We start from the raw sequence: 104,291 nt of genomic DNA, 5'->3' as shown, positions 1-104,291 counted from the left end.
GGGGCGAGGTCTCCCACGGTCTGTACTGCGCTAACAGTCAGAAGCTGGCTTTGTCCCTCCTCCTCCCTTCAAGTCTAACCATACAAGCTGGCTTGCCGGCGATAGGGCCGGAACGGGCAACACAAGGCAAATTTTTTTGACCCGAAAGTCCGGTTCCGCCGCCCGGCAGCCGTGGCGTAGAGCGGGTGCCGAAAGCCATCGAATTAGGCTAGAATGCACGGCCTCTAAGCACACCCCTTCCTGAGGCTGTCCCGACGATGTTGATCCTGCGCGGCGCTCCTGCCCTTTCTGCCTTTCGCCACGGTAAATTACTCGAGCAACTGAGCCAGAAAGTCCCCGCTGTTACTGGTTTGTATGCCGAATTCGCCCACTTCGCCGATGTCGACGGCGAGCTGACCGCCGACCAGCAGCAGGTGCTGGGCCGTCTGCTCAAGTACGGCCCGAGCGTGCCGGTACAGGAGCCGACCGGCCGACTGTTCCTGGTCGTACCGCGCCTGGGCACCATTTCGCCCTGGGCCAGCAAGGCCAGCGACATCGCCCACAACTGCGGCCTGCAGTCGATCCAGCGCCTGGAGCGCGGCATCGCCTACTACGTTGCCGGCACCCTGAGCGACGCTGACGCTGCATTGGTCGCCGCCGAACTGCACGACCGCATGACCCAGCGTGTGCTGGCTCAGCTGGAGCAGGCGGCCGACATGTTCAGCCACGCCCAGCCCAAGCCGATGACCTCGGTGGACATCCTGGCCGGTGGCCGTGACGCGCTGGCCAAGGCCAACATCGACCTGGGCCTGGCCCTGGCCGAAGACGAGATCGACTACCTGGTCAATGCCTTCCAGGGCCTGAAGCGTAACCCGAACGACATCGAACTGATGATGTTCGCCCAGGCCAACTCCGAGCACTGCCGCCACAAGATCTTCAACGCAAGCTGGGACATCGACGGCCAGGCTCAGGACAAGAGCCTGTTCGGCATGATCAAGAACACCTACCAGATGCACAACGAAGGCGTGCTGTCTGCGTACAAGGACAACGCCTCGGTCATCGTCGGTAACGTGGCCGGCCGTTTCTTCCCGAACCCTGAAACCCGCCAGTACGGCGCGGTGCAGGAGCCGGTGCACATCCTGATGAAGGTGGAAACCCACAACCACCCGACGGCCATTGCCCCGTTCTCCGGCGCCTCCACCGGCTCCGGCGGCGAAATCCGCGACGAGGGCGCTACCGGCCGTGGCGCCAAGCCCAAGGCTGGCCTGACCGGCTTCACCGTGTCCAACCTGCGCATTCCGGGCTTCGAGCAGCCATGGGAGCAGGCCTACGGCAAGCCGGAACGCATCGTCGACGCCCTCGACATCATGATCGAAGGCCCACTGGGCGGCGCCGCGTTCAACAACGAATTCGGTCGCCCGGCCCTGACCGGTTACTTCCGTACCTTCGAGCAGGCCATCAACACCCCGCACGGCGAAGAAGTGCGTGGCTACCACAAGCCGATCATGCTGGCCGGTGGCATGGGCAACATCCGTGAAGACCACGTACAGAAAGGCGAGATCACCGTCGGCGCCAAGCTGATCGTGCTCGGCGGCCCGGCCATGCTGATCGGCCTGGGCGGCGGCGCCGCTTCGTCGGTGGCGACCGGTGCCAGCTCGGCAGACCTGGACTTCGCCTCGGTACAGCGTGAAAACCCGGAAATGGAGCGCCGTTGCCAGGAGGTCATCGACCGCTGCTGGCAGCTGGGCGACGCCAACCCGATCGCCTTCATCCACGACGTTGGCGCCGGTGGTATCTCCAACGCCTTCCCGGAGCTGGTCAACGATGGTGGCCGTGGTGGCCGCTTCGAACTGCGTAACGTGCCCAACGACGAGCCGGGCATGGCCCCGCACGAAATCTGGAGCAACGAATCGCAAGAGCGTTACGTGCTGGCTGTCAGCGCGGTCGACTTCGAGCGTTTCCAGGCCATCTGCGAGCGTGAGCGTTGCCCGTTCGCCGTGGTCGGTGAAGCCACTGAAGAGCCGCACCTGACTGTAAGCGACAGCCACTTCGGCAACACCCCGGTGGACATGCCGCTGGACGTGCTGCTGGGCAAGCCGCCACGCATGCACCGTTCGGTTACCCGCGAAGCCGAGCTGGGCGATGATTTCGACCCAAGCAAGCTGGACCTGGACAACGCCGTGCAGCGCGTGCTCAGCCACCCGGCCGTGGCCAGCAAAAGCTTCCTGATCACCATCGGCGACCGCACCATCACCGGCCTGGTTGCCCGCGACCAGATGGTCGGCCCGTGGCAGGTACCGGTGGCCGACTGCGCCGTCACCGCCACCAGCTTCGACGTCTACACCGGTGAAGCCATGGCCATGGGCGAGCGTACCCCGCTGGCACTGCTGGATGCCCCGGCGTCCGGCCGCATGGCGATCGGCGAAACCCTGACCAACCTGGCCGCTTCGCGCATCGAGAAGCTGTCCGACATCAAGCTGTCGGCCAACTGGATGTCCGCTGCCGGTCACCCGGGCGAAGACGCCCGCCTGTACGACACTGTCAAGGCTGTCGGCATGGAGCTGTGCCCGGAGCTGGGCATCACCATTCCGGTCGGCAAAGACTCGATGTCGATGAAGACCAAGTGGAGCGACGAGGGCGTCGAGAAGAGCGTCACTTCGCCGATGTCGCTGATCATCACCGGCTTCGCCCCGGTCACCGACATCCGCAAGACCCTGACCCCGCAACTGCGCATGGACAAGGGCGAAACCGACCTGATCCTGATCGACCTGGGCCGCGGCAAGAACCGCATGGGCGCCTCGATCCTGGCCCAGACCCACGGCAAGATCGCTGCCCAGGCACCGGACGTCGACGATGCCGAAGACCTCAAGGCCTTCTTCGCCGTAATCCAGGGCCTGAACGCCGACGGCCACCTGCTGGCCTACCACGACCGCTCCGACGGCGGCCTGGTTACCACCGTGCTGGAAATGGCCTTTGCCGGCCACTGCGGCCTCGACCTGCACCTCGACCCGCTGACCGACAGCAAGGGCGACGTGCCGGCCATCCTCTTCAACGAAGAGCTGGGCGCGGTCATCCAGGTTCGCCAGGATGCCACCCCGGACGTGCTGGCACAGTTCAGCGCTGCTGGCCTGGGCGAAGGCTGCGTCGCGGTGATCGGCAAGCCGGTCAACAACGGCGAAGTGTCCATCAGCCTGAACGGCGAAGTGCTGTTCGACGACGACCGTCGCATGCTGCAGCGCCAGTGGGCTGAAACCAGCTATCAAATCCAGCGCCTGCGCGACAATGCCGACTGCGCCGACCAGGAATTCGACCTGCTGCTTGAGGAAGACAACCCGGGCCTGTCGGTGAAACTGGGCTTCGACGTCAACGACGACATCGCCGCCCCGTACATCAAGAAGGGTGTGCGCCCGCAAGTGGCCATCCTGCGCGAGCAGGGCGTCAACGGCCAGGTCGAGATGGCTGCTGCGTTCGACCGCGCCGGCTTCGCTGCCATCGACGTGCACATGAGCGACATCCTTGCTGGCCGTGTCGACTTCGAAGCCTTCAAGGGCCTGGTTGCCTGCGGTGGCTTCTCGTACGGTGACGTGCTGGGTGCCGGTGAAGGCTGGGCCAAGTCGGCGCTGTTCAACGCCCGTGCCCGCGACGCCTTCCAGGCCTTCTTCGAGCGTACCGACAGTTTCGCCCTGGGCGTGTGCAACGGTTGCCAGATGATGTCCAACCTGCACGAGCTGATCCCGGGCACCGAGTACTGGCCGCACTTCGTGCGTAACCGCTCGGAGCAGTTCGAAGCCCGTGTGGCCATGGTCGAGGTGCAGAAGTCCAACTCGATCTTCCTGCAGGGCATGGCCGGTTCGCGCATGCCGATCGCGATCGCCCACGGCGAAGGCCATGCCGAATTCGCCAGCGAAGAAGCATTGCTGGAAGCTGACGTGTCCGGTTGCGTGGCCCTGCGCTACGTCGACAACCACGGCAAGGTCACCGAAGCCTACCCGGCCAACCCGAACGGCTCGCCGCGTGGCATTACCGGCCTCACCAGCCGCGACGGCCGCGTGACCATCATGATGCCGCACCCGGAGCGTATGTTCCGCGCCGTGCAGAACTCCTGGCGCCCGGATGAGTGGCAGGAAGATGCCGCGCTGATGCGTATGTTCCGCAATGCGCGGGTATGGGTGAACTAAGGCGTGTACAAGCTCGCCTTCTTCGTCCCCGCCAGCCATGTCGAAGTGGTCAAGGCCGCTGTGTTCGCCGCGGGTGGCGGGCGCATCGGTGACTATGACCACTGCGCCTGGCAAACCCTGGGCCAGGGCCAGTTCCGCCCGTTGAGCGGCAGCCAGCCGTTCCTCGGGCAAGCCGGCCAGGTTGAGGTGGTGGAGGAGTGGAAGGTGGAGCTGGTGGTGGCAGACGAGCTGATCGCTCAGGTCGTCGCTGCGCTCAAGCAGAGCCACCCGTACGAGACGCCAGCCTACGAAGTCTGGCGGCTCGCCGAGTTCTAGACCGCATCAAGCCTATCGCCGGCAAGCCAGCTCCCACAGGGATATCACCATTTTCAGACCCTGTGATATCCCTGTGGGAGCTGGCTTGCCGGCGATAGGGCCCTACAACCCAGCGACAATCTCCTTGCCAGGCTCAGGCCGCTTCAACATTCCACAAGCCAGCAACCCCACCTCGAACAGCACCCACATCGGCACCGCCAACATCGTCTGCGAAAACACATCAGGCGGCGTCAATATCATCCCCACCACAAAGCACCCGACGATCACGTAGGGCCTGCTGCGCCGCAACGTGGCCACATCCGCCAACCCCACCCAGACCACGATAAACGTTGCCACCGGGATCTCGAACGCCAGGCCGAACGCCAGAAACAGCGCCAGGATAAAGTCCAGGTACTGGCTGATATCGGTCATCATCGCCACGCCGTCCGGCGTCACACTGGCAAAGAAGCCGAACATCATCGGGAACACCAGGAAGAACGCGAAGGCCATGCCGCCGTAGAACAGCACGATGCTCGACACCAGCAGTGGCAGGGCAATACGCCTCTCACGGCGGTACAGCCCCGGCGCCAGAAAACCCCAGGCCTGGTGCAGCAGCAGCGGCATGGCCACGAACAGCGCGCACATCGCCGTGAGTTTGAAGGGCGTGAGAAACGGCGAGGTGACGCTGGTGGCGATCATGCTCGCGCCTTCTGGCAAAAAGCGCCGCAGCGGTTCGGATATCAGCGTGTACAGCGTCTGGGCAAAGGGGAACAGGCCGGCAAACATCAGCGCCACCAGCGCCAGGCAACGCACCAGGCGTTTGCGCAGGTCACGCAGGTGTTCGGTCAGCGGCATGCTGGCCGCCGGGTCCATGGCAATACTCATGAGGCGTTTTCCTTGGGGGCGGCGACCGTGGCGGCATCATTGGCCGGCTCCGTGTTCAGGCTGATGCCTTGGCGGATTTCCTGTTCCAGGCGCTGCAACGGCGCGCTGTCGAGGTTGGGCAGCTCGATCTCGCGTTCAACCTGCGTGCGCAAGGCATGCATGGCCCGGCGCGCCTGGCCAAGGCCGCGGCCCAGGGTGCGCGCTGCCACTGGCAGGCGCTCCGGGCCCAGCACCAGTAGCGCGACGACGCCGACCAGCAGCAACTCGCTGAAGCCTACCTCGAACATCAGGCCTGACGATCCGCTTGTGGTTGTTGCGCGGCCTGGCCGTTTAGCGGGGCTTGTTGCTGTACTTGCGGCTGGCCAGGGGCATCGACGTCGTTGTCACCGCCCATGGACTTGCGAAAACCCTGGATCGCCTCGCCCACATCGCTGCCCAGGCCCTTGAGGCGCTTGGTGCCAAACAGCAGGAACACGATCAGCAGTACGATCACCAGTTGCCAGATTCCAATGCCACCCATTGCGACCACTCCTGTAAGGTCATGAAAAGGAAGGGCAATCCTGCCTCGTGTAGATGACGGGCACATGACGAACGGCCATTGCCATCTACCTGCAACACGCCGCGTGTTGACTGGCGTCTTTATTCCGCGAGCGAGGCACGCACGGATGGGTGGCAGGCAACAACAGGGGGCGGCCCTGTTGATGGTGATGGTGGTACTGGCGATGCTGGCGGCGGGCATGGCCTGGCTGGTGGAAGATGGCCGACGTCAGGTGGATGAAGTGCGCCTGCTGCACCAGCGGGTGCAGGCGCGGGCGATGGAGCAGGCCGGCCTGGCTTATGCCGGGCAGGCCCTGCGCGACCCCGCCTGGCGGCTTAGCCCGTTGTTCTGGCAGGCGTTGCGTGGGCAGCCACTGAACTATGACTTTGGCGCCGGCCAGGCGCAGTTGCGGGTGCGCGACCAGCACACCTGCTTTAACGTCAATGCGCTGCTGGGTGGCGATGGCGAGCGTGCCGAGCGCCAGCTGCGCTACCTGCTGGGCGACGACATGGCGGCCGAGCGCCTGGTCGATGCGCTGGCCGACTGGCTTGACGCCGACAGCGATACCCGCCTGCAAGGTGCCGAAAGTGCCCAGTACCTGCGCCAGCAACCGCCGCGTCTGGCGGCCAACCAGCCGATGCTGGACACCAGCGAGCTGAACTTGCTGCTGGAGCCGGATGCAGGCCGGCAGAGCCGTTACCCGATGCTGTGCGCCTTGCCGCAGGTGACTGGCTGGCGGCTGAACGCCAATGCGCTTGGGCTGGAGCATCTGCCGTTGCTGGAGGCGTTGTACGAGGGGCGTTTTTCGCGTTCGCTGCTCAGCCGCATCATCAGTGGCCGGCCTGCGTCAGGGTACGTGGATGCGGGCGCACTGCGTCAGGCGTTGGGGGCGGTGGATGACGAGACGTTCGAGCGGCTGAGCGAAGGTTTGCTGCTCAACAGCGGGTATTACCTGTTGCAGCTGTCGTTCGAGGAAGAGGGGCGAGTGATGCGCAGCGAGTTCCAGGTGGAGGCCCTGGGGGTAGTGCAATGGCATGCCCGGGTGCCGGCGCAGCAAGTGCGGGTGCGTAGCCGGGAGCCTATAGCCTGGTAAGTTTTACTGGCCTCTTCGCGGGCAAGCCCGCTCCCACAGGTACTGCACAGGTTTTGAAATCTGTGCGGTCCCTGTGGGAGCGGGCTTGCCCGCGAAGAGGCCAGTAAAGCCAGCACAAGGCTGGCTGTACCACACCGGATCAGGCGGTGCCGATCTCCCCGCCATCATTACGCTGGATCACCACCGTCGAAGCCCGCGGCCTTACCGTTGCCCCAGCCGGCGTAGCATCGGTGGCCTTGTCGGTATACGGCCAGTTCCCCGGGTGCTGAATGTTCACGAACAGTGTCTTGTTGTCCGGTGTAAAGGTAATCCCGGTCACCTCACACTCATTCGGCCCAACGAAGAAGCGGCGCAGGTTCACCTGGTTCTGCGCATTCACCGGCACCTGCTTGCCACTGGCATCCACCAGGTCAGAGGGGATCACAGCCAGCAGTTGATCGTTGGTGTAGTCGGTGAGGGTGCTTTCGCCGTTGTCGGTCTCGAACCACAGCACGCCACGGCTATCGAAGCTCATGCCATCCGGGCTGGCGAACTGGTTGAGTTCGGTCAGCCCGGAACGGTTGATGTCGGCCGTGCCGGCAGCGTTGGCGCCGAATACGAAGATGTCCCAGGTGAAGCTCAGCTGGTCGTCGCTGTCGTGCCAGCGAATGATGTGGCCGTGGCGGTTTGGGCCGCGCGGGTTGGCCGCATCGACCTTCTCCGGGGTGCGTGCGCTGTTGTTGGTCAGGGTCAGGTACACGTCGCCGTTCAGCGGGTTGACCGTGGTCCATTCCGGGCGGTCCATCGGCGTAGCGCCCACGGCATCACCCGCCCCACGGGTGTTGAGGATGATGCCTGGCAAATCACCGTAAAGCGCACCCAGGGTGCTGCCGTTGGTGGTGGCGGTGCCTACGTCCAGCAGCAGCCATACGCCGGTGCCGTCGGCATTGAAGCGGGCCACGTAGAGCTTGCCCTGGTCCAGGTACTTGGCGCCGGTGGCCAGGCGGTCGGCCGGGTTGGCATCGGCGGCGTCCCACACGGCGGTGGACACCCACTTGTACAGGTACTCGTTGTTCGAGTCGTCACCCATGTACCACACCAGCGGCTTGCCGGCGACGGGCAGGCCCGGGGCGCAGCCCTCGTGGCGGAAGCGGCCCAGCGCAGTGCGCTTGGTGGCCAGGGTGCTGCTGTTGTACGGGTCGATCTCGACAATGTAGCCGTAGGTACTGGCTTCGTTGCGGTAGTCGTCGGTGGCGCTGGCGCCCTTCACGGTAACGTCGAAACGGGCGAATTCGTCAGCCACTTCGGTGCTGTCACCGGCAGCGGTTTCCCACTTGTACTGGCCGCTGGAGGTGCCCACGCCAATGCGGCGCTGGTCTTCGGGGCGGGTGCCCTTGTTGACGAAAATGCCAGGCCAGTTCTCTTCACAGGTGAGGTAGGTGCCCCACGGGGTGTAGCCGTTGCCGCAGTTGTTGTTGGTACCGCGGCAGTGGGTGCCAGCGGTGGAGTACTTGGTCTTCACGTGGTCGGTGCCACGCAGCGGGCCGGTGATTTCCATGCGCGAGGCGGTGGTGAAGCGGCGGTTCAGCGGGTCGTTGTCGACTACCTGCCAGCGGCCGTTCACCTTCTGCAGGCGCACCACGCCAGCGCCGTGGGCGTTGATTTCCTTGCGCACTTCTTCAACCGGGCGTTTGCCGTTCACGTCTGTGGTCGGGCCGGCCGGGTGCAGTGCGGCGGTATCGATGTACTCGAAGTTGATCGCCAGCAGGCCGTCTTCGGAGCTGCCGTTGATGGGGAAGAAGTGCATGCCGTCATGGTGCATGCCCATGGCGTTGGCCTGGTCGGTCGAGGTGTTGCTGCCGTCGGACTTCCATGGGTTGCCGTTGCTGTTGATCGGTGTGCCCCACGGCGCCAGCACGTAGGCGCTGTAGCCGGCGGCCACCACGCAGGCGTCGGTGCGCGAGCCCGGGATGGACTGGAAGCCCAGCGCCAGTTTCGGCACTTCCGGCTCGGTAACAGGCGGCTCGGTTACCGGTGGCTCGGTGACCGGGTCATCGTTATCGGAACCGCCACCGTCGAAGCAGCCTGTCAGGCCGGTACCGGCAATCATGGCGATGGCGGCACCCAGGCTGCCGCGCATCACGCTGCGCCGGCTCAGGTAGGCGTCCATGACAGTGGCCATTGGCAAGTTGCCGCTTTGGTTCCGGTCCAGGTTGTCGCCGGTATCTCGACTCATCAGGGTGTCCTTATATTGGCTGAGTTAGAGGAAACCGCGACTTTAGTGCGCAAATATGATGATTCATTGGCAGAAATGTTAACGGGCTTTTAAAACGACTCGATCTTAGAAAATCACCTGACAGATCAATTTGGAATGCCTGTCGGAATTCTGCCATCAAACTGTCATGCCAACGCCGCAACATCCGGAGCCCTGAATGAACATGGATAAGGATGGCGGGTTCGATGGCAAGCAGCATGCACAGGCGCGAAGTGATTGGCTGGATGGGTATCGGGGCCTTGGCCCCATTGCTCGGCGCCTGCTCTGCTTTCCCGGCGCAGCAGGGCGGTAACGCCCACCTTGACCTGCTGTATGTGGCCGATACCCTCGATGCCCGCCAACCCGGCCAGGCCGTGGTGCCGGCTACCCGCCTGGGGCCGGTCAGCCATTTGGGCCGTGCACCGTGGATGACGGGCAGCAGCGCCAGCCTGGCCTACCCGCAACTGGCGCCGTTGCTTGATGCCCGCCAGGCAAGTGGCGCCCAGTTGGGTGGGTATGCGGTGCTGGGCGCGCTGCTGGAGCAACTGCGCGCCGAGGCGGGTGCAGGCAATAGCCTCACCCTGGAAAACGGCCAGGGCTGGAATGGCAGTGGCCTTGCCTACCTGACCCAAGGTGAGAGCGGCGTACAAGGTAGCCACCTGCTGGGCAGCGAGGTGCGCGTCAGCAGCGACGAACGCGTGTTGTGGCCGCAGCGCAGCCAGGGGCTGTATCGGCAGGCTAGCGCCATTACCTTGGGGGCCGGGCTGGCGGACGCGCAGCGCCAGGCATTGGGGCTGCAAGCCTTGCAGGTCTTCGAGCGCGGCGGCGCCCGTATTGCCGTGGTCGGTGTCACGGACCCCTATGCCCAGGATCAGAAAGCCTCCCTGAAACAGTGGTACCAGTCTTTGCAGCCCGTGTTCGAACAGGCCCGGCGCGAGGCCGACCTGGTGGTGGCCATGGCCGATGTCGGAACCGGCCCGGGCCTTTGGCTGGCCGAGCGGGTGCCGCAGGTGGATGTGGTGCTGTGTGCCCGCGGCCAGGATCTGTGGCCGGCACCGGTGGAGGTGACCCAGGCCAGCGGCCGACGCGTGCCAGTCGTGTTCGCCGGCTGCCGGGGTAGCGGTGCAATGCGCCTGCGTTGCCAGCAGGTGGCGGGCGTATGGCAATTCGACGGGCGTTTCTTCCCGGCCTTTGAGCAGCAACTCGCACCCGCCGCACAACTTCGTGCCGGGCAGCTGGAGGCAACGCTCCGCCAGCAGCGCGCTGGCCATGCGGCGTGGCTGGATCAGCCGCTGGCCCGCGCGCCACAGGCATTGTGGCGCCGCGATACCCGAGGCGGCAGCTGGGATCGGCTGCTGCATCAGGCCTTGGCTGACGACAGCAGCATGCCCGTGTTGCTGCCAGGCCTGCGCTATGACTACCCGCTGCCCGCGGGCGCGTCCATCACCCGCGAACACCTGATCAGCCTGACCGGTGGCTACCCGGCGCCCGTGGTCGAAGCGCCGGCCCGGCAGGTGGAACAAGTGCTGGAGAACGCGGCAGAGCAACTGTTCGGCGACCCGCTGCTGCTGGACAACAGCCAGGACCTGCCACGCTGGCAGAGCCAGGCCTGGGGTGTCAGCTACAGCCCGCAAGGCAAGCGCATCACTGGGCTGGAGCCGGTACAGGGCCTGTGTCGCACCTTCGGCCTGCAATTCGAAAGCCAGGCGGGTGAACCCCTTTGGCAGCGGGTAGAAGCCTGGCTCGCCCGCCAGCCGGCCGGCTGGCAGCTGGCGCCGCTGCAATTGCCCGAAGTGCGCTACGTGCAGGGACACCCTGGCTGGCACCCACGGCAGTTGGCCTCGTGACGTTCGCCTCTCGCCTGTTCACAGGCGCAGGCCTGACCCTGGCCGGCTGGCTGGCGGCCCAGTGTGTGTTGCAACTGGGCCGCCAGCCGCAACCCGCCACAGCGCCGGCCCCTGTCGACACGCCGCTGCCTGGGCTGATGGTCGGCCACTGGCAAGCGCCGGTCGATGACGCTGCCATCGCCATCACCCGCCTGCCGCTGCAATACCTGGGCGGCCTCAAGGCCCAGCCGCTGGCAGCCAGCGTGGTGGTGCTGCGCTACGGCGAGCAGGTGCGCACCCTGGCCCGCGGCCAGCGCCTGGCGCCGGGGATCGTGCTGCAGGACATCGACAGCGATGGCCTGATTTTCAACAACCAGGGGCGACGTGAACGCCTGCCCTGGCCGCCACGCCCCGCCGTGACCGGCTTCAAGCGCCAAGGATGAACGATGCCTGTTAGATACTGCGTGGCGGCCGCACTGAGCCTGGCCCTGTCCATGGCCTGGGCCGAAGAGCCGGTGTTCGATGACAACGGTACGCCGATGTACGAAGTGAACTTCGTCGACACCGAACTGGGCGAGTTCATCGATAGCGTGTCGCGCATCACCGGCACCACCTTCATCGTCGACCCCCGGGTCAAGGGCAAGGTCACCGTGCGCACCGTCGACCTGCACGACGCCGATGCCATCTACGACATCTTCCTGGCGCAGCTGCGCGCCCAGGGTTACGCCACCGTCGACCTGCCCAACGGCAGCGTGAAGATCGTCCCCGACCAGGCCGCGCGCCTGGAGCCGGTGCCGGTGGAAGCCGGTGGGCAGCAGGGGGAGGGCAGCGACAGCGTGGCCACCCGCGTATTCAAAGTGCGCAACGCCGCCAACGAACAGGTGCTGGGTATCCTCAAGCCCCTGATCGACCCGCGGGTCGGGGTGATCACCCCATACCCGGCGGCGCACCAGCTGGTGGTCACCGACTGGCGCAGCAACCTCGACCGCATCGCCAGCCTGCTGCGCCAGCTCGACCGCCCGCAAGAGGCACCAAGCAATGGCAGCACCCAGGTGATCTACCTGCGCCATGCCAATGCCGGCGAAGTGGTCAAGGTATTACGCGGGCTCAGTCAGGAAGGTGCGGTGCCCGCTGAAGGGGCGGGTGAAGGTGAGGGCAAGGACCCGCCCGTGGTGGCTACCAGCGGTGGCCCGGGCATTCGCCTGGAATATGAAGAAGGCACCAACGCTGTGGTCATGGTCGGCCCCGACAGCGAGCTGGCCGCCTACCGCGCCATTGTGGAGCAGCTGGACATTCGCCGAGCCCAGGTGGTGGTGGAGGCGATCATCGCCGAGGTGTCCGACAGCAGTGCCCAGGAGCTGGGCGTGCAATGGCTGTTTGCCGACGAAAAATTCGGTGCCGGTATCGTCAATTTCGGCAGCAACGGGGTAAACATCGCCAACATCGCAGGGGCCGCTGCCAGCGGCGACAACGAAGCACTTGGCGACCTGCTGTCCGCCACCACCGGCGCCACGGCGGGCATCGGCCATTTCGGCGGCGGGTTCAATTTCGCCATGCTGGTCAATGCGCTGAAGGGCAAGAGTGGTTTCAACCTGCTGTCCACGCCCACCCTGCTGACCCTGGACAATGCCGAGGCTTCCATTCTGGTCGGCCAGGAAGTGCCTTTCGTCACCGGCTCGGTCACGCAAAACAACGCCAACCCCTACCAGACCATCGAGCGTAAAGAGGTCGGGGTGAAGCTGCGCATCAAGCCGCAGATCAATGTCGACAACAGCGTGCGCCTGGACATCGTCCAGGAAGTGTCTTCCATCGCCGAGTCCAGTGCGGCCAGCGACGTAATCACTAACAAGCGCGAGATCAAGACCAAGGTCATGGTCGAAGACAATGGCCTGGTCATTCTTGGCGGCCTGATCAGCGACGAGCTGAGCACCAGCAACCAGCGCGTGCCGCTGCTCGGCGATATCCCTTACCTGGGCAGGCTGTTCCGCTCCGATGCCACCAAGAACACCAAGCAGAACCTGATGGTGTTCATCCGCCCGCGCATCCTGCGCGATGGGCCCAGCCTTGCCGGGCTCAGCGAAGACAAGTACCGCACCTTGCAGCAGACCACGCCGCTGCAATTGCCGGACCTGGCAGAAGGCAAGCCGCTGTTGCAGGTGTTCCCCGCCAGCCGTGCGCGCCTGGAAGGCGGTGACTGGTGATGCTGCCATACCGCCAGGCACGCCAGAGCGGCGTGGCCATGGCCTTGACGGAACAGGGCTGGCAGCTGTGGCTGCGGCCCGACGCCGACAGTGCCCAGTTGCAGGAGCTGCTGCGCGTGCATGGCCAGCCCGGTGCGCTTGAATACCTGGAAGCTGCCGCGTTCGATGAACGCCTTGGCCAGCTGTACCAAACCGGCGATGCTGCCACCGAAGCGCTGATCGAAGGCATCGGCGACCAGGTCGACCTGGACAGCCTGATGAGCGAAATGCCGCGCATCGAAGACCTGCTGGAAAGTGATGACGAAGCCCCGGTGATCCGCCTGATCAACGGCCTGTTCGGCCAGGCCCTGCGCCTGCGTGCTTCGGATATCCATATCGAAACCTTCGAGCAAAACCTGGTGGTGCGCCTGCGGGTCGATGGCCACCTGCGCGAAGTGTTGCGCCCACCGCGGGCGCTGTCAGCCATGCTGGTGTCGCGGATCAAGGTCATGGCGCGGCTGGACATCGCTGAAAAGCGCCAGCCCCAGGACGGCCGTATCACCTTGCGTGCGGCTGGGCGCGAAGTGGACGTGCGGGTTTCGACATTGCCCGGCATTCATGGCGAGCGTGTGGTCATGCGTGTGCTCGACAAGCAGGCCAGCCTGCTGGCACTGGATAACCTGGGCATGCCGCCTGCCGTGTTGCAGGGCCTGCGCAGTTGCCTGGCGCGGCCCAATGGGATTGTGCTGTCTACCGGGCCGACCGGTTCGGGCAAGACCACCACCCTGTACGCCAGCCTCAACAGCCTCAACGATGGCAGCCGCAACATCCTCACCGTCGAAGACCCGGTGGAGTACGCCATCGCCGGCATCGGCCAGACGGCCATCAACCCGCGTGCCGGCCTGACCTTCGCCAGCGGCCTGCGCGCCATTCTGCGCCAGGACCCGGACGTGATCATGCTTGGCGAAATCCGCGACCAGGAAACCGCGCAGATCGCCGTGCAGGCCAGCCTCACCGGCCACCTGGTGTTGTCCACCTTGCACACCAACAGTGCCGTGGGTGCGGTGACCCGCCTGCGCGACATGGGCATCGAACCGTTCCTGATCGCCTCGTGCTTGCGGGGTGTGCTTGCCCAACGCCTGGTGCGGCGCTTGTGCAGTTGCGCCGTGGCGCATCCGCTGCAACCTGCCGAACGTGACCTGTGGCCGGAGCTGGCGGCGCTTGGCAGCAGCTACCACGCAGTCGGCTGCGAACAGTGCCAGGGCAGCGGTTATGTCGGGCGCCTGGGGCTGTATGAATTCATCGAACTGGATGCCGGGCTGATCGGCTTGCTGTACGACGGCGCCAGCGAACTGGCCATGCAGGATTACCTGGCCGAGCGCCGCCAGAGCCTGGTGGCAATGGCCAGCGATTGCCTGGCCCGTGGCGAGACCAGCCTGGCCGAAGTGCTGCGTGTGGTGCAGGGCTAAGGTATGCCGACCTATCGTTATCAGGCTGTCGACCTCGCTGGCAAAGCGCACAAGGCCAGCCTGCAGGCCGACAGCGAACGCCATGCGCGTCAGTTGTTGCGTGAACAGGGCCTGTTCGCCCGCCAGTTGCAGCGGCACGAAGCCGGTACCCGACAACCTCGGCGCCAACGCCTGAGCCGTGCCCAGTTGTGCGAGCTGACCCGCCAGCTGGCTACCTTGACCGGTGCCGGCATCCCGTTGGTCGATGCGTTGGCCACCCTTGAGCGCCAGTTGCGTCAGCCTGCCTTGCACAGCGTGTTGGTGGCCCTGCGCGGCTCGCTCGGCGAAGGCCTGGGCCTGGCCCGCAGCCTGGCGCGCCAAGGGGCGCCGTTCACGGGCTTGTACTGTGCGCTGGTCGAGGCTGGCGAGCGTTCCGGGCGCCTGGCGCAGGTGCTGACACGCTTGGCCGACCACCTGGAACAGGTGCAACGGCAACAACACAAGGCCCGTACCGCGCTGATTTACCCCACCGTATTGATGGGCGTGTCGCTCGCCGTGGTCGTGGGCCTGATGACCTTTGTGGTGCCCAAGCTTACCGAACAATTCGCCCACGCCGGGCAAAGCCTGCCGCTGATTACCTCGTTGCTGATCGGCCTGAGCCAGGGGCTGGTACACGCCGGGCCGTGGTTGCTGGGGCTGGCGTTGCTGCTTGGCGTGCTCGGCGGCTGGTTGCTGCGCAAGCCGCACTGGTGCCTGCGCCGCGACCAGCTGCTGCTGCGCCTGCCGCGCATCGGCAGCCTGTTGCAGGTGCTGGAAAGCGCACGCCTGGCACGCAGCCTGGCGATTCTCACTGGCAGTGGCGTGGCCCTGCTCGAAGCCTTGCAAGTGGCCACCGAAACCGTCGGCAACCGGCGCATCCGCCTGGCCATGGAGCAGGTGCGCCAGCACGTCCAGGGCGGTACCAGCCTGCACCGTGCGCTGGATGCCAGCCAGCAATTCCCGCCGCTGCTGGTGAACATGGTCGGCAGCGGTGAGGCCAGCGGCACCCTGGCCGACATGCTTGAACGTGTGGCCGATGACCAGGAGCGCGGTTTCGCCCGCCAGGTGGATACCGCCATGGCGCTGTTCGAACCCCTGATGATCCTGGTGATGGGGGCCGTGGTGCTGTTCATCGTGCTGGCCGTGCTGCTACCGATCATGCAACTCAACCAGGGCCTGCAACTGTGAAGACAAGGAGTATTGCCATGCAGCATCGACGTAACCGCCAACGCGGTTTCACCCTCATGGAAATCATGGTGGTGATCTTCATCATCGGCCTGCTGATCGCCGTGGTCGCGCCCAGCGTGTTGGGCAACCAGGACAAGGCCATGAAGCAGAAGGTGATGGCCGACCTGGCCACCCTGGAACAGGCCCTGGACATGTACCGGCTGGACAACCTGCGCTTCCCGAGCGGCGAACAGGGCCTGGCTGCGCTGGTGAAAAAACCGAGCCAGGAACCGCTGCCACGGGCCTGGCGCAGTGACGGCTACGTGCGCCGCCTGCCGGAAGACCCGTGGGGCACCCCGTACCAGTACCGCATGCCCGGTGAGCATGGCCGGGTCGATGTGTACTCGCTGGGTGCCGATGGCCAGCCGGGCGGCGAAGGCCAGGATGCCGACCTGGGTAACTGGGAGTTGTAAGGGTGCGGCGTCAGCGGGGTTTCAGTCTCATCGAGTTGCTGGTGGTGCTCGCCATCGCTGGCCTGATGACGAGCCTGGCGGTGGCCGGGTTGGGCAGCGGCAAGGCCCGTGTCGACCAGGCTTTGCAACGCCTGGCTAGCGAGACCAGGGACCAGGCTGCGCTGGCCCGGCATGCCGGGCAACTGCGTGGCCTGCGCTGGAATGGTCAACGCCCGGAGTTCGTGCGGCGTGAAGAGAATGCCTGGGTGGTCGAACCCATTGCATTGGGAGACTGGCCCAAGGGCCTGCAACCGGACTGGCCCGCCAGCCCGCAGCCTCGCCTGCTGTTTACCCCGCATGGCTGGGCACAGCCGGGCAGCGTGCGCTGGCGCTGGGCCGATGGTAGCCAGCAATGGGCCTGGAGCCGCGACGGCCGCTTGCAGGTTGCCCCATGAAGCAACGTCAGCGCGGGTTCACCTTGTTGGAAGTGACCGTCGCCCTGGCAATTGCCGCCGTGCTCGCGGTAATCACCAGCCAGGTGTTGCGCCAGCGCCTGGCCGTGCAGGGCAACCTGCAACAGCACCGCCTTGGCCTGCTGTGCGCGCGTGAACTGCAAACCCGCTTCGCCGTCGAGCAATTCTGGCCTGTTGCCAACCAGGCAGGGGGCGAGCTGAGCCAGGGTGGCCAACAGTGCCACTGGCAACTGCAACTGCGCCGCACCGGCGTGCGCGACTTGCGTCGCGGCGAACTGCAACTCTACGCCGACCGTGACCAGCGCCTGCCTCTGGGCCAGTACACCGTGTTTCTGGAGCGCCCATGACTTACAGAAGTCGAGAAGCCCGCACGGCCTCTGTGGGAGCGGGCAAGCCCGCGAATCAGGCGACGCGGTGGATGGCACCGGCTATGCCGGTGTTCGCGGCGGTTCGACGCATCGACGTGCCCGCTCCCACAGGGGGGGTATATACCCGCCAGAGTAGATTGCGATCTGCAAAACACCGCCAGGCAGGGCTGACCCTGATCGAACTGATGGTCGCCCTGGCCCTGACCGCCTTGCTCGGCATCATGCTCGCCGCCTTGGTCAATGGCTGGATGAAAGTGCGTGAACGCCTGCAAGTGACCACCCAGGAAACCTCGGTGCTGGATTTCTGCCTGGCCCTTGAACGCCGCTTCGACAGCCCGGTCCTGCGCCGTGTCTACGACCAGCGCCTCCCTTTGGCCAGCCGCTGGCTGGACTGGCAGCCGGTAAGCAAGCAGTTGCAATGGGTTGCCAGCACTGGCCTGCCGGAAGCCGAAGGCGGCTCGCGGCTGCAACGCCAGCGGCTGCGCTTCGAGGCCCGTGAGCAGCGCCTGCTATTGGAAAGCTCGGCCGACCTGTATGCCGCCGCGGCCCCACGTTGGCTGCAGCGCGAGCAACTCGACCGGGTAAGCGCGATGAATGTCCTGTACTACCAGGGTGGCCGCTGGCTGGCCTGGCCTTCCGACCAACCTGCGCACCCCGGCCGTGGCGTGCGCCTGGAATTGCAGCGTGATGGAGCACCCTATGTCTGCACCTTTGCCCTTCCGTGGGGGCGTTCATGAGCGTTGAATGGCTGCGACGTGCATCTGCTCAGCCGTGGTTGTTGCTGCGCCCGGGGGGTGTCTGGCACTGGGCACTGGCTGAGGGCGGGATTGTGCTGCGCCAAGGGCAGGGCGAACCACCGGCGAAGCTGCAAGCCCGGGTCGCACTGGTTTTGCCTGCCGAGGCGTGCAGCCTGTTCCGCGTGCCAGCCCCACCTGGGCTCAAGCGGGAAGAGTGGCCGTTGTTGCTCGAAGACCGCTTGATGCAGGCGCCGGACGAAGTGACTTGCGCCTGCCTGGCCCGCGAGCCTGGCTACCTGCGCTTGCTGGTTGTGGCACGTCAGCAACTGGAAGGCTGGCGCGTGCAGTGTGCTGCATGGGGATTGCAGGTTGAGCGTTGCTGGGCGGAGTTGCAGTTGCTGCCCACGGCAGAGCCGGGTACTGCCTGGCACTGGCAACGAACGCCCGGTATGTCCTTGTACAAAGGCTTGCCCGAGGGCCAGCAGGAACACTGGTTGGCGTGGCCCGATGCGCTGGGAGAAATGCCGCAGCAACCGTGGGCACAGCTGCAAAAGGTCTCATTGAGGGGCGACTGGCCAAGCACGTTGCCCGCCCTCGATTCGATGCCTGGCGTGTTCGAGCCTGCCCGCAAGGCCCTTTCATTGCCTGTGGTTTCGCGTGGGCAGCAACAGCTGTTGGCTGCTTGCCTGGTGCTGACGGCCGCCTGGGGCAGCCTGTGGTTGAGCCAGCAATGGCGTCAGGCACAACTTTGGCGTACCCAGGTCATTGCCGTGACAGGCGAGCAGGCCAGCCCACGGCACGCCGCCCAGGCGCTCAAGCGCTTGCGTGAAAGCGCGTTGCAGCAGCAACTGCGCACACGCCAGCTCGAAGACCTGCAGGCGGCTGTGCAGGCCTGGCTCAATGATCACCCCGGCTGGCGCCTGCGAGCGGTGCGCTTCGATGGCCAGCACTGGCAACTGCGCCTGGAGGGCGACGGCGCAGCGCCGCCCTGGCAAGAAATCGCCAAGGCCGCGGGTGCTGCCGTTACGGTTCAAGGTGGCGAAGTGGTGTTCGATTTGGGAGCCGCAGCATGAACCGGGACTGGATACAGCGTCATCGATTGAAGTTCGCCTGGTTGCTGGTTGCCGTGTTGCTGGCCCTCCTGGCGCTGCGCTGGGGTTTGGCGCAATGGCGTGAACTCAGCCAGTGGCGAGGGCTGGCCGAGCAAGCCGCCAGTTTGCAGGGTGGCCCTGGCGTGAGCATGGAGCGTCTGAAGCAGTCGGCCGAGGCGCGGCAGGTTGCACTGGCCGAGGTGGATACGCAAGGCCAAGCCTGGCAACTGCGCGGGCAGGTGGCCGATACCCGGGTGCTGCAAGACTGGTTGCAGGCCCTGCGCAGCGAAGGCGTACAGCCGCTGCAATGGGGGCTGGAGCAGGATGGCAAGGCATTGCGTTTCGACCTGCTGGTGCAGCCATGAGCCGAAAAGCCGTGGCGTGGGTACTGCTGGTATTCGGCCTGACATTGTTGGTGGAGCTCCCTGCCGGCTGGGTCGCACGCGGCTTCGACCTGCCAATGCAAGCAGCTCGTGGCAGCCTGTGGCAGGGCCAGGCGCAACAGTTGGGGCCAGTCGGGCCACTGCGCTGGTCGGTGCAGCCTTGGCGCATGCAGGCAACTGCGCAGCTAGGGTTTCAGGGCCAGGCCTGGCAATTGCGTGCCGAAGGCTGGCCATGGCGCTGGCGGATAGAAGCAGCGGCCATGGAGCCCCAGGCGACGGTGGCCACGGATTACCGCCTGGCCGGGCTGTGGCAGGGCGTAGTACGCATGCAGGGGGAAGGGCGGCAATGCCTGGGCAGCCAAGGCCGCGTTACGGTGACTGACCTGGCGCTTAGCGCGCCGTGGTCGCTGGGCCTGGGGCAGGGCTGGCTGGAAATGGATTGTCGCAGCGGCTGGCGGCTGCGTGGGCAGTTGGCGCAACAGGGGCAGCACCAGTTGTCCGTGGATGCCGACCTGCCAGCACGGCGGGCCCAGGTAGCGTTCGAGTTGCAGCCTGAGTCGACGTTGACGCCATTGCTGCGCGGAGCACAATGGCTCGGGCCGCAGGCGCTGGCAGGGCAGCGGGACTTGCGCTGGTAAGCCCGCAGGCGCCGTCAGGCTGCCAGGCCTAAGGGCGAATCTCGATCAACGTCCCGTCCCGCACCAGGTCCCACACTTCCTGCATGTCACGGTTACGCATGGCAATGCAGCCATCGGTCCAGTCCAGGGTATGGAAGTACCATTCCGGGTACTCGTCGTTGATCGGAGTGCCGTGAATCATGATCATGCTGCCGGCACTCACCCCTTCGCGGGTGGCACGGGCGGCGTCGCTGATGTTCGGGTAGTTGATGTGCATGGCCAGGTTGAAGCGGTCGCTTTGCTTGCGCCAATCCAGCCAGTACAGGCCTTCGGGGGTTTTCTTGTCGCCCTCGCGCTCCTTGGCGCCCTTGGGCTGCTTGCCCAGGGAAATGCGGTAGGTCTTCAGCGGCTCGCCACGGCTGATCAGTTGCAGGCGGCGCTCGGACTTGATCACCAGCACCTTGTCGATCAGCGGTTGCATGGCCTGCTGCGAAGGCGATGGCGTTTGCGCTGCCGGCACGGGCTTGCGGATGATGGTCTCGGTGAAGGCCGCCTGGGACACCGAGGTAACGCAAAGGCAGAAAAGGGCAAGCAACCAGCGCATGTAACGGTATCCCTGAAGGCTTCTTCTATGTAGAGGTGGTGGTCGTGACGTTCATCGGTGGCAGGTATTCATGGCCAATGGGGTAGTGCTGCCCGATGCGGTCGCGATAGTAGCATTCTAGTGTGCGCGTGACGGTGCGGAAAGCCAGCTCGCCCCACGGTATCTCATGTTCTTCGAACAAGCGCACCTCAAGGCTTTCGACACCCACATCAAAGGCAAGGTCCGCCAGTTCGGCGCGGAAGAATACATGCACCTGGTTGATGTGCGGCAGGTCGAACAGTTGGTACAGGCTCATTTCCCCGACCCGCGCGCAGGCTTCCTCGACGGTTTCGCGACGGGCGGCCTGATCGAGGGTTTCGCCGTTTTCCATGAACCCTGCGGGCAGGGTCCAGAAACCGCGTCGTGGTTCGATAGCGCGCCGGCACAACAGCACCTGGCTGCCCCAGGTGGGTAGCACGCCTGCAACGATGTTGGGGTTCTGGTAGTGGATGGTCTGGCAAGACTCGCAGACAAACCGCAGGCGGCTGTCGCCTTCGGGAATCCGCTGGGTGACCGGCTGGCCGCACGCGCTGCAGAATTTCATGTGAGCTTCCTTTTGTTCAAGGCTATCTTGGCGCGCCGGCAGGGCGCTGCGCAAGCGCAGGGGCTTGGGTGCTTCGCGGCTTTGGTGCATCATGCAAGGCAGGCCTTGGATACGAGCGTGCGCAATGCTGGACGAGCTACTTCGCCGAATGAGCAACCACCAACCCGCATCACTGGAAACCGACCGACGGTTCCCTGAAGCGGCGGTCCTTTTGCCCGTTACCCGTAGCGAAGCGCCCGAACTGGTATTGACCCTGCGCGCCAAGGGCCTGTCCACCCATGGCGGTGAAGTCGCTTTTCCCGGCGGGCGCCGTGACCCGGAAGACCCGGACCTGGTGTTTACCGCCCTGCGCGAAGCCGAGGAAGAAATCGGCCTGCCGCCCGGCCTGGTGGAAGTGATCGGCCCGCTCAGCCCGCTGATTTCGCTGCATGGTCTTAAAGTGACGCCATTCGTCGGGGTTATTCCCGACTTCGTCGAATACCGCGCCAATGATGCCGAAATCGCGGCAGTATTCACCGTACCGCTGGAATTCTTCCGCCAGGACCCGCGCGAACATACCCACCGTATCGATTACCAGGGGCGCAGCTGGTATGTGCCCAGCTACCGCTATGGCGAATACAAGATCTGGGGTCTCTCGGCGATCATGATCGTCGAACTGGTGAACCTGCTGTTCGATGCCGGCATCAGCCTGCACCAGCCCCCTGAGCGTTACATCGAAAACTGAGCGGGGCCTACCCCGCCATTTGCGTTCCAGCCTGAGGAGCATGCATGAAATACCGCCTGGGTGACCTGCGGGTCGAAAGCCATCCCACCAGTTGGGCCGCACCCAACGCCACGCTGATCGGCAACGTGCGCCTGCAGGCCGATGCGAGTGTGTGGTTTGGCGCGGTGTTGCGCGGGGATAACGAGCTGATCGACATTGGCGAAGGCAGTAACGTGCAGGACGGCACGGTCATGCACACCGACATGGGTTCGCCGCTGACCCTGGGCAAGGGCGTGACTGTTGGCCACAACGCCATGCTGCATGGCTGCACGGTGGGCGACTACAGCCTGGTGGGTATCAATGCGGTGATCCTCAACGGTGCGCGCATTGGCAAACACTGCATCATCGGTGCCAACGCGCTGATCGCCGAGGGCAAGGAAATTCCGGACGGTTCGCTGGTAGTGGGCTCGCCAGGCAAGGTGGTACGCGAGTTGACCGAGCAGCAGAAGCGCATGCTCGAAGCCAGCGCCGCACACTATGTGCATAATGCCCGGCGTTACGCGCAAGAACTGGTGGTTGATGATGAATAATGTTGTAGAGCGGCCGGTGGCCTCGCCTTGCGTGAGCATTTGCGCGCTGGACGAGCAGGATATCTGCACCGGGTGCCAGCGAACCGTGGCGGAGATTGGCCGCTGGGGGCGGATGGACAACGACGAGCGCCGCGCGGTGCTCAAGCTTTGCCATGAGCGGGCAGTACAGGCCGGCCTCATCCTTTAAGCTGATGTAGAACCCTGTGGGAGCGGGCGTGCCCGCGAAGAGTCCAACGCGGTGCATGGCACCGGCTGCGCCGGTGTTCGCGGCGGTTCGACGCCTCGACGCGCCCGCTCCCACAGGTACAGCGTCAGCCTCGAGGGCGACGCATCATTTGTGGGAGCGGGTTTACCCGCGAAGAAGCCAGCGGTAATCTGTACGGCTTGCCCACAGACTACCCGCCATGTTCTATCTGATCGCCTATATCAGCAGCGTAGTGCTGATCAACTACGCGTTTTCCAGTGCCCCGCACCTGGACATCATCTGGTCCGCCTGGGGTGGCCTGGTGTTCATCCTGCGTGACATGGTGCAGACCCGCTTCGGGCACGGCGCCCTGGTTGCCATGCTGGTGGCGCTGGTGCTTTCCTACGTTACCTCGGAGCCGGCCATCGCCCTGGCCAGCGCCACTGCGTTCTTCATCTCCGAGCTGATCGACTGGCTGGTGTTCAGCATCACCCGTCGGCCACTGCGTGACCGCCTGTGGTTGAGCTCGGCGCTGAGTATTCCGGTGGATACCTTCATCTTCTTCGGCATGATCGGCGCCCTGACCCCGGCGGTGGTCGGCACCGCCATGGCTTCCAAGTTCGCCGGTGTCACCGCCGTGTGGCTGGCCATGGCATTTCGCGCCCGGCGGGCCGCCGTTGCCGGTTGATGGTGTAGAATAGCGGTCCTTTTTCAGCGGGCGGTGCCAAGCCTGGTGCGGCCCCGGATGCCTTCGAGGACCTGAAATGACCCGTATCGGAACCCCCTTGTCGCCCACCGCGACCCGTGTACTGCTGTGCGGCTGTGGCGAGTTGGGCAAGGAAGTGGTGATCGAACTGCAGCGCCTGGGCGTCGAAGTGATCGCCGTCGACCGCTACGCCAATGCCCCGGCCATGCAGGTGGCGCATCGCAGCCATGTGGTCAACATGCTCGATGGCGTTGCCCTGCGCGCGGTGATCGAGGCCGAGAAACCGCACTACATCGTCCCTGAAATCGAAGCCATCGCCACCGCCACCCTGGTCGAGCTGGAAAACGAAGGTTTCAACGTGGTGCCGACCGCCCGCGCCACCCAGCTGACCATGAACCGTGAAGGCATCCGTCGCCTGGCCGCCGAAGAGCTGGACCTGCCGACCTCGCCGTACCACTTTGCCGACACTTATGAAGACTACGCCAAGGCCGTGGCCGATGTCGGCTACCCGTGTGTAGTCAAGCCGGTGATGAGCTCGTCGGGTAAAGGCCAGAGCCTGCTGCGCAGCGATGCCGACCTGCAGAAGTCGTGGGACTACGCGCAGGAAGGCGGTCGCGCCGGTAAAGGCCGCGTGATTGTCGAAGGTTTCATTGACTTCGAATACGAAATCACCCTGCTGACCGTGCGCCACGTGGGTGGCACCACCTTCCTGGAACCGGTTGGCCACCGGCAGGAGAAGGGCGACTACCAGGAGTCGTGGCAGCCGCAGGCCATGAGCCCGAAAGCGCTGGCCGAGTCGCAGCGCGTGGCCAAGGCAGTTACCGACGCCCTGGGCGGTCGTGGCCTGTTCGGCGTGGAGCTGTTCGTGAAAGGCGACCAGGTATGGTTCAGCGAAGTGTCGCCACGCCCGCATGACACCGGCTTGGTGACCCTGATTTCCCAGGACCTGTCGCAATTCGCCCTGCATGCCCGCGCCATTCTCGGCCTGCCGATTCCAGTGGTACGCCAGTTTGGTCCGTCGGCATCGGCAGTCATCCTGCCGGAAGGGCAATCGCAGCAGACCAGCTTCGCCAACCTGGGCGCAGCGCTGAGTGAACCGGATACGGCCATCCGCCTGTTCGGCAAGCCGGAAATCAACGGTACCCGCCGCATGGGCGTGTGCCTGGCGCGTGACGAGTCGGTCGAACTGGCGCGGGCCAAGGCGACCCGTGCATCGCAGGCGGTCAAGGTCGAGTTCTGATCCGAGACCGCAGGGGGCCGCTTTGCGGCCCATCGCCGGCAAGCCAGCTCCCACAGAAACTTCACATGTCTTGAATCTTGTGAGATCCCTGTGGGAGCTGGCTTGCCGGCGATGGGCTGCAACGCAGCCCCAATGAATCAAAGCTCGGTATTACGGGTCTCTTTCAAGCACAGCACGGCAATCAAACTGATCACCGCCGCCGCCGACACATAACCCCCCACCCAGCTCAACCCGCCCATGCTCACCAGCTTCTGGGCAAAGAATGGTGCCGCCGAGGCCCCGACAATCCCGCCCAGGTTATACGCCGCCGAAGCCCCGGTATAACGCACGTGAGTCGGGAACAGTTCAGGCAGCAGTGCCCCCATCGGCGCAAAGGTCACGCCCATCAGGAACAGCTCGATGGCCAGGAACAGCGCCACACCCGTGGTCGAACCCGAGGTCAGCAGCGGTTCCATGGTAAAGCCTGACGCCACCGCCAACAGGCCGCCGACGATCAGCACCGGTTTGCGCCCGTAGCGGTCACTGAGCCAGGCCGACAGCGGTGTGGCCAAGGCCATGAACACCACTGCAAAGCACAGCAGGCCAAGGAACGTCTCGCGGCTGTAGCCCAGCGTGGTCACGCCATAGCTCAGCGAGAACACCGTCGAGATATAGAACAGCGCGTAGCACACCACCATCGCCGCAGCGCCCAGCAGGGTAGGGCGCCAGTGCTTGGCGAACAGGTCTACCACCGGCATCTTCACCCGTTCCTGGCGAGCAACTGCCTTGGCGAACACCGGGCTTTCTTCAAGTTTCAGACGCACGTACAGGCCGACCAGCACCAGTGCAGCGCTGAGCAGGAACGGAATGCGCCAGCCCCAGTCGCGGAACTGCTCGTCGCTCAGGGTTAGCGCCAGGGTCAGGAACAAGCCGTTGGCAGCCAAAAAGCCGATCGATGGGCCCAGCTGCGGGAACATGCCGAACCAGGCACGCCTGCCCTCGGGGGCGTTCTCGGTGGCCAGCAACGCTGCGCCACCCCATTCGCCGCCCAGGCCGAGGCCTTGGCCAAAACGCAGCAGGCAGAGAATGATCGGCGCCCACACGCCAATGCTGTCATAACCCGGCAGCACGCCGATGGCCGTGGTGGAGACGCCCATCAGCAACAGCGAGGCAACCAGGGTCGACTTGCGGCCGATACGGTCGCCAAAGTGGCCGAACAGCGCCGAGCCCAGCGGGCGGGCGAGGAAAGCGATGCCGAAGGTGAGGAAAGCCGCCAGCATTTGCGCGGTACCTGAGCCGGACGGGAAGAACACCGGGCCAATCACCAGGGCAGCGGCGGTAGCGTAGACGTAGAAATCATAGAACTCGATGGCGGTGCCGATGAAGCTGGCGGTGGCTACCCGCGCAGGCGAGTTGGCCGGTGCGGCAGGCGCTTCGGCATAGGTGCTGCTGGTTGTCATTAAGTAGGTCCCTAACAGTCTGGTCCAGCTCCATGGGCATGGCCCGCGACGGCGTGCGGAGCAAAGGGCAGGCACGGTTGCGCGGACGCCGGAGCGTTTTGTTGTTGTGTGCGCCCGACTGACGATAGCCCAAGGGGGATAGGGGCGGGGCAGGCACTGTTCAGGGTGTTGAAGCAGGACCGTGGGGCGTGTCAGTGGAGCGGACTGGCCGTTTGGCGCCGGTTGCGGGTAGCAGGCGGGACGGCGGGGCTGGGTAAGCGTGACCCGAGTATAGCTATCGGGTCACGGTCCACACCAGTACCTTGCTGGCACAATTGTCCTCTGTTTCGAGGATTTCAAGGCGATAGCGGCCGATCTTCAGGCAAACGGCGCTTTCCGGGATGCTCTCCAGCGCTTCGGTCACCAGCCCGTTAAGGGTTTTCGGCCCGCCGTCGCAGGGCAGGTGCCAGCCCAGGGTACGGTTGATTTCGCGTAGCGAGGCGGTGCCATCGATGACGAAGGTGCCATCGGGCTGCGGGTGCACGTGGGGGTTTTCCAGGCTCTGTTCATCCTCGAACTCGCCAACGATCTCTTCGAGGATGTCTTCAAGGGTGACGATGCCCTGCACCTCGCCGTACTCGTCCACCACTACGCCCATGCGGCGTTGCTGCTTGTGGAAGTTCAGCAGCTGCATTTGCAGGGGCGTGCTTTCCGGCACGAAATAGGGTTCGTAACAGGCGCCGTGCAAGGCATCCAGAGTCAGTTCGGCCTTGGGCAAAAGATGGCTGATCAGCTTGGTATTGAGGATGGCTTCGACCTGGTTGATGTCGTTGTGATACACCGGCAGGCGAGTGTGACGGCTGACGATCAACTGTTCGATGATGCGCTCGATCGGTTCGTCCAGGTTGATGCCGTCTACTTCGTTGCGCGGCACCAGGATGTCATTGACGGTGACTTTGTCCAGCGACTGCAGGCCGTCTAGCAGCCCGTGGCGGGGGGCTTCGTGCTCTTCGTCCTCGTCGAACTCATCGGCTTCCTGCGGGTGCAGGGCTACGGCCGTAGGCTGTGCGCGGAACGGGCGCAGCAGTAGCTTGGCAAAGCCGTCCAGAAGGCAGGCCAGCGGCTGTAGCAAGGCCAGGGGCACTTTCAGCAGGCTGGCGCCAAGGCTGACGAGCGCCTGCGGGTTGCGTCGGGCCAGGCGACGCGGCAGGTACTCGGCAAGCACCAGCAAGGTGAAGGTGGCGGCCAGCCCCGCCAGCCAGAAACCATGTTCGCCACTGTGGCGCTGGCCCACCAGGCAGGCGAGGCCCAGCACCAGCAGCTTGCCCAGGCTGGCGCACAGCACCAGTGCCTGGGCAGGGAGCACGGGCTGGCCTTCCTCGTTGGTGCGCAGGGAACCATTGAGCAGCAGGCGGGCGGCATCCACGGCAGTGAACAGCGCCGACCACACAAGGGCCAGTGCCAGGGTGCCGAATAGCGGTGCGTACGGCAGGGTGTCCATGGTCGGCCGTCAGATATGCAAGATGAATTCGCGAACCAGCTTGCTGCCGAAATAGGCCAGCATCAGCAGGCAGAAACCGGCCAGCGTCCAGCGGATGGCCTTGTGGCCGCGCCAGCCCAGGCGGGTGCGGCCCCACAGCAACACGCTGAACACCACCCAGGCCACGCAGGCCAGCAAGGTCTTGTGTACCAGGTGCTGGGCAAACAGGTTGTCGAGGAACAGCCAGCCCGAGATCAATGACAGCGACAGCAGGCACCAGCCGGCCCAGAGGAAGCCGAACAGCAGGCTTTCCATGGTTTGCAGCGGTGGGAAGTTGCGGATCAGCCCGGACGGGTGCTTGTTCTTCAGTTGGCGGTCCTGCAGCAGCAACAGCAGCGACTGGAATACCGCGATGGTGAACAGCCCGTAGGCCAGGATCGACAGCAGGATGTGCGCAAGGATGCCCGGCTCTTCGTTGATCAGCGGCACCGTGCCGGGTGGCGCGAACTGCGCCAGCAACGCAGTGACCGCACCCAGCGGGAACAGCAGTACAAGCAGGTTTTCCACCGGTATGCGCAGGCAGGCGATCAGGGTCAGGGCGATGACCGCTACGGCGATCAGGCTGGCGGCACTGAAGAAGTCCAGGCTCAGGCCCAGCGGGGTGATCAGCTGGAAGAACAGCGCGCCGGCCTGGGCCAGCACCGCGAACGCGCCCAGCAGGCCAAGCAGGCGCTTGTCGGCCTTGCGGCCCTGGGCCAGGTGCGAGCCCTGGTAGATGGCCGCAGCTATATAAAGGCCGGCGGCGATCAGGTTGGGGATGAGGCTGGGTGAGGAGACCATAAGTCCTGGTTGGCGAGCCTTTAAAGAGACGGAGTTTGGCATAGATCCCGTTGATCAAGGAAGACTGAAGGCTTGTGTCAGGGCATTCGCGGGCACGCCCGCTCCCACAGGTCCTGCGCAGGCCCCGAAAGTGGTGGAGATCCTGTGGGAGCGGGCGCGCCCGCGAAGAGGCCGGAGCAGGCACCGAATATCTCCCAAGGTGTGCGCCGCCGCTGCACTTCGCTATAATCGCCGCCTTGCTGTGCCCGGCGGGTGTGCATTTCCCCGCGGGCGCCTGACAAACCTCGGCTTTTACTGGGCCTGAAAGGATCACCATGTTCGAAAACCTGACCGACCGCCTGTCACAGACGCTGCGCCATGTCACCGGCAAGGCCAAGCTGACCGAAGACAACATCAAGGACACGCTGCGCGAAGTGCGCATGGCCCTGCTCGAGGCCGACGTTGCCCTGCCGGTGGTCAAGGATTTCGTCAACAGCGTCAAGGAACGCGCGGTCGGCACCGAAGTGTCGCGCAGCCTGACCCCGGGCCAGGCGTTCGTGAAGATCGTTCAGGCCGAGCTGGAAAGCCTGATGGGTGCGGCCAACGAAGACCTCGCGCTGAACGCTGCGCCGCCTGCCGTGGTGCTGATGGCCGGCCTGCAGGGTGCGGGTAAGACCACCACCGCCGGCAAGCTGGCGCGCTTCCTTAAAGAGCGCAAGAAAAAGAGCGTGATGGTGGTCTCCGCCGACGTTTACCGCCCGGCGGCGATCAAGCAGCTGGAAACCCTGGCCAACGACATCGGTGTCACCTTCTTCCCGTCCGACATCAGCCAGAAGCCGGTGGCCATTGCCGAAGCGGCCATCCGCGAAGCCAAGCTGAAATTCATCGATGTGGTCATCGTCGACACCGCCGGCCGTTTGCACATCGACGCCGACATGATGGACGAGATCAAGGCGCTGCACGCTGCAGTCAAGCCGATCGAGACCCTGTTCGTGGTCGACGCCATGACCGGCCAGGATGCTGCCAACACCGCCAAGGCGTTTGGCGAGGCACTGCCACTGACCGGCGTGGTGCTGACCAAGGTCGATGGTGATGCCCGTGGCGGTGCTGCACTGTCGGTGCGTGCCATTACCGGCAAGCCGATCAAGTTCATCGGTATGGGTGAAAAGACCGAGGCCCTCGAGCCGTTCCACCCTGACCGCGTCGCCTCGCGCATTCTTGGCATGGGTGACGTGCTCAGCCTGATCGAGCAGGCCGAGCAGACCATCGACAAGGCCAAGGCCGACAAGCTGGCCAAGAAGCTGAAGAAGGGCAAGGGCTTCGACCTCGAAGACTTCCGCGACCAGCTGCAACAAATGAAGAACATGGGCGGCCTGGGCGGCCTGATGGACAAGCTGCCGAGCATCGGCGGGGTCAACCTGTCGCAGATGGGTAACGCCCAGGGCGCGGCCGAGAAGCAGTTCAAGCAGATGGAGGCGATCATCAACTCCATGACCCCGGCCGAGCGCCGCGATCCTGACCTGATCAGTGGTTCGCGCAAGCGCCGCATCGCCTTGGGTTCCGGCACCCAGGTGCAGGACATCGGCCGGCTGATCAAGCAGCACAAGCAGATGCAGAAGATGATGAAGAAGTTTTCTGCCAAAGGCGGCATGGCCAAGATGATGCGCGGCCTTGGCGGCATGCTGCCTGGCGGCGGCATGCCGAAGCTGTAAATCTTATTCCGGGCGCCTGCCGTTCATCGGCCAGGCGCCCAGAACGCCCGCTTCGGCGGGGCAACGGCCGCGGATTTCGCGGCGCAACCGGCAAATCTGGACGGTGGGGCAGTGCCTTGCCGAAAAAGTCATTTGCAAATGTCCGTGTATTCCCCGAGAATATGCGGCCTTTTGGGCACCCGTGTGCCTATTTGGCATTCAGATTTGCAGTACAAACTGCAACACCGACTATAGGAACGATGTTCACATGGTAACCATTCGTCTGGCCCGTGGCGGCTCGAAAAAGCGCCCATTCTACCACCTGACCGTGACCAACTCGCGTAACGCCCGTGACGGCCGTTTCGTTGAGCGCGTTGGCTTCTTCAACCCGATCGCATCGGGCGCCGAAGTCAAGCTGTCGGTCAACCAAGAGCGCGTCACCTACTGGCTGAGCCAGGGCGCACAGCCGTCTGAGCGCGTTGCTCAGCTGCTGAAGGACGCTGCCAAGGCCGCTGCCTGAACAGTATGAACGCGACGCCAGAAAAGGCTGATGACCTCATCGTCGTCGGCAAGATTTTTTCGGTTCACGGCGTTCGCGGCGAGGTGAAGGTGTATTCCTTTACCGATCCGATTGAAAACCTGTTGGATTATCCGCGCTGGACGCTTCGGCACGAAGGCAAGGTAAAGCAGGTAGAGCTGGTCAACGGTCGTGGCTCCCAAAAGGGCCTGGTCGTAAAGCTGAAAGGCCTCGACGATCGCGATGAAGCCCGTCTTCTGAGCGGTTACGAAATCTGCATTGCGCGGAGCCTTTTGCCCAACCTGGCTGCCGACGAGTACTACTGGTACCAGTTGGAAGGCCTTAAGGTCATCAACCAGGACGAACAGTTGTTCGGCAAGGTCGATCACCTGTTGGAGACCGGTGCGAACGATGTAATGGTGGTCAAGCCCTGCGCAGGCAGCCTGGATGATCGCGAGCGTCTGTTGCCCTATACGGAGCAATGCGTGCTCAACATCGACCTGGAAGCAGGCGTGATGCGGGTTGAATGGGACGCGGACTTCTAAACGATGGGTAACCTTCGCGTAGACGTCATCACGTTGTTCCCCGAGATGTTCTCGGCCATCACGGAGTACGGCATTACCAGCCGCGCGGTGAAACAGGGGTTGCTACAGGTGACTTGCTGGAACCCGCGGGACTACACCACAGATCGTCACCACACGGTGGATGATCGGCCGTTTGGTGGTGGTCCGGGCATGGTGATGAAAATCAAGCCTCTGGAAGACGCCCTGGTTAGCGCCAGGCAAGCGACCGGAGCAGCGGCGAAGGTGATCTACCTTTCGCCACAAGGCCGCAAGCTGACTCAGCAGGCGGTCACAGGCCTGGCCGAACAGGAATCGTTGATCCTGATCGCCGGTCGTTATGAAGGCATCGACGAGCGCTTTATCGAGGCTCATGTCGATGAGGAGTGGTCGATTGGCGACTATGTGCTTTCCGGTGGCGAGCTGCCGGCCATGGTACTGATCGATGCGGTTACACGGCTGCTGCCCGGAGCTTTAGGGCATGTGGACTCGGCGGAAGAAGATTCCTTCACCGACGGTCTGCTGGATTGCCCGCACTACACCCGACCTGAGGTGTATGCGGATCAGCGTGTTCCCGACGTGTTGCTAAGTGGCAACCATGCACATATCCGGCGTTGGAGGATGAAGCAGTCCCTTGGTAGGACCTTCGAACGACGCGCCGATCTTCTGGAAAGTCGCTCGCTTTCTGGAGAAGAGAAGAAGCTGCTCGAGGAATACCTCCGCGAGCGGGACGATAGTTAAACGTATCGATGGTGGATCGCGTATCCATCTTAGGAGCACAGCATGACCAACAAGATCATCCAGCAGCTCGAAGCCGAGCAGATGAGCAAGGAAATCCCGACCTTCGCACCAGGCGACACCGTTGTCGTTCAGGTTAAAGTGAAGGAAGGCGAGCGTTCCCGTCTGCAGGCGTTCGAAGGCGTTGTTATCGCCAAGCGTAACCGCGGTCTGAACAGCGCTTTCACCGTGCGCAAGATCTCCAGCGGCGTTGGCGTAGAGCGTACCTTCCAGACCTACAGCCCGCAAATCGACAGCCTGGCCGTGAAACGTCGTGGTGACGTGCGTAAAGCCAAGCTGTACTACCTGCGCGACCTGTCCGGCAAAGCCGCTCGCATCAAGGAAAAACTGTCCTGAGTACAGTTTGCCCGGTGGCCGAGGCCGCCTAGCGAGAAAAAAGCAGCCTTCGGGCTGCTTTTTTGCGTTTTGAACCTTTGAAAGGTGTGATTGCAATGACTACCCGAGACCAGGAAATCCAGCGCCGTACCGAGCTGTCGGTGACCCGCGTGACCAAGGCGGTATTCCCCAATACCACCAACCACCACAACACCCTGTTTGGCGGCACTGCCCTGGCCTGGATGGACGAAGTGTCGTTTATCGCCGCCACGCGCTTCTGCCGCTTGCCGCTGGTGACCGTGTCCACCGACCGCATCGACTTCAAGCACCCGATCCCGGCGGGTTCGATCGTCGAACTGGTGGGTTCGGTGGTCAAGGTCGGCAACACCAGCTTGCAGGTGCAGGTGGATGTGTTTGTCGAGAACATGTACCTGGACGGCCGTGAGCGGGCGATTCATGGGGTGTTCAGCTTTGTCGCCATCGACGAGGACAAGCGGCCGGTGCCCGTGTTGCCCCAGCCCTGAGCTCTTCTGTGCAGGCCTCTTCGCGGGCACGCCCGCTCCCACAGGTACAGCGCTGCATTCAGATTCTGTGGAGAACCCTGTGGGAGCGGGCGTGCCCGCGAAAGGGCCAGTACAGACAACCTGTGAGCTGCTGTGAAACACTAGCCCCACCTACAGCACCCAGCAGCCCCGAATGCCCGCCCTAGACCACCCTCTGATCGACCAGTTCCTTGACGCCCTGTGGCTCGAAAAGGGCCTGTCCGACAACACCCGTGCCTCCTACCGCAGCGACCTGGCCCTGTTCAACGGCTGGCTGCAGGAGCATTCGGTTGCCCTGCCTGACGCCGGCCGTGACCTGATCCTCGACCACCTCGCCTGGCGCCTCGACCAGGGTTACAAACCACGCTCCACGGCGCGCTTCCTCTCCGGCCTGCGCGGCTTCTTCCGCTACCTGCTGCGGGAAAAGCTGGTGGCCATCGACCCAACCTTGCAGGTCGACATGCCGCAACTGGGCAAACCACTGCCCAAGTCGCTGTCCGAGGCGGACGTCGAAGCCTTGCTGCAAGCCCCGGACCTGGGCGAAGCCATCGGCCAGCGCGACCGCGCCATGCTCGAAGTGCTCTATGCCTGCGGCCTGCGCGTCACCGAGCTGGTCAGCCTGACCCTGGATCAGATCAACCTGCGCCAGGGTGTGCTGCGGGTGATGGGCAAGGGCAGCAAGGAACGCTTGGTGCCCATGGGTGAAGAGGCGGTGGTGTGGCTGGAACGCTACCAGCGCGATGGCCGCGCCGAATTGCTTAATGGTCGCCCCAGCGACGTGCTGTTCCCCAGCCAGCGCGGCGAACAGATGACCCGCCAGACCTTCTGGCACCGTATCAAGCACCATGCCCGGGTTGCCGGTATCGACAAGCCACTGTCGCCGCATACGCTGCGCCACGCCTTCGCCACCCACCTGCTCAACCATGGCGCCGACCTGCGCGTGGTGCAGATGTTGCTTGGCCACAGCGACCTGTCCACCACGCAGATCTACACCCACGTCGCCAAGGCCCGCCTGCAGCAGTTGCATGCCCAGCACCATCCGCGTGGATGAATGTTTTTCATGTTCCGCCGACTGGTCCTGGCAAGGCCCTTCACCGGTGGCGTGATGTGGTAGGCTTGGGCGGTTTGCACCAAGGGCCGCACGGCCACCGCGTATTTTTCGCAGGTGGCGCCCTCCGGCCCCTGTCCGCCTTCAGGAGTTCCCATGCGCGTGACCCAGTTTTTCGCCGCCGCCGCCTTGGCGCTGGCCAGTACCTTTGCCGTTGCTGCGGCAACCGATAGCAATGCCGGTGCCGAGCAGGCCATCCGTAAATCGTTGCAGAACCTTGAGCTGGAAGTGCCCGTGGAAAGCGTGGCCAGCAGCCCGCTCAACGGCCTTTATGAAGTCAAGCTGCAGGGCGGCCGCGTGCTGTACGCCAGCGCCGACGGCCAGTTCGTGATGCAGGGCTACCTGTTCCAGATCCAGGACGGCAAGCCGGTCAACCTCACCGAAAAAACCGAGCGCCAAGGCATCGCCAAGCTCATCAACGGCATTCCAGCCGCCGAGATGGTGGTTTATCCTGCCAAAGGCGAGACCAAGTCGCACATTACCGTGTTTACCGACACCACCTGCCCGTATTGCCACAAGCTGCACGCCGAAGTGCCCGAGTTGAACCGCCGCGGTATCGAAGTGCGCTACGTTGCCTTCCCGCGCCAGGGCCTGGGCTCGCCGGGTGACCAGCAGTTGCAGGCGGTGTGGTGCTCCAGCGACCGCCGTGGGGCGATGGACAAGATGGTCGAAGGCGAAGAAATCAAGGCGGCCAAGTGCGCCAACCCGGTCGGCAAGCAGTTCCAGCTGGGCCAGTCGATCGGCGTCAACGGCACGCCGGCCATCGTGCTTGAAAGCGGCCAGGTCATTCCGGGCTACCAGCCGGCACCGCAAGTCGCCAAGCTGGCACTGGCCAAGTAATCCAATTCAGTACGCCGTCGTCATGGGGTGACGGCATGTTTCACGGTCGGCAACAGTGTCGGCCGTTCAATGGGGAGTTCACAGTGAAACCGGTCAAAGTAGGCATCTGTGGGTTGGGGACCGTCGGTGGCGGAACCTTCAATGTACTTCAGCGCAACGCCGAGGAGATTGCCCGCCGTGCCGGGCGCGGTATTGAAGTGGCACAGATCGCCATGCGCTCGCAGAACCCGAACTGCCAGATTACCGGTACCCCCATTACCGCTGATGTGTTCGAAGTTGCGAGCAACCCGCAGATCGACATTGTCATCGAGCTGATCGGTGGCTACACCATCGCCCGCGACCTGGTGCTCAAGGCCATTGAAAACGGCAAGCATGTGGTTACCGCCAACAAGGCGCTGATTGCCGTGCACGGCAACGAAATCTTCGCCAAGGCCCGCGAGAAGGGCGTGATCGTTGCCTTCGAAGCGGCTGTTGCTGGGGGCATCCCGGTAATCAAGGCCATTCGCGAAGGCCTGTCGGCCAACCGCATCAACTGGCTGGCCGGCATCATCAACGGCACCGGCAACTTCATCCTCACCGAAATGCGCGAGAAAGGCCGCGCCTTCCCGGACGTACTGGCCGAAGCCCAGGCGCTGGGTTACGCCGAAGCCGACCCGACCTTTGACGTCGAGGGCATTGACGCCGCGCACAAGCTGACCATCCTGGCATCCATCGCCTTTGGCATCCCGCTGCAGTTCGACAAGGCTTACACCGAAGGCATCACCCAGCTGACCACCGCTGACGTGAACTATGCCGAGGCCCTGGGCTACCGCATAAAGCACCTGGGCGTGGCCCGGCGTACCGCCGAAGGCATCGAACTGCGTGTGCACCCGACGCTGATCCCGGCCGACCGCCTGATCGCCAACGTCAACGGCGTGATGAACGCCGTGATGGTCAACGGTGATGCTGCCGGTTCGACCCTGTACTACGGCGCGGGCGCCGGCATGGAGCCTACCGCTTCGTCGGTAGTCGGTGACCTGGTGGACGTGGTCCGTGCCATGACCTCCGACCCGGAAAACCGCGTGCCGCACCTGGCCTTCCAGCCAGACTCGCTGTCGGCCCACCCGATCCTGCCGATCGAGGCCTGCGAGAGCGCCTACTACCTGCGTATCCAGGCCAAGGACCACCCAGGCGTGCTGGCTCAGGTAGCGAGCATCCTGTCGGAGCGCGGCATCAACATCGAGTCGATCATGCAGAAGGAAGCCGAGGAACAGGACGGCCTGGTGCCGATGATCCTGCTGACCCACGGCGTGGTAGAGCAGCGCATCAACGACGCCATCGTCGCGCTGGAAGCCCTGCAGGACGTGGTCGGCAAGGTCGTGCGCATCCGCGTCGAACAGCTGAATTAATTTGCCAATCGGGCTGCTCGCGCGGCCCTAGCATCGAAGGTTTGCACCCATGCGCTATATCAGTACCCGCGGCCAGGCTCCGGCCCTGAATTTCGAAGACGTGCTGCTGGCTGGCCTGGCCAGCGACGGCGGCCTGTACGTCCCTGAAAACCTGCCTCGCTTCACCCAGGAAGAAATCGCCTCCTGGGCTGGCCTGCCTTACCACGAGCTGGCCTTCCGCGTAATGCGCCCGTTCGTCGAAGGCAGCATCGCCGACGCCGATTTCAAGAAGATCCTTGAAGAAACCTACGGCGAGTTCGCCCATGCTGCGGTTGCCCCGCTGCGCCAGCTGAACAGCAACGAGTGGGTGCTGGAGCTGTTCCACGGCCCGACCCTGGCGTTCAAGGACTTTGCCCTGCAACTGCTCGGCCGCCTGCTCGACCACGTGCTGGCCAAGCGTAACGAACGTGTAGTGATCGTTGGCGCCACCAGTGGTGACACCGGTTCTGCCGCCATCGAAGGCTGCCGCCGTTGCGACAACGTCGACATCTTCATCCTGCACCCGCACCAGCGCGTGTCGGAAGTGCAGCGTCGCCAGATGACCACCATTTTTGGCGACAACATCCACAACATCGCCATCGAAGGTAACTTCGATGACTGCCAGGAAATGGTCAAGGCCAGCTTTGCCGACCAGTCGTTCCTCAAGGGCACCCGCCTGGTGGCAGTCAACTCCATCAACTGGGCGCGCATCATGGCCCAGATCGTCTACTACTTCCACGCAGCCCTGCAGCTGGGTGGCCCGGCGCGCTCGGTGGCGTTCTCGGTACCGACCGGCAACTTCGGCGACATCTTCGCCGGCTACCTGGCGCGCAACATGGGCCTGCCGGTCAGCCAGCTGATCGTCGCCACCAACCGCAACGACATCCTGCACCGCTTCATGAGCGGCAACCAGTACGTCAAGGACACCCTGCACGCGACCTTGTCGCCGTCGATGGACATCATGGTTTCGTCCAACTTCGAGCGCCTGCTGTTCGACCTGCACGGTCGCAACGGTGGCGCCATTGCCGACCTGATGGCCAACTTCAAGCAAGGTGGCGGCTTCAGTGTCGAGCAAGACCGCTGGACCGAAGCGCGCAAGCTGTTCGACTCGCTGGCCGTGAGCGACGAGCAAACCTGCGAGACCATTGCCGAAGTGTTTGCTGCAACCGGTGAAGTGCTCGACCCGCATACCGCGATCGGCGTCAAGGCCGCCCGCGAGTGCCGCCGCAGCCTGGACACCCCGATGGTGGTGCTGGGTACCGCGCACCCGGTCAAGTTCCCGGAGGCGGTGGAGAAGGCCGGTGTGGGCAAGGCACTGGAGCTGCCAGCGCACCTCAGCGACCTGTTCAGCCGTGAAGAGCGTTGCACGGTGCTGGCCAATGACCTGAAAGCGGTGCAGGCGTTTGTCAGCCAGCACGGGAACCGCGGCAAGCCGCTCTAAGTATTGCTGTAGCTGGGGGCTGCTTTGCAGCCCATCGCCGGCAAGCCAGCTCCCACAGGTACTCCACAGCCTTCGGGCCTTGTGATGTACCTGTGGGAGCTGGCTTGCCGGCGATGGGCCGCAAAGCGGCCCCAATATCTCGGACTTTTCCCTCAGTCCAATCAGAAACGTCTTATTCAGGCACAGCCCACGCAACGCCTAACTTAGCCGGTCCTCCCATCAGGAGCGGCTCATGTACCAGACCTCCGTGTTGATCCACCAGGCGCGCCCATCGCACCAGATCCTCCTGCACCAGGCCCTCAACGCCCAAGGCATGTTCAACGTGCGCATTAGCGCGAACGCTAGCGACCTGAATGCCTGCCTGGACGAACGTCGCCCCGATCTGCTGATTCTCGACCATGCCATGCCAACCCAGGCAGGTCTTGCCGTGCTTGCTCGGCAGCACCGGTCGCGTGCGTTGCTATTTGTCGGCAAGGCTACCCCGAGGCGCCAGAACCTGGCCCAAGAGGCAAGAAACCGGGGGCTTTGGGTGCTCGCCGAGCTTACGTGGCCGCTGTCGATGCCCCGTTTGCAGCGTGCCCTGCTAACACTGCAAGTGCACCCGGGGCGGCGTATTCAAACTGTCATGTCAGCCCCGCATGCTCAGTGAACCAGGCGCGGCATGTCGAACTTTCCGCTGCGTCGGTTGGTCAGTTCCTTTATATCCCACCACGCAGCGAGTGATCCGGATGGAAAGAATCTGCAGCCTGCTCAACGACGCCCTGAGCCCCTATCAGACCCACCTCGGCATCGCCGATGCCAGCGGTAACCGCCAACTGACCATTCATGACCGCCTCGCCGGCATTACCTTGCGGCGCACGGTCACCGAGCGCCAGTTGCAGGAGCAACGCCTGTTGATCGATCTGGTGGATGGCCTGCATCGAGACTTGCAGATCGCCGAAGGCCGATTGCAGCCTTGTGTAATTGCGGCACTGCAACAGCGTCAGCAACCGCAGGGAACCTTTGCCTGAGTGGCTAATCAGACACAGTAGGGCAGCCAGCCAGTGCTTTGCTCCGGTGCTGGCAAGGCTGCCACGGGAAGTCCCCAAGGACTTTCGCTTGGCCCCGGGCGTCCTCCCCAGCGCCCGGGGTTTCTTTTTTCTGGGTATGCACCAGTCATCTGTCTTCGAAGAAGCGCTTGCTCTCTTCCAGGTAATCTTCCCGCAATGCCGGGTCCAGCCAGTGAGCATAGAGCCCGGGCAGCACATCGCGGCGCAGCGCCGGCAGCAACTGGTCGATGTGCGCCACCGCAGCACGCCCCAGCTCACTGTCCGAGCACCCCACGTGTAAAAACTGATAACGCTCCACGCCCTGCACCGGATGAAACTGGTAGTCATCCAGTGAACCGCCTTGCTGCTGGATCAGGTAGCGCACTTCAGGCCAGTAGCCGAGCACCATGCGCAAGCGCCCCAGTTGCTGCATCTGCAGCAGGTTGGCGGTGGCGTCACTACCGTAGTGGCGGCTGAGCGCGCTGTCGGGCAACTGTCGCAGAATGCTGTCGATCTGCGTGCCGTAGCTGCGCTCGGCAACAATCCCCAGCTTCAGCGGGGCCGTGCTCAGCAGCCCATGCAGGTCCACTTGCTGGCCATCCAGGTACGGCGCCACCAGCGCCTGGTTTTCCATGCGCAACACCAGGCCGCCGCTGAGCACACCCAGCGATGGCAGGGAAAAACGCACGAATTCGGCACGTTCAGGTGTCCACAGCAGGGTCGGGTCGCAGGTAAAGGTGTTGCGGTCCTGCAGCATCTGGATACCGCGAGCGCGGGTGACCCGCAAGACGGTGTGGTCGTATTCGGGCATCTGCCCGATCAGCCGTGGCAACAGTTGGTCGACCACCCCCTGGCCTTTTTCCGGGCCTTCGAAAATGGTGAACGGCGGCAAGTCACGCACCAGCCAGAACAGGCGCTCTTTGGCGCTGGCAGGTTGCAGCAGCAATGCGGGCAACAGCCCGCACAGCAGAGCCAGGTGGCGAAGGCAGCGGGCAGCGCGCATGGAGCCGGGCCGCGCCAGGGTCAGACCGTGCCTGCTGCGCGCAGGCCGGCAATGGCCGCCGCGTCGTAGCCCAGGCGGGTCAGCAGTGCCTCGGTGTGTTCGCCCAGCGCCGGGCCGACCCATTCGGTGGAGCCGGGCGTATCCGACAGCTTGGGTACGATGCCGGGCATCTTGAACGGCTTGCCGTCCGGCAGCTTGGCCTGCAGGAACATTTCCCGCGCCAGGTACTGCGGGTCGTTGAACATGTCTTCGGCCGAGTAGATACGGCTGGCCGGTACTTCGGCCGTGGTCAGCACCTGCATCAACTGCTCCAGCGGCAAGCTGTTGGCCCAGCGGTCGATCACCCCGTACAGCTCGTCACGGCGCAGGTCACGGCCATCGTTGGTGGCCAGGGTCGGGTCGTCCGCCAGGTCGGCGCGGTCAATGGCCTGCATGAAACGCTTGAAGATCGCATCGCCGTTGGCACCGATCTGCACATGCTTGCCATCGGCGCTGGTATGGATGGAAGAGGGCGTGATACCGGGCATGATGTTGCCGGTGCGCTCGCGGATAAAGCCGAACACATCGAACTCCGGCACCATGCTTTCCATCATGGCGAAGATCGCTTCGTACAGTGCCACGTCCACCACCTGGCCCAGGCCGCCATTGACTTCGCGGTGACGCAGCGCCATCAGCGCGCCGATTACCCCCCACAGGGCGGCAATCGAGTCACCGATGGAAATGCCGGTGCGCACTGGCGGGCGGTCATCGAAACCGGTGATGTAGCGCAGGCCGCCCATCGACTCGCCCACGGCGCCGAAGCCCGGCTGGTCTTTCATCGGCCCGGTCTGGCCAAAGCCGGAAAGGCGCACCATCACCAGGCGCGGGTTCAGCGCATGCAGCACGTCCCAGCCCAGGCCAAGCTTTTCCAGCACGCCCGGGCGGAAGTTCTCGATCAGGATGTCCGCTTCGGCCAAGAGCTTTTTCAGCACCTCGCGGCCCTCGGGGTGCTTGAGGTTGAGGGTTAGCGACTGCTTGTTGCGGGCCTGCACGAACCACCACAGCGAGGTGCCCTCGTACAGCTTGCGCCACTTGCGCAGCGGGTCGCCGCCATCGGGTGATTCGACCTTGACCACCTCGGCACCGAATTCGGCGCAGATGCGCGAAGCGAACGGCCCGGCAATCAGCGTGCCGAGTTCGACAACTTTAAGGCCGGCGAGGGGTTTGCTGGGCGTCGACATGGGGCATCCGTGGCAGCTGGGCAGAGCCGTGGTTGTATCACACGTCGGTTTCGCCGGGTACTGCTGCGGCGCATGGAGGGTGCAGATGGGGTAGACTGTGCCACTTTTCTTTTGCACGAAGCCCGTCGACCATGGCCCAGCCTTCCACCACCTACAAGTTCGAACTGAATCTGACCGACCTGGACCGCAACGTCTACGAAAGCGTCAAGCAGACCATTGCCCGCCACCCTTCGGAAACCGAAGAGCGTATGGCGGTCCGCCTGCTGGCGTACGCGCTCTGGTACAACGAGAACTTGTCGTTTGGCCGTGGCCTGTCGGATGTCGATGAGCCGGCACTTTGGGAAAAGAGCCTGGACGACCGGGTGCTGCACTGGATCGAAGTGGGCCAGCCCGATGCCGACCGCCTGACCTGGTGCTCGCGCCGTACCGAGCGCACCAGCCTGCTGGCCTACGGCAGCCTGCGTGTGTGGGAAGGCAAGGTGGTGGGCGCGGTCAAGAACCTGAAGAACCTGAGCATCGCTGCGGTGCCGCAAGAGGTGCTGGAAACCCTGGCCACCGACATGCCGCGCAGCATCAAGTGGGACGTGATGATCAGCGAGGGCACGGTATTCGTGACGGACGACCGCGGCCAGCACGAAGTGCAGCTGCAGTGGCTGCTCGGTGAGCGTGGCTGAAGCAACCCATGCGTATCGAACCTCGCCCCCTGCCGCCGACCCTGCCATTTCTGGGTAACCTGCCACCCTTGCTGACCCGCCTTTACGCCGCGCGTGGCGTGCAGAGCGAGGCCGAGCTGGACAAAAGCCTGGCGCGGCTACTGCCGTACCAGCAGCTCAAGGGCATCGAGGCTGGTGTCGACCTGCTGGTCGAGGCGCTGGACCAGCGGCAGCGCATCCTTATCGTTGGCGACTTCGATGCCGATGGCGCCACCGCCAGCACCGTTGGCGTGTTGGGCCTGCGCCTGCTGGGCGCGGCCCACGTCGATTACCTGGTGCCCAACCGCTTTGAATATGGCTACGGCCTGACCCCGGAAATCGTCGAAGTGGCGCTGCAACGCCAGCCGCAACTGCTGATTACCGTGGACAACGGCATTTCCAGCGTCGAGGGTGTGGCGGCAGCCAAGGCCGCCGGGCTCAAGGTGCTGGTCACCGACCACCACCTGCCAGGCCAGCAGTTGCCCGACGCAGACGCCATCATCAACCCCAATCAGCCGGGCTGCGAGTTCCCCAGCAAGGCGCTGGCCGGGGTAGGGGTGATTTTCTACGTGCTGATGGCCCTGCGCGCGCGCCTGCGCAGCCTGGGCCGCTACGAGACGCAAGCGCAGCCGAACATCGGTGAACTGCTCGACCTGGTCGCGCTGGGTAGCGTGGCCGACGTGGTGCCGCTGGATGCCAACAACCGCATCCTGGTGCATCAAGGCCTTGAGCGGATCCGCGCCGGCCGTGCTCGCCCGGGGCTGAAGGCCATTCTTGAAGTAGCCCGCCGCGATCACCGGCGCATCACCTCGACCGACCTCGGTTTCATCCTCGGCCCGCGCTTGAATGCTGCCGGGCGCCTGGACGACATGAGCCTGGGTATCGAATGCCTGCTGTGCGAAGACGCCGCGCTGGCCCAGGACATGGCCCAGCAGCTGGATGACCTGAACCAGGACCGCAAATCCATCGAACAGGGCATGCAGCGCGAGGCCCTGGCCCAGCTCAAGGAGCTGCCTGTCGAATCGATGCCGTATGGCCTGTGCCTGTTCGATGCCGACTGGCACCAGGGGGTGATCGGTATTCTGGCTTCGCGCCTGAAAGAACGTTATCACCGACCGACCATCGCTTTTGCTGATGCTGGCGAGGGCATGCTCAAGGGGTCGGCGCGCTCGGTACCCGGTTTTCATATCCGCGACGCGCTGGATGCCGTGGCGGCCCGCCATCCCGAGCTGATCAGCAAGTTCGGTGGCCACGCCATGGCTGCGGGGCTGTCGCTACCCGAGGGGAATTTCCCGGCCTTTGCCGAGGCGTTCGACGAAGAAGTGCGACGCCAGTTGTGCGAAGACGACCTGACCGGCCGTTTGCAGTCCGACGGCAGCCTGGCGGTGGAGGAGTTTCATCTCGACCTGGCCAAGGCGCTGCGCAATGCCGGGCCGTGGGGGCAGCACTTCCCTGAACCGCTGTTTCACGGTGTGTTCCAGTTGGTGGAGCAGCGGGTGGTTGGCGAGCGGCACCTGAAGGTGGTGCTCAAGAGCGAGTGTGGTTCGGTGCGGTTGGACGGCATTGCCTTCGGCATTGACCGCGAAGTGTGGCCGAACCCGACCGTGCGCTGGGTGGAGTTGGCCTACAAGCTGGATGTGAACGAGTTTCGTGGTAATGAAAGTGTGCAGTTGATGATTGCCCACATGGAGCCGCGCTGACTGCAAATAGGGGGCGGCTTTGCAGCCCATCTTGCGCACCCACCCAAAATCCCATGGAACCCTCCCCCCACCCATTCTGGTCTAGTCTGAAGTTATGACCGGACCTGGGCCAGGGACGTGCAATTGAGTGTCCGGGCCGGATCACCATTGGAGTCCTTGGGAGGTGCCCTCATGAGCTTGCTGCTTGAGCCTTACACCCTGCGTCAGCTGACCCTGCCCAACCGCATTGCCGTCTCGCCGATGTGCCAGTATTCCGCCATCGATGGCCTGGCCAACGACTGGCACCTCGTTCATCTAGGTAGCCGCGCCGTGGGTGGCGCGGGCCTGGTGATCACCGAAGCCGTGGCGGTCACCGCCGATGGCCGCATTACCGCCGAAGACCTCGGCCTGTGGGACGACGCGCAGATCGCCCCGTTGCAACGCATCACCCGCTTCATCACCGCTCAGGGTGCCGTGCCCGGCATCCAGCTGGCACACGCCGGGCGCAAGGCCAGTACCTATCGCCCATGGCTGGGCAAGCAAGGTAGCGTCAAGCTGGAAGAGGGCGGCTGGCAGCCGGTAGGCCCGTCGAAAATCGCCTTCGACCCGCAGCACACCGCGCCACGTGAGTTGAGCCAGGACGAGATCCAGGGTGTGATTGCCGCCTTCGTCGCTTCGACAGAACGCGCCTTGAAGGCCGGTTTCAAGGTGGTCGAAATCCACGCAGCCCACGGCTATCTGTTGCACCAGTTCCTCTCGCCACTGAGCAACCAGCGCCGCGACGAGTACGGCAGCTGCTTCGAAAACCGCATCCGCCTGACCTTGCAGGTGGTCGAGGCAGTGCGCAAGGTATGGCCGGTCGAATTGCCGCTGTTCGTGCGGGTATCGGCAACCGACTGGGTTGAAGACGGCTGGAACCCGGATGAAACCGTCGAGTTGGCCCGGCGCCTGCGCGGCTTGGGTGTCGACCTGATCGACGTGTCTTCCGGCGGCACCTCGGTCAACGCCGAAATTCCCACTGGCCCCGGCTACCAGACTCGCTTCGCCGAGCGCGTGCGCAAGGAGTCGGAAATCGCCACCGGCACTGTGGGGATGATTACCGAACCCGCCCAGGCCGAGCACATCCTGCGCACCGGCCAGGCCGACATCATCTTCCTTGCCCGCGAACTGCTGCGCGACCCTTACTGGCCCCTGCATGCCGACGACGACCTGGGTGGCAACAAGGCCACCTGGCCAGCCCAATACCAGCGCGCCACCAGCCGGGCCAACCCGATTCACGAGTCGGATTTGCGCGACTAAGGTCTGCCTGTACTGGCCTCTTCGCGGGCTTGCCCGCTCCCACAGGTACATCACTGACCTCAAGGACTGTGATGTACCTGTGGGAGCGGGCAAGCCCGCGAAGAGGCCAGTAGATTCAGCCTTGGGCTAGTGCTTGATCATCACATGCCGCACACAGGTGTAATCCTCCAGTCCATACATCGACATGTCTTTCCCATACCCCGAGTGCTTCTGCCCGCCATGGGGCATTTCGCTCACCAGCATGAAGTGGGTATTCACCCAGGTGCAGCCATATTGCAGGCGCGCCGCCAGGCGGTGGGCGCGGCCGGTGTCGCGGGTCCATACCGATGAGGCCAGGCCGTAGTTGGAGTCGTTGGCCCACTCCAGTGCCTGCGCTTCATCGGTAAAGCGGGTGACTGACACCACCGGGCCGAACACTTCGTTGCGCACGATCTCGTCGTCCTGCTGGGCATCGGCCAGTACGGTGGGTTCGAAGAAGAAACCGTCGCCGTCGATCGCCTTGCCGCCCGTCACCAGGCGAATGTGCGCCTGGGCGATGGCCCGCTGCACCAGGCCGGCGACCTTGTCGCGGTGCTGGGCACTGATCAATGGCCCCAGTTCAGTGTCCTCGGCGTCCTGCAACCCCGGCTTGAGGCTGGCCACCGCTGCACCGAGCCGTTCGACAAATTGCTCGTAGATGCCGTCCTGCACATACAGGCGGCAGGCTGCGGTGCAGTCCTGGCCAGCGTTGTAGAAGCCGAACGTGCGGATACCGTCGATGGCAGCATCGATGTCGGCATCATCGAACACCAGCACCGGGGCCTTGCCGCCCAGCTCCATGTGCATGCGTTTCACGCTGTCGGCCGTAGCACTGATGATGTGCGCCCCGGTGGGGATCGAGCCGGTCAGCGACACCATGCGCACCTTGGGGTGGGTGACCAGCGGGTTGCCGACCGTCTGGCCGCGGCCAAACATGATGTTCAGCACACCCGGTGGCAACAGGTCCTGGGCCAGTTCGCCAAGGCGCAAGGCAGTCAACGGGGTCAGCTCGGAAGGCTTGATGACCACGGTATTGCCAGCGGCCAGGGCCGGGGCGATCTTCCACGCCAGCATCATCAGCGGGTAGTTCCACGGTGCGATCGAAGCCACCACCCCCAGCGGGTCGCGGCGGATCATCGAGGTATGGCCCGGCAGGTATTCACCCGCCGCCGAACCGCCCAGGCAGCGTGCCGCACCGGCAAAGTAGCGGAACACATCGGCAATGGCCGGGATTTCGTCATTCAGCGCAGCGCTCAGCGGCTTGCCGCAGTTCTGCGATTCCAGCCGGGCCAGTTCATCGCCATGGGCTTCAATGGCGTCCGCCAGCGCCAGCAATGCTTGGGACCGGTCCTTGGGGCTGGTCTGCGACCAGCTGTCGAAGGCCTGGTCGGCAGCGCGCACGGCGCTGTCCACTTGGGCTTCCGTGGCTTCGTTGATTTGCGCCAGGGCAGTGCCCAGTGCGGGGTTGAGCACGGTCCAGGCCGGGCCTTGGCCTGCGACCAGCTGGCCATTGATCAGCATCTGCGTTTGCATCGGAACTCCTCCAGGGTCATTTGCCACTGCCCGCGACCCTTTCGCCGCCACGGGTCAGGTAATAGGCGCCAAGGATCGGCAGCATGGTCACCAGCATCACCAGCATGGCGACCACGTTGGTCACCGGCACGTCGCGCGGGCGGCTGAGCTGGTTGAGCAGCCAGATCGGCAGCGTGCGTTCGTGGCCGGAAGTGAAGGTGGTGACGATGATTTCATCGAACGACAGGGCAAAGGCCAGCATGCCCCCGGCCAGCAATGCCGAGCCGAGGTTGGGCAGGATGATGTAGCGGAAGGTCTGCCAGCCATCGGCGCCCAGGTCCATCGAGGCTTCGATCAGGCTTTGTGAGGTGCGCCGCAGGCGGGCGATCACGTTGTTGTAGACGATCACCACGCAGAACGTCGCGTGGCCGACCACGATGGTGAACACCCCGGGCTCGATCCCCAAGGTCTTGAGCGCTGAAAGCAGGGCAATACCGGTAATGATGCCGGGCAGGGCGATGGGCAGGATCAGCATCAGCGAAATGCTCTCCTTGCCGAAAAAGCTGCGCCGGTACAGCGCTGCCGACGCCAGTGTGCCGAGTACCAGGGCGATCAGTGTGGCCAGGCAAGCCACCTGCAACGACAGCTTGATCGCCTCCAGCACATCGGGCCGGGCGAAAGCCACGGCAAACCACTTCAGGGTAAAGCCCTTGGGTGGGAAGCTGAATGCCGCGTCTTCGGTATTGAAGGCGTACAGGAAGATGATCAGGATCGGGAAATGCAGGAACACCAGCCCGCCCCAGGCCGCCAGGCGCAGCCCTGTTGATGCTTTTTCAGAGTGCATCGAAGGCTCCCAGGCGCTTGACGATGGACAGGTACAGCGCAATCAGCACGATTGGCACCAGGGTGAAGGCGGCGGCCATTGGCATGTTGCCGATTGCGCCTTGCTGGGCATAGACCATGCTGCCGATGAAGTAACCGGGCGGGCCGATCAGTTGCGGCACGATGAAATCGCCCAGGGTGAGCGAAAACGTGAAGATCGAGCCGGCAGCGATGCCCGGGATCGACAACGGCAAGATCACCTGGACGAACGTTTGCCCAGGCCGTGCGCCGAGGTCTGCCGAGGCTTGCAGCAGCGAAGGTGGCAAGCGTTCCAGCGAGGCCTGGATCGGCAGGATCATGAACGGCAACCAGATGTACACGAACACCATGAAACGCCCCAGGTGCGACGTCGACAGCGTGCTGCCGCCCACGCCCGGCACGGCCAGCACTGCTTGCAGCAGGGCATCCAGGTGCAGTTGCTGGACGAACCACTGGGCCACCCCGCCCTTGGCCAGCAGCAGGGTCCAGGCATAGGTCTTGACGATGTAGCTGGCCCACATCGGCATCATGACCGCGATGTAGAAAAACGCCTTGGTCTTGCCGCTGGTGTAGCGCGCCATGTAGTAGGCGATGGGAAAGGCCAGCACCGCGCTGGCCAGCGACACGGCCACGGCCATGCCCAGCGTGCGCAGGATGATGTCGAAGTTCGACGGGTTGAACAGCGCGGCGAAGTTGCCCAGGGTCAGGTCCGGGGTTACCGCCATGGTGAAGTCGTCGAAGGTATAGAAACCTTGCCACAGCAAGTTCAGCAACGAGCCCAGGTAGATTGCGCCGAACCACGTCAGCGGGGGCACCAGCAGCAAAGCCAGATACAGGTTGGGGCGCCGGTACAGCACGTTGGACAGGCTTCGCAGTGTGCTCATGTCAGCGGGCCTCGGTTTCCTGCAGCACCGTCATGGCCTCCCGGGGCCAGTGTGCCAGCACCCGTTGCCCGGGCTGCCAGGCCTGCGCCTGTGCCTGCCAGCGGTCGTTGGCCTGGCTTACCGCCAACAGCTGGCCGCTGTCCAGTTGCAGTTCATAGCGGGTGGCGCTGCCTTGATACTGGATATCGCGCAGCACGCCGCTGACCTGCACTTCATGGCTGGTTACCACCGGGTCGCCCAGGCGGATGTGCTCGGGGCGGATGGAGAAGGGCGCCGAACTGCCATTGAGCGCCAAGGCCAGTTCGCCACGCACCACGTTGGAGGTGCCAACAAACTCGGCAACGAAGGTGGTGGCAGGCTTCATGTACAGGTTGCGCGGCGTGTCGACCTGCTCGATGCGGCCGCGGTTGAACACCGCAACCCGGTCGGACATCGACAGGGCCTCGGTCTGGTCGTGGGTGACGAAGATGAAGGTGATGCCCAACTGGCGTTGCAGCTTTTTCAGCTCGCCTTGCATCTGTTCGCGTAGCTTCAGGTCCAGCGCACCGAGTGGCTCGTCCAGCAGCAGCACCCGTGGCCGGTTGACCAGCGCCCGGGCCAGGGCCACGCGCTGGCGCTGGCCGCCAGACAGCTGCGCCGGCTTGCGCGCGCCGTAGCCGGCCAGGGCCACCATGGCCAGGGCTTCTTCGGCGCGGCTGTGGCGTTCGGCCTTGGCCACGCCTTTTACCTTCAGGCCATAGGCGATGTTGTCCAGCACGTTCATGTGCGGGAACAGCGCGTAGTCCTGGAATACGGTGTTGACGTCACGCTGGTAGGGCGGCACGCCAGCGGCTTCGACGCCGTGGATGCGGATTGAGCCGCTGCTGGGTTGCTCGAAGCCGGCGATCAGGCGCAGGCAGGTGGTTTTGCCCGAGCCGGAAGGGCCGAGCATGGAGAAAAACTCGCCATCGATGATGTCGATACTGACCTGGTCAACGGCCTTGACCTCGCCGAAGGTGCGGGAAACCTGGGTGAACTGGACGGCTAGGGGCATGCGTGGGCTCCGGACATCGATGTTCTCCTGTGCCGGCCTCTTCGCGGGCTTGCCCGCTCCCACAGGGTGATCACCGCCAGTGAGGGTGGCGCTTCACCTGTGGGAGCGGGCGAGCCCGCGAAGAGGCCAGCACAGGTATTCAGGCAACCTCAGCGCCCACCCATGATCGCAATGTAATCCTGGGTCCAGCGGCTATACGGCACGAACTTGCCCCCTTGGGCCTGCGGGGTTTTCCAGAAGGCAATCTTGTCGAAGTTGTCGAAACCGTTGGTCTTGCAGCCCTCGGCGCCCAGCAGTTCGCTGCCGGTGCACGCCGCTGGCACCGCCGGCAGCGAGCCGAACCAGGCCGCCACGTCACCCTGCACCTTCGGCTGCAACGACCAGTCCATCCACTTGTAGGCGCAGTTGGGGTGCTTGGCCTCGCTGTGCAGCATGGTGGTGTCGGCCCAGCCAGTCGCGCCTTCCTTGGGAATGGTCGAGGCCACCGGCTGGTTCTCGGCCTTCAGGCCATTGACCATGTAGCCCCAGGAACTGGAGGCGACCACGCCTTCGTTCTTCACGTCGCTCATCTGCACCGTGGCGTCGTGCCAGTAACGGTGGATCAGCGGCTGCTGCTGGCGCAGCAGTTCAAGCACGGCCTTGTATTGCTCCTCGTTCAGCTCGTAAGGGTCCTTGATGCCCAGCTCGGGCTTGGCCGACTTCAGGTACAGCGCCGCGTCGGCGATGTAGATCGGCCCGTCGTAGGCCTGCACGCGGCCCTTGTTCGGCTTGCCGTCGGGCAGGTTCTGCGGCTCGAACACCACGCCCCAGCTGGTGGGGGGCTGCTTGAAGGTATTGGTGTTGTACAGCAGCACGTTCGGCCCCCATTGGTAAGGGGTGCCGTAGACCTGCTTGTCGACCACGTACCAACCGCCGTTCTGCAGGCGCGGGTCGATGTTCTTCCAGTTGGGGATCAGCGCGGTGTTGATCGGCTGCACGCGCTTGCCCACGATCAGCCGCAGTGAGGCATCGCCCGAGGCCGTGACCAGGTCATAACCGCCCTTGGTCATCAGGCTGACCATCTCGTCCGAGGTGGCGGCAGTCTTCACACTGACCTTGCAGCCGGTTTCTTTCTCGAAGCCGGTCACCCAGTCGTAGGCCTTGTCGCTTTCACCGCGCTCGATGTAGCCGGGCCAGGCAACGATATCCAGGCGCCCCTCGCCAGGCCCCAGGGCCTTGGGTGGTTCGGCAGCCTGCAGGCTGGCGCTGGCCAGCACGGCGCAGGTGGCGGCGCCGAGCAATGCGGTCTTGTGCACTGACATGGTGTTCCCTCTTCTTGGAGATTTTGGTCGCGGCAGTGGTCGAGTCTAGTTGGCTTTTTGCCAGCCAATGCAACATCCGGAAGCAAATGCGGGCATGGCTTGTGGTCGGGCAGGCCTTACTCTGGCGATTGAATCTTCTTACGTGGAGACACACGAATGAACACCCGCGGCTTGCTCGATCAACTCCTCAAATCCGGCCAGCAAATGCTCGAAAAACAGGGCGGCGCGAACAAGTCCGGCGGCGCTGCCGGTGGGCTTGGCGGGCTGTTGTCCGGTGCAGGTGGTGGCTTGTTGGGTGGGGGCGCTCTGGGCTTGTTGCTGGGTAGCAAGAAGGCCCGAAAATACGGCGGCAAGGCCCTGACCTACGGCGGCCTGGCCGCGCTGGGTGTGCTGGCCTACAAGGCCTACGGCAACTGGCAGGCCAGTCAGCGGACCAACGCCGCCGAACCTCAAACCGTCGACCGCCTGCCGCCCGCCCAGGCCGAGCAGCACAGCCAGGCGGTGCTGAGGGCGCTGGTGGCGGCGGCCAAGTCTGATGGGCACATAGACGAACGCGAGCGGGCGCTGATCGAGGGCGAGTTCACCCGCCTGGACAACGACCGCGAACTGCAGCACTGGCTGCATGCCGAGTTGAACAAGCCGCTGGACCCGGCCGAAGTGGCCCGCGCCGCACAAACGCCGGAAATGGCCGCCGAGATGTACCTGGCCAGCGTGATGATGGTCGACCAGGAAAACTTCATGGAGCGTGCCTACCTGGACGAACTGGCCCGCCAATTGCGCCTGGACCCGGGCTTGCGTCAGGAGCTGGAAGGCCAGGTGCGGTTGGCTGTGGCCCAGTGAATGGGTAGATGGGGCCGCTGTGCGGCCCTTCGCGGGCATGCCCGCTCCCACAGGTTCGGCGCAACCTTCGACCATTCGGTGATACCTGTGGGAGCGGGCGTGCCCGCGAAGGGCTGCACAGCAGCCCCAATGGCATGTCCATCAGCAGGGATGCCTGTTTACCCCTCACATCACCCGCAAATCTGTAAGGCCTCTAGGCTATACTTCGGCGATTTTTCCCGCTCGTTGTGAATTCCTGAGGGCTGAATGTGAAGAACTGGACCTTGCGCCAACGGATCCTGGCAAGTTTTGCCGTGATCATCGCCATCATGCTGCTGATGATCGTGGCCGCCTACTCGCGGTTGGTGGCCATCGAAACCGCCGAAGAGGCGGTGGGGACCGACAGCATTCCCGGGGTCTACTACAGCTCGATGATCCGCAGCGCCTGGGTCGACAGTTACGTCACCAGCCAGCAACTGGTGGGCCTGTCCAACCACCGGGAAATCACTTCGGCTGACATGGAACTGTTCAAAAGCTTTGACGACCGCCTGAAGCAGCACATGGCGAGTTACCAGGGCACGATTCAGGACAAGGACGACCAGACCCGCTTCGACAGCTTTGTCCAACTGGAAGAAAACTACCTCAAGATCGTTGGTCAGGTACTTGATGCCTACCGCCAGCACAATTACGACGAAGCCCAGCGGCTGATCACCGAGGTGCTCACCCCGGCCTGGGTGGAAGGTCGCAAGCACCTGAACGAAGTGATCGAGCACAACCGCGCTTCTGCCGACGCGGCCACCAACGAAATCGTCAGCGCCGTGAGCACGGCCAAGGGCAGCATGGTGGTATCGCTGTTGCTGGCCATCGTCGCAGCCGGCATCTGCGGCTTGCTGCTGCTGCGTGCTATCACCGCGCCTGTGCAGCGCATAGTCCATGCCCTCGACAAATTGCGCTCGGGCGACCTGAGCATGCGCCTGAACCTGGACCGCAAAGACGAGTTTGGCGCCATCGAAAGTGGCTTCAACGAAATGGCCGAGGCGCTGGCCAACCTGGTAGCCCAGGCCCAGCGTTCGTCTGTACAGGTAACCACCTCGGTGACCGAAATCGCCGCCACGTCCAAGCAGCAGCAGGCCACCGCGACCGAAACGGCCGCCACCACCACGGAAATCGGCGCCACCTCGCGGGAAATCGCCGCCACCTCGCGTGACCTGGTGCGCACCATGACCGAAGTCACCTCCGCCGCTGACCAGGCGTCCAGCCTGGCCGGCTCCGGCCAACAGGGGCTGGCGCGCATGGAAGAGACCATGCACCAGGTAATGGGCGCAGCCGACCTGGTCAACGCCAAGCTTGGCATCCTCAACGAGAAGGCCAGCAACATCACCCAGATGGTGGTGACCATCGTCAAGGTCGCCGACCAGACCAACCTGCTGTCGCTCAACGCCGCTATCGAAGCAGAGAAGGCCGGTGAGTATGGCCGTGGTTTTGCCGTGGTGGCCACCGAAGTGCGCCGCCTCGCCGACCAGACTGCCGTGGCCACCTACGACATCGAACAGATGGTGCGCGAGATCCAGTCGGCGGTGTCGGCTGGCGTAATGGGCATGGACAAGTTCTCCGAAGAGGTGCGCCGCGGCATGTTCGAGGTGCAGCAGGTCGGTGAGCAACTGAGCCAGATCATCCACCAGGTGCAGGCCCTGGCACCGCGCGTGTTGATGGTCAACGAAGGCATGCAGGCCCAGGCCACCGGTGCCGAGCAGATCAACCAGGCGCTGGCGCAACTCAGCGATGCCAGCACTCAAACCGTCGAATCGCTGCGCCAGGCCAGTTTTGCCATCGATGAGCTGAGCCAGGTGGCCGCTGGCCTGCGTGGCGGCGTGTCGCGTTTCAAAGTCTGATCGCGATGAACAACTTGCAACCGCGTGCCGCGCGGGCGGAGAACGCCAAGGGGGCGTTGTACCTGCAGTTTCGCATCAAGGCGCAGCGCTTTGCCCTGAGCGTGCACGAGGTTATCGAAGTGCTGCCGCGCCAGCCGCTCAAACCGATCGCACAGGCACCTGCCTGGGTTGCGGGCATTCTCGCCCACCGTGGTGGCCTGCTGGTGCCGGTGATCGACCTGGCGGCGCTGAGTTTTGGCCAACCCGCAGCGCAACGCACCAGTACCCGCCTGGTGCTGGTGCACTACCGTAGCGGCTTGCAACTGGGCCTGGTCCTGGAACAGGCCACTGAAACCCTGCGCTGCCACCCCGACGAGTTCCAGCCTTACGGGGTGGACAGCGGCGAGGCGCCCTACCTGGGCCCTGTGCGCCAGGACGAACAGGGCCTGGTGCAGCGCATCGCAGTCAATGACCTGCTACCCGACGCCGTGCACCACCTGCTTTACGCGGATGATCCGACAGGGATGCCGACATGAACGAACAGCGTTTTTACCGCTTCTTGCGTGAGCGCATCGGCCTGGATGTGGAGTCGGTGGGTGCGCCCATGGTCGAGCGCGCGCTGCGTCAGCGCTGCGTGGCTGCGAATGCCATGGACCTGGATGACTACTGGCTGCGTCTACAGCAATCGGCGGATGAGCAACAGGCCTTGATCGAGGCCGTGATCGTCCCGGAAACCTGGTTCTTCCGTTACCCCGAATCCTTTACTGCCCTGGCCAGCCTGGCGCAAAAACGCCTTGCCGAGCTGGCCGGAGCGCGCCCGCTGCGCTTGCTCAGCTTGCCATGCTCGACGGGTGAAGAACCCTATTCGCTGGCCATGGCCTTGCTCGACGCCGGTATCGCGCCCGGTGCGTTCCTGATCGACGGCATGGACATCAGCCCAAGCTCGGTGGCCAAGGCGGGGCAGGCCCTTTATGGGCGCAATGCCTTCCGTGGCAGCGATCTGGGCTTTCGCGAGCGGTTCTTCGATGCCCTCGACGAAGGCCACCGCCTGCATGAACGGGTGCGGCAGCACGTCAGCCTGCAGGTGGGCAATGTGCTGGACCCGGCGCTGGCCAGCCGCGATGGCCTGTACGATTTTGTGTTCTGCCGCAACCTGTTGATCTATTTCGACGTGCCAACCCAGCAGCGTGTGTTCGAAGTGCTCAAGCGCCTGATGCATCCGCAGGGCGTGCTGTTTATCGGGCCGGCCGAAGGCAGCTTGCTGGCGCGGTTGGGCATGCGGCCGCTGGGGATTTCCCAGTCGTTTGCCTACGTGCGTCAGGAGGGCGACAGCGCCCCGTTGGCAACGGTTACGGCCCCGCCAGCGCGGCGCATGGTGCCGCCGTTGGCCACGCCGGGCTATGTGCCGCCAAGCGTGGCATCGCCGCGCCCTGCACGTGTAACGCCTGTGGCGGCTAAGCCTGCACCGCCACCCGTGCCCAAGCGCGACAGCGAAAGCGAGCTGCTGGCCAGCATTGCCCGGCATGCCAACGCGGGTGCCAGCGAGCTGGCCCGTGCCGAATGCCAGCGCTACCTCGGCCAGTTCGCGCCGTCGGCGCAGGTGTATTACTGGCTGGGGCTGCTCAGCGATACCGAAGGTGATGCCCAACTGGCGCTTACCCATTATCGCAAGGCCTTGTACCTGGAACCGCAACACGCCGAAGCACTGGTGCACCTGGCGGCCTTGCTGGCGGCACAGGGCGACCTGGCCGGTGCCAGGCGCCTGCAGGAACGTGCCGCCCGGGTTGGCCGGGAGGCTGAACGATGATGGGGGACTCCGCGCTGCAACTGCTTGCCGGGGATGACGCGCACATCGACGACTGCTGGAACCGCATCGGCGTGCATGGCGACAAGCAATGCCCGTTGCTGGAGCGTCATGTCCACTGCCGCAACTGCGAAGTCTATGCCGCTGCGGCCACGCGCCTGCTCGATCGCTACGCGCTGGTGCAGGAGCACCAGGCAGCGTCGACCCAGGCAGTCGACGAAAGCACTGGCCGCTCCATGTTGTTGTTCCGCCTGGGCGAGGAGTGGCTGGCACTGGCTACCGCCAGCCTGGCGGAAATCGCCCCGTTGCAGGCCGTGCATTCGTTGCCGCACCAGCGCTCACGGGTGTTGCAGGGCGTTGCCAACGTGCGCGGTGCGTTGGTGCCGTGCGTGTCACTGGCTGACTTGCTGGGTGTACAGGTCAGCCCCGTCGAACAGCGCAGCGGCCGGTCGATGCCACGCATGCTGATCCTGGCAGCCGACGGTGGGCCGGTGGTGATGGCGGTCGAGGAAATCGACGGCATTCATCGCCTCGACCCGCTGCTGCTGGGCAGCGGCCAGGACACCTCGCGTTTCACCGCCGCCGTCTTGCAATGGCGCGGCCGCAGCGTGCGGGTACTGGACGATCAACAATTACTGTCTGCCGTGCAGCGGAGCCTGTCATGACCCCAGAGCAAATGCGCGACGCATCGCTGCTCGAACTGTTCAGCCTGGAGGCCGAGGCGCAGACCCAGGTGCTCAGTACTGGCCTGATGGCGCTGGAGCGCAACCCTACCCAGGCCGACCAGCTTGAGGCCTGCATGCGCGCGGCCCACTCGCTGAAGGGTGCGGCGCGCATCGTTGGCGTGGATGCCGGCGTCAGTGTCGCCCACGTCATGGAAGACTGCCTGGTAGCCGCCCAGGAAGGCCGCTTGCGGCTGAGTGCCGAACACATCGATGCGCTGTTGCAAGGCACCGACCTGCTGATGCGCATTGCCACGCCCGGCGATGTTGCGGCGCAGGCGACCCTGCCCGTATTCCTTGCGCAAATGGCCAGCCTGCTCGACCCCGGCGCCGCACCCATGCCGGCCGCGCCGCTGCCGGCCGAAGCCCTGCCAGCGCTGCCGCTGGCCACCTTGCCCGCCAACCCGCTGCCGCTACCCAGCGAACCGCCCGAGCCAGACCCGGAGCCTGAACCGGCCCCGCGCCGCAAGGCCGGCAAGCGCGCCACAGAAGGCAGCGAGCGGGTACTGCGGGTCACTGCCGACCGCCTGAACAGCCTGCTTGACCTGTCCAGCAAGTCGCTGGTGGAAACCCAGCGGCTCAAGCCTTACCTGGCCACCTTGCAGCGCCTCAAGCGCATGCATGGCCAGGGCATGCAGGCGCTCGATGGCCTGCGCCTGCAACTGGAGGACAGTGGCCAGAGCACTGAGGTGCTCGAAGCCCTGGCGCAAACCCAGCGCCTGCTGGTGGAAACCCAGCAGATCCTGCAACAACAGGCTGCCGACCTGGACGAATTCGGCTGGCAGGCCAGCCAGCGTGCGCAGCTGCTGTATGACACCGCGCTGGCCTGCCGGATGCGCCCGTTCGCTGACGTGCTGACCGGCCAGAGCCGCATGGTGCGTGACCTTGGTCGCTCGCTGGGCAAGCCGGTGCGGCTGGTGGTGGACGGCGAGAAGACACAGGTAGACCGCGATGTGCTGGAAAAACTCGAAGCACCGCTGACCCACCTGTTGCGCAATGCCGTCGACCACGGTATCGAGCCGCCGGAGCGGCGCATGCTGGCGGGCAAGCCGGAAGAAGGGGAGATTCGCCTGCGCGCTTCACACCAGGCGGGCATGCTCAGCCTGGAGCTGATCGACGACGGGGCCGGCATCGACCTGGAACGCTTGCGCAGCAGCATCGTGGAGCGCGCCCTGTCCCCCGTCGACACAGTGGTGCGCATGAGCGAAGCAGAGCTGCTGACGTTCCTGTTCCTGCCCGGCTTCAGCCTGCGCGACAAGGTTACCGAGGTGTCCGGGCGTGGTGTCGGGCTGGATGCCGTACAGCACATGGTCCGCGAGCTGCGCGGCTCCATCGAGCTGACCCAGCTGGCGGGGCAGGGCTGCCGCTTCCATTTGCAGGTGCCGCTAACCCTGTCGGTGGTGCGCAGCCTGGTGGTGGAGGTGGGCGGCGAAGCCTATGCCTTCCCGCTCGCTCACATCGAACGCACGCTGGAAGTGACGGCCGAACAGATCGTGCAGATCGAAGGGCGCCAGCATTTCTGGCACGAAGGCCGGCATATCGGCCTGGTGGCGGCCAGCCAGCTGCTGAACCGGCCAGCCGGTCAAAGCGAAGAAACCAGCCTGCGGGTGGTGGTGATCCGTGAGCGCGAGCAGCTGTACGGCGTGGCTGTGGAACGGTTGGTGGGGGAGCGGGTACTGGTGGTGATGCCGCTCGACCCGCGCCTGGGCAAGGTGCAGGACATTTCGTCCGGCGCCTTATTGGACGACGGCTCGGTGGTGCTGATCGTCGACGTCGAAGACCTGCTGCGCTCGGTGGAAAAACTGCTCAGCACCGGCAGCCTGGAGCGCATCGAGCGTGGTAGCAGCGGTGCCCGTGGCGTGGTGCGCAAGCGCATTCTGGTGGTCGACGACTCGCTGACCGTGCGTGAACTGCAGCGCAAGCTGCTGGGTAACCGTGGCTACGATGTGGCGGTGGCGGTAGACGGCATGGACGGCTGGAACGCCTTGCGCGGCGAGGACTTCGACCTGCTGATTACCGACATCGACATGCCGCGCATGGATGGCATCGAACTGGTCACCCTGGTGCGCCGCGACCAGCGCCTGCAATCACTGCCAGTGATGGTGGTGTCCTACAAGGACCGTGAGGAAGACCGACGGCGTGGCCTGGATGCTGGCGCCGACTACTATTTGGCGAAAGCCAGTTTCCACGACGATGCGTTGCTGGAGGCAGTGGTCGAACTGATCGGAGGTGCTCAAGGATGAAGATCGCCATCGTCAATGACATGCCCATGGCCGTAGAGGCGCTGCGTCGTGCAGTCGCCTTCGAGCCTGCACACCAGGTGGTCTGGGTCGCCAGCAATGGCGCCGAGGCGGTGCAGCGCTGCAGCGAACAGTTGCCGGACCTGATCCTGATGGACCTGATCATGCCGGTGATGGATGGCGTGGAGGCCACCCGGCGGATCATGGCCGAAACCCCGTGCGCCATTGTCATCGTCACGGTCGACCGCAAGCAGAATGTGCACCGGGTGTTCGAGGCCATGGGCCACGGCGCCCTGGATGTGGTCGATACCCCGGCGCTGGGGGCTGGCGATGCCCGCGAAGCAGCGGCGCCGCTGTTGCGTAAAATCCTCAATATCGGCTGGCTCATCGGCCAGCAACGTGCACCTGCCGCACGCCAGGTGGCCACACCGCTGCGCGAGGCTTCGCAACGCCGTGGTCTGGTGGCGATAGGCTCGTCGGCAGGCGGCCCGGCAGCACTCGAAGTACTGCTCAAAGGGCTGCCGGCGGCGTTTCCGGCAGCCATCGTGCTGGTCCAGCATGTGGATCAGGTGTTTGCCGCAGGCATGGCCGAATGGCTCAGCAGTGCAGCGGGCCTGCCGGTGCGGCTGGCCCGTGAAGGCGAGCCGCCGCAGCCGGGGCAGGTGCTGCTGGCTGGCACCAATCACCACATTCGGCTGCTACAGAACGGTCAACTGGCCTACACTGCCGAACCTGTCAACGAAATCTACCGGCCCTCGATCGACGTATTCTTCGAGAGCGTGGCGCGTTACTGGAATGGCGATGCGGTGGGCGTGCTGCTCACCGGCATGGGCCGCGACGGCGCCCAGGGCCTGAAGTTGATGCGTCAGCAGGGCTTTCTGACCATCGCCCAGGACCAGGCGAGCAGTGCGGTGTACGGCATGCCCAAGGCTGCTGCGGCCATCGATGCCGCAGTGGAAATCCGCCCGCTGGAACGCATAGCCGGGCGCTTGACGGAAATTTTCGGAAAATGACGAATTGTATTGAATCACGCCGCCTGGTCGGCCGTGTCCGGGTGAAAAGGTATGAATGATTTGCCGATCGAAGGTTTTGCCACCCCCAACGAGAACTCGGCGATGGTGCTGCTGGTCGATGACCAGGCCATGATCGGCGAGGCGGTGCGGCGTGGCCTGGCCAACGAAGACAACATCGACTTCCACTTCTGTGCCGACCCGCACCAGGCGGTGGCCCAGGCCATGCGCATAAAGCCCACGGTCATTCTCCAGGACCTGATCATGCCGGGCCTGGACGGCCTGACCCTGGTGCGTGAGTACCGCAACAACCCGGCCACCCAGGACATCCCGATCATCGTCCTGTCGACCAAGGAAGACCCGCTGGTCAAGAGCGCGGCGTTTGCCGCCGGGGCCAACGATTACCTGGTCAAGCTGCCGGACACCATCGAGCTTGTGGCACGCATTCGCTACCACTCACGCTCTTACCTTACCTTGTTGCAGCGCGACGAGGCCTATCGCGCCCTGCGCGTCAGCCAGCAGCAGTTGCTGGATTCCAACCTGATGCTGCAGCGGCTGATGAACTCCGACGGGCTGACCGGGCTGTCCAACCGTCGCCATTTCGATGAGTACCTGGAGCTGGAATGGCGCCGGGCCATGCGTGAGCAGCAGCAGTTGTCGTTGCTGATGATCGATGTGGATTACTTCAAGGCCTACAACGACAGTTTCGGCCACCTGGCCGGCGACGAGGCCTTGCGCCAGGTAGCCGAGGCGATCCGTGGTTCGTGTTCGCGGCCGACCGACCTGCCGGCCCGCTATGGCGGAGAAGAGTTTGCCCTGGTGTTGCCCAACACCTCGCCAGGCGGGGCACGCCTGGTGGCCGAAAAACTGCGCCAGACCGTGCTGGGCCTGGGCATCCCGCACACGGCCCCGGTGGCCGATGCACGCTTGACCGTGAGCATTGGCCTGGCCACCCAGACCCCGGCTGTCGGCAGCCACTGCCGGCAGTTGATCTCGGCGGCAGACAAGGGCCTGTACCAGGCCAAGAACGGCGGGCGTAACCAGGTCGGGATCGCCTGACCCTCAGAACACTGCACGTTCCCATGTGGGAGCGGGCGTGCCCGCGAAAAAGGCGACGCGGTGGATGGCACCGGCTTTGCCGGTGTTCGCGGGCACGCCCGCTCCCACAAAGTCTGCGCAACTTCGGCATGTTCTATTCACACGCTACCGCCCGGCGGGTCTGCCGCCCTGCGGCGGACTCGGTTATACTCGCGGGCTTTTCACCGAATTCGCACGAGAGCCTCGCCCATGGAAATCCAACCGATCCTGAACACCATCAAGGACCTCACCGAGCGTTCCCAGTCCATTCGGGGGTATCTTTGACTACGATCACAAGCATGACCGCCTGATCGAAGTCAACCGCGAGCTGGAAGACCCCAACGTCTGGAACAAGCCCGAGTACGCCCAGGCCCTGGGCCGCGAGCGTGCCATGCTGGCGCAGGTGGTCGACACCCTGGACAAGATGTCCAATGGCCTGTCTGACTGCAAAGACCTGCTCGACATGGCCGTCGAGGAAGAAGACGAAGGCGCCGTAAGCGACGTCGTGACCGAGCTGCAAGGCCTTGAAGAAAGCCTGGCACAGCTTGAGTTCCGTCGCATGTTCAGCGGCGAGATGGACATGAACAACGCCTACCTGGACATCCAGGCCGGTTCCGGTGGTACCGAAGCGCAGGACTGGGCCAACATCCTGCTGCGCATGTACCTGCGCTGGGCCGACAAGCGCGGTTTCGACGCCACCATCATCGAGCTGTCCGAAGGTGAAGTCGCCGGTATCAAGGGCGCTACCGTGCACATCAAGGGCGAATACGCCTTCGGCTGGCTGCGTACCGAAATCGGCGTGCACCGCCTGGTGCGCAAAAGCCCGTTCGACTCCGGTGCCCGTCGTCACACCTCGTTCTCGGCGGTGTTCGTGTCGCCCGAGATCGACGACAAGGTCGAGATCGATATCAACCCGTCCGATCTGCGCATCGACACCTACCGTTCCTCCGGTGCCGGTGGTCAGCACGTAAACACCACCGACTCGGCCGTACGTATCACCCACGTACCGACCAACACCGTGGTGGCCTGCCAGAACGAACGCTCCCAGCACGCCAACAAGGACACCGCCATGAAAATGCTGCGGGCCAAGTTGTACGAACTGGAAATGCAGAAGCGCAACGCCGCCTCGCAGGCGCTGGAAGACAGCAAGTCGGACATTGGCTGGGGCCACCAGATCCGCTCGTACGTGCTGGATGACTCGCGCATCAAGGACCTGCGTACCGGCGTCGAGCGCAGCGACTGCCAGAAGGTGCTGGACGGCGACCTCGACCAGTACCTGGAAGCGAGCCTCAAGCAAGGGCTGTAAGCCGCACACCACTGCCGCGATACCTGGCTACCCGCCGGTATCGCGTGCCCTGCCCGAAAGGGGCAACGAATACCTGATGGAAAGAATGACGACATGAGCGACCTCAAGACCGAATCGCAAGACCTGCAACAGGAAGAAAACGCCCTGATCGCCCTGCGCAAGGAAAAACTTGCCGCAGAGCGCGCCAAAGGCAATGCCTTCCCCAACGACTTCCGTCGCGACAGCTACTGCAACGACCTGCAGAAACAGTACGCGGACAAGACCAAGGAAGAGCTGGAAGCAGCCGCGATCCCGGTCAAGGTTGCCGGCCGCATCATGCTCAACCGTGGCTCGTTCATGGTGATCCAGGACATGACCGGTCGCATCCAGGTCTACGTCAACCGCAAAACCCTGCCCGAAGAAACCCTGGCCGCCGTCAAGACCTGGGACCTGGGCGACATCATCAGCGCCGAAGGCACCCTGGCCCGTTCGGGCAAGGGCGACCTCTACGTCGAAATGACCAACGTGCGCCTGCTGACCAAGTCGCTGCGCCCGCTGCCCGACAAGCACCACGGCCTGACCGACACCGAGCAGCGCTACCGCCAGCGTTACGTCGACCTGATGGTCAACGAAGAAACCCGCCACACCTTCCGTGTGCGTTCGCAGGTGATCTCGCACATTCGCAAGTTCCTCATCGAGCGCGACTTCCTCGAAGTCGAGACGCCGATGCTGCAGACCATTCCGGGTGGCGCAGCGGCCAAGCCGTTCGAAACTCACCACAACGCGCTGGACATGGCCATGTTCCTGCGTATCGCGCCGGAGTTGTACCTCAAGCGCCTGGTGGTAGGTGGCTTTGAGAAGGTGTTCGAGATCAACCGCAACTTCCGTAACGAAGGCGTCTCGACCCGTCACAACCCTGAATTCACCATGCTTGAGTTCTACCAGGCCTACGCCGACTACAACGACAACATGGACCTCACCGAGGAACTGTTCCGTGAGCTGGCGCAGCTGGTCTTGGGTAGCACCGATGTGCCGTACGGCGACAAGGTGTTCCACTTTGGCGAGCCTTTCGCGCGCCTGTCGGTGTTCGACTCGATCCTCAAGTACAACCCCGAGCTGACTGCTGCCGACCTGCAAGACGTCGACCGCGCCCGCGATATCGCCAAAAAGGCCGGTGCCAAGGTGCTGGGCCACGAAGGCCTGGGCAAGCTGCAGGTGATGATTTTCGAAGAGCTGGTCGAGCACAAGCTGGAGCAGCCGCACTTCATTACCGAGTACCCGTTCGAAGTGTCGCCGCTGGCCCGTCGCAACGACGAAAACCCGGCCGTTACCGACCGCTTCGAGCTGTTCATCGGTGGCCGTGAAATCGCCAACGCCTACTCCGAGCTCAACGATGCCGAAGACCAGGCCGAGCGCTTCCTGGCCCAGGTGGCCGAGAAGGACGCGGGTGACGACGAAGCCATGCACTACGACGCCGACTTCGTGCGCGCGCTGGAGTACGGCATGCCGCCGACCGCCGGTGAAGGCATCGGTATCGACCGCCTGGTGATGCTGCTGACCAACTCGCCGTCGATCCGCGACGTGATCCTGTTCCCGCACATGCGTCCGCAGGCCTGAGTGAACTGAACAAGCCGCCTTTCGAGGCGGCTTTTTCTTGCCTGAAGCATTATGTTGTCTGTACCGGCCCCTTCGCGGGCACGCCCGCTCCCACAGGTACAGCACAGGACCTGAACATTGTGCGGTCCCTGTGGGAGCGGGCGCGCCCGCGAAGAGGCCGGCACTGAAGAAACACTGCCCATGAGGTACCCCCCCGTGACACCCGCCATGCCTGACCAGGGCGCCGCCGGCATCGCCACCGCCGTCGCCGAAAGCGTGCAATACCAAGGCCGCAAGACTGCCCGCCAAGGCAGCGAACAGCGCCGCCAGCTGATTCTCGACGCCGCCATGCGCATTGTCGTGCGCGATGGCGTGCGGGGTGTGCGCCACCGCGCCGTGGCCGCCGAGGCCGGTGTGCCGCTTTCGGCCACCACCTACTACTTCAAGGATATCGAAGACCTGCTTACCGACACCTTCGCCCAGTACGTCGAGCGTAGCGCCGCTTACATGGCCAAGCTCTGGGCCAACACCGAGGTGGTGTTGCGCCAGTTGCTGGCCCAGGGCGACGGCAGCCCGCAGGCACGGGCAAGGCTGGCTGACGATGTGGCGCGCATGACCGCCGACTACGTACAGCGGCAACTGTTGACCCGCCGCGACTTCCTGATGGCCGAGCAGGCCTTCCGCCAGGAGGCGCTGCTGTGCCCGCGCCTGGCCGAATTGGTGCAGGCCCATGAGCAGATCTTGCTGCATGGCACCCGGCAATTGCTGCAGGTAGTGGGCTCGCGGCAACCGGAACAGGACGCCCAGATGTTGACGGCGATTATCGAGCAGATGGAATATCAGGGCCTGCTCAAGGATGCGAACGCGCAAGCCGATGGGCAGATGCTCGCTATGCTTACCCGATACCTGCAGCTGGTGCTGGCATCGGCCTGAGCCGAGACCGACTTTTCAAGGAGAACCTGATGAAAGCCTGGCGTGTGGTGCTGTTGACGCTGTCATTCCTGCTGCTGGGCGGTTGTCTGGTGACCTTCCATGAGCCCTTGCCCAGCAACCAGGCGGCGCCCAAGGCCCTGCTCGGCAAGTGGAGCAGCAAGGATGCCTGGGGCGAGCCGCTGAAACTGGCCATCAGCCGCAGCGGTGCGGATGCCTATAAGGCCGTTGCCACGGCAAAGGGCAAGAAACCCGAGGAATATGTGTTTACCGTGTCCCGCCATGGCAACCGCTGGTACCTCTCGGCCGGGGTGCCCAAGCGCCTGGGTGGCAACTTCCTGATTGGCGGCTTCGATATCGTCGATGGCAAGGAGCTGGTGCTCTACAACCTGGATGTCGAGCAGGTGCAGCAGGCGGTGGACAAGAAGGAACTGACCGGGCGCAGCACCGAGGTGCCGGAAGACAACGGCGACGGCGTACTGATCGACAGCCCGTCGGCGCGGGTGCTGGCTTACCTGGACGACCCGGCCAATTCCGACCTGTTTGTTGAAGTGGCGCGCTTCCAGCGCTCGGGCAAGTAATTGCCTGTGCCAGCCTCTTCGCGGGCTTGCCCGCTCCCACAGGTACGGCGCTGCTCTCGAATGTGGCGCCGCCCCTGTGGGAGCGGGCAAGCCCGCGAAGAGGCCGGCACAGGTTTCTTGTACTAGAAAGGAGTCCCCGGTGGACGAATACCAGCAAACCATCCGCGCCCTGTCCGACCGCATCGTTGCGGCGCAAACCCCGATCCGGGTGCTGGACGCGGTGAAGTGGGACGACAACATCCGCCAGGGCTTCCTCAAGGCCAAGGGCAAGGAGCCGCCGGCCGTCGACCGTGCCTATTACCAGTCGCGCCCGCTGTCGTTCGATTCAAGCGCGGTCAAGGCTGAGTTCCAGGGCATCGAGCGCGACATCATTCGCCAGCTCGGCCAGTTCAACCCGGTCGGGCAGATCATGAAGCGCATGTGCCGCGAATACCGCATGGTGGTGCGCATGCTGGAAGCGCGCGGCACCGAGGACTTCGGCCTGATCTCCCAGGAACTGTACGGCGCCGCTTCCGATGCCTTCCATGCCGGTGACCCGACCCTGGCCGACCTCGGCATGATGTTCTCCGACTACCTGAACAACATCGACGGCCGCGGCGACCTCAAGGACGAGCCGAAGAACCTGACAGCCAAAGAGGCCGTGGACATTCTCCAGCGCCGGCTGAACAAGGTGTTCGGCGAGGCCGAGGAAACCATTCGCGTCTTCGAGTCTGACGGTATCGTCGCCGATGCAGCGGCGGGTGCCGACTACATCAAGGTGCGCGCCGACGCCATGTTCAACGTCCGCGACGTGCGCGCCCTGGAGGTGCACGAGGGCCTGGTGCACGTGGGCACTACCCTGAATGGCCAGAACCAGCCGATTTGCACCTTCCTGGCCAAGGGCCCGCCCTCGTCGACGGTTACCCAGGAAGGCCTGGCCATCCTCATGGAAGTGATCGCTTTCGCCTCCTACCCCAGCCGCCTGCGCAAGCTCACCAACCGTACCCGCGCCATCCACATGGTCGAGGAGGGCGCCGATTTTCTCCAGGTGTTCAATTTCTTCCGCGAGCAAGGCTTCGAGATGGCGCAGAGCTACAGCAACGCCAGCCGGGTGTTCCGCGGCTCGGTGCCCAATGGCCTGCCATTTACCAAGGACTTGTCCTACCTCAAGGGCTTCATCATGGTTTACAACTACATTCAGTTGGCCGTGAAGAAGGGCAAGCTTGAACAGATCCCGTTGCTGTTCTGCGGCAAGACCACCCTGGAAGACATGCGCACCTTGCGCCAGCTGGTCGAAGAAGGGCTGGTCGAACCGCCCAAGTACCTGCCCGAGCAGTTCCGCGACCTTAACGCGCTGTCGGCGTGGATGTGCTTCTCCAACTTCCTCAACCACCTGAGCCTGGACCGTATTGAAGCCGACTACGCGAACATTCTCTGAGTACTGCCGCCTGCTGGCGCTTGGCTTGGTGTTGCTGGGCCTGGGCGGTTGCAGCAGCCTGCTGTTCTATCCCGAGCGTGGCCAGGCGTTCACCCCCGAGCGGGCGAAACTCGACTACCGCGATGTCACGCTTGTTACATCGGACGGCCTGCGCCTGCATGGTTGGTGGTTGCCGGCCAAGGCGGGCGTTGAAGTCAAAGGCACGGTGCTGCACCTGCATGGCAATGGTGGCAACCTGCCGGGGCACCTGGGCGGCAGCTATTGGTTGCCGGAGCAGGGCTACCAGGTGCTGATGATCGATTACCGCGGTTATGGCCTGTCGCAGGGCACGCCGAGCCTGCCGGAAGTGTACGAGGACATTGCGGCCGCCATGGCCTGGCTGGACCAGGCGCCCGAGGTCAAGGGCAAGCCGCTGGTGCTGCTGGGGCAGAGCCTGGGGGGCGCCATGGCCATCCATTACCTGGCGGCCCACCCCGAGCAACGGCAACGCTTCAGCGCACTGGTGTTCGATGGTGTGCCTGCCAGTTACCGTGCGGTAGGGCGCTTTGCCCTCAGCACGTCGTGGATGACCTGGCCGCTACAGGTGCCGCTGTCGTGGCTGGTGCCGGACGGCGATAGTGCAATCCGTTCGATCGAGCAATTGAGCAGCCCGCCCAAGCTGTTCTTCCACAGCATCGATGACAACCTGGTGCCGATGGACAACGGCATCCGCCTTTACCAGCACGCGCCACCACCGCGGGTGCTGCAACTGACCCGAGGTGGCCACGTGCAGACCTTCGCCGACCCCACATGGCGCCAGGTAATGCTGCGTTTCCTCGACGACCCCAGCCATTTCAACGGCCTTCGGCGGCTGGCCGAAGTGCCCAATTACCCTGACGAGAAGAACAAGCAATGAGTGAAGAACGCAACGCCATCCCGCTGATCCTGACCGGCGTCGGCAGCATCATCGTGACGGTGGGGGCCTTGTGGTACTACGGTTACCTGCATTTCGCCAAACCCGAGGATGCCCTGTTGTTGCAGGACTTCACCATGCTCAAGACCATCCCGGGCGAGGACTACAAGGTTTCGCTGGACCCGGCGCCGCAAGTGGCCCAGTGCGTCGATGGCGTGCTGGTGCTGTTCGACACCGAGCAGAAAGGCCTGACCGGCGTGCTGGTGGACAACCGCAAGCGTGCGGTGCGCTGCATGGGCGAGGAAACCCCGCAGCAGGTGCAGTGAGCCGGCATCTGCATAACCTGCTCCGGCCTCTTCGCGGGCTCGCCCGCTCCCACAGGGACTGCGTCTACTCGACGCCAGCGTAATCCCTGTGGGAGCGGCTTTAGCCGCGAAGAGGCCTGAACAGGCAAAAGAAAGCCCCGCATGGATCGCGGGGCTTTGTCATTTAAGTCAGCTGGTCTTACTGGCTGACCTGGCTCACCGTACGCGGTGCCACCGGCTGGTTGTCGTTGGAGATGGTCACCTCCACGCGGCGGTTTTGCGCGCGGCCCGAATTGCTGCCGTTGTCCGCTACCGGGTACTCCTTGCCATAACCCTGGGCGACGATGCGCGCAGGGTCTACGCCGGCGCGCACCAGCGCCATGCGTACCGAGCCCGCGCGGCGTTCAGACAGGCTCTGGTTGTAGTTGGCCGAGCCGACGCTGTCGGTGTAGCCCTCGACAATCACCTTGCGCTCAGGGTTTTCCTGAAGGAACTGGGCCAGCTTGGTGATGTTCGGGTAGGCGTTGCTCTTGAGTTCGGCCTTGTTGAAGTCGAACAGCACGTCACCGAAGGTGACCAGCGTACCGCGGTCGGTCTGCTTGGCGTTGAGGCTGTCCTGCAGCTTGGCGATCTGCGCATCACGGGCGTCCAGCTTGGCCTGGGCGCGCTGGGCGGCGGCATTTTTCAGCTCGCCTTCGGCGGTGCGCAGGGCGATGGTCTGCTTGGCCACCTCGACACGCTGGTTGGTCAGGTAGGCCAGCTGGTCGACCTTCTTCTGGTCTTCACGGTCCATGTAGGCCTTGTCAGCCTTGTTCAGCCAGTCCTGGGCGTCCTTGGTCTCCAGCGCCGCCACCTTGCTCGATTGCGGGTCGCTCTGCAGCGAGGAGAAGTTGGTGCGGGCCGCTTCCAGGTTGGCGTTAGGGTCGTGCGAGCAGGCAGCAAGGCCAACGCTGAGGGCCAGCAGGGCGGGAATCATGACGAAATTGCGCATAGTGTTCATCCTTTGATCGTGTGCGAAAGCAGAGGGTGGCGGGGCTGGGCTCACTGAGCGCTGCGCAGGCCTTCCTCACGTACGTCCTGAACGCCCTGGCGGGCATCCTGCACGGCCTTCTGGGCCTTGGCCGCCTGGGCTTTGCGTTCGGCGAGGCGTGCGTCCCACTCGGCTTGTTGGGCCAGCAGTTTTGCTTCGTCATACTTTTTGTCATGCATGGCGATTTCAGCCTGCTTGAACTTGTCCTGCGCCGCTTTCATTTCCACGGCGGCAAACTCGGTGCCGCCAGCGCTGACAGCGGAGTTCACGGCGGACTGGGTAACGGCATACTGCTCGGTTGGCGGGTTACCCGCACAGCCGGCCAGGACCAGGCTACTGCCCAGGGCCAGCGCGGCCAGCTTGAACCCGCGCACGTGAGTGGATGCCAGTTTGCTTGTGCGGGTTTTCATGGTGGTCAGCTCCATTGGATCACTCCTGATTACGACGATGTCCGTAGCAGTCCATCGCATATTCCCTGACAAAAACCGTGCGCTTCAGTTGAACGGTGCACAAGGGTAGGTGTGCAGGGTTTTAGCGTGATGGCTATTGGCTCCGACTCGAACGTTTTTCCAATGGTTCAGAAAAAAATGCCCCAAACGGGCAATTATTTCTGACTAATCGGTCAGTGAGGATTGGCTGGAACTTTCGCGTGCGGGAGCGGTATTCCGGGCCTTCAGCAGGCCCGGAACAGTGGCGCGGGGGTTATTTTTCGCTATCGGCAGGGGTGTTGCTCAGGCTGTGCAGGTGCTGGCGCGAGAGCGACAGAAAGCGTGGAGTAGGCCCTACATCTTCATACAGCGGGTCGCCTTCTTCATCGGTGGCGATGACCTGACGGCCCTGCACATAGGGGAAGCTGGCCTCAACCTCTTCAAGGGCGGCGGCTACCAGTTCGCCGAGCAATTCCTCGGCGGTGCGCTTGGGGTACATGTCGATCAGCGCGGCCAGGCGCGCCTCGGATTCCAGGTCAAGGTGCAGGACATGGCCCGTGCGGCTGAGGGTACCGGCGGCATTCTGTTCCCAGTGCTGGGCGAGTTCACGGATTTTCATGATGACCTCTGGTGACGCCTGCTAAGGCTGTATGGCATGGGAGTGCTGTGCGTTCATTTTAGTTTGCTTTGCCTGATCACGGCTTGCCATTGCCGCACGGCTGGGGGCACTCTTGGGTGAATGTCACGGCCCATTGTGGGAGCGGGCATGCCCGCGAACACCGGCGAAGCCGGTGCCAGCCACCGCGTTGGATTTTTCGCGGGCATGCCCGCTCCCACAGGAATGGCGTGGAGCCTGAAAGGGATGCAACGGAGAGAGGGCCAATGACCGATATCGATGTGCGTTTGCGTGAAGATGTCCATGTGCTGGGTGAACTGCTTGGGGAAACCATTCGCGAGCAGCACGGCGATGCGTTCTTGCAGAAAATCGAAGACATCCGCCACAGTGCCAAGGCCGACCGTCGTGGCCCCGGTGAGCAACTGAGTTCTACCCTGGGGGACCTGGCCGAAGAAGACCTGCTCCCCGTGGCCAGGGCCTTCAACCAGTTTCTCAACCTGGCCAACATGGCCGAGCAGTACCAGCTGATTCGCCGCCGCGACACCGGGCAGCCCGAACCCTTCGAGGCCCGTGTACTGCCCGAGTTGCTGGCACGCCTGAAGCAGGCTGGGCACAGCAACGATGCCCTGGCCCGCCAACTGGCCAAGCTGGACATCCAGCTGGTACTCACCGCGCACCCCACCGAAGTGGCCCGCCGCACCCTGATCCAGAAGTACGACGCCATCGCCGGCCAGTTGGCCGCGCAGGACCATCGTGACCTGACCCCAGCCGAGCGCCAGCAAGTACGCGATCGCCTGCGACGGCTGATTGCCGAGGCCTGGCACACCGAAGAAATCCGCCGCACCCGGCCCACGCCGGTAGACGAAGCCAAGTGGGGCTTTGCGGTGATCGAGCATTCGCTGTGGCACGCAATTCCCAGCCACCTGCGCAAGGTCGACAAGGCCCTGCTGGAGGCCACCGGCCTGCGCCTGCCGCTGGAAGCCGCGCCAATCCGCTTTGCCTCGTGGATGGGCGGTGACCGCGACGGCAACCCTAACGTGACTGCCGCCGTCACCCGTGAAGTCCTGTTGCTGGCCCGCTGGATGGCCGCCGACCTGTTCCTGCGCGATATCGATGCGTTGGCTGCAGAACTGTCCATGCAGCAGGCCAGCGATGCCCTGCGCGAACGGGTCGGCGACAGTGTCGAACCCTATCGCGCCGTGCTCAAGCAGCTACGCGACCGCCTGCGGGCGACCCGCGCCTGGGCGCATTCGGCACTGACCAGCAGCCAACCGGCCAGCGCTGAAGTGCTGGTGGATAACCGCGACCTGATCGCGCCGCTGGAGCTGTGCTACCAGTCGCTGCACGCCTGCGGCATGGGCGTGATCGCCGAAGGCCCGTTGCTCGACTGCCTGCGCCGCGCCGTCACCTTCGGCTTGTTCCTGGGCCGGCTGGACGTGCGTCAGGACGCCGCCCGCCACCGCGACGCACTGACTGAAATCACCGACTACCTGGGCCTGGGGCGCTATGCCGACTGGGACGAAGATCGCCGCATCGAGTTCCTTCAGGCCGAGCTGAAAAACCGCCGGCCGCTGCTGCCCGCGCATTTCAAACCGCAGGCGGATACTGCAGAGGTGCTGGCCACCTGCCGGGAAGTTGCCGCCGCGCCGGCTGCCTCGCTGGGCTCCTACGTCATTTCCATGGCCGGTGCCGCTTCAGACGTGCTGGCCGTGCAACTGCTGCTCAAGGAAGCCGGCCTGACCCGGCCCATGCGCGTGGTGCCGCTGTTCGAAACCCTGGCCGACCTGGACAACGCTGGCCCGGTGATGCAGCGCTTGCTCGGCCTGCCGGGCTACCGCGCCGGCCTGCGTGGCCCGCAGGAAGTGATGATCGGCTACTCCGACTCGGCCAAGGACGCCGGCACCACGGCCGCGGCCTGGGCACAGTACCGCGCCCAGGAAAACCTGGTGCGCATCTGCGCCGAACACCAGGTTGAACTGCTGTTGTTCCACGGCCGTGGCGGTACCGTAGGGCGCGGCGGCGGCCCGGCCCACGCGGCGATCCTGTCGCAACCGCCGGGATCGGTGGCGGGGCGTTTCCGCACCACCGAGCAGGGCGAGATGATTCGCTTCAAATTCGGTTTGCCGGGCATCGCCGAGCAAAACCTCAACCTGTACCTGGCCGCCGTCCTCGAGGCCACGCTGTTGCCACCACCGCTCCCGCAGCCAGCCTGGCGCGAGGTGATGGACCAGCTGGCTGCCGATGGCGTCAAGGCCTACCGCGGCGTGGTGCGGGAAAACCCCGACTTTGTCGAATACTTCCGCCAATCGACCCCGGAGCAGGAACTGGGGCGCCTGCCTTTGGGCAGTCGCCCGGCCAAGCGCCGCGCAGGGGGGATCGAAAGCCTGCGGGCCATCCCGTGGATCTTCGGCTGGACCCAGACGCGCCTGATGCTACCGGCGTGGCTAGGCTGGGAAACGGCCTTGAATAATGCCCTGGCCCGTGGCCAAGGCGAACTGCTGGCACAGATGCGCGAACAGTGGCCGTTCTTCCGCACCCGTATCGACATGCTGGAAATGGTACTGGCAAAAGCTGATGCGCAAATTGCCGAGGCCTACGACGAACGTCTAGTGCAACCGCACTTGCTTCCTTTAGGTGCATACCTGCGCGACCTATTGTCGCAGTCCTGCCAGGTGGTGCTGCGCCTGACCGGGCAGCCGGTGCTACTGGCGCACAGCCCCGAGACGCTGGAATTCATAAGCCTGCGTAACACCTACCTGGACCCGCTGCACCGCTTGCAGGCCGAGCTACTGGCCCGCTCGCGCAGCCGCGAAGCCGCTCTGGACAGCCCGTTGGAGCAGGCCTTGCTGGTGACCGTGGCGGGTATTGCCGCCGGCTTGCGCAACACCGGCTGAGTGCGCACACAGGTTGCCCTGAATGAGTGCCGTGCAGGCCATGCCGGGGCAAGGGGAGGGTGGTTGCGCCGGGCGCAACCGCCTGCCCGGTCAGCCTCAAGTGGCGCATTCCTGCAACTTTGGGACGCTTGTCTGGCTGCCGGGCGCTGTGTATCTTGAGCAGCCTTCTGACCGATTTATGGTCATACCCGATTTTCCGGACTTGGCCCTGGCTGCCGAATCCATTGAATTTCATAAAAAAATTTGAGGAGCACGAGATGCGCGTAATTCTGCTGGGAGCTCCCGGGGCCGGTAAAGGTACTCAGGCAAAGTTCATCACCGAAAAGTTCGGTATTCCACAGATCTCCACCGGTGACATGCTGCGTGCCGCCGTCAAGGCCGGTACCCCGCTGGGCCTGGAACTGAAGAAAGTCATGGATGCCGGCCAGCTGGTGTCCGACGAGCTGATCATCAGCCTGGTCAAGGAGCGTATCGCCCAGCCGGATTGCGCCAACGGCTGCCTGTTCGACGGTTTCCCACGCACCATCCCGCAAGCCGAAGCCATGGTCGCTGCCAATGTCGGCATCGACGCCGTGGTCGAAATTGCCGTGGATGACGAAGAAATCGTTGGCCGCATGGCTGGCCGCCGCGTGCACCTGGCCTCGGGCCGCACTTACCACATTCAGTACAACCCGCCGAAAGTGGAAGGCAAGGACGACGTCACTGGCGAAGACCTGATCCAGCGCGACGACGACAAGGAAGAAACCGTTCGTCATCGCCTGTCGGTCTACCACACCCAGACCAAGCCGCTGGTGGAATTCTACCAGAAGCTGTCGGCCGCCAATGCCGGCAAGCCGAAGTACAGCCACATCGAAGGTGTCGGTTCGGTCGACGCCATCACTGCCAAGGTCCTGGCAGCCCTGAGCTGATCAGCGCCTGACGCACATCGACAACGGCCCGCTTGTGGGCCGTTGTTGTTTCTGAAACGCACCTTGGCTGCCTTGACACGTTCCCTGTGGGAGCGGGCGTGCCCGCGAAGAACCCAACGCGGTGGCTGGCACCGGCTGCGCCGGTGTTCGCGGGCGCGCCCGCTCCCACAAGGAAGTCGTCAGCCCGCCAGGACATGATCCATGCCCACACAGCGGCCCCTTCGGGACACAACGCCGCTGCTGCTCTATACTGCCGCTCTTTTCATTCGCACCTGGATACCCGTTCGATGACCACCCTGCTGGCCCTGGATACCGCCACCGAAGCCTGTTCCGTCGCGCTGCTGCATGACGGCAAGGTAACCAGCCATTACGAGGTGATCCCACGTCAGCACGCGCAGAAGCTGCTGCCGATGATCAAACAGCTGCTGGCCGAGTCGGGCGTTGCCCTGAATCAACTGGATGCCATCGCCTTCGGCCGTGGCCCGGGCGCCTTCACCGGCGTGCGCATCGCCATCGGTGTGGTCCAGGGCCTGGCCTTTGCGCTGGAGCGCCCGGTATTGCCGGTGTCCAACCTGGCCGCGCTGGCCCAGGGTGCGCTGCGCGAGCAGGGCGTGCAGCAGGTGGCTGCCGCCATCGATGCGCGCATGGATGAAGTGTATTGGGGTTGCTACCAGGCCACGGCGGGCGAAATGCGCCTGGTCGGGCACGAGGCGGTGCTGCCGCCCGAGCAGGTGGCGCTGCCCGTTGGCAGCAGTGGCGAGTGGTTTGGCGCCGGTACCGGTTGGGGCTACGCCGAACGCCTGGCCGTGCAGGTGGCAGCCAGCAATGCCGGTGCCTTGCCTAACGCGCTGGACATCCTCAGCCTGGCCAGCTTTGCCTGGGGCCGTGGCGAGGCAATCGTCGCCGACCAGGCGCAACCGGTATACCTGCGCGATAATGTGGCTACGCCCAAGAAGCAGTGAATGCTGTTCGTCGGTTATTGCCGGTAACGCTTAAACCTTCTGTGCGATCTGTGGTCCAGTTATCACTTAAGCATTAGCGACGGAACCCTGATGCTGCTAAATTGCCATCATTGGTCCTGAGTGTTCATGCCATGCGTATCGACGGTTTCTCATCGCAGTCCTACCCGATCAAGCGCACACCGCGCAAGGCAGCGGTGCATGACGAGGCCATCGACGACGCCGAAGTGATCGAAGACAGCCATGCCGCACCCGTGGAAGCCACCGCCCGCCGTCGTAGCGGTGGCTTGCCGGCCCGCCAGCAGGACATGATCTTCCCCCGCGCCCGAGACCGCCGCACGGCTACCGCGCTGGCCAGCTACTTGAGCACTGCCGGTTTTACCGATTGGGACATGGAAGTGCTGGGGCTCGACCTGTACATTTGATGGATGAGTCCATCCCCACTGCCTTATTTCCTCGGTTGCCCGTCCTGGAGCGAAAACGCCTGGCGCGACTACCTGTACCCCGCTGACGCCAACAGCAATGCAATGCTGGGCCTCTACAGCCAGGTGTTCAACGCTGTCGAGGGCAACACCACCTTCTATGCACGCCCCGCCCCCGGCACCATCGCGCGATGGGCGCAGGTGATGCCCGGGCACTTCCGCTTTACTGCCAAGTTCCCCCGGGACATCAGCCACGAGGGCGATCTGCGTGACCAGCTTGAGGCTGCCTTCGATTTCTCCCGGCTGATGGCCCCGTTGGGCCAGCGGGTATCGCCATACTGGTTGCAGCTTCCGGCCCAGTTCGGCCCATCACGGTTAGGCGAGTTGTGCCATTTTCTTGATGAAGTCGGTGCGCCGGTGGCCGTGGAGGTTCGCAACCAGGCCTTTTTCGCCAAGGGTGAAGACGAGCGCCTGCTCAACCGCCTGTTGCACGAGCGCGGCGTGGAGCGCATCTGCCTTGACCCGCGTGCGCTGTTCAGTTGCACCTCACGCGACCCTGCCGTGTTGCACGCGCAGTCCAAGAAGCCCAAGGTGCCACCACGCCCCGCAGCCTTCAGCCAACACCCGCAGGTGCGCTTCATCGGCCACCCGGACCTGGAGGCCAATGAGGCCTTCCTCACCCCCTGGGTTGAAAAGGTTGCCGCCTGGATCGAAGAGGGCCGTAGCCCCTATATCTTCCTGCACACCTCGGACAACCGCCTGGCCGCAGCGCTGGCGCAACGTTTTCATCAACGGCTGATGGCACGTCTGCCGGGCCTGGCACCGCTGGCGGAATTGCCACGCGCGCCCGAGGTCGAACAACTGGGGCTACTCTGACCTTTCCCTGACTGCCGGAGGTTGAACCATGGATGTGCAAACCCTGCGAGCCGAAGCCTTCAAGGCATTGCACGAACGTAGTGGCGCGTTCGTCATCCCCAACCCGTGGGATGCGGGCTCCGCCAAGCTGCTGGCCAGCCTGGGTTTCGAGGCGCTGGCCACGACCAGTGCGGGCCTTGCCTTCAGCCTGGGCCGCCCGGATGCCGAAGGTGCCTTGACCCTGGAAGATACCCTGGACAATGCCGGGGAGATTGTCGATGCCACCGCCTTGCCGGTGGCTGCGGACCTTGAGAACGGCTTTGGTGACCTGCCCGAGGCGTGTGCCAATACCATTTTGCGTGCCGCTGAAGCAGGCCTGGTGGGGGGCTCCATCGAGGATGCCAGTGGCCGTAGTGAGTCGCCCATCTATGATTTGGGGCTGGCCGTGGAACGTGTGCGTGCCGCCGTGCAGGCTGCCCGTAGCCTGCCTTTTCCGTTCACCTTGTGCGCCCGGGCGGAAAACCTGTTGCACGGGCGCATGGACCTGGACGACACCATCAAGCGCTTGCTGGCCTACGCCGAAGCTGGCGCCGATGTGCTTTACGCCCCGGGCCTGCGCACCGTCGAGGAAGTGCGTGCGGTGGTGCAGGCGGTGGCACCGCGCCCGGTTAATGTGCTGATGGGCATGGCGGGTGTGCCGCTGAGCGTTAACCAGTTGCAGGACCTGGGCGTGCGCCGCATCAGCGTTGGCTCGTCGCTGGCCCGGGCCGCGTTGGGGGCCTTCCATCGGGCAGCGCTGGAAATTCGCGATGAGGGCACGTTCGGCTACGGTGAACAGGCCCTGCCGTTCGCCCAGCTCAACGACCTGTTCCGGCGCTGATGAGGCTTTTGCCGGCATTGCTGGCCTGCCTGCTGCTGTTGGCTGGCCTGGCCTGGCATTACGGCTGGCGCCTGCCCGGGGCATGGAACCCATGGGCGCCGCTGGATGTGCGGCAGCCGCCCAACCTGCTGAGCCCATACAAGCTTGCACGCCTGCGCGATGATCCGGCGCTGTGCCGCCAGGCGCTGGAAACCAGCCAGCTGCGTTTCCGGGCGCAAGCCGACAGCCCGGCCTCGGCCAACTGCCCGCTGCACAATACGTGGCGCATCGAGGGTGGCCAGGCGCGGCTCAACAGCAGTTTCCTGGCCAGTTGCCCGCTGGCGGTGGCCTACGCGTTGTTCGAGACCCATGGCTTGCAGCCGGTGGCGCAGCGGGTACTGGGGCAGCCGGTGACGCAGGTCGACCACTTGGGCAGCTTTGCCTGCCGCAATGTCTACCACCGCAAGCAGGGCCGCCTGAGCCAGCACGCCACGGCCAACGCGTTGGATATCAGCGGTTTTCGCCTGCAGGACGGCCAGCGCATCGTGTTGGCGCGTGACTGGCAGGCAGGTGGGCAGAAGGCGGAATTCCTGCGGCAAGTGCAGCAGGCGGCCTGCGAGAGCTTCAGCACGGTACTGGGGCCGGACTACAACGCTGCGCACCAAAACCACTTCCACCTCGACATGGGGCGTTGGCAGGTCTGCCGTTAGCCTCAGGCGTGAACGCGCACGTTGTTCAGCACTACCGGGCGAGCCCAGTGGATGTCGAATTCCAGGTCGTTCTGCTGTTTGGCCAGGGTGGTGGCGTCGAATGGCTCAGGTGCCGGGTCAAGCAGGCTGCTCTCCAGCTCGGCGATAGGCAGGAACAGCGAGCGAGGGGTAGGACCTGGGCCGGGTTCGGCAATCGGTTGACCCTGGCTCATCACCACCGGGCGCATCCAGCTGTTGCTGATGTCGAGCTGCCGCTGTTGCTCGATCAGTTCGAGGGCACTGAACGGCTCGGGGGCGGGGGGCAGCAGCTTGGCTTCAAGCTCGGCCTTGGGCAGGAACAATGGCTCGGGCGGTGCTACCACTTTATCCTGCACCGGGCAGGCGCGCTGGGCGTCGATCAGGGCCAGAGCACGGGCGCCGCCGATGGGTTCGCCGCTGTCCTGGTCGTACTGCACGAACGACTGGCTGACGCTGTCTACGGGCTCTTCCTGCTGCTCGGCCATGGCCCGGGCAAAGAAATCCTGCCACAGGTGGCTGACGCCCCCGAGTGCCTGGGTGTTGTGCTGACTGTAGTTGCCGACAGGCGACAAGTAGGTCAAGCCGATGGGAAGAGTATCTGACATGGCAGTCGCGCGCGTTGTGCTCTGGCAGAATAGCGGGATATTGCCTGTATCGGCCGTGATGGCCGATACCTTGAGGGCTGGGTTCAATTTCTAGGTGTGAAAGATGGAAGAGCAGGGCACAGGTATCCGGGTCGAGGCGCTGTCGGCGGAATTCGAGGCGCAGGCCGCTGCGTGGGCCGAGCGCCTGGCGCTGCCGTTGCAGGACGAAGCCGCCGGGTTTGCCGTGCAGGTGGGCGTTGATGGCTTGCAGATCCAGCAATTGGGCCCGCAGGCACCGGGACCGGTGCGGGTGGACTTCGTCGAAGGCCAGGCCGCGCACCGGCGCCAGTTTGGTGGTGGCAACGGCCAGATGATCGCCAAGGCCGTGGGCATCGCCCAAGGCGTGCGGCCGCAGGTGCTGGATGCCACAGCGGGGCTGGGCAAGGATGCGTTCGTATTGGCCAGCCTGGGCTGCCAGATGACCCTGATCGAACGCCAGCCGTTGATTGCCGCGCTGCTGGAGGATGGCCTGGCGCGCGCCCGGCTGGATGAAGAGGTGGGGCCGATTGTGGGGCGCATGCGCCTGCTGACAGGCAATGCCATCGAGCGCATGCGCGGCTGGGAAGGCGAGGCGCCGCAGGTTATCTACCTCGACCCGATGTTCCCGCACCGCGACAAGAGCGCGTTGGTGAAAAAGGAAATGCGCGTGTTCCGGCCTTTGGTGGGTGACGACCTGGACGCCCCGGCCCTGCTCGAAGCGGCCCTGGCGCTGGCCAGCCACCGGGTGGTAGTGAAGCGGCCGCGCAAGGCGCCGATTATTGACGGACCGAAGCCGAGCCATAGCCTGGAGGGCAAGTCGAGTCGGTATGACATATATCCTAAGAAGGCGCTGAAGGCCTAACCTTCACGCAGGCGTCTCAGGCGTTCTTGCAGATCATGGTCTACCAACTCTTCCGGAATAGAAGGGTCGATAGTTGAAGGGCTGCTAAGTATTTTTTCAGCGAGTTTACCGGTAGGACCTGCATGGACGGGAATGTCACCATGCAGTTCTTGCGTAAGCGGTGTCGTGTCAAAGTTGTAACGCCGGTTGTTGTCGACTGTCAAAGTGTTTAATGTCTTACGCTCCCGCTTAAGCACCTTCAATTCTGCAAATGCATTAGCCGTGGTATGAACTCCCTCGGTTTTGAACCCCAGGTCTAGTTTTTTCTCCGATCGGAGCTGGCGTTTTTCGATTGATTTTGAGAGCGCGTTATATTCGTTTCTGGACAGGTTAGGGGCAGCGTCTTTCAGGCGTGGTGCCAGCTTGCGGTATGAGTAGCCACCGGTAAGGCGTTTGAACAGACTTCTGAAAGATCTGCCGCTAGGGTCGATTCTGTTGATGGGGTCATTGCCGCAATAGGCATAGGCATTCAAGCCACCGCTTGCAAACGGCGAAAAGCTGTCCGGACTGTGAAAACGCATAATTTCTGTACTGAACAGGCGATGACCATTACCCAGTAGATAACCAACGACCGAGGGTAACCAACTCTGCCCTGTGAACCTTGCTATTGGCGGGCTGTCAGGTGGGCAAGTGTCTTCACCATAAGGTGTATAGGCAATGGTGGTCAGGTATTCCTCGTGGGTGAATACTGTCGAGTATTGTGCATCGCTGGCCAGAAATCGTTTTTGCGTGGCGTCGCTGGTCGCTTCGCACAAATTCTGGCCGCTGGCGCTGACCACTGTGTGGTGGGCATCGTTCGTATGTAATACCGAAAGCTTGTTGCCCTTGTAAAAGAGCTTGAGTGCTACCGATGGCATGGTGGTTAAGCTCATATCGAGGGATGGGATATGAGCTTGCCGGGAGAGTGGCCGGTTGTGTACTGGCAAAAATGTCAGGTCGGGGTTGGCTCACAAAGCACCCGAAAGACGTTTGTAGTCCATCGGTTACAAAGAGCCGCGTTTGCCTCAGGGTTTGAATGCCCGCAAGAACACCCCCACCACCTCGCGCACATGCGCCTCGGCCTCATCCCCCTCCAGCGGCCCTGCGCACCCCAGCAGCAAGCGGTAATCCGGCGCCCCCTTGACCAGGCAGAAAAAGTGCTCCGCCGCCCGCAGCGGGTTGTCGATGTGCAGCAGCCCGCGCTCGTGCGCCCCGCGCAGCAGCGCTTCCATCCCTGCCAGCACACGCTTGGGCCCGGCCTCGTAGAAGTACTCGCCAAAGCTCGGGTCCAGGCTACCCTGGGCCATGATCAGGCGGCTGAGCTTGACCGCTTCGTCACTGCTGATCAGCGCCTGGAAACCACGGGCAATGGTCAGCAGCACCTCTTCCACCGGTGCCCCTTCCGGGTACTCGAACAGCAGGTCAGGCAGCTGGATCTGGCAGGTGGCCATGACCGCCGAGCAGAACAGGGTCTGTTTGTCGGTGAAGTGGCTGTACACGGTAAGTTTTGAAACACCTGCCGCCGCAGCGACCGCATCCATGCTGGTGTTGGCGTAGCCAAGGCTGAGGAACAGCGCCTTGGCCGCTTCAAGAATAGCCTCGCGCTTGGCCAGGTCCTTTGGCCGGCCTGGGCCGATGGGTGCGTCGTTGGGCATTGTCGTCTGCATCTGGTTGAAGAACCCTCATCTTAACGGGTCAGGCGCCATCCGGCTAAAACCAGGTCACATTGGCTGCTGTCTGCTGGCGGACAGTTGACCGACAGTGATGTCGTCACTCAGGCATCAGACCTGTTGGCGATGATGTTCAAGTATCTGATTTATAACGATTATTTTTTTGGCATGAATCGTGTTGATACAGCTGCAAGGGTGCCTGAAGAGGGTGCCGAGCCTATCGAACAGGAGTCCCCATGCCACGTGAAATTCGTTTGAACGCCTTCGAGATGAACTGTGTCGGCCACCAGTCACCCGGCCTGTGGCGGCACCCCAAGGACCGCGCCTGGCAGTACAAGGACCTGGACTACTGGACCGACCTGGCCAGGCTGCTGGAGCGCGGCAAGTTCGACGGCATCTTCATCGCCGACGTGATCGGCATCTACGACGTGCTGGGCGGCAATGGCGACGCGGCCATCCGCCAGGCGGCGCAGGTGCCGGTGAACGATCCGCTGGCGCTGATCACACCCATGGCGCTGGTTACCGAGCACCTCGGTTTCGGCCTGACCGCCTCGCTCACCTTCGAGCACCCGTACCCGTTCGCCCGTCGGCTATCGACCCTGGACCACCTGACCAAGGGGCGCATCGGCTGGAACATCGTCACCTCCTACCTCGACAGCGGTGCGCGCAACCTGGGGCAGAAGGCGCTGAGCGACCACGATGCCCGTTACGACTACGCCGACGAGTACCTGGAGGTGCTGTACAAGCTGTTCGAAGGCAGTTGGGAAGACGGGGCGGTGGTGCGCGACCGCGAAACCGGGCTGTTCACCGACCCGCGCAAAGTCCATGAGATCCGCCACCAAGGCAAGCACTTCCAGGTCCCGGGTATTCACCTGTGCGAACCGTCGCCGCAGCGTACGCCGGTGTTGTACCAGGCGGGTGCATCCAGCCGTGGCAAGGACTTCGCCGCCGGGCATGCCGAATGCGTGTTCGTCGCCGCGCCGTCCAAGGTCATCCTGAAAAAGACCGTGGCCGACATTCGCCGCCGCGCCGCCGAAGCCGGGCGCGACCCGCGCAAGGTGCTGATCTTCAACATGCAGACGGTGATCGTCGACGAAACCGACGCCAAGGCCCAGGCCAAATGGCAGGAGCTGAAAAGCTACGCCAGCTACGAAGGCGCCCTTGCGCTGATTTCTGGCTGGACCGGCATCGACTTCAGCAAGTACCAGCCCGACCAGGTGCTGGAGCATATCCACACCAATGCCATCCAGTCGGCGGTAGAGGCGTTTTCCACCGCCGACCCGAACAAGCGCTGGACCGTGCAGGAGCTGGCCGACTGGGTCGGCATCGGCGGCTTTGGCCCGCTGATCGTCGGCAGTGCGCAAACCGTGGCGGACGAACTGCAAGCCTGGGTTGAAGAAACCGATGTCGACGGTTTCAACCTGACCTATGCCCTGGCCCACGAAACCTTCCGTGACGTGGTCGAGCTGTTGGTGCCCGAACTGCAGCAGCGCGGCGCCTACAAGACCGAGTACCGCCCAGGCACCCTGCGCGAAAAGCTGTTTGGCGACGGCCCACGGCTGCCGGCCAGCCACCCGGCTGCCGGTTACCGCGACCTCAGCCGCCAGCCCGCCCCGGCCAGCATTACCGAACCGGCCTGAGCCGCCAGGGAGCCACGCGATGAATGTGCATGAATTTACCCCGCCGCAGGCTGATGCCGTGGCTGACAGCCACCTGCAGGCCTTGCAGCGTTGGGCCAGGGAGCGGCCAACCCGGGTTGCCCTGCGCCATCGGCGCCTTGGCGTGTGGAAAGCCTGGCGCTGGATCGACGTACAACGGGAGGTCGAGCGCCTGGCCGATGGCTTGAGCCAGCAGGGTTTCGTGGCTGGCTCACGGCTTGCCTTGAGCGGCGCGTACGAGCCCAGCCTGGTGTTGCTTGCGCTGGCCGCACGGCGCTTGAATGGCCATGCCCTGCTGATCCCCGCCAACAGCCGTGGCGAAGACTTGCAACGCCAGCTGCGCCTGGCCTACCCGGGGTTCGCCTTTGTCCAGCGCCGCGAACAGGTGGCGCAATGGCTGCAAACGGGTTTGCACGGCCAATGGCCGCTGCGGTTGTTCACGCCGCAAGCCGACGCTGTGCTCACGGGCCAATGGCAGGTTCAGCCGCTGTCGGCGCTGCTTGTGGGTGCGGCACCCGCAGTGCAGCGTGCGGGGTGGGCGCAGGTTGCCCGGGACGAAGTGCTCTGGGTCGATGAAGGCAGCGAATGGCGCGAAGGCCTGACGCACATGCTTGATCGCTGGCTGGAGCGGGGCGAAGGCCTGGCGTTTCCGGAAACGGCCGAGTCGGCCAGCCGCGATCGCCGCGAAATTGCCCCGACGGCGCTGCTGCTGTCGGCCGAGCGGGTGCAGGTACTGGCCGACGAAATAGAGGCACGGCTGCCACCTGCCGGCAGTTGGCAACGGCGGCTGTGCGATTGGGTACAGCAAGACCCGCAGCGCGGCCTGCGCCGCTGGCTCAAAGCCCGTGTACGGCACTTGCTCGGCTTCCAGCGCCTGCAACGCATCGACGTGCCCAGCGCCCCGGCCACGTCAGGCACGGCGCGGCCAGCCTGGCTGCGTGATTACCTGGGGCGTGCGGCATGAGCGCTTTGCTGGAGGTGCGCAACGTGTCGCTGTCGTTCAAGGGCGTCAAGGCGATATCAGACCTGTCATTCAGCGTAAGACGCGGGGAGATCTGCGCCCTGATCGGGCCCAATGGCGCAGGCAAAAGCTCGCTGCTGAACATTCTCAACGGGGTCTACCGCGCCGATGCCGGCCAGCTGTTCTTCGCCGAACAACCACTGCGCCGCCCGCACCCGCTGACCGCGGCACGGCTAGGCATTGGCCGCACGTTCCAGAACAACGCGTTGTTCAAGAAGATGAGTGTGCTCGACAACCTGCTGACCGGGCTGTCGCGCTTTCAGCGCAGTTTCTTCCTGGAGCAGGCGCTGGGCTTGCCTCGCGCCCGCCGCGAGTCGCGGGCATTCGCCGAACGCGCCGAGCAGGTGCTGGAGTTTCTCGAACTACAGGCTTGGCGCGATGTGGCTGTCGGCAGCCTGCCTTACGGGCTGCAGAAACGCGTGGAGTTGGGGCGGGCATTGATAGCCCAGCCAACCCTGTTGCTGCTCGACGAACCGATGGCCGGGATGAATGCCGAGGAGAAGCAGGAAATGAGCCGCTTCATCGCCGATATCAACCGCGACCTGGGCACCACGGTGATCCTGATCGAGCACGACATACAGGTGGTAATGGGCCTGTCCAGCCATGTGGTGGTGCTGGACTACGGGCGCAAGGTGGGGGACGGCTCACCGGCCGACGTGCAGGCCAACCCTGATGTGATAGCCGCGTACCTGGGGGCAGCACACTGATGAACTTTTTCCTCGAAACCCTGATCGGCGGCCTGCTCGCCGGCACCATGTATTCGCTGGTGGCGATCGGCTTCGTGCTGATCTACAAGGCCAGCGGCGTGTTCAACTTCGCCCAGGGCGCCATGCTGCTTTTTGCCGCGCTGACCTTCGTCAGCCTGCACCAGCAGGGCCTGCCGTTTGCCGTGGCGCTGGCCATCACCGTGGTGGTGATGATCATCGGCGCACTGCTGATCGAACGGCTGGTGCTGCGGCCACTGGTCAACCGCTCGCAGATCACCTTGTTCATGGCCACGCTGGGCCTGTCGTTCATCATCGAAGGGCTCGCCCAGGGGCTGATGGGCGCACAGGTGCGTGCACTGGACCTGGGCATCGAGGATGTGCCGCTGTTTGTCGGCGACATCATGATCAGCCAGTTCGACCTGGTGGCCGCTGGCGTTTCGGCCGCACTGGTGGCGCTGCTGGCGCTGCTGTTCAACCGCACCCGCATTGGCCTGGCCTTGCGGGCAGTGGCCGACGATACCCGCGCCGCGTTGTCGCTGGGCATCAACCTTAACCGTATCTGGCAGGTGGTGTGGGCAGTGGCCGGCGTGGTCGGGCTGGTGGCCGGCCTGCTGTGGGGGGCACGCCAGGGGGTGCAGTTCTCGCTGTCGCTGGTGGTGCTCAAGGCTTTGCCGGTGTTGATCATCGGTGGCTTCACCTCGATTGGCGGGGCGATTGTCGGCGGCCTGATCGTGGGTGCGGCAGAGAACCTGGCCGAGGCCTACATCGGGCCTTTGATCGGCGGTGGCATCACCCCTTGGTTCGCCTATTTCCTGGCGCTGATCTTCCTCTACATCCGCCCCGCCGGCCTGTTCGGCGACCGGGCCATCGAACGGGTATGACCGCATGACCACGACTGCCGCGCGCCTCACAGCGCGCTTCGACGACGCACCGCTGACCTTGGTGGCCCGCCACCGCCCACTGGGTCTGGCATTGTTGCTGCTGGTGGCCTTTGTCGTGTTGCCCTGGCTGGGCAGCGATTACTGGCTGAACGCAATCCTGATCCCGTTCCTGGTGCTGTCGCTGGCCGGCCTTGGCTTGAACCTGCTGACCGGCTACACCGGGCAGACCTCGGTAGGGGCGGCGGGCTTCATGGCGGTGGGGGCGTTTGCCACCTATGGCCTGCTGCTGCGCGTGCCGGGGCTGCCGTTGCCGCTGGCGCTGCTGGGCGGTGGCCTGATCGCCGGGCTGGTGGGGCTGCTGTTCGGCCTGCCGAGTTCACGCATCAAGGGCTTCTACCTGATGGTCACCACCTTGGCCGCGCAGTTTTTTCTGGAATGGGTGTTTGCCAAGTTCCCATGGTTTTACAACTACGCCTCGTCCGGCACCATCAGCGCCCCGCGCCTGGAGCTGTTCGGCCATAGCCTGGCCACGCCGGTGGGGCGCTACCTGCTGACCCTCACCTGTGTGGTGGTGCTGACCTGGGTGGCGCTGAACCTGGTGCGCAGCCAGGTGGGCCGCAACTGGATGGCGATTCGCGACATGGATACCGCCGCTGCAGTGATTGGCATCCAGGTGGAGCGCTACAAGCGCCTGGCCTTTGCTGTCAGCGGGTTCTACCTGGGCATCGCCGGTGCGCTGTGGGCCTTTGCCTACCTGGGCACGGCCAGCGCCGGCAGCTTCGACATCAACCGTTCGTTCCAGATCCTGTTCATCATCATCATCGGCGGCATGGGCAGTATTGCCGGCAACTTCATTGGCGCGGCGTTCATCAGCCTTACGCCGATCCTGCTCAGCCATGCCGGGCAATGGCTGTTCAACGGCCATGTCGATGCCGGGCAATTGCAGAACCTGCAGAAGATCCTGTTTGGCAGCCTGATCATCTGGTTCCTGGTCAAGGAACCGGAGGGCCTGGTGCGCCTGCTGGGCAACCTGCGTGAGCGCATTCGCGTCTGGCCGCTGCGCTTCTGACGCCATACCAACACCTTCAGGCGCCTTGACCCGGCCACGGGAAAGGAGGTTTCAAACCCTTCACTTAAAAGAACCGAACATGCGTAAAACCTTGCGTCGCCATCTGCTCGCCAGCCTTTTCCTGCTGGGCGCGCCTACCGTGGTGCCGGCTGTTGCCGCCGCTGCCGACAACCAGCAGTTCGTGCCCATGGCCACTTACCGGGTGGGCGCCTATGCCTCCAGCGGTATCCCGTGGTGGGCCGGTGAAATCGACTACTTCCGCTACATCAACGAGGTGGAGGGCGGCATCAACGGCGTCAAGCTCACCTGGCAGGAATGCGAGACCGAATGGAACGTCGACCGCATCGTCGAGTGCTACGAGCGCTACAAGAACGGCCAGGACGGGGCGCCCACGGCGTTCTTCTTCACCCACAGCACGCCAGGGTCGTATGCCTTGATGGAGAAGGGCGCGGCCGACCGCATCCCGCTGATCGACGGCGCTGGCGGGCGTACCGAGTCCACCGATGGCAGTGTGTTCCCCTATGCCTTCCCGCTGTTGCTGAACTACTACGGCCAGGCTTCGGTGGGCATCAACTATATCGCTGAGCGCGAGGGTGGTTTCGATAAGCTCAAAGGCAAGAAAATCGTCACCGTGTACCACGACTCGGCCTATGGCCGCGAAACCCAGGCGCCGATGCAATTGCTGGGGCAGAAGTATGGCTTCGAGAATATCCAGATCCCGGTGGCCGACCCGGGTAACGAACAGTCGGCGCAATGGCGCCAGGTGCGCCAGCTGAAGCCGGACTGGGTGTTCCTGCGGACATGGGGGGTATCAACGCCGGTTGGCATCAAGACGGCGGCGCGCTTCGGTATCCCGGTCGATCACATCATCGGGGATGTCTGGGCCGGCTCCGAGGCCGATGTGATCCCGGCCGGCAATGCGGCCAAGGGCTACCAGGCGCTAGCACCTTTCCCGGGCGGCAGCGACTTCGCCATCCATCAGCGCCTGCGCCAGCACATCCTTGATACGGGCAAGAGCGACCTCAAGGACCAAAGCTACTTCGGCAAGGTGTACTACAACATCGGCCTGATCAACGCCGCCATCGCCGTCGAGGCGCTGCGCACGGCACAGGGCAAATTCGGCAACCGCCCGCTTAACGGGGAAGAAGCGCGCTGGGGCTTCGAGCACCTGAACATCGATGCTGCGCGGCTCAAGGCCATCGGTTTTGAAGGCCTGCTGCCGCCACTGAAGCTGTCTTGCTCGGACCACGAAGGTGGCGGTGCAGCGCGGGTGCAGCAGTGGGACGGCGAGAAATGGGTACTGGTGACCGACTGGGTGCAGGCCGACCGGGCCACCTTGCGCCCGTTGATCGAGGCCAAGTCGGCCGCCTACGCCAAGGAAAAGGGCATCACGCCGCGCGATTGCGCCAGCGAGCTGTGAACACTCAACGACAGATCAGGGAAACCACCATGTACGCACCTTTCAAACGCTACGGCGCCGCCCTCGGCCTGGCCTTGGGCCTTGCCTCGGCATGGCTGCCGGTGGCCCAGGCGGCCAGCAACGAGCAGTTCTTCCCGCTGGCCACCTACCGGGTTGGCGCCTACGCCTCCAGCGGCATACCGGTATGGGCCGGGATGATCGACTACCTGCGCTACATCAACGAGGTCGAAGGCGGCATCAATGGCGTCAAGCTGGTATGGCAGGAGTGCGAAACCGAATGGACGGCCGAGAAGGGCATCGAGTGCTACGAGCGCTTCAAGAACGGCCTGAACGGCGCGCCGGTGGCCTTGTATCAGCCTAACGGCGCGCCGGCCGCTTACGCCCTGGCGGAAAAGGCCGAGGCCGACAAAATCCCGCTGATCACGCTGGGTTATGGCCGCACCGAAGCCACCGATGGCCGGGTATTCCCCTACAACTTCCCGGTCATGCTGACCTTCTACAGCGAGGCCTCTGCGTTCATCAACTATGTGGCCGAGCGCGAAGGCGGGCTGGACAAGCTCAAGGGCAAGAAGATCGCCACCGTCTACCACGATTCCGCCTACGGCCGCGAAACCCAGGGGCCGATGGCGTTGCTGGCGCAGAAATACGGCTTTGAGAACATCCAGATTCCGGTGGCCGACCCGGGCAATGAGCAGGCCGGGCAATGGCGCCAGGTGCGCCAGCAGAAGCCGGACTGGGTGTTCCTGCGCACCTGGGGTGTGTCCACGCCGGTCGCGATCAAGACGGCGGCGCGTTTCGGCTTCCCGGTGGACCGCATCGTCGGCGACATCTGGGCCAGTTCCAACGAAGACGTGCTGCCGGCAGGTGAGGCCGGCAAGGGTTACCTGGCGCTGACGCCGTACCCGGGCGGTGCCGATTTCGACATTCACCAGCGCATCCGCAAGTACATCGTCGACACCGGCAAGAGCGACCTCAAGGACCCGAACAGCTTTGGCAGCGTGTACTACAACTCGGGCCTTGTGAACGCGGCCATTGCCGTGGAGGCAATCCGCGCCGGGCAGAAGAAGTTTGGCAACCGCCCACTCACGGGCGAGGAAGGGCGCTGGGGCCTGGAGCACCTGAACCTGGGCGATGCCCGCCTGAAGGAAATCGGCTTCCTCGGCCTGATGCAGCCGTTGAAGCTGTCGTGCAGTGACCACGAAGGCGGTGGCGCGGCCAAGGTGCAGCAGTGGGATGGCCAGAAGTGGACGCTGGTGACTGACTGGGTACAGGCCGACCGCGCCACCCTGCGCCCGCTGATCGATGCCAAGGCAGGCGAGTTTGCCCGCGAGAAAGGCGTTACTCCCCGCGAATGCGCCAAAGACGAGGCCGCGCCATGACCCACGCCCCGCTTGCTGCCGAGCGCGCCCAGCAGTTGCTGGGCGTACAGGATATCGAAGTGATCTACGACGGCGCGATCCTGGCCGTGGCCGGGGTTTCCTTACGGGTCGGGCAGGGCGACATCGTCGCCTTGCTGGGCGCCAACGGGGCTGGCAAAAGCACCACGCTCAAGGCCATTTCCGGGTTGCTGCAAGCCGACCGTGCGCGGGTGAGCCGTGGGCATATCCGCTTCCACGGCCAGGACACCGCCGGCATCGCGGCCAACCGCCTGGCGGCCCAGGGCATTGTGCATGTGCTGGAGGGGCGACACGTGTTCGCCCACCTCACCATCGAGGAAAACCTGCGCACCGGGGGCTTCTTGCGCAAACCGGCGCGGCGCGAGCTGGAACAGGCGCTGGAGCGTATCTATGCCTGGTTCCCGCGCCTGAAGACCAAGCGCAAGACCCAGGCCGGGCTGACCTCGGGCGGCGAGCAGCAGATGCTGGCCATCGGTCGCGCACTGATGACCCAGCCACGGCTGGTGCTGCTGGACGAGCCCTCGATGGGGCTGGCGCCGATCATTGTCGAGGAAATCTTCGACATCGTGGCTCAGCTCAACGCCAAGGAAGGCATGAGTTTTCTGGTGGCCGAGCAGAACATCAACGTTGCCCTGCGCCACGCCGATTACGCCTACATCCTGGAGAACGGCCGGGTAGCGGGCGAGGGAGCAGCTGCCGAGCTGGCGGCGCGCGAAGACCTGCGGCACTTTTACCTGGGGGGCAAGGCTGGCTGAGTCCGAAACACTCGAAGCTGGCGCGTTCTCTGTGGGAGTAACTGTCTTATTCAAAATCTTCAAGCCCGCGCAATCTCTGTGGGAGCGGGCGAGTCGAGGCGTCGAACCGCCGCGAACACCGGCAAAGCCGGTGCCATCCACTGCGTTGCCTGTTTCGCGGGCGCGCCCGCTCCCACAGGGACTTCGCTGGGTTTTCTTTGGGTGTTCTCAGCACAACAGCAACTGAACAATCTGCCCGTGGAGTAATTGTCCTACACGTTGATATCTTGTTTAAGTTATTGATTTTTATGAAATTTATTCATGGCACGGTTATTGGAATAGCAGAACGCTTCCATTACCCGATAAGGACGTTCTGCCATGCGCTTGCGCAACTACCCACCCGTCACCCTGGCCCTGGCCATCGGCCTGAGTACCCCGGCATTCGCCGAGGACGAAGGCTTCATCGACGGCACCCAACTGCAAATCATCAACCGCAACTATTTCTTCAGCCAGGACTACCGCAACGGCGATTTCACCCGCAACCCCAATACCGGCGAGCGCCAGAGCCAACACCGCGAATGGGGCCACGGCATCATCGCCAACCTGCAATCGGGTTTCACTCAGGGTACGGTTGGCCTGGGCCTCGACCTGCAAGGCCTGGTCGGCCTGAAACTTGACGGTGGCAACGGCACAGTGGGCAACGGCGTGGGCGTGCCGGGGATTGTCTCGCGCTCGGGCAGCAACTTTGATGGCGAGCCCAAGGATGCCTACGGCAAGGTGGGTGTGGCGCTGAAAGCCCGTTTGGGCGATACCGAACTGCGCTACGGCGACGTCAGCCCGACCAGCCCTGTGCTTCACGCCAGTGACATTCGCCTGCTGCCGCAGACCTTGCGCGGCTTCATGTTCAACGACCACTCGCTACAAGGCCTGACCCTGCAGGGCGGCAAGCTGGAATCCAGTAGCGACCGCAACGCCAGCAACCACCGTGGCGACCTTGGCACTGTTTACGCAGGGCGGCTGAAGGGCGCCAATGATGTTGTCTACCTGGGTGGCGACTACCGCTTCAACGACCAGCTCAACCTGCGCCTGCACGCCAGCCGGCTGGATGATGTGTGGAACCAGCAGTTCTTCAACATCGACTACGTGCAGCCACTGGGCAACAGCCTGGCCCTTAAGACCGGCCTGGATTACTACCGCACCCGCGACAGCGGCCAGGCGCTGGCCGGCAAGATCGACAACGATTCATGGAGCGTGCATGCCGGCATCAACGCAGGCGGGCACGGCTTCAAGCTGTCGTATACGCGCATCGACGGCGATACCCCGTTCGACTATGTGTGGAACACCTATGACATCCAGCTGGACGCGGCATCGCAGGTGTCGGATTTCAACAACCCCAACGAACGGGCCTGGGAAGCGCGCTACGACTACAACTTTGCCGTGCTCGGCCTGCCTGGGCTTTCACTTACCGCCCGCTACGTGCGCGGCACCGATATCGACGGCACCCGCGCCGGTGGCGCCTACAGCTACTACAACGGTATCGAGGATGGCCGCCATTGGGAGCGCAACCTGTGGGTGCGTTACGTGGTGCAGGGCGGGCCGGCCAAGAACCTGTCGTTCAACGTGATGCAGGCCACCCACCGGGTGGGCGGGGGCCATACCGCCGAGGCCAACGTCGACGAGCTGCGGGTGATTGTCGAGTACCCGCTGGACATCAGCCTTTGAGTGGGCCCGGCAAACTGTTGGCCAGGCAACAGGCGATCTGCAGTTTGTCGGCCTCGGGGCTTTCCGAACCATCAGCTTGGTATCTAACAGGCTGAATCTAAAGGTTTTATCAGGTTGGCACAGGTTCTGCTGAATAGCTGTGGAACCTGTTATGCATGGAGCTGCACATGACGACCCTTTCACCCGTATCCAGCCTGCCCCCGCAGGCCCGTTCGGCGCCACGGCGCGCCGCCCATGTCATCCGCAGCGATGCCGAAGCCATCGAAGTCGCCCAGCGTCTGGCCGAGGATTTTGCCCAGGAGGCAGCCTTGCGCGACCGTGAGCGGCGCTTGCCATGGGACGAGCTTGATCGCTTTTCCGACAGTGGCTTGTGGGCGATCACCGTACCCAGGGAATTTGGCGGCGCGGGGGTGTCCTACGCCACCCTCAGTGAAGTGATTGCAACCATCTCGGCGGCCGATTCGTCCCTCGGCCAGTTGCCGCAAAACCACTTTGGTGTGCTCAGCAACCTGCGCCTGACCGGCAGCGAAACGCAGAAGCGCGACTACTTCGCCAAGGTGCTGCAGGGCTACCGCTTCGGCAATGCCTTTTCCGAATCGCGCGGCCAGTACGTGACCACCTTCCAGACGCAAATCCGCTTCGATGGCGACCGTGCGGTGATAGATGGCGAGAAGGCGTACTGCACCGGTGCCCTGTTTGCCCACATTGTTCCTGTTGCTGGCGTTGATGAGGAAGGGCGCCCGCATATCGCCTTCGTCCCACGTGACGCGGCAGGCCTGACCGTGGTCGACAGTTGGGATGGCTTCGGCCAGCGCATCACCGCCAGTGGCCAGGTGCGCCTTGACGGCGTGCAGGTGCCGGCCGCTGATGTGATCCCGGCCTGGAAGGCTTACGACCAGCCCACTGCCGATGGCCCGATCTCGCAGATCATCCAGGCCGCAGTGGATACCGGTATTGCCCGCGGCGCTTTCGCCGCCACCTTGCAGGCGGCCCGCCAGGCGCGGCCGTGGGCCGACAGCGGCTTGCAGCATGGCTGGCAAGACCCGCTCAGCCAGGCGCTGATTGGCGAACTGGCCTGGCGCCTGCAAGCGGCCGAAGCCATCTTGCGCCGTGCTGCGCAAGCCGTGGACCTGGCTGTAGCCCAGCCTGACGAGGACCATGTGGCGCAGGCCTCGGTGGTGGTTGGCCAGGCCAAGGTGCTGTCCACGGCCATTTCGCTGGAGGCTTCCAGCCGCCTGCTGGAGCTGGGTGGCACGCGCAGTGTATCGGCCAGCCAGGGGCTGGACCGCTTCTGGCGCAATGCCCGCACCCACACCCTGCACGACCCGGTGCGCTGGAAGTACCACCTGGTCGGCAATCAGTTGCTCAACGGCATCAAGCCACAACGTCACGCCTGGAACTGAGGAGGCGCACATGTCCAATACCCATTCCCATGGCCGGACCGACCTGGCACATGCCCGCCAGGTCGAGGCGGCACTGCTTGAATACTTGCGTGGCCAAAGTACGCGTCAGGAAACTTTGGTGATTGCCGCCGTGGGCGAGGTGCGCATCGCCATTGATGCGGCCGATGCACTGCTGGAGCGTGCGGATGATTCGCAGGCGTCGGCGATTGCGTTTCGGTTGGCGGCTGCCGAGGGGGCCAGGTTGGCCGGGCAGGCGTATTTCGAGCTGGCCGGTCGCAGCTTGGCGCGGCCTGAGGTGAACGGTGGTGAGCCTGTGCTGGCGACCCAGCGGCGGTTGTTGGGGGATCACTACCTCAATGGCGCGGCGTTGGCCGACGGCCTGGGCTAGCCGCAGATATTGCCGGGCCGCTTTGCGGCGCTTCGCGGCGGTTCGGCGCACCGCCTTGCCCGCACACAGGTTAGAGCCAAGTCCTGCGCAGATATTTCTGATTTGTTGCCAAAGTGGCTGTCCAGCTGGGCACTTCGGAAATATCCTACGACCCGCGTCCTCTGCCATCACCTGTTCAGTGGGAACCAGTGTCTCTAGGCTCTATCCGTCGCCGAACAACTTGGCGATCGGGTGTGGTAGCCCGGATGCATTTTTTCCATGACAGTCTATGGCGGCTGTGCGTGGGAGGCTTTCGAGCCTGCCTGGATTGGAAAATGCCCGGGTCTACCACCTCGCGTACAGTCGCCACCCATTCACGTGGTAGTGATGGTTGGCGGCCCTGAGGAGCATTTTCCATGATCAAGAAAATAGTCCCGGATCCACCCCTTCCATGCACTTCCACCCGTCCCTTTGGCCGCTGCGATGCCGGCCATGATCCCCTTTTCACCGTCAACCCGAACATTTCCGCCGAAGACGCTCTGGTCCACGTAGCTCTGTACCTGCGCAGCGCCTACGAAACCGGCTACAAAGCATTGGACTATATGCGCGAAGAAGGCCGGGGCATGCTCTGGTCGAACCTGCATGCGATTGAAATGGCAGAGGGTGTGGTGGAGGCGATACTCGATGGCATCGAGTCGACACCGCCACCGACAAACCGAACATCACAGGCATAACGCGACGGTTGTTGGGGGATCACTATCTCAATGGTGCGGCGTTGGCCCACGGCTTGGGCTCGCCGCAGACATAGCCGGGGCCGCTTTGCGGCCCATCGCAGGCAAGCCAGCTCCCACAGGGACCTGGCGATACTGAAGATTTGCACATTCCTTGTGGATCTGGCTTGCCTGCGATGGGCTCCCACAGGGACTTGGCAATACTGAGGATTTGCACATTCGGTGTGGGAGCTGGCTTGCCGGCGATGGGCTGCGCAGCAGCCCCAATGCGGATATTCAGGACTGCTTGGCACCCCCACCAATCTGCCACACATACGGTGGTTCAGTTCCATTCACGTGCCAGTCGCCAATGATCCGCTCCTTGTAGATCACCGGGTTGTGCGAAGCCGCTGTACGGGCGTTGCGCCAATGGCGGTCGAGTTGGCGGCTGGTGCTGGTGGTGGAGGCACCCAGGGCATTGAACAGGTCGCTGGTGGCGCGCAGCACCAGGTCGATGGCCGCCACCTGGGCCTGGGCCGACTCCAGTTCGGCAAGCACATTGGCCTGCTGTTCAGCGGCCGGGTCATTGGCAAACCGTGCCAGGTACGCCTGCTGGCTGGCCTCCGCAGCACGCAACGTCGCAGCTTCTGCGGCATACACCTGGCCCGAGGCCTTGCCGATCACTTGTAGCACCTGTGGGTCCTCACTGACTGCCGCGCCGTTGCCGTGGCTGAACACCCGGGTGCGCTTGCGGGTCTCGTGGCTGAAATCCCGCACGGCAGCACGCCCGGAGCCAGTGATCACGGCCAGCAGGACCAATTGGTAGAAGGCGGTCTGGTATTTGAAGCGGGTGCCAAAGTCGATGATGTTCTCTTCCTCGACCACCGCATTTTCGAACACCGAAGTACCGCTGCCGGTGGTGCGCTGGCCAAAGCCATCCCAATCATCGCTCTGGCGGATGCCGGGCTGGCGGGTGCGAATGGCCGCGATCACGTCGGCGCCGGTGTCATCGCGACGGGCGAACAGGTCGATCCAGTCGGAGAACAGGCTGCCGGTGCTGTAGTACTTCGTGCCGTTGACGACCCACTGCTCACCCTGGCGCGAAACGCGGGTGATGACATCGCCGATCTTCACCGCGCCGATCTCGGTCCAGGCGCAGCCCACCAGGTCACCTGCCACGAAGCGCTGGAACCACACGTCCTGTGGCGTGCTGGCGTGGGCATTGAGGCGGTCTTCGACGAAGGCGAAATGGCCGCGCAGGGCTTGCGGCACATTGGAATCGGCTTCGGCCAGTTCGATCAGCAACTGGAACAACTGCGGCAAGGACGCGCCGCCACCGCCATGTTCGACCGGTACTCGAACGGCGCCGAAGCCAGCCTCTTTCAGCCACTGTATCGGGTCATGGGGCAGGGTGCGGTTGCGTTCCCGTTCGACACTGCTTTCGGCAATACGGCTGAAAACGGGCCGGAAGCGTGCGACGAGCGTGGCGTAGTCGGTGCCGTTGGCAGGGGCGGGCAAGTGCTGTTCGAGGGCAGTCATCGGAATACTCCAGATACATGAAGGAGAAAGGTATGTACCGGTGATTGCACAGGTCGTGCCGGGCCGCGAAAGGCCCGTATGGCGGGGTTTGCGTTGTGTTTCGGGCGTTTCGGGCTGTGGCCGGATGGGGCAAGTTGTTGATTGGCTGTGGGCCGGGCAACAGTTTCTGATGGCGTTTGGGTTGGCAGGGGCTTGTCGGGAGGTTTGCAGCGCCTGTGAGATCGAGCGCCGCCCGCGCGGCGCATCGCGAGCAAGCTCGCTCCTACATCTGTTTCGGGCCAGTTATTCCTGACGCAGTGGCGCGCGCCCCCTTCCCGGCACCGGTCGCCTGATTTAATATACTTGCCAGTATAAATATTCGATGTGCACCCCTGCGAAAGGATTCATCATGTTGCGCCATGCCTTGTCCATCGCTCTGCCCGCCGTTGCCGCGTTGTTGTTGGCGGCATGCGGCCAGGAAACCACCCCGCCTGCCGCGCCGCGTCCGGCGTTGGTGGTGCAGCCGCAGCCAGCCGAAGCCGCTGCCGACAGTTACCCTGGCGAAGTGCGTGCGCGCTTCGAGCCGGAGCTTGCCTTCCGCATTGGCGGCAAGGTTAGCAAACGCCTCGTCGAGGAGGGGCAGCGTGTCAAGGCCGACCAGCCGCTGGCGGAACTGGACCCGCAAGACGTGCGCCTGCAGCTGGAAGCCAACCGCGCCCAGATGGCGGCGGCCGAGGCCAACCTGGCGCTGGTGCGCGCCGAGCGTGATCGCTACCAGAAGCTGCTGGACCGGCAGATGGTTAGCCATTCCCAGTTCGACAATGCCGAAAACCTCTACCGCGCCGGCCTTGCCCGCCTGAAACAGGCCAAGGCCGAGTTCGATGTGGCTGGCAACCAGGCCGAATATGCCGTGCTGCGCGCGCCGCAGGCCGGGGTGGTGGCCAAGCGTCAGGTCGAAGTGGGCCAGGTAGTTGCCGCCGGGCAAACCGTGTTCACCCTGGCCGCCGATGGCGAACGCGAAGTGGTCATCGGCCTGCCTGAGCAGCAGTTTGCCCGCTTTGCCGTCGGCCAACCGGTCAGCGTCGAGCTTTGGTCGCACCCGCAAGAGCGCTTCCAGGGGCGCATCCGCGAGTTGTCGCCAGCCGCCGACCCACGCTCGCGCACCTTCGCTGCGCGCATCGCCTTCACCTCGGCCGCCACGCCCGCGGAACTGGGCCAGAGCGCCCGGGTGTTCATTGCCCATGAGGGGTTGATCCCGTTGGCGGTGCCGCTGTCGGCGGTGACTGCGGAAAACGGCCAGGCCTATGTGTGGCGGGTCAACAAGGACAGCCGCCTGGAGCGGGCCGTGGTGCGCCTGGGGGCGTATGGCAGCGACAGTGTACCGGTACTCGAAGGCCTTGCCCCGGGCGACTGGGTGGTCGCCGCCGGTGGCCATGTGCTGCGCGAGGGCCAGGAGGTTCGCCCTGTGGACCGCAGCAACCGTGTAGTGAACCTGACGGCCAAGGAGTAAGTCCCGATGGGTTTCAACCTTTCTGCCTGGGCGCTGCGCAACCGCCAGATCGTCCTGTTCCTGATGATCCTGCTGGCGGCCATTGGCGCCATGTCCTACACCAAGCTCGGCCAGAGCGAGGACCCGCCATTCACCTTCAAGGCCATGGTCATCCGTACCCTGTGGCCTGGCGCCAGCGCTGAGGAAGTGTCGCGCCAGGTCACCGAACGCATCGAGAAGAAGCTGATGGAAACCGGCGAGTACGAGAAGATTGTCTCGTTCTCCCGCCCGGGCGAATCGCAGGTCACCTTCATGGCCCGCGACTCGCTGCATTCCAAGGACATCCCCGAGCTGTGGTACCAGATCCGCAAGAAGGTCGCGGACATTCGCCATACCCTGCCACCGGAGATCCAGGGCCCGTTCTTCAACGACGAATTCGGCACCACCTTCGGCAACATCTATGCGCTGACCGGCGAGGGCTTCGACTATGCGGTGCTCAAGGATTACGCCGACCGCATCCAGATCCAGCTGCAGCGGGTCAAGGATGTGGGCAAGGTCGAGCTGGTCGGCCTGCAAGACGAGAAAATCTGGATCGAGCTGTCCAACCTCAAGCTGGCTACCCTTGGCGTGCCACTGCAGGCTGTGCAACAGGCGCTGCAGGAGCAGAACGCAGTAAGCACGGCAGGCTTCTTTGAAACGCCCAGCGAGCGCCTGCAACTGCGGGTGAGTGGGCGCTTCGACAGCGTCGAGCAGATTCGCCAGTTCCCCATCCGTGTGGGTGACCGCACCTTCCGCATAGGCGATGTGGCGGACGTGCACCGTGGTTTCAACGACCCACCCGCCCCGCGCATGCGCTTCATGGGCGAAGATGCCATTGGCCTGGCCGTGTCGATGAAGGACGGCGGCGACATACTGGTGCTCGGCAAGGCCCTGGAAGGCGAGTTTGAGCGAGTAGCGCGCAACCTGCCGGCCGGCATGGAGCTGCGCAAAGTCTCGGACCAGCCGGCGGCGGTGAAGGCCGGTGTGGGCGAGTTTGTCCAGGTGCTGGTCGAGGCACTGGTCATCGTGCTGCTGGTGAGCTTCTTCTCGCTGGGGCTGCGTACCGGCCTGGTGGTGGCGCTGGCAATCCCGCTGGTGCTGGCCATGACCTTTGCCGCCATGCATTACTTCGGCATCGGCCTGCACAAGATCTCCCTCGGTGCGCTGGTGCTGGCCCTGGGCTTGCTGGTGGACGACGCGATCATTGCCGTAGAGATGATGGCGATCAAGATGGAGCAGGGCTATGACCGCCTCAAGGCGGCCAGCTATGCCTGGAGCAGCACTGCATTCCCGATGCTCACCGGCACCCTGATTACCGCGGCGGGCTTCCTGCCCATTGCCACTGCTGCCTCCAGCACCGGCGAATATACCCGCTCGATCTTCCAGGTGGTGACCATCGCGTTGCTGACCTCGTGGGTGGCGGCCGTGGTGTTCGTGCCCTACCTTGGCGAGCGCCTGCTGCCAGACCTGGCCAAGCTGCATGCCGCACGCCATGGCACGGACGGCCACGCGCCAGACCCTTACGCCACACCGTTCTACCAGCGTGTGCGACGGGTGGTGGAGTGGTGCGTGCGGCGGCGCAAGACCGTGATCCTGCTGACCGTAGCCGCCTTTGTCGGCAGCATCCTGCTGTTCCGCTTCGTGCCCCAGCAGTTCTTCCCGGCTTCCGGGCGCCCCGAGCTGATGGTTGACCTGAAGCTGGCCGAAGGCGCCTCGCTGGCCAACACCGCCGAACGGGTCAAGCAACTGGAGGCACTGCTCAAGCAGCAGGAGGGTATCGACAACTACGTGGCTTACGTGGGCACGGGTTCGCCGCGCTTCTACCTGCCGCTGGACCAGCAACTGCCGGCCGCCAGCTTTGCCCAGTTCGTGGTGCTGGCCAAGTCGATGGAAGACCGCGAGCGCTTGCGCAGCTGGCTGATCAGCACCATGGACCAGCAATTCCCCGACCTGCGCGCCCGGGTGACGCGCCTGGAAAACGGCCCGCCCGTGGGCTACCCGGTGCAGTTCCGGGTCACTGGCGAGCACATCGAAAAGGCCCGTGCGCTGGCCCGTGAAGTGGCCGACAAGGTGCGTGAGAACCCGCATGTGGTCAACGTGCACCTGGACTGGGAAGAGCCGAGCAAGGCGGTGTTCCTGGAGATCGACCAGGACCGTGCCCGCGCCTTGGGCGTGAGCACGGCGCACTTGTCCAGCTTCCTGCAAAGTTCGCTGACCGGCACCACGGTCAGCCAGTACCGCGAGGACAACGAGCTGATCGAGATCCTGCTGCGCGGCACCCAACAGGAGCGCGGTGAGCTGGGCAACCTCGGCAGCCTGGCACTGCCTACCGACAATGGCCAGAGCGTGGCGCTGTCGCAGGTCGCAACGCTGGAGTACGGCTTCGAGGAAGGCATTATCTGGCACCGCAACCGCCTGCCGACGGTGACCGTGCGCGCCGATATCTACGACAAGGAGCAACCGGCCACGCTGGTGAAACAGATCGAACCGACGCTGCAGGAGATTCGCGCCAAGCTGCCGGATGGCTACCTGCTGGAAGTGGGCGGCACGGTGGAGGACTCCGAGCGCGGACAGAAGTCGGTGAACGCCGGCATGCCGCTGTTCGTGGTGGTGGTGCTGAGCCTGCTGATGATCCAGCTGCGCAGCTTCTCGCGCACGGTGATGGTGTTCCTCACGGCGCCGCTTGGGCTGATTGGCGTGACCCTGTTCCTGTTGGTGTTCCGCCAGCCGTTCGGTTTTGTCGCCATGCTGGGCACCATTGCCCTGGCAGGGATGATCATGCGCAACTCGGTGATCCTGGTGGACCAGATCGAGCAGGACATCGCGGCCGGGATGGAGCGTTGGCAGGCGATCATCGAGGCCACGGTGCGGCGTTTCCGGCCGATCGTGCTGACCGCACTGGCGGCGGTGCTGGCGATGATTCCGCTGTCACGCAGCGTGTTCTACGGGCCGATGGCGGTGGCGATCATGGGGGGGTTGATCGTGGCCACGGCGTTGACCCTGTTGTTCCTGCCGGCGTTGTATGCGGCGTGGTTCAGGGTGAAGAAGGGCTGAGGGCCGCAGGGGAGGGCTTTGCCCTCCTTTCGCCGGCAAGCCAGCTCCCACAGAGACCGCACAGGGCTTGAGTTTGATGCGGTCGAGGTGGGAGCTGGCTTGCCGGCGATGGGCTGCAAAGCAGCCCCAAAGGGCCCTCAAAGGGCGCCGAACACCTTCTTGGCCAGGCTGGTCGCGGCCTGGGCCGGGTTCTCGCGAATGCTCTGCTCTTGCTTGCCAATCATCTCGAACAGGCCATCCAGCGCCTTCTCGGTCACGTAGTTCTCGATATTGGCGTCATCCTTGACCAGCCCCAGGCCTTTGGCCTGTGCGGCAAACGCATTGTACTGCTGGGCCACGCCCACCTTGTCGGTCGCCTGCTTGACGATCGGCAGGAACTTGGCGCGGATCTGCTCGCGGCTGCTCTTGTTCAGGTATTGGGTGGCGGAGTCGTCACCGCCGCTGAGGATGCCCTTGGCGTCGGTCACGCTCATGTTCTTCACGGCATCCACCAGGATCGCCTGGGCTTGCGGCACGGCAGCTTCGGCAGCCTTGTTCATGCTGGTTTCCAGGGCTTCGACCTGGTCACCCTTGCCGAACATCTTCATGGCTTTGGCCGCTTTGCCCAGGTTGCCCGGCAGTTCGATGCGCACGTCCGGGTTGTTGCTGAAACCGCCTGGGGTGCTCAGCTGCTTGACGGCCAGCTGCGCGCCTTGGGTCAGGGCATCTTTCAGGCCGCCGGTGGCGTCCTTCTGGGTCAGGTCGCCCAGCGACAGGGCCAGGGCGCTGGCCGAAAGCAGCAGGCCGGCGCACAGGGTGGTGAAACGCAGGGAAGTGCGGAACATGTAGCTTTCCTTGTAAACAGGTGAGTACGGGTATCAGCGAACCGGGTCGACCTTGATGCGTACCGATTTCGGGTCGCTGCCGTCGAGCATCACACCATGGTGCTCGGTATTGATGAACAGCAGTTTGCCATCCAGCTCGATGCGCGCGCTAACCGAATAGCGGTGGCCGGGTTTGACCTGGGCCGGGTCGTAGGTGAGGTGAAAAGGCAGTGGCACGTTGCCTTTGACCGGGCCGGCCTGGCGAGCCAGGGTCACGGCAGGGGCGTCCATCAGCGAAACATCCTGCAACTCTACGCTCAGGGTAGCGGCAGGTGGCAGCGCAATACGCTGCAGGTAGAAGACTTCACCGTCCAGGCTGGCCTGGGTGGAAGGGGTGTGGCTGGAACAGGCTGCGAGCAGGGATGCGCAACACAGCATAAAGAGCTTTTTCATGGAATCTCCGAAGTCCTTGGCGCTGGCTTGTGGCCAACCCCAAGGACTTTAGCGGATTTTGCGCAATGAATCAGCGCCGAAGCTTGGCCCGGCGGCCAGCCAATCGACGGTTTTTTTGCTGATTTACCGGCCTGTCCCCTTGGCAATCGGGTCGACAGTTACCCGTTGTGTACCAGACACGCTACCTGGCGCTATCGGGTGACGGCTGCTGTTGATGTAGTGCAGTTGGCCATCTTTCTCGATGCGCACGGCGAGCGCATAACTGCGGTCTGGGTCGATCAGGCTGCTGTCGAAGGTCAGTTGCAGATTGATCGGCATCAGGCCGCCGCAGCGCAGTCGCAGTTCGGCAAGGCTGACGGATCGTGCATCGGCGGTCGAGACATCGAGCAGGCTCAGCTCGACCAGCCCGGAGGGTGGAAGCGTGCTATCGCCGGAGGAAACGATTTCAACGTTCAACGACTTCATTTGTGTCATGTTGGATCTCCTTGAGAGGGATGTGCTGAAGTAGCACCGTCACCCTGATCCCCCTCAAGGGCCAATGGCAGCCTGAAAAGCTACCCTTCTGTCACCTGCGCAGGCTCATCGTGGTGCAAGGCTACCTGGCGGATCGACAGGCGCAGCTCGGCCGACAGCACCCGCTTGGCCACGCCCTCGGCCAGCTCGCCAAGCTTGTCGTGGTAGCCCAGCTTGCCTTGCGCATCGGCCTGCAGCACGCCTTGCTCAAGCAGGGTCTGGATGAAGTGGCGGAACAAGGTCTTGTCGAAGAACTCCGGGGCATTCAAACCGTGCAGGATCGACAGGCGCTGGGCCATCATCACGCACAGGTCTTCAAGCGCCTCGGCGCTGAGGCTGTTCTGGCCGCTGTTGAGCAGCAGCGAGGTGGCCATGTAGAAGCGCTGCAAGGTCTGGGTGATGGTGCGGGCGAGCAGGGTGAGCAGCACGAATTGCCGCGAGCTGGGTGCCGGGCGTATGTACACGTCACCGTCCTGGCGCAGCAGGCCCTGTTCGACCAGCGCGGCCAGCCACTGGTCGATCACCCCGTCCAGCTGCTCTGGCGTCCAGCGCAGGAACAGTTCGGCCTGCAGGTACGGGTACAGCGCCTGTACATACTGGCCAAGCAGTTCGCGGCTCATGCGTGAGCTGCTGAGGAAGAAGCTGGCCAGCAGCGCCGGCAGGGCGAAGATGTGCAGCACATTGTTGCGGTAATAGGTCATCAGTACCGCATTGCCTTCATCCAGGTACAGGATGCGGCCCAGGGCGTCCTTCTGTTCGGCCACCAGGTTCATGCTGCGCACATGTTCGATCAGCGCCTGGCCGTCGCCGTCAAGCAAGGTGGTGTGCGGCGAGTAGGGCACCTGCCGCAGCAAGGCCAGGTACAGGTCGAGCACACGGGTCAGCGCGCGTTCGTCCAGGGCCAGGCGGCTGGTGGACAGCAGTGCCAATGCCACCAGGTTGACCGGGTTGATAGCCGCTGCCTCGTTGAGGTGACGGGCCACGGTTTCGCCAAGGCGGGTGGTGGCGGCGTTGAGCCAGGCCGGGCGGTACTGCGGACCGTGGTCCTGCTCACGCCAGCCGGGCTGTTGCTGGTCAAGGAAACCGGCCAGGCGGATGGGTTCGCCGAAGTTGACGTAGACCTGCCCAAAGCGCTGCTTGAGCGCGCCAAACACCTTGAAGATGTCGAACACCGACTCCTTCTTCTTGCTGGCACCGCGCAGCTCACCCAGGTAGGTGCGGCCTTCGAGCACGCGCTCGTAGCCGATATACACCGGCACGAACACGATGGGGGTACGTGACGAGCGCAGGAAGCTGCGCAAGGTGATGGCCAGCATGCCGGTACGCGGTTGCAGCATGCGCCCGGTACGCGAGCGGCCACCTTCGACGAAGTACTCGACCGGGAAGCCCTTGGTGTACAGGGTGTGCAGGTACTCGTTGAACACGGCGGTGTACAGCGGGTTGCCCTTGAACGTGCGGCGCATGAAGAAGGCACCGCCACGACGCAGCAGGTTGCCGACCACGGGCATGTTCAGGTTGATGCCCGCTGCCACGTGTGGCGGGGTGAGGCCGTTGCGGAACAGCAGGTACGACAGCAGCAGGTAGTCGATATGGCTGCGGTGGCAGGGCACGTAGATCACTTCATGGCCGGGGGCAATGCCCTGCACCTGCTCGATGTGGTTGACCTTGATGCCGTCGTAGATCTTGTTCCAGAACCAGCTGAGCACCACTTCGAGGAAGCGGATGGCGGTGTAGGTGTAGTCCGAAGCAATCTCGTTGCCGTAGCGCATTGCCTGGGCCTCGGCCTTGGCCAGCGGCAGGTTCTCGCGCTGTGCTTCTTCGACGATGGCCTGGCGCACCTGCGGGGCGTGGATCAGGCCTTTGACCAGGTTGCGCCGGTGCGAGATATCGGGGCCGATGACGGCCGTCTTGAGGTTGCGAAAATGCACGCGCATCAGGCGTTGGGCCATGCGCACGGTGCGCTCGTGCCCCTTGTTGTGCTGCACCAGTTCGCGCAGGTGGATCGGCGCAGAGAATTGCACCCGGGTCTTGCGCCCCAGAATCAATACGGTCAGCAGCCGGCGCAGGCGCCCGGTCACCGCCCAGCTGTCGGCGAACAGCAGCTTCCACGGGCTGGACTCGCTGGCGGGTGTCTGGCCCCAGAACACGCTGACCGGAATGATCTGCGCATCTTCCTCGGCATGCTGGCTGACGGCCGCGACCAGGCGCTCAAGCGTTGGCGGGGCGCCGCGTTTGTCCTGGCGGCCAAGCCAGTCCGGGTCGGGTGTGAGGTAGAAGAACGCGGCCGGCTCCTGCAGCGGGCCGACAGATACCGGCAGCACCGGGCGCGGCAGCCCTGCCTTGGTGCATTCGTGGTCAAGCACGGCCAGGTCGGTGAGCGCGGGCGAGGGCAGTGCATAGAACACCGGCCGGCTGCGGTCGAGGTTGAGGGACATGGAAGACTGGTTGATGGTCTCGGAGCGCACCCACAGGTACAACAGGCGACGCAGGCCGCCGAAGATCAGGCGGTGCAGGGGGGAACGGGTCATGGGGTGTGTGCCCTGGGTGTGATGTTCAGGTGAGTATCCAGCTATTTAGTCTGCCGTATCGGCGTAAGTTCAGCAAAAATCGGCCAATGGCGGGGCCGTCATCAATTTTTTTTGTTCTGTGTCATATACTCGGCCTGCCACTTGCAGGATATTCGGCAAGCGGCGTTGGCACGGGGCAGGTAACCTCATGCCTGCAAGGCGATCTTCACAATAAAAATCCGGAGTAGTTCAGATGTCGTCTCGTGAGACTGGGAATGTAAAGTGGTTCAACGATGCCAAGGGTTATGGCTTCATTCAGCGCGAAGGTGGTGCGGATGTATTCGTCCACTATCGGGCGATCCGCGGTGAGGGGCATCGTACCCTGGTTGAAGGGCAGCGCGTGGAATACGCCTGCGTGCAGGGCCAGAAAGGCCTGCAAGCCGAAGACGTAGTGGGCCTCTGAGCCTCATGCTTTAAGGCTTGTTGTGGGAGCTGGCTTGCCGGCGATCACCGGCGAAGCCGGTGCCAGGCACCGTGTTGCCTGCATCGCCGGCAAGCCGGGCTCCCACAAAGAATGCCGATCAAGAAGTACGCCAGGTGATTTCCTCTTCACCGTCGGCACTGATGCGGACCCAGCGGTCGGCATCTTCCTCCCCGTCTTCCTCAACCCAGCCACCCGGCGCGCAGCGCACTTCCACACCCAGTGCGGCGAACGCGGCGCGGGCGCAGGCGACATCATCGGCCCACGGCGTCTGGTCGCTTTCCAGGTACAGGCTGTTCCATTTCCCTACAGCCTTGGGTAACCAGGTGACCGGAATGTTACCGGCCTGGCATTTGAAGGTATGGCCTTTCTGCTGCCATTGGCTGCACGGGCCGATTGCCTGGGCGAGCCACTCGGCGATCTGCTTGTGGTCGACGTCGGCGTCCTTCAGGTAAATCTCGATATCAGGTTGGCGCATAAGGGCTCCGGGTGTGCTCAGTCTTGGCGCACGAAATAGTCATAACGCATGGAAACCGTAACCTCGAACGGCTCGGGCTGGTCGATTACCAATGCGCGTTTTTCGGCGCTGGCACGCCAGCCGTGCGGGGTCATGGCCAGCAGGTCGGCGCGGGCTTTGGGTTCGGCCAGGCTCAGGCGGAACTCGAGGGTTTCGCTGTGGGCGTGGGCCATGCCTTCGGGGATCAGGGCCAGGTGCTTGTCGTCGGCGTAAGGGCGCACTTCATCGTAGAGCACTTCGCGCAGTTCCATCAGGTGGCCGCTGGTAGGGCCTACCCGCATCAGGCCGCCGCCTGGGCTGAGCAGGCGCTTGGCCTCGGCCCAGTCCAGCGGGCTGAAGACGCTGGCAATG

General features: G+C 63.9%; 104 protein-coding genes (1 of these 104 only partly in view). 75 read left to right on the top strand and 29 right to left on the bottom strand.

Going from position 1 to position 104,291, the window contains the following annotated elements; translation table 11 throughout:
- Positions 1–257 precede the first annotated feature (257 nt).
- Together purL and ACFY9W_RS12505 are read left to right on the top strand one after the other, a co-directional pair.
- Positions 258–4,157 (top strand): phosphoribosylformylglycinamidine synthase, encoded by a 3,900-nt coding sequence (gene purL, locus ACFY9W_RS12510; protein WP_391130452.1) that lies wholly within the window; start codon positions 258–260, stop codon positions 4,155–4,157.
- Between the two features lie 3 nt (positions 4,158–4,160).
- On the top strand, positions 4,161–4,472 hold the full coding sequence (locus ACFY9W_RS12505) for an NGG1p interacting factor NIF3 (protein WP_391130449.1): 312 nt from the start codon (positions 4,161–4,163) through the stop codon (positions 4,470–4,472).
- Positions 4,473–4,574: 102 nt separating this feature from the next.
- Here the strand turns inward: ACFY9W_RS12505 and tatC are convergent, their stop codons facing one another.
- The 3 genes from tatC to tatA are packed head-to-tail and all read right to left on the bottom strand — an operon-like array spanning position 4,575 to position 5,856.
- A complete protein-coding gene (tatC, locus tag ACFY9W_RS12500) occupies positions 4,575–5,336 on the bottom strand; it encodes a twin-arginine translocase subunit TatC (protein ID WP_391130446.1) in 762 nt (253 codons plus the stop codon).
- Positions 5,333–5,623, bottom strand: a complete 291-nt coding sequence (gene tatB / locus ACFY9W_RS12495) for a Sec-independent protein translocase protein TatB (protein ID WP_300025220.1) — start codon at positions 5,621–5,623, stop codon at positions 5,333–5,335. Before tatB ends, tatC begins: the two co-directional genes overlap by 4 nt.
- A complete protein-coding gene (tatA, locus tag ACFY9W_RS12490; protein ID WP_391130441.1) occupies positions 5,623–5,856 on the bottom strand; it encodes a twin-arginine translocase TatA/TatE family subunit in 234 nt (77 codons plus the stop codon). Before tatA ends, tatB begins: the two co-directional genes overlap by 1 nt.
- Before the next feature lie 145 nt (positions 5,857–6,001).
- On the opposite strand from tatA, the gene gspK reads away from it, so the two are divergent.
- Positions 6,002–6,967, top strand: a complete 966-nt coding sequence (gene gspK / locus ACFY9W_RS12485; protein WP_391130437.1) for a type II secretion system minor pseudopilin GspK — start codon at positions 6,002–6,004, stop codon at positions 6,965–6,967.
- A 139-nt stretch (positions 6,968–7,106) separates the two neighbouring features.
- On the opposite strand, the gene ACFY9W_RS12480 is transcribed toward gspK, so the two are convergent.
- The gene (locus ACFY9W_RS12480; protein ID WP_391130435.1) at positions 7,107–9,182 is read right to left on the bottom strand and encodes an alkaline phosphatase PhoX; all 2,076 of its coding nucleotides are present in this window, start codon (positions 9,180–9,182) and stop codon (positions 7,107–7,109) included.
- A gap of 224 nt (positions 9,183–9,406) precedes the next feature.
- Between ACFY9W_RS12480 and ACFY9W_RS12475 the strand changes: the two genes are divergently transcribed.
- The 12 genes from ACFY9W_RS12475 (at position 9,407) to ACFY9W_RS12420 (ending at position 20,002) form a co-directional block, all read left to right on the top strand.
- Positions 9,407–11,047, top strand: a complete 1,641-nt coding sequence (locus tag ACFY9W_RS12475) for a lipoprotein UxpA (protein WP_391130432.1) — start codon at positions 9,407–9,409, stop codon at positions 11,045–11,047.
- Positions 11,044–11,469, top strand: a complete 426-nt coding sequence (locus ACFY9W_RS12470) for a pilus assembly protein PilZ (RefSeq protein WP_391130429.1) — start codon at positions 11,044–11,046, stop codon at positions 11,467–11,469. The genes ACFY9W_RS12475 and ACFY9W_RS12470 overlap by 4 nt, the downstream gene beginning before the upstream one ends.
- 3 nt (positions 11,470–11,472) lie before the next feature.
- A complete protein-coding gene (gene gspD / locus ACFY9W_RS12465; protein ID WP_391130426.1) occupies positions 11,473–13,227 on the top strand; it encodes a type II secretion system secretin GspD in 1,755 nt (584 codons plus the stop codon).
- Positions 13,227–14,675 carry an ATPase, T2SS/T4P/T4SS family gene (locus ACFY9W_RS12460; protein WP_391130462.1) on the top strand — a complete coding sequence of 483 codons (1,449 nt, stop codon included), beginning with the start codon at positions 13,227–13,229 and terminating at the stop codon, positions 14,673–14,675. Before gspD ends, ACFY9W_RS12460 begins: the two co-directional genes overlap by 1 nt.
- Positions 14,676–14,678: 3 nt before the next feature.
- A complete protein-coding gene (gspF, locus tag ACFY9W_RS12455; protein ID WP_391130423.1) occupies positions 14,679–15,881 on the top strand; it encodes a type II secretion system inner membrane protein GspF in 1,203 nt (400 codons plus the stop codon).
- 17 nt (positions 15,882–15,898) lie between these two features.
- Complete coding sequence (gspG, locus tag ACFY9W_RS12450) at positions 15,899–16,333, top strand: type II secretion system major pseudopilin GspG (RefSeq protein WP_391130420.1); 435 nt, start codon at positions 15,899–15,901, stop codon at positions 16,331–16,333.
- A gap of 2 nt (positions 16,334–16,335) precedes the next feature.
- Positions 16,336–16,767 (top strand): type II secretion system minor pseudopilin GspH, encoded by a 432-nt coding sequence (gspH, locus tag ACFY9W_RS12445; RefSeq protein WP_391130417.1) that lies wholly within the window; start codon positions 16,336–16,338, stop codon positions 16,765–16,767.
- Entirely contained in the window at positions 16,764–17,132 is a 369-nt protein-coding gene (locus ACFY9W_RS12440; protein WP_391130414.1) for a type II secretion system protein, read from the top strand. Before gspH ends, ACFY9W_RS12440 begins: the two co-directional genes overlap by 4 nt.
- Before the next feature lie 158 nt (positions 17,133–17,290).
- The gene (locus ACFY9W_RS12435) at positions 17,291–17,890 is read left to right on the top strand and encodes a prepilin-type N-terminal cleavage/methylation domain-containing protein (protein ID WP_391130411.1); all 600 of its coding nucleotides are present in this window, start codon (positions 17,291–17,293) and stop codon (positions 17,888–17,890) included.
- Entirely contained in the window at positions 17,887–18,963 is a 1,077-nt protein-coding gene (locus ACFY9W_RS12430; RefSeq protein WP_391130408.1) for a GspL/Epsl periplasmic domain-containing protein, read from the top strand. The genes ACFY9W_RS12435 and ACFY9W_RS12430 overlap by 4 nt, the downstream gene beginning before the upstream one ends.
- Entirely contained in the window at positions 18,960–19,346 is a 387-nt protein-coding gene (gspM, locus tag ACFY9W_RS12425) for a type II secretion system protein GspM (protein WP_391130405.1), read from the top strand. The genes ACFY9W_RS12430 and gspM overlap by 4 nt, the downstream gene beginning before the upstream one ends.
- Complete coding sequence (locus tag ACFY9W_RS12420) at positions 19,343–20,002, top strand: hypothetical protein (RefSeq protein WP_391130402.1); 660 nt, start codon at positions 19,343–19,345, stop codon at positions 20,000–20,002. Before gspM ends, ACFY9W_RS12420 begins: the two co-directional genes overlap by 4 nt.
- A gap of 28 nt (positions 20,003–20,030) precedes the next feature.
- On the opposite strand, the gene ACFY9W_RS12415 is transcribed toward ACFY9W_RS12420, so the two are convergent.
- Both ACFY9W_RS12415 and ACFY9W_RS12410 read right to left on the bottom strand, forming a co-directional pair.
- Positions 20,031–20,585, bottom strand: a complete 555-nt coding sequence (locus tag ACFY9W_RS12415) for a murein L,D-transpeptidase family protein (RefSeq protein ID WP_105946866.1) — start codon at positions 20,583–20,585, stop codon at positions 20,031–20,033.
- 25 nt (positions 20,586–20,610) lie between these two features.
- Positions 20,611–21,168 (bottom strand): zinc ribbon domain-containing protein, encoded by a 558-nt coding sequence (locus tag ACFY9W_RS12410; RefSeq protein ID WP_391130398.1) that lies wholly within the window; start codon positions 21,166–21,168, stop codon positions 20,611–20,613.
- Positions 21,169–21,292: 124 nt separating this feature from the next.
- Between ACFY9W_RS12410 and ACFY9W_RS12405 the strand changes: the two genes are divergently transcribed.
- The 5 genes from ACFY9W_RS12405 (at position 21,293) to purT (ending at position 24,591) form a co-directional block, all read left to right on the top strand.
- Positions 21,293–21,892 carry a CoA pyrophosphatase gene (locus ACFY9W_RS12405; protein ID WP_391130395.1) on the top strand — a complete coding sequence of 200 codons (600 nt, stop codon included), beginning with the start codon at positions 21,293–21,295 and terminating at the stop codon, positions 21,890–21,892.
- Between the two features lie 44 nt (positions 21,893–21,936).
- Positions 21,937–22,461 carry a gamma carbonic anhydrase family protein gene (locus ACFY9W_RS12400; protein ID WP_391130391.1) on the top strand — a complete coding sequence of 175 codons (525 nt, stop codon included), beginning with the start codon at positions 21,937–21,939 and terminating at the stop codon, positions 22,459–22,461.
- Entirely contained in the window at positions 22,451–22,648 is a 198-nt protein-coding gene (locus ACFY9W_RS12395; RefSeq protein WP_391130388.1) for a DUF1289 domain-containing protein, read from the top strand. The genes ACFY9W_RS12400 and ACFY9W_RS12395 overlap by 11 nt, the downstream gene beginning before the upstream one ends.
- 217 nt (positions 22,649–22,865) lie before the next feature.
- Positions 22,866–23,333, top strand: coding sequence for a VUT family protein (locus ACFY9W_RS12390; protein WP_060492700.1), 468 nt, complete (start codon positions 22,866–22,868; stop codon positions 23,331–23,333).
- A gap of 76 nt (positions 23,334–23,409) precedes the next feature.
- Positions 23,410–24,591, top strand: a complete 1,182-nt coding sequence (purT, locus tag ACFY9W_RS12385) for a formate-dependent phosphoribosylglycinamide formyltransferase (RefSeq protein ID WP_016501237.1) — start codon at positions 23,410–23,412, stop codon at positions 24,589–24,591.
- Positions 24,592–24,728: 137 nt separating this feature from the next.
- Here the strand turns inward: purT and ACFY9W_RS12380 are convergent, their stop codons facing one another.
- The 3 genes from ACFY9W_RS12380 to ACFY9W_RS12370 form a co-directional block, all read right to left on the bottom strand.
- Positions 24,729–26,030, bottom strand: a complete 1,302-nt coding sequence (locus ACFY9W_RS12380; RefSeq protein ID WP_391130384.1) for a metabolite/H+ symporter — start codon at positions 26,028–26,030, stop codon at positions 24,729–24,731.
- Positions 26,031–26,304: 274 nt separating this feature from the next.
- A complete protein-coding gene (locus ACFY9W_RS12375; RefSeq protein ID WP_391130381.1) occupies positions 26,305–27,510 on the bottom strand; it encodes a transporter associated domain-containing protein in 1,206 nt (401 codons plus the stop codon).
- Between the two features lie 9 nt (positions 27,511–27,519).
- A complete protein-coding gene (locus ACFY9W_RS12370) occupies positions 27,520–28,329 on the bottom strand; it encodes a cytochrome c biogenesis protein CcsA (RefSeq protein ID WP_391130378.1) in 810 nt (269 codons plus the stop codon).
- Between the two features lie 314 nt (positions 28,330–28,643).
- On the opposite strand from ACFY9W_RS12370, the gene ffh reads away from it, so the two are divergent.
- From ffh to ACFY9W_RS12310, 12 genes are all read left to right on the top strand, one after another.
- Positions 28,644–30,020, top strand: coding sequence for a signal recognition particle protein (gene ffh / locus ACFY9W_RS12365; RefSeq protein ID WP_012270758.1), 1,377 nt, complete (start codon positions 28,644–28,646; stop codon positions 30,018–30,020).
- Positions 30,021–30,267: 247 nt separating this feature from the next.
- Entirely contained in the window at positions 30,268–30,519 is a 252-nt protein-coding gene (gene rpsP / locus ACFY9W_RS12360; protein WP_008094480.1) for a 30S ribosomal protein S16, read from the top strand.
- A 5-nt stretch (positions 30,520–30,524) separates the two neighbouring features.
- The gene (gene rimM / locus ACFY9W_RS12355; protein ID WP_391130374.1) at positions 30,525–31,061 is read left to right on the top strand and encodes a ribosome maturation factor RimM; all 537 of its coding nucleotides are present in this window, start codon (positions 30,525–30,527) and stop codon (positions 31,059–31,061) included.
- A gap of 3 nt (positions 31,062–31,064) precedes the next feature.
- Positions 31,065–31,817 (top strand): tRNA (guanosine(37)-N1)-methyltransferase TrmD, encoded by a 753-nt coding sequence (gene trmD / locus ACFY9W_RS12350; protein ID WP_391130371.1) that lies wholly within the window; start codon positions 31,065–31,067, stop codon positions 31,815–31,817.
- A 42-nt stretch (positions 31,818–31,859) separates the two neighbouring features.
- Positions 31,860–32,210 carry a 50S ribosomal protein L19 gene (gene rplS, locus ACFY9W_RS12345; RefSeq protein ID WP_003252148.1) on the top strand — a complete coding sequence of 117 codons (351 nt, stop codon included), beginning with the start codon at positions 31,860–31,862 and terminating at the stop codon, positions 32,208–32,210.
- A 95-nt stretch (positions 32,211–32,305) separates the two neighbouring features.
- Positions 32,306–32,713, top strand: a complete 408-nt coding sequence (locus ACFY9W_RS12340) for a hotdog domain-containing protein (RefSeq protein ID WP_391130367.1) — start codon at positions 32,306–32,308, stop codon at positions 32,711–32,713.
- Positions 32,714–32,885: 172 nt separating this feature from the next.
- Positions 32,886–33,782, top strand: a complete 897-nt coding sequence (gene xerD, locus ACFY9W_RS12335; protein WP_391130364.1) for a site-specific tyrosine recombinase XerD — start codon at positions 32,886–32,888, stop codon at positions 33,780–33,782.
- Between the two features lie 153 nt (positions 33,783–33,935).
- Positions 33,936–34,679 carry a thioredoxin fold domain-containing protein gene (locus tag ACFY9W_RS12330; RefSeq protein WP_201207839.1) on the top strand — a complete coding sequence of 248 codons (744 nt, stop codon included), beginning with the start codon at positions 33,936–33,938 and terminating at the stop codon, positions 34,677–34,679.
- 83 nt (positions 34,680–34,762) lie between these two features.
- Entirely contained in the window at positions 34,763–36,067 is a 1,305-nt protein-coding gene (locus ACFY9W_RS12325; protein ID WP_391130359.1) for a homoserine dehydrogenase, read from the top strand.
- 49 nt (positions 36,068–36,116) lie between these two features.
- A complete protein-coding gene (gene thrC, locus ACFY9W_RS12320; protein WP_391130356.1) occupies positions 36,117–37,526 on the top strand; it encodes a threonine synthase in 1,410 nt (469 codons plus the stop codon).
- Between the two features lie 232 nt (positions 37,527–37,758).
- On the top strand, positions 37,759–38,175 hold the full coding sequence (locus tag ACFY9W_RS12315) for a response regulator (RefSeq protein WP_391130353.1): 417 nt from the start codon (positions 37,759–37,761) through the stop codon (positions 38,173–38,175).
- 79 nt (positions 38,176–38,254) lie between these two features.
- Positions 38,255–38,536, top strand: a complete 282-nt coding sequence (locus ACFY9W_RS12310; protein ID WP_391130350.1) for a DUF3509 domain-containing protein — start codon at positions 38,255–38,257, stop codon at positions 38,534–38,536.
- Between the two features lie 145 nt (positions 38,537–38,681).
- Here ACFY9W_RS12310 and ACFY9W_RS12305 read toward each other — a convergent pair whose 3' ends face one another.
- Both ACFY9W_RS12305 and ACFY9W_RS12300 read right to left on the bottom strand, forming a co-directional pair.
- Positions 38,682–39,557: a TIGR02285 family protein gene (locus ACFY9W_RS12305; protein ID WP_391130347.1), complete on the bottom strand. Its 876-nt coding sequence runs from the start codon at positions 39,555–39,557 to the stop codon at positions 38,682–38,684.
- Between the two features lie 20 nt (positions 39,558–39,577).
- The gene (locus tag ACFY9W_RS12300) at positions 39,578–40,777 is read right to left on the bottom strand and encodes a CoA transferase (RefSeq protein ID WP_391130344.1); all 1,200 of its coding nucleotides are present in this window, start codon (positions 40,775–40,777) and stop codon (positions 39,578–39,580) included.
- 131 nt (positions 40,778–40,908) lie between these two features.
- Here ACFY9W_RS12300 and ACFY9W_RS12295 point away from each other — a divergent pair, with 131 nt between their 5' ends.
- The 3 genes from ACFY9W_RS12295 (at position 40,909) to ACFY9W_RS12285 (ending at position 44,447) form a co-directional block, all read left to right on the top strand.
- Positions 40,909–41,451, top strand: a complete 543-nt coding sequence (locus tag ACFY9W_RS12295) for a YaeQ family protein (protein WP_144171436.1) — start codon at positions 40,909–40,911, stop codon at positions 41,449–41,451.
- Between the two features lie 8 nt (positions 41,452–41,459).
- The gene (gene recJ / locus ACFY9W_RS12290; RefSeq protein WP_391130340.1) at positions 41,460–43,169 is read left to right on the top strand and encodes a single-stranded-DNA-specific exonuclease RecJ; all 1,710 of its coding nucleotides are present in this window, start codon (positions 41,460–41,462) and stop codon (positions 43,167–43,169) included.
- Between the two features lie 171 nt (positions 43,170–43,340).
- Positions 43,341–44,447 carry an NADH:flavin oxidoreductase/NADH oxidase gene (locus ACFY9W_RS12285; RefSeq protein ID WP_391130337.1) on the top strand — a complete coding sequence of 369 codons (1,107 nt, stop codon included), beginning with the start codon at positions 43,341–43,343 and terminating at the stop codon, positions 44,445–44,447.
- 126 nt (positions 44,448–44,573) lie between these two features.
- Here the strand turns inward: ACFY9W_RS12285 and ACFY9W_RS12280 are convergent, their stop codons facing one another.
- The 5 genes from ACFY9W_RS12280 to ydcS all read right to left on the bottom strand — a co-directional run bounded on the left by ACFY9W_RS12280 (position 44,574) and on the right by ydcS (position 50,056).
- Positions 44,574–45,998, bottom strand: a complete 1,425-nt coding sequence (locus ACFY9W_RS12280; RefSeq protein WP_391130334.1) for an aminobutyraldehyde dehydrogenase — start codon at positions 45,996–45,998, stop codon at positions 44,574–44,576.
- Positions 45,999–46,014: 16 nt separating this feature from the next.
- Complete coding sequence (locus tag ACFY9W_RS12275; RefSeq protein ID WP_391130331.1) at positions 46,015–46,821, bottom strand: ABC transporter permease subunit; 807 nt, start codon at positions 46,819–46,821, stop codon at positions 46,015–46,017.
- On the bottom strand, positions 46,811–47,722 hold the full coding sequence (locus tag ACFY9W_RS12270) for an ABC transporter permease subunit (protein ID WP_391130328.1): 912 nt from the start codon (positions 47,720–47,722) through the stop codon (positions 46,811–46,813). Before ACFY9W_RS12270 ends, ACFY9W_RS12275 begins: the two co-directional genes overlap by 11 nt.
- 1 nt (position 47,723) lies before the next feature.
- Positions 47,724–48,755 carry an ATP-binding cassette domain-containing protein gene (locus ACFY9W_RS12265; RefSeq protein ID WP_391130325.1) on the bottom strand — a complete coding sequence of 344 codons (1,032 nt, stop codon included), beginning with the start codon at positions 48,753–48,755 and terminating at the stop codon, positions 47,724–47,726.
- A 149-nt stretch (positions 48,756–48,904) separates the two neighbouring features.
- Positions 48,905–50,056, bottom strand: a complete 1,152-nt coding sequence (gene ydcS, locus ACFY9W_RS12260; RefSeq protein ID WP_391130322.1) for a putative ABC transporter substrate-binding protein YdcS — start codon at positions 50,054–50,056, stop codon at positions 48,905–48,907.
- Between the two features lie 156 nt (positions 50,057–50,212).
- On the opposite strand from ydcS, the gene ACFY9W_RS12255 reads away from it, so the two are divergent.
- The 15 genes from ACFY9W_RS12255 (at position 50,213) to ACFY9W_RS12185 (ending at position 66,626) form a co-directional block, all read left to right on the top strand.
- A complete protein-coding gene (locus ACFY9W_RS12255; RefSeq protein WP_391130319.1) occupies positions 50,213–50,896 on the top strand; it encodes a DUF533 domain-containing protein in 684 nt (227 codons plus the stop codon).
- A 248-nt stretch (positions 50,897–51,144) separates the two neighbouring features.
- Positions 51,145–52,767, top strand: coding sequence for a methyl-accepting chemotaxis protein (locus ACFY9W_RS12250; RefSeq protein ID WP_391130316.1), 1,623 nt, complete (start codon positions 51,145–51,147; stop codon positions 52,765–52,767).
- Positions 52,768–52,772: 5 nt separating this feature from the next.
- Positions 52,773–53,282, top strand: coding sequence for a chemotaxis protein CheW (locus ACFY9W_RS12245; RefSeq protein ID WP_391130313.1), 510 nt, complete (start codon positions 52,773–52,775; stop codon positions 53,280–53,282).
- On the top strand, positions 53,279–54,553 hold the full coding sequence (locus tag ACFY9W_RS12240; protein ID WP_391130310.1) for a CheR family methyltransferase: 1,275 nt from the start codon (positions 53,279–53,281) through the stop codon (positions 54,551–54,553). The genes ACFY9W_RS12245 and ACFY9W_RS12240 overlap by 4 nt, the downstream gene beginning before the upstream one ends.
- The gene (locus ACFY9W_RS12235) at positions 54,550–55,215 is read left to right on the top strand and encodes a chemotaxis protein CheW (RefSeq protein ID WP_391130307.1); all 666 of its coding nucleotides are present in this window, start codon (positions 54,550–54,552) and stop codon (positions 55,213–55,215) included. Before ACFY9W_RS12240 ends, ACFY9W_RS12235 begins: the two co-directional genes overlap by 4 nt.
- The gene (locus ACFY9W_RS12230) at positions 55,212–57,515 is read left to right on the top strand and encodes a response regulator (protein WP_391130304.1); all 2,304 of its coding nucleotides are present in this window, start codon (positions 55,212–55,214) and stop codon (positions 57,513–57,515) included. The genes ACFY9W_RS12235 and ACFY9W_RS12230 overlap by 4 nt, the downstream gene beginning before the upstream one ends.
- The gene (gene wspF / locus ACFY9W_RS12225) at positions 57,512–58,525 is read left to right on the top strand and encodes a Wsp signal transduction system protein-glutamate methylesterase WspF (protein ID WP_391130301.1); all 1,014 of its coding nucleotides are present in this window, start codon (positions 57,512–57,514) and stop codon (positions 58,523–58,525) included. Before ACFY9W_RS12230 ends, wspF begins: the two co-directional genes overlap by 4 nt.
- 51 nt (positions 58,526–58,576) lie before the next feature.
- Positions 58,577–59,581 (top strand): Wsp signal transduction system regulator diguanylate cyclase WspR, encoded by a 1,005-nt coding sequence (gene wspR, locus ACFY9W_RS12220; RefSeq protein ID WP_391130296.1) that lies wholly within the window; start codon positions 58,577–58,579, stop codon positions 59,579–59,581.
- Positions 59,582–59,809: 228 nt separating this feature from the next.
- A protein-coding gene (gene prfB / locus ACFY9W_RS12215) for a peptide chain release factor 2 (protein WP_391130293.1) occupies positions 59,810–60,905 on the top strand; the annotation gives its coding sequence in 2 pieces (ribosomal slippage) (positions 59,810–59,881 and positions 59,883–60,905; 1,095 coding nt in all).
- Between the two features lie 93 nt (positions 60,906–60,998).
- Positions 60,999–62,501 carry a lysine--tRNA ligase gene (gene lysS, locus ACFY9W_RS12210; protein WP_391130290.1) on the top strand — a complete coding sequence of 501 codons (1,503 nt, stop codon included), beginning with the start codon at positions 60,999–61,001 and terminating at the stop codon, positions 62,499–62,501.
- A 207-nt stretch (positions 62,502–62,708) separates the two neighbouring features.
- Complete coding sequence (locus tag ACFY9W_RS12205; protein ID WP_391130459.1) at positions 62,709–63,413, top strand: TetR family transcriptional regulator; 705 nt, start codon at positions 62,709–62,711, stop codon at positions 63,411–63,413.
- Between the two features lie 29 nt (positions 63,414–63,442).
- Positions 63,443–63,991, top strand: coding sequence for a hypothetical protein (locus ACFY9W_RS12200; RefSeq protein WP_391130287.1), 549 nt, complete (start codon positions 63,443–63,445; stop codon positions 63,989–63,991).
- A gap of 139 nt (positions 63,992–64,130) precedes the next feature.
- Positions 64,131–65,408, top strand: coding sequence for a flavohemoglobin expression-modulating QEGLA motif protein (locus ACFY9W_RS12195; protein ID WP_012270793.1), 1,278 nt, complete (start codon positions 64,131–64,133; stop codon positions 65,406–65,408).
- The gene (locus ACFY9W_RS12190) at positions 65,380–66,303 is read left to right on the top strand and encodes an alpha/beta fold hydrolase (protein WP_391130284.1); all 924 of its coding nucleotides are present in this window, start codon (positions 65,380–65,382) and stop codon (positions 66,301–66,303) included. Before ACFY9W_RS12195 ends, ACFY9W_RS12190 begins: the two co-directional genes overlap by 29 nt.
- Positions 66,300–66,626, top strand: coding sequence for a hypothetical protein (locus tag ACFY9W_RS12185; protein ID WP_300025053.1), 327 nt, complete (start codon positions 66,300–66,302; stop codon positions 66,624–66,626). The genes ACFY9W_RS12190 and ACFY9W_RS12185 overlap by 4 nt, the downstream gene beginning before the upstream one ends.
- Positions 66,627–66,804: 178 nt before the next feature.
- Here the strand turns inward: ACFY9W_RS12185 and ACFY9W_RS12180 are convergent, their stop codons facing one another.
- From ACFY9W_RS12180 to ACFY9W_RS12170, 3 genes are all read right to left on the bottom strand, one after another.
- On the bottom strand, positions 66,805–67,596 hold the full coding sequence (locus ACFY9W_RS12180) for an OmpA family protein (RefSeq protein ID WP_391130280.1): 792 nt from the start codon (positions 67,594–67,596) through the stop codon (positions 66,805–66,807).
- 50 nt (positions 67,597–67,646) lie between these two features.
- On the bottom strand, positions 67,647–68,060 hold the full coding sequence (locus ACFY9W_RS12175) for a DUF4398 domain-containing protein (protein WP_391130278.1): 414 nt from the start codon (positions 68,058–68,060) through the stop codon (positions 67,647–67,649).
- Between the two features lie 277 nt (positions 68,061–68,337).
- A complete protein-coding gene (locus ACFY9W_RS12170; RefSeq protein WP_391130276.1) occupies positions 68,338–68,682 on the bottom strand; it encodes a pilin assembly protein in 345 nt (114 codons plus the stop codon).
- Between the two features lie 263 nt (positions 68,683–68,945).
- On the opposite strand from ACFY9W_RS12170, the gene ppc reads away from it, so the two are divergent.
- The 8 genes from ppc to ACFY9W_RS12130 all read left to right on the top strand — a co-directional run bounded on the left by ppc (position 68,946) and on the right by ACFY9W_RS12130 (position 76,286).
- Positions 68,946–71,573 carry a phosphoenolpyruvate carboxylase gene (gene ppc, locus ACFY9W_RS12165; protein WP_391130273.1) on the top strand — a complete coding sequence of 876 codons (2,628 nt, stop codon included), beginning with the start codon at positions 68,946–68,948 and terminating at the stop codon, positions 71,571–71,573.
- A 22-nt stretch (positions 71,574–71,595) separates the two neighbouring features.
- A complete protein-coding gene (locus ACFY9W_RS12160; protein ID WP_391130270.1) occupies positions 71,596–71,820 on the top strand; it encodes a hypothetical protein in 225 nt (74 codons plus the stop codon).
- Positions 71,821–71,830: 10 nt separating this feature from the next.
- Entirely contained in the window at positions 71,831–72,481 is a 651-nt protein-coding gene (gene adk, locus ACFY9W_RS12155; RefSeq protein ID WP_391130267.1) for an adenylate kinase, read from the top strand.
- A 287-nt stretch (positions 72,482–72,768) separates the two neighbouring features.
- Positions 72,769–73,443, top strand: coding sequence for a tRNA (adenosine(37)-N6)-threonylcarbamoyltransferase complex dimerization subunit type 1 TsaB (gene tsaB / locus ACFY9W_RS12150; RefSeq protein ID WP_391130264.1), 675 nt, complete (start codon positions 72,769–72,771; stop codon positions 73,441–73,443).
- Positions 73,444–73,574: 131 nt separating this feature from the next.
- Positions 73,575–73,865 carry a hypothetical protein gene (locus tag ACFY9W_RS12145; protein ID WP_391130261.1) on the top strand — a complete coding sequence of 97 codons (291 nt, stop codon included), beginning with the start codon at positions 73,575–73,577 and terminating at the stop codon, positions 73,863–73,865.
- A gap of 3 nt (positions 73,866–73,868) precedes the next feature.
- Entirely contained in the window at positions 73,869–74,738 is an 870-nt protein-coding gene (locus ACFY9W_RS12140; RefSeq protein WP_391130258.1) for a DUF72 domain-containing protein, read from the top strand.
- A gap of 28 nt (positions 74,739–74,766) precedes the next feature.
- Positions 74,767–75,597 (top strand): isocitrate lyase/phosphoenolpyruvate mutase family protein, encoded by an 831-nt coding sequence (locus ACFY9W_RS12135; protein WP_391130255.1) that lies wholly within the window; start codon positions 74,767–74,769, stop codon positions 75,595–75,597.
- Positions 75,597–76,286: an extensin family protein gene (locus ACFY9W_RS12130; RefSeq protein ID WP_391130252.1), complete on the top strand. Its 690-nt coding sequence runs from the start codon at positions 75,597–75,599 to the stop codon at positions 76,284–76,286. The genes ACFY9W_RS12135 and ACFY9W_RS12130 overlap by 1 nt, the downstream gene beginning before the upstream one ends.
- 2 nt (positions 76,287–76,288) lie before the next feature.
- On the opposite strand, the gene ACFY9W_RS12125 is transcribed toward ACFY9W_RS12130, so the two are convergent.
- Entirely contained in the window at positions 76,289–76,909 is a 621-nt protein-coding gene (locus ACFY9W_RS12125; RefSeq protein WP_391130249.1) for an energy transducer TonB, read from the bottom strand.
- A 103-nt stretch (positions 76,910–77,012) separates the two neighbouring features.
- On the opposite strand from ACFY9W_RS12125, the gene ACFY9W_RS12120 reads away from it, so the two are divergent.
- Positions 77,013–77,789, top strand: a complete 777-nt coding sequence (locus tag ACFY9W_RS12120; RefSeq protein ID WP_391130246.1) for a class I SAM-dependent methyltransferase — start codon at positions 77,013–77,015, stop codon at positions 77,787–77,789.
- Here the strand turns inward: ACFY9W_RS12120 and ACFY9W_RS12115 are convergent.
- Positions 77,786–78,685 (bottom strand): RHS repeat-associated core domain-containing protein, encoded by a 900-nt coding sequence (locus ACFY9W_RS12115; protein WP_391130243.1) that lies wholly within the window; start codon positions 78,683–78,685, stop codon positions 77,786–77,788. The genes ACFY9W_RS12120 and ACFY9W_RS12115 overlap by 4 nt on opposite strands.
- Before the next feature lie 147 nt (positions 78,686–78,832).
- Complete coding sequence (locus ACFY9W_RS12110) at positions 78,833–79,474, bottom strand: TetR/AcrR family transcriptional regulator C-terminal domain-containing protein (RefSeq protein ID WP_391130240.1); 642 nt, start codon at positions 79,472–79,474, stop codon at positions 78,833–78,835.
- An 84-nt stretch (positions 79,475–79,558) separates the two neighbouring features.
- Here ACFY9W_RS12110 and ACFY9W_RS12105 point away from each other — a divergent pair, with 84 nt between their 5' ends.
- The 13 genes from ACFY9W_RS12105 (at position 79,559) to ACFY9W_RS12045 (ending at position 92,590) form a co-directional block, all read left to right on the top strand.
- Entirely contained in the window at positions 79,559–79,735 is a 177-nt protein-coding gene (locus ACFY9W_RS12105) for a hypothetical protein (RefSeq protein ID WP_391130238.1), read from the top strand.
- A complete protein-coding gene (locus ACFY9W_RS12100) occupies positions 79,714–81,117 on the top strand; it encodes an NtaA/DmoA family FMN-dependent monooxygenase (RefSeq protein WP_391130235.1) in 1,404 nt (467 codons plus the stop codon). The genes ACFY9W_RS12105 and ACFY9W_RS12100 overlap by 22 nt, the downstream gene beginning before the upstream one ends.
- A gap of 19 nt (positions 81,118–81,136) precedes the next feature.
- On the top strand, positions 81,137–82,099 hold the full coding sequence (locus ACFY9W_RS12095; protein ID WP_391130232.1) for an AMP-binding protein: 963 nt from the start codon (positions 81,137–81,139) through the stop codon (positions 82,097–82,099).
- Positions 82,096–82,863, top strand: coding sequence for an ATP-binding cassette domain-containing protein (locus ACFY9W_RS12090; RefSeq protein WP_391130229.1), 768 nt, complete (start codon positions 82,096–82,098; stop codon positions 82,861–82,863). The genes ACFY9W_RS12095 and ACFY9W_RS12090 overlap by 4 nt, the downstream gene beginning before the upstream one ends.
- A complete protein-coding gene (locus tag ACFY9W_RS12085; RefSeq protein ID WP_391130226.1) occupies positions 82,863–83,744 on the top strand; it encodes a branched-chain amino acid ABC transporter permease in 882 nt (293 codons plus the stop codon). Before ACFY9W_RS12090 ends, ACFY9W_RS12085 begins: the two co-directional genes overlap by 1 nt.
- Before the next feature lie 4 nt (positions 83,745–83,748).
- Positions 83,749–84,813 carry a branched-chain amino acid ABC transporter permease gene (locus ACFY9W_RS12080; RefSeq protein WP_391130223.1) on the top strand — a complete coding sequence of 355 codons (1,065 nt, stop codon included), beginning with the start codon at positions 83,749–83,751 and terminating at the stop codon, positions 84,811–84,813.
- Between the two features lie 79 nt (positions 84,814–84,892).
- Positions 84,893–86,233, top strand: a complete 1,341-nt coding sequence (locus tag ACFY9W_RS12075; RefSeq protein WP_391130220.1) for an ABC transporter substrate-binding protein — start codon at positions 84,893–84,895, stop codon at positions 86,231–86,233.
- 29 nt (positions 86,234–86,262) lie between these two features.
- The gene (locus ACFY9W_RS12070; protein WP_391130217.1) at positions 86,263–87,612 is read left to right on the top strand and encodes an ABC transporter substrate-binding protein; all 1,350 of its coding nucleotides are present in this window, start codon (positions 86,263–86,265) and stop codon (positions 87,610–87,612) included.
- Positions 87,609–88,385 carry an ATP-binding cassette domain-containing protein gene (locus ACFY9W_RS12065; protein WP_391130214.1) on the top strand — a complete coding sequence of 259 codons (777 nt, stop codon included), beginning with the start codon at positions 87,609–87,611 and terminating at the stop codon, positions 88,383–88,385. The genes ACFY9W_RS12070 and ACFY9W_RS12065 overlap by 4 nt, the downstream gene beginning before the upstream one ends.
- Before the next feature lie 357 nt (positions 88,386–88,742).
- Positions 88,743–90,086, top strand: a complete 1,344-nt coding sequence (locus ACFY9W_RS12060; RefSeq protein WP_391130211.1) for an OprD family outer membrane porin — start codon at positions 88,743–88,745, stop codon at positions 90,084–90,086.
- A 167-nt stretch (positions 90,087–90,253) separates the two neighbouring features.
- The gene (locus tag ACFY9W_RS12055; protein ID WP_391130208.1) at positions 90,254–91,489 is read left to right on the top strand and encodes an SfnB family sulfur acquisition oxidoreductase; all 1,236 of its coding nucleotides are present in this window, start codon (positions 90,254–90,256) and stop codon (positions 91,487–91,489) included.
- Positions 91,490–91,499: 10 nt separating this feature from the next.
- On the top strand, positions 91,500–91,877 hold the full coding sequence (locus tag ACFY9W_RS12050; RefSeq protein ID WP_391130205.1) for a hypothetical protein: 378 nt from the start codon (positions 91,500–91,502) through the stop codon (positions 91,875–91,877).
- A gap of 395 nt (positions 91,878–92,272) precedes the next feature.
- On the top strand, positions 92,273–92,590 hold the full coding sequence (locus ACFY9W_RS12045; RefSeq protein WP_391130202.1) for a hypothetical protein: 318 nt from the start codon (positions 92,273–92,275) through the stop codon (positions 92,588–92,590).
- A 273-nt stretch (positions 92,591–92,863) separates the two neighbouring features.
- On the opposite strand, the gene ACFY9W_RS12040 is transcribed toward ACFY9W_RS12045, so the two are convergent.
- The gene (locus ACFY9W_RS12040; RefSeq protein WP_391130199.1) at positions 92,864–94,105 is read right to left on the bottom strand and encodes an acyl-CoA dehydrogenase family protein; all 1,242 of its coding nucleotides are present in this window, start codon (positions 94,103–94,105) and stop codon (positions 92,864–92,866) included.
- A gap of 388 nt (positions 94,106–94,493) precedes the next feature.
- On the opposite strand from ACFY9W_RS12040, the gene ACFY9W_RS12035 reads away from it, so the two are divergent.
- Both ACFY9W_RS12035 and ACFY9W_RS12030 read left to right on the top strand, forming a co-directional pair.
- On the top strand, positions 94,494–95,594 hold the full coding sequence (locus ACFY9W_RS12035; RefSeq protein ID WP_391130196.1) for an efflux RND transporter periplasmic adaptor subunit: 1,101 nt from the start codon (positions 94,494–94,496) through the stop codon (positions 95,592–95,594).
- A 6-nt stretch (positions 95,595–95,600) separates the two neighbouring features.
- Positions 95,601–98,666, top strand: a complete 3,066-nt coding sequence (locus tag ACFY9W_RS12030; protein ID WP_391130193.1) for an efflux RND transporter permease subunit — start codon at positions 95,601–95,603, stop codon at positions 98,664–98,666.
- A 137-nt stretch (positions 98,667–98,803) separates the two neighbouring features.
- On the opposite strand, the gene ACFY9W_RS12025 is transcribed toward ACFY9W_RS12030, so the two are convergent.
- The 4 genes from ACFY9W_RS12025 to plsB all read right to left on the bottom strand — a co-directional run bounded on the left by ACFY9W_RS12025 (position 98,804) and on the right by plsB (position 102,963).
- Positions 98,804–99,490 (bottom strand): DUF4197 family protein, encoded by a 687-nt coding sequence (locus ACFY9W_RS12025; protein ID WP_391130190.1) that lies wholly within the window; start codon positions 99,488–99,490, stop codon positions 98,804–98,806.
- Positions 99,491–99,523: 33 nt separating this feature from the next.
- Positions 99,524–99,922, bottom strand: a complete 399-nt coding sequence (locus tag ACFY9W_RS12020; protein WP_391130187.1) for a YbaY family lipoprotein — start codon at positions 99,920–99,922, stop codon at positions 99,524–99,526.
- Positions 99,923–100,045: 123 nt separating this feature from the next.
- Positions 100,046–100,396: a YbaY family lipoprotein gene (locus tag ACFY9W_RS12015; protein WP_391130184.1), complete on the bottom strand. Its 351-nt coding sequence runs from the start codon at positions 100,394–100,396 to the stop codon at positions 100,046–100,048.
- A gap of 80 nt (positions 100,397–100,476) precedes the next feature.
- On the bottom strand, positions 100,477–102,963 hold the full coding sequence (gene plsB, locus ACFY9W_RS12010; protein ID WP_391130181.1) for a glycerol-3-phosphate 1-O-acyltransferase PlsB: 2,487 nt from the start codon (positions 102,961–102,963) through the stop codon (positions 100,477–100,479).
- Positions 102,964–103,195: 232 nt separating this feature from the next.
- On the opposite strand from plsB, the gene ACFY9W_RS12005 reads away from it, so the two are divergent.
- Positions 103,196–103,405 carry a cold-shock protein gene (locus ACFY9W_RS12005; RefSeq protein WP_003252255.1) on the top strand — a complete coding sequence of 70 codons (210 nt, stop codon included), beginning with the start codon at positions 103,196–103,198 and terminating at the stop codon, positions 103,403–103,405.
- A gap of 118 nt (positions 103,406–103,523) precedes the next feature.
- On the opposite strand, the gene ACFY9W_RS12000 is transcribed toward ACFY9W_RS12005, so the two are convergent.
- Together ACFY9W_RS12000 and ACFY9W_RS11995 are read right to left on the bottom strand one after the other, a co-directional pair.
- Entirely contained in the window at positions 103,524–103,901 is a 378-nt protein-coding gene (locus ACFY9W_RS12000) for a hypothetical protein (protein ID WP_391130177.1), read from the bottom strand.
- Between the two features lie 17 nt (positions 103,902–103,918).
- On the bottom strand, positions 103,919–104,291 hold the 3' end of the coding sequence (locus ACFY9W_RS11995) for a putative RNA methyltransferase (protein ID WP_391130174.1). Its footprint extends 440 nt past the window's final position; only the last 373 of its 813 coding nucleotides appear in the window; the start codon falls outside the window, past its right edge — the gene reads right to left on this strand; the stop codon is at positions 103,919–103,921.

The sequence above is a fragment of the Pseudomonas sp. NPDC008258 genome (assembly GCF_042956345.1).
In the GTDB taxonomy this organism is placed as follows: Bacteria; Pseudomonadota; Gammaproteobacteria; order Pseudomonadales; family Pseudomonadaceae; genus Aquipseudomonas.
The sequence above is the reverse complement of the archived record's forward strand: the minus strand, read 5'-3'. Positions and strand labels throughout refer to the sequence as shown.

Bases quoted from the DNA above. Each gene is read 5' to 3' on its own strand.
- purL (WP_391130452.1), top strand. From the start codon at position 258: ATGTTGATCCTGCGCGGCGCTCCTGCCCTTTCTGCCTTTCGCCACGGT.
- tatC (WP_391130446.1), bottom strand. From the start codon at position 5,336: ATGAGTATTGCCATGGACCCGGCGGCCAGCATGCCGCTGACCGAACAC.
- tatB (WP_300025220.1), bottom strand. From the start codon at position 5,623: ATGTTCGAGGTAGGCTTCAGCGAGTTGCTGCTGGTCGGCGTCGTCGCG.
- tatA (WP_391130441.1), bottom strand. From the start codon at position 5,856: ATGGGTGGCATTGGAATCTGGCAACTGGTGATCGTACTGCTGATCGTG.
- gspK (WP_391130437.1), top strand. From the start codon at position 6,002: ATGGGTGGCAGGCAACAACAGGGGGCGGCCCTGTTGATGGTGATGGTG.
- ACFY9W_RS12480 (WP_391130435.1), bottom strand. From the start codon at position 9,182: ATGAGTCGAGATACCGGCGACAACCTGGACCGGAACCAAAGCGGCAAC.
- ACFY9W_RS12475 (WP_391130432.1), top strand. From the start codon at position 9,407: ATGGCAAGCAGCATGCACAGGCGCGAAGTGATTGGCTGGATGGGTATC.
- gspD (WP_391130426.1), top strand. From the start codon at position 11,473: ATGCCTGTTAGATACTGCGTGGCGGCCGCACTGAGCCTGGCCCTGTCC.
- ACFY9W_RS12460 (WP_391130462.1), top strand. From the start codon at position 13,227: ATGCTGCCATACCGCCAGGCACGCCAGAGCGGCGTGGCCATGGCCTTG.
- gspF (WP_391130423.1), top strand. From the start codon at position 14,679: ATGCCGACCTATCGTTATCAGGCTGTCGACCTCGCTGGCAAAGCGCAC.
- gspG (WP_391130420.1), top strand. From the start codon at position 15,899: ATGCAGCATCGACGTAACCGCCAACGCGGTTTCACCCTCATGGAAATC.
- ACFY9W_RS12440 (WP_391130414.1), top strand. From the start codon at position 16,764: ATGAAGCAACGTCAGCGCGGGTTCACCTTGTTGGAAGTGACCGTCGCC.
- ACFY9W_RS12430 (WP_391130408.1), top strand. From the start codon at position 17,887: ATGAGCGTTGAATGGCTGCGACGTGCATCTGCTCAGCCGTGGTTGTTG.
- gspM (WP_391130405.1), top strand. From the start codon at position 18,960: ATGAACCGGGACTGGATACAGCGTCATCGATTGAAGTTCGCCTGGTTG.
- ACFY9W_RS12420 (WP_391130402.1), top strand. From the start codon at position 19,343: ATGAGCCGAAAAGCCGTGGCGTGGGTACTGCTGGTATTCGGCCTGACA.
- ACFY9W_RS12415 (WP_105946866.1), bottom strand. From the start codon at position 20,585: ATGCGCTGGTTGCTTGCCCTTTTCTGCCTTTGCGTTACCTCGGTGTCC.
- ACFY9W_RS12410 (WP_391130398.1), bottom strand. From the start codon at position 21,168: ATGAAATTCTGCAGCGCGTGCGGCCAGCCGGTCACCCAGCGGATTCCC.
- ACFY9W_RS12405 (WP_391130395.1), top strand. From the start codon at position 21,293: ATGCTGGACGAGCTACTTCGCCGAATGAGCAACCACCAACCCGCATCA.
- ACFY9W_RS12400 (WP_391130391.1), top strand. From the start codon at position 21,937: ATGAAATACCGCCTGGGTGACCTGCGGGTCGAAAGCCATCCCACCAGT.
- ACFY9W_RS12395 (WP_391130388.1), top strand. From the start codon at position 22,451: ATGATGAATAATGTTGTAGAGCGGCCGGTGGCCTCGCCTTGCGTGAGC.
- ACFY9W_RS12390 (WP_060492700.1), top strand. From the start codon at position 22,866: ATGTTCTATCTGATCGCCTATATCAGCAGCGTAGTGCTGATCAACTAC.
- purT (WP_016501237.1), top strand. From the start codon at position 23,410: ATGACCCGTATCGGAACCCCCTTGTCGCCCACCGCGACCCGTGTACTG.
- ACFY9W_RS12380 (WP_391130384.1), bottom strand. From the start codon at position 26,030: ATGACAACCAGCAGCACCTATGCCGAAGCGCCTGCCGCACCGGCCAAC.
- ACFY9W_RS12375 (WP_391130381.1), bottom strand. From the start codon at position 27,510: ATGGACACCCTGCCGTACGCACCGCTATTCGGCACCCTGGCACTGGCC.
- ACFY9W_RS12370 (WP_391130378.1), bottom strand. From the start codon at position 28,329: ATGGTCTCCTCACCCAGCCTCATCCCCAACCTGATCGCCGCCGGCCTT.
- ffh (WP_012270758.1), top strand. From the start codon at position 28,644: ATGTTCGAAAACCTGACCGACCGCCTGTCACAGACGCTGCGCCATGTC.
- rpsP (WP_008094480.1), top strand. From the start codon at position 30,268: ATGGTAACCATTCGTCTGGCCCGTGGCGGCTCGAAAAAGCGCCCATTC.
- rimM (WP_391130374.1), top strand. From the start codon at position 30,525: ATGAACGCGACGCCAGAAAAGGCTGATGACCTCATCGTCGTCGGCAAG.
- trmD (WP_391130371.1), top strand. From the start codon at position 31,065: ATGGGTAACCTTCGCGTAGACGTCATCACGTTGTTCCCCGAGATGTTC.
- rplS (WP_003252148.1), top strand. From the start codon at position 31,860: ATGACCAACAAGATCATCCAGCAGCTCGAAGCCGAGCAGATGAGCAAG.
- ACFY9W_RS12340 (WP_391130367.1), top strand. From the start codon at position 32,306: ATGACTACCCGAGACCAGGAAATCCAGCGCCGTACCGAGCTGTCGGTG.
- xerD (WP_391130364.1), top strand. From the start codon at position 32,886: ATGCCCGCCCTAGACCACCCTCTGATCGACCAGTTCCTTGACGCCCTG.
- ACFY9W_RS12330 (WP_201207839.1), top strand. From the start codon at position 33,936: ATGCGCGTGACCCAGTTTTTCGCCGCCGCCGCCTTGGCGCTGGCCAGT.
- thrC (WP_391130356.1), top strand. From the start codon at position 36,117: ATGCGCTATATCAGTACCCGCGGCCAGGCTCCGGCCCTGAATTTCGAA.
- ACFY9W_RS12315 (WP_391130353.1), top strand. From the start codon at position 37,759: ATGTACCAGACCTCCGTGTTGATCCACCAGGCGCGCCCATCGCACCAG.
- ACFY9W_RS12310 (WP_391130350.1), top strand. From the start codon at position 38,255: ATGGAAAGAATCTGCAGCCTGCTCAACGACGCCCTGAGCCCCTATCAG.
- ACFY9W_RS12305 (WP_391130347.1), bottom strand. From the start codon at position 39,557: ATGCGCGCTGCCCGCTGCCTTCGCCACCTGGCTCTGCTGTGCGGGCTG.
- ACFY9W_RS12300 (WP_391130344.1), bottom strand. From the start codon at position 40,777: ATGTCGACGCCCAGCAAACCCCTCGCCGGCCTTAAAGTTGTCGAACTC.
- ACFY9W_RS12295 (WP_144171436.1), top strand. From the start codon at position 40,909: ATGGCCCAGCCTTCCACCACCTACAAGTTCGAACTGAATCTGACCGAC.
- recJ (WP_391130340.1), top strand. From the start codon at position 41,460: ATGCGTATCGAACCTCGCCCCCTGCCGCCGACCCTGCCATTTCTGGGT.
- ACFY9W_RS12285 (WP_391130337.1), top strand. From the start codon at position 43,341: ATGAGCTTGCTGCTTGAGCCTTACACCCTGCGTCAGCTGACCCTGCCC.
- ACFY9W_RS12280 (WP_391130334.1), bottom strand. From the start codon at position 45,998: ATGCAAACGCAGATGCTGATCAATGGCCAGCTGGTCGCAGGCCAAGGC.
- ACFY9W_RS12275 (WP_391130331.1), bottom strand. From the start codon at position 46,821: ATGCACTCTGAAAAAGCATCAACAGGGCTGCGCCTGGCGGCCTGGGGC.
- ACFY9W_RS12270 (WP_391130328.1), bottom strand. From the start codon at position 47,722: ATGAGCACACTGCGAAGCCTGTCCAACGTGCTGTACCGGCGCCCCAAC.
- ACFY9W_RS12265 (WP_391130325.1), bottom strand. From the start codon at position 48,755: ATGCCCCTAGCCGTCCAGTTCACCCAGGTTTCCCGCACCTTCGGCGAG.
- ydcS (WP_391130322.1), bottom strand. From the start codon at position 50,056: ATGTCAGTGCACAAGACCGCATTGCTCGGCGCCGCCACCTGCGCCGTG.
- ACFY9W_RS12255 (WP_391130319.1), top strand. From the start codon at position 50,213: ATGAACACCCGCGGCTTGCTCGATCAACTCCTCAAATCCGGCCAGCAA.
- ACFY9W_RS12245 (WP_391130313.1), top strand. From the start codon at position 52,773: ATGAACAACTTGCAACCGCGTGCCGCGCGGGCGGAGAACGCCAAGGGG.
- ACFY9W_RS12240 (WP_391130310.1), top strand. From the start codon at position 53,279: ATGAACGAACAGCGTTTTTACCGCTTCTTGCGTGAGCGCATCGGCCTG.
- ACFY9W_RS12235 (WP_391130307.1), top strand. From the start codon at position 54,550: ATGATGGGGGACTCCGCGCTGCAACTGCTTGCCGGGGATGACGCGCAC.
- ACFY9W_RS12230 (WP_391130304.1), top strand. From the start codon at position 55,212: ATGACCCCAGAGCAAATGCGCGACGCATCGCTGCTCGAACTGTTCAGC.
- wspF (WP_391130301.1), top strand. From the start codon at position 57,512: ATGAAGATCGCCATCGTCAATGACATGCCCATGGCCGTAGAGGCGCTG.
- wspR (WP_391130296.1), top strand. From the start codon at position 58,577: ATGAATGATTTGCCGATCGAAGGTTTTGCCACCCCCAACGAGAACTCG.
- lysS (WP_391130290.1), top strand. From the start codon at position 60,999: ATGAGCGACCTCAAGACCGAATCGCAAGACCTGCAACAGGAAGAAAAC.
- ACFY9W_RS12205 (WP_391130459.1), top strand. From the start codon at position 62,709: ATGCCTGACCAGGGCGCCGCCGGCATCGCCACCGCCGTCGCCGAAAGC.
- ACFY9W_RS12200 (WP_391130287.1), top strand. From the start codon at position 63,443: ATGAAAGCCTGGCGTGTGGTGCTGTTGACGCTGTCATTCCTGCTGCTG.
- ACFY9W_RS12185 (WP_300025053.1), top strand. From the start codon at position 66,300: ATGAGTGAAGAACGCAACGCCATCCCGCTGATCCTGACCGGCGTCGGC.
- ACFY9W_RS12180 (WP_391130280.1), bottom strand. From the start codon at position 67,596: ATGCGCAATTTCGTCATGATTCCCGCCCTGCTGGCCCTCAGCGTTGGC.
- ACFY9W_RS12175 (WP_391130278.1), bottom strand. From the start codon at position 68,060: ATGGAGCTGACCACCATGAAAACCCGCACAAGCAAACTGGCATCCACT.
- ACFY9W_RS12170 (WP_391130276.1), bottom strand. From the start codon at position 68,682: ATGAAAATCCGTGAACTCGCCCAGCACTGGGAACAGAATGCCGCCGGT.
- ppc (WP_391130273.1), top strand. From the start codon at position 68,946: ATGACCGATATCGATGTGCGTTTGCGTGAAGATGTCCATGTGCTGGGT.
- ACFY9W_RS12160 (WP_391130270.1), top strand. From the start codon at position 71,596: ATGAGTGCCGTGCAGGCCATGCCGGGGCAAGGGGAGGGTGGTTGCGCC.
- adk (WP_391130267.1), top strand. From the start codon at position 71,831: ATGCGCGTAATTCTGCTGGGAGCTCCCGGGGCCGGTAAAGGTACTCAG.
- tsaB (WP_391130264.1), top strand. From the start codon at position 72,769: ATGACCACCCTGCTGGCCCTGGATACCGCCACCGAAGCCTGTTCCGTC.
- ACFY9W_RS12145 (WP_391130261.1), top strand. From the start codon at position 73,575: ATGCGTATCGACGGTTTCTCATCGCAGTCCTACCCGATCAAGCGCACA.
- ACFY9W_RS12140 (WP_391130258.1), top strand. From the start codon at position 73,869: ATGAGTCCATCCCCACTGCCTTATTTCCTCGGTTGCCCGTCCTGGAGC.
- ACFY9W_RS12135 (WP_391130255.1), top strand. From the start codon at position 74,767: ATGGATGTGCAAACCCTGCGAGCCGAAGCCTTCAAGGCATTGCACGAA.
- ACFY9W_RS12130 (WP_391130252.1), top strand. From the start codon at position 75,597: ATGAGGCTTTTGCCGGCATTGCTGGCCTGCCTGCTGCTGTTGGCTGGC.
- ACFY9W_RS12125 (WP_391130249.1), bottom strand. From the start codon at position 76,909: ATGTCAGATACTCTTCCCATCGGCTTGACCTACTTGTCGCCTGTCGGC.
- ACFY9W_RS12120 (WP_391130246.1), top strand. From the start codon at position 77,013: ATGGAAGAGCAGGGCACAGGTATCCGGGTCGAGGCGCTGTCGGCGGAA.
- ACFY9W_RS12115 (WP_391130243.1), bottom strand. From the start codon at position 78,685: ATGCCATCGGTAGCACTCAAGCTCTTTTACAAGGGCAACAAGCTTTCG.
- ACFY9W_RS12110 (WP_391130240.1), bottom strand. From the start codon at position 79,474: ATGCAGACGACAATGCCCAACGACGCACCCATCGGCCCAGGCCGGCCA.
- ACFY9W_RS12100 (WP_391130235.1), top strand. From the start codon at position 79,714: ATGCCACGTGAAATTCGTTTGAACGCCTTCGAGATGAACTGTGTCGGC.
- ACFY9W_RS12095 (WP_391130232.1), top strand. From the start codon at position 81,137: ATGAATGTGCATGAATTTACCCCGCCGCAGGCTGATGCCGTGGCTGAC.
- ACFY9W_RS12090 (WP_391130229.1), top strand. From the start codon at position 82,096: ATGAGCGCTTTGCTGGAGGTGCGCAACGTGTCGCTGTCGTTCAAGGGC.
- ACFY9W_RS12085 (WP_391130226.1), top strand. From the start codon at position 82,863: ATGAACTTTTTCCTCGAAACCCTGATCGGCGGCCTGCTCGCCGGCACC.
- ACFY9W_RS12080 (WP_391130223.1), top strand. From the start codon at position 83,749: ATGACCACGACTGCCGCGCGCCTCACAGCGCGCTTCGACGACGCACCG.
- ACFY9W_RS12075 (WP_391130220.1), top strand. From the start codon at position 84,893: ATGCGTAAAACCTTGCGTCGCCATCTGCTCGCCAGCCTTTTCCTGCTG.
- ACFY9W_RS12070 (WP_391130217.1), top strand. From the start codon at position 86,263: ATGTACGCACCTTTCAAACGCTACGGCGCCGCCCTCGGCCTGGCCTTG.
- ACFY9W_RS12065 (WP_391130214.1), top strand. From the start codon at position 87,609: ATGACCCACGCCCCGCTTGCTGCCGAGCGCGCCCAGCAGTTGCTGGGC.
- ACFY9W_RS12060 (WP_391130211.1), top strand. From the start codon at position 88,743: ATGCGCTTGCGCAACTACCCACCCGTCACCCTGGCCCTGGCCATCGGC.
- ACFY9W_RS12055 (WP_391130208.1), top strand. From the start codon at position 90,254: ATGACGACCCTTTCACCCGTATCCAGCCTGCCCCCGCAGGCCCGTTCG.
- ACFY9W_RS12050 (WP_391130205.1), top strand. From the start codon at position 91,500: ATGTCCAATACCCATTCCCATGGCCGGACCGACCTGGCACATGCCCGC.
- ACFY9W_RS12045 (WP_391130202.1), top strand. From the start codon at position 92,273: ATGATCAAGAAAATAGTCCCGGATCCACCCCTTCCATGCACTTCCACC.
- ACFY9W_RS12040 (WP_391130199.1), bottom strand. From the start codon at position 94,105: ATGACTGCCCTCGAACAGCACTTGCCCGCCCCTGCCAACGGCACCGAC.
- ACFY9W_RS12035 (WP_391130196.1), top strand. From the start codon at position 94,494: ATGTTGCGCCATGCCTTGTCCATCGCTCTGCCCGCCGTTGCCGCGTTG.
- ACFY9W_RS12030 (WP_391130193.1), top strand. From the start codon at position 95,601: ATGGGTTTCAACCTTTCTGCCTGGGCGCTGCGCAACCGCCAGATCGTC.
- ACFY9W_RS12025 (WP_391130190.1), bottom strand. From the start codon at position 99,490: ATGTTCCGCACTTCCCTGCGTTTCACCACCCTGTGCGCCGGCCTGCTG.
- ACFY9W_RS12020 (WP_391130187.1), bottom strand. From the start codon at position 99,922: ATGAAAAAGCTCTTTATGCTGTGTTGCGCATCCCTGCTCGCAGCCTGT.
- ACFY9W_RS12015 (WP_391130184.1), bottom strand. From the start codon at position 100,396: ATGACACAAATGAAGTCGTTGAACGTTGAAATCGTTTCCTCCGGCGAT.
- plsB (WP_391130181.1), bottom strand. From the start codon at position 102,963: ATGACCCGTTCCCCCCTGCACCGCCTGATCTTCGGCGGCCTGCGTCGC.
- ACFY9W_RS12005 (WP_003252255.1), top strand. From the start codon at position 103,196: ATGTCGTCTCGTGAGACTGGGAATGTAAAGTGGTTCAACGATGCCAAG.
- ACFY9W_RS12000 (WP_391130177.1), bottom strand. From the start codon at position 103,901: ATGCGCCAACCTGATATCGAGATTTACCTGAAGGACGCCGACGTCGAC.